Origin of the sequence: Nocardia vaccinii NBRC 15922 (assembly GCF_001613305.1) — a bacterium.
In the GTDB taxonomy this organism is placed as follows: Bacteria; Actinomycetota; Actinomycetes; order Mycobacteriales; family Mycobacteriaceae; genus Nocardia; species Nocardia vaccinii.
Genome location: NZ_BDCC01000019.1, coordinates 340,393 through 427,976, shown reverse-complemented (window position 1 = coordinate 427,976; position 87,584 = coordinate 340,393). Strand labels below are relative to the sequence as shown.

Sequence of the window (87,584 nt, the reverse complement as noted above, 5' to 3'; positions counted from 1 at the left end):
CACTCACAGAGGAGCAGCGTGGACGAGTGGTGGTTGGTGTTCGTTCCCGATTCGGACCGGCGGGGGTCGCTCCCACCAGATGGGGTTCTCGGGGTGCGGGATCTTCCCGCTGTTGTGGAGCGGGTGGGCCTTCGCCCTGGTGATCCGGTATTCGTTCGACCCGACTTTGTCGTCGATGCGGATCTGCTGGAATTTGTTCTCTCGCAAGACTTTCGGTGCCTGTTGCGGGAGACCCGCAGGAATTACGCGACGGATATCCGGGTGTTGCTGTCGTGGCTGTGGCGACGGGGTGTGCTTTGGCGGCAAGCTACGCGGGCCGATCTGCGGGCGTACCGCGAATTCCGTTGTGACTCACCGGCGAATCCGCACCGGATCGGTGGGGCGAAGTGGGACCGTGAGGCCGCCGCGTTCACCCGGCTGTACCGGTGGGCGAAGATCGCACCGCTGCCGGTCGATGTCGGGCGCCGGGAGGATCGGGCAGCACATGCACGGAGTTCACGTATTACGTGGCTGACGCCGCGGACTTGGGGCGTGTGGCAGGACCTCGGGCTGCGTGGGCTCGGCCGGGACTGCGCGCCGGCTCTCGAGTGGGACGCGCGGACCGAGCTGCGGAATACCGCGTTCGTCGGCTTGACGCTGAGCTCCGGGCTGCGGCGGCAGGAGGCCGGCGCCCTATTGACTATCGAAGTCCCTTCTCACCCTTTGCGATTCGGTCGCTACTGCCACGGTCAGGTGCCGCGGGCGCTGTCTCGATCGAAGCGGGACAGGACGTTCTACGTGTCGACCGATGCGGTACAGCAAATCAGCGCCTATTCGGAATCCGAACGCGCATGGGCGATCGAACGCGCTCGCGAACAGGGCCGATATGCGGCGTTGCCGGGGATGCGGCTGATCACGAACGTGACGGGCGGACCGACGCCGAAGGTGCACTGGGTCGATCGCGGCAGGACCGAGGGCAGCCATGCGCTGAGCTTGCTGGACTGGCGGGAGCGGCAATCGCTGTATATCGAGGGTGCCCAGGGGCCTGAACCGGCGTGGCTGTGGTTGACCGAGCAGGGTATGCCGATGTTGCCGGACCGATGGAACGCGGTGTTCCGGCAGGCGAACCTGCGGTGCGAGCAGGTCCTGTTGACCGGACCCGAGCGGAAAGTCCCACGGCCGGACCGCGTCGCGGAGATCCGCGGCAAGGCTCCCTACGCGACTCCGCATTCCACGCGGCACTCGATGGCGCTCTACATGCTGATCGTGCTGAACGAGTTGATGGACAAGAAGTACGGACTCACCGCAGCCGATCGCCGCGACTTCGCTCATCTGTACGGTGATCCGTGGTGGCTGGTGAAAACGCTACTTGGACACCAGGATGTGGAGACGACGAAAGAGCACTACCTTGCCCCGGTCACGCACCTGCAGCTGGAGTCGATCCTCGCGCTCGGTACGGCCGGGAGCGCGCCTCGGGAAGCGGAGGATCCGACGAGTCTGGACGACCTGTTCGCGCGGCTCGCGAAGGAGACGAAAGGCATTCAGGACGTCGACCTCCTGGTCGATGCGGTGCCGAACGCACGGACCCGGCCATGAGCGGGCGGGGACACAAGGCGGTGACACCGCCGCCAGAGTTCCAGGCGGCAGAACGGATCGCCCCGTCGGGCACCCGAGTTGCGGTGATCAACAAGGAGGGGTTCGAGCGGGTCTTCGACTTCACCACGCTGCCGGTACCTACTCCCATGCAGCAGTCCCTCGCGCAGGTCTTCGCTGAGCAGTCATTCAACTGGAACAGCCATGCCAGTGGCGAATCCTACTGGCAGGCGCTGCGGGCATTCGCTCGTTTCCTGAGCAGCCAAGGTCACCCGGCCGCGGATCTGGACAGGCTGACGGCCGCCACGATGCGGTTGTGGCGGAACACCAACCAGAACACGCCCGGCGGCTGCGAGGCGCTGGCAAAGGTCCGGACCTTATTGCAGCGGGATCCGCACTTGTCGTCCGGCCCCGTGTCCGAGGAGCTGGCTCGCCGCGCGCCACGGTGCACCACAGCCTCTTCGAAGCAGTCGTACGACCGGTCCGATAGGGAGCTTGTGGTGAAAGCAGCTGAGCGGCAGTTCCGGTCGGCGCTGCTGCGGATCCGGGCCAACGCGGCCGTGCTGACCCGGTTCCGGTCCGGCGTGCTCAAGGAAGCCGACCGGGACTGGCAGCTCGGACGGGTTCTGCAGCACTTGGCCGACACCGGCGACGTTCCCCGCCGATCCGCGAAGGACGTCCCCTACGACGGGGAGCTGCTGGGTGGCCGGACACGGGAATTCACCTGGGGCAGGTTGTTTCTGACTCGCCAGGAGCTGACCGCGCTCGCGGTGCTGATGACCGATCTGTACGGCTGGAACCTGTCGGTGTACGACCGGCTCACCGTGCCGACCACCGCGCCCACCGCAGGGACGACCGCCGCGGTGACCTACAACGTCCTGGTCGAGAAGCGGCGCCTCGGCGCAGGCCGATGGTTCGTCGAGGAGAACTACACCGACACCGGTGCCGGGTCCGCGGGGCGGTTGATCACCCAGGCGCTGGAGGCGACACGGCACGGACGGGCCTTGGCCGCGAGTCTGGCACCCGGGACGGATCTGCTGATGGTCGCGCGCCAATTCCGCACGGGGGATGTCGATTCGGATCTAGACCGGCCTCGTCCGGTCGGGCCGTTGTGCTTCGGGGTGTCCAAGTCCGACGGCATGACCTGGGCCAAGGCCCACGGCATCGGCTCCCCGTTCCAGCGTGCGCGCCGGACCACAGTAGTGCGAGAGGGAAAGCCGCTGCAACACAGCCGCGGCACCCACGAAAGCGTGTATGTCCTTCCCGACAAGCACGTTCAGAAGGCCGCCGAAACGGTCATCGCCGCCGGCGCGCAGGACGCGCTGCAGCTCGCTCGGGACCTCACATTCCGTGGCCGGCTGACCACCGTCGCGGATCCCCATCACCAGGAGACGGCGACAGCCGACTGCGCGGACGAAACGTCCAGCCCCTGGCTCACTGCGGAAGGCACGTGCGGAGCCGACTTCCTGCTCTGCTTGTCGTGCCGCAACGCACGTGTCCACACCGGCCACCATCCCAGGCTGGCCCTTCTGCACCAGCAGCTGCTGTCGATGCGGTCGGTGTGGCCGGACGAGCTGTGGCGGCAACGGTGGGACGATAGCTTCCAGCGACTGGTCGACCTGCGCACGAAGGTGAACGAGGTCACCTGGGATGCGGCCTTGGCCCGGGTCACAGACCACGACCGCGAGATCATCGCCCATCTACTCAAAGGAGAATTGGCCCCGTGACCAGCGAACTGGCCGTCGAGGCCGACCCGTTCGTGCTGCCCATGCCCACCCCAGACACTCCAGTCGTTCACGACCGATGGGTCAGCCCACACAACACCCACCCGAACTCCCGCTACAGCGACGACCTGTGGAGCCTGGGCCCGCTGACCGACAACCCCGGACACCATATCCACCGGATCATCTGGAGCAGGTGCCCCGCAACGCTGCAGCCGGAGATGCGGCTGGTTATCTGGACGCTCATCAACGGCGAACTGCGGCCCAGCTACGTGAAGGCCCGCAGCATGCAGGGCCGCGCCCGCGACGGGGTCGCCAGCATGCGCAATTGCATCCTCGAATGGTTGAAGCTGGCGAGATGGCTTCACCAGCACGGTGTCAACCGGCTGGGTGAGTGCACTGCCGAGCACTGGACAGCCTTCGCCGCCGAACGCACCGCAGCGCAGAACAACCGCGGGCACGCCCTAAAACTGCTGCGCTGGCTGGCGGATCTGTGGGCGTTCGACCAATTGTCGGCCCGACCGTCGGGGATCATCGCTCCGCCGTGGGAGACCTGCGGCATCGACGATTACCTCCCGGCAGACACCACGGACACGAGTGGCGAGAACACCACCGAACCGGTCGATCCAGCCGTGATCGGACCACTTCTGACCTGGTCGATCCGGATCGTCGAGGACTTCGGTGACGACATCCTGGCCGGATGGGCAGAACGCCGCTGCATGATCGCCGAGGTGAACGCGACCGAACCCACCTCCGAATCTCTGGCGGCGCTGCGACGGTACCTATTGCCGCGCATCGAAGCTCAGGCTCCGCTGCCCGCGATGAAACATCGCGGGCACGGAACCACGCTGAACCGGCTCTACGTCGCTGCAATCACTGGCGCTGCCTACGCGCAGATCCAGCATCTATCAGGCCAACTCGACCTGCCCAAGCTCACGGCGCAGCGACCTGGCGCCTGCCCGATGCCGCTTCCTGTGACCGGCATGATCAACGGCCGACCGTGGCGCCAGCACCTGGACTTCGAGGAAGCACCGACCCTGGTCCGTCACCTCGCCACGGCCGCGGCCATCGTGATCATGTACCTGACGGGCATGCGGCCACAGGAGGCCCGCACCCTTCGAGCAGGGTGCTGCCCCGACCCTGAACCCGGAACCACCGGCCCCCACCTGATCCGGGCCCACCACTACAAGAACGTTCGTGATATCGACGGCTACCACATTTCCGCCGGCGCGGAACGCGACGTTCCGTGGGTCGCGATCACCCCGGTCGTCAAGGCGATCCGGGTCCTGGAGAAGATGGTTCCCGAAAGCGAGCTGCTGTTCAGCTCGACACACCACGACGTCGTGGCCCAACGAAAGCACCACGGCGCATTGAAGGCAGCGAGCCTGGATCAACGGGTCGAACAGCTGATCGAATGGATCAACACCGAGGCCGTCGCGCGGGGCCTGCCACACCAGCGGGTCCCAGCAGATCCGTTCGGGAACATCGGATTGGGCCGGATGCGGCGCACCCTGGCCTGGCATATCGCACGCCGACCAGGCGGATTGATCGCGCTAGCAATCCAGTACGGCCACATGCGCACCGTCCTGGACGGCCGCACCGCCAGCGGCTACGGCAACCGGGCCCGCCGCGGCTTCCACGGCGAACTCGACGTCGAAACAGCCCTTGCGGCTGCGGACACTGCCGCGCGCCTACGTGACGCGACCGCGGCCGGGGAGAAAGTCTCCGGTCCGGCCGCGCGCCGCGCCCTGGTCGCCGCCGCCCAGCTGCCCCGTTTCCAGGGAGCTCTCACCACGCCGAAAGCAGCGGCCAAGTTCCTCGCCCGAGATGGACAGGTGCTGTTCGACAATCCCGACTCCTTCCTGATCTGCGCGTTCAAACGCGATATGGCCCTGTGCGATCCAGATTCCAACGCCACCGCCCCCAACCAATTCGCCTGCCAGACCGGCTGCGGCAACGCGGTCCGCACCGACAGCCATGCCCGCGCCGCCCGAGCGCACGCCGACACCCTTGACGTCCGCGCCGCACTCCTACCCGAACCTGCGGGCAAACGACTGCGCCGCAACGCAACCCGCCTCCGCGACCTCGCGGACGCACACGACTCGCAGGCGCGTACCGCCAGCGAGGCCGTCGCATGAACCACCAGCACGACAGCGAGCGAACACGAATCCGTGCCGCGGTCGAGCGGCTCCTGGCCGGCCGACCCGAGCATTCAGACGGCAGCCTCACCGTGACCGCCCTGGCCATCGAAGCGAACGTCCACCGGATGGCCTTGCACAAGCGCCACGCCGACCTGAAAGAGGAGTTCTATGCACGCGTCCGAGCGGAAACCCACCAGACCCCTGAGAGCGAGAAACGGCTGCGCGACGAAGTCATCCGGCTCAAGCGCGCACTCCAAGAATCACGGGCCGCCGAAGAAGAATCCCGTCGCCGCGCGGAACAGATCGTCCTAGCGACAGCGGTCCTCCAGCTTCAAAAGGACGTCAGCCCAGCAATTCGGCAAGAACTCGGAACACTGCTACCACTTCGCCCTACAACCAGAAACCAGCGGCAATTGCCCTGATTACAAGGATAATTTGTCTACAAGATGAAGGAGATCGCATATACGATCGACACCAGCCCGAACGGACAAATACAAATGTCTCCGACGAGGCACAGATCCTGCTGATAAAGTTACCCTCGGGCGCCCAACTATTCCAACAAACAATCGAGTGAAAGGTCATATACACCATGCGCTCTGGCGGCTGCTTGTGCGGCAATATCAGATATCAGGCATCTGGTAACTTAACTTTCCCCCACTTATGTAGCTGTGGCCACTGTCAACGCTTGTCCGGCAGCCCTGTGATGTCGTGGGTCGATTTTCCCCGCGAAGGATTCGAGTGGACCGGACCCGGCGGAGAACCGGTCTGGTACAACACCTTCCCGGACTCCCAACGCGGCTTCTGCGGCATCTGCGGAAGCTCTGTTGCCGCCCAGGACGACGACGAGGCAGAGCTGGTCGGGGTCACCATGATGAGCTTGGACGACCACAGTGACCTGATCCCGGAGCGACAGAGCTTCCGCCCCAACGCAGTTCCGTGGCTTCCAATAGTCGGCGCACAGGACTGAGGATCCAGACCGCTGGCGGTTGGTCGTCCGGTCTGCGCAATCGATCCGGTCTTGCCGGAACCGGCCCGCAGACCGGACGGTGATGTCGGGGCGTCAAATATGCTGTCCGCTTATGACTTCGGTTCCCGCGTTCAACACGACGGTTCGGAACAACGATCCGCTGTCGCAGTACCTCGATCATCTCGTTGAACAGCTGGGCCTGCGTAAGCGCCTACAGGCGGTCGGCGATCTCGCCGAGTTGGACGACTTCGAACGAACCTTCACTGACACGTTGGCTGCAGGACGTCCAGCACTGCCGTCTGTCGGCCAGCTCGAGGAGGGCACGAGAGTGCAGGACGTCGGTCGGCCGACTGGCGACGACGGGCTGTCGATCGAAACGATTACCCGCTACTACTTCGTTCTCCCTATCCAGGGAGACCAGCGGCTGCTCATGCGCTGGCCCGACCGCGACGAAACCGGTCTGGAACCCGTCGATGCGGAGTCGTGGGAGAAATACCACGACACCTGCAACCAGAACCGGCTCCACAACTATCTGTTCCAAGTCGGACACGAGGCCTGGGTCCTCAGCCCAACCACCGACACCAGCGAGCAGTGGGCCCTGTACGGATACATCGATCTGACCCTTGAACAGGAACAGCAGGTCAGCGATGGTGAACTGACCAATCGGAATCTCCTCAACGACCGGGTGGCGCTCGTTCGGCGGTTGGTCGATGCGATTGCCAAGCAGACCGCCGACTACTTCGATGTCGAAGCGCCAGAGGAATTTCGTCGACTTATCCAGGACAAGCGCCGCACGCTCACCAACCGCGCCGCAGTGACGGCCGACCTCGGGTTCCCCGAGTCCTGGAAAGCGCCCGCACTACGCCTCGACGACGCAGAGGACGATGCCGGCCAGGCCGCGGCGCCCGTGAATGCCGAACAGTCGGCCGAGCAGCCGACTACTACCGTCGTGCTCGCTAGCAAGCATCGCCTGGCGCCGGCCTCGTTCGCAGACGTGCTGCAGGTCATCCGAGTCTGGGCGAACTCCGTCGAACGGTACGGCAGGTCGTTCTCGCAACTGACAGAGGATCAGATCAGTGATCTGCTCTGCGCCACACTGAACGCGACCCTCCCCGGCGCACAGCGTGAGGTGTACAGCCGTAGCGGCAAGTCCGATATCTTCATCCAGGCCGACAAGCTGGCCGAGGGAAGCGGTCCGGCGAAGATCTTCATCTGCGAATCGAAATGGGCGACCAGCGACACGGTCGTGACAGAGGCGCTCGATCCTCAGATGCTGGGGTACCTGATCACCCACGACACGGCAGCGGTCCTGCTGCTGCTGATGCCGCAGCAGAACCTCCAGCAGGCCGTCGACAGACGTCTGGCCGCGCTGAAGCAGCTGGACGGATATATCAGCGAATCAACCACCGACAGCGGCTGGCCCGCACTGGAATACCACCGCGACGGCCGAACCGTGAGCGTCTGCGTCGCCACTGTTCATCTCCCGCGGTCCGGCCGCGGCTCCGATGTCCCACCGGAGTCGTAGTCGCCGGTCGGGGCAGTCGCATGTGGTGGATCATTAACTCGACGACAGTGTCCAGGTCGGGGCTGTAACCGCAGCTCATGTCGACGGTCATGGCGGGCGCCTCTATGGTCACCGGAACGAAGGAGTGCTCACCGCGGTCGATGGCGGCGAGCAGCCCGCTATCGTCGTGTGCGCACAGGTACGGGTCGTCGTCGGCGCGCGCCGAACGATGTGCATCGGCGCAGCACCGTGGTCGGCGTGGTGCAGTGGCTGATGCGGATGTCGGCGATCTCGGTGAGCGCCAGAAGATTCGGCCCCCATAGGCTTGTCCTGGAACGCGGCCTCGACGACATGGGCGACTCCGGCCCCGGGCCAGCAATTCCAGGGTGCCGAAGAATGGGTGCAGTGGGGGATGTTCATCGCGTCGTGTTCGTTGCCGGTTCGGTTGCCGCCTCCGGTCAGGACCAACCAGCCGATCAGCTTCCCGACGATGTCGGTGGTCTCGCGCTCCAAGACGCTGCGACGCTTGCTCGGACTGTGCATGCGGAGCAGCAGGTCCACGCCTCACCGACCGGCGGAAGCACATCCGGGGTACGCACCTGCGTCAGCAAATGCTCCAGATCACTCACCACCAAGCTTTGCGGCTGGACCAGCCTAAAAGCGGGCACACAGAAGCGACGGAACAACACATCACACGCAAGAAAAATCGAAGCTAAACTACTTCTGCGTGACCATCTACGCCCGATAGTAACGCAGAAATTCTATAGGAAAGAGCGATGTGGCAGACAAGAACACCGAAAAGTTGGTAGTCAAACTAGACGATCTCGGATTGTCGCTGCTAGGTTGGAGGGCCGAGTGCACTGCATGTCTCCTAACGCGGGAATCATATGACGATAATCTTGCGCAGCAAGTTGAGTTATCCCTGACCGCGGACTTCGTTCCCGGAAAATGGAGAGACCGCTTCCCTCGATACGGCAACAAAGGGGACAATGCCGAGATTCCCCAACTTTTCGCCACCCTGAATCGACGTGCATCGGACTCCGTCCCATGCTGCCTGGAATTGACGGATGAATGTACAACCGTCAGGGAAGTTGACAAATTTGCGTTACGTATCTCCAAGGTGAGCGAGGAGTGGCGCACCGAGACTCCGCTTACTTCTGACGAAATTTTGGTTAATATATCCGCTTTCGACCTGGCAATTATTCGTGGTTCAAAATTGGAGTTGCCGCCGCCGACAGTCGACGTGTTACCCGTTGAGGTCATAGACGAGACGCGAACTCGAACCGTGTCCACGCGGGTAACATTCGCGCGGGCGGAGGTTAGTTGCCGAATGGGAAATTCGGTTCCCCCCCATCGCCCTGCGTTTAGAATTCATATGGAAGGCGTATTCGAGTTCGTTTCCGACTGGTATGCGGAGGCCTCCTCTGCGTCCTCCGAGGTGATCGCCATGCCGAATATAAAGATGGAAGTCATCGACAACGAGGGGTTTCTGCTCAGAACAATGGAGTTCGATTTCGGCTGTGTGATCCCTGTCGACGCCCCCAAGGGACCGCCCCGCCGACAGCCACTGTGGGTTCTTCATTGGGAAGGCCGGACCGAAAATTATGCTGGCGAGCCGTCACAGGTGATCGTACGCTTCCGAGATGGCCGGGATGACTGGTGAGGCAAAGGCGACTGCGCGGTCGAAGGCGAGGTAATACCTAGCGGGCAGGCGCAGAGGCCCGCGCCTGCCCGGTGGGTAGTCAGACTAGCGTGAAATCTGCGCCGCAGTCGCTATTCAACGATCTCGGCGAAGCGTGCCCAGTCAGTGAATTCCCACTCCCAACGACGGCAGACACGCTCTTTCGGCAAATCCTTCCTTGACGGATCGAGCATCGCCAGTTTGACGCCCTGACCATCACCGACGATGACTGCCAGCAAGTACTCGCCGGGAGAGTTCATCATCAGGGACAGTTCGTTATTGGTCATCGAGAAGCGTGCTGCAGGACCGTCAACCTTCTTGACTTCGATCCGGGCTACTCGGTCAAACGGGTCAGTACCTTCAAGGTCATAACCGAGGTTCTGGTTGCTGACGTCACGTAGCTTCCAGCCCCGACCGTTGAGGTACTCCATGGTCACGACTTCGGCGGCACGCCATCTGTGAATCACCGCAGCCAGTGGTGACTGTGTTCCGCGGACAGCCCGGCCTGCTATATCAGCAAGTCGAGCTGTTCCCTCTGCCGGCTCGACGGCCTTCTTTACAGAAATCGCGCGAGGTCCGTTGCTGCTCAGCTCATTCACAGGTAGGGACGCGACAAGCTCTTGCTCGGCCGCCGAAAGGGAACGACCATGCGTAGTTGAAAGCTGACGGAGATGAAGTGCTAGCCGCTGACGCAAAGAATCGGACAGCTCGGACGTTGCCACCTTCTCCAATATTGACGAAAAATTCACTGTCCGGAGCCCCAATAGAGCTTTGACGGCACGGGCGCTTGACTGATTGGACTGTGCGTACAGGGCTTCCGGAGCACCGGCCGGAAAGATAATTGAGACATCTTCTGGCTCAAACGAGACCGGTGAGTACTCAAACGACGGCGGATTCGCCGTCATGTTATCGCGTAGCGCAGTGATCAACAGCTTGCTGACCGTCACGTTGGGTGCCAGCATAGGACTTCGTAGATCATCACCTTCAAGGATGAACTTCCACAGCAAGTCGAAGAGTATGCCGGAGCCACGCAATACATCACCAATTATCGACGCGGCATCCTGCAATACTGCCTGAGTTGATTCGTCGGCTACGACAGCATGGGTGCGCGAGGGATCGGTCAAGATGTCGCCGGAAATTACGACCGGAAATCCCACTTCATCGTTCAGCGGCAGGAAACAAGCCAAACGCCCTCGCAGGCCTGCCAGTGCCAAAGCACGCGTGTCCAAGGGGATCGCAATCGTTGCGATCCGTCCGGTCAACAGGCCGAAACTTGCCTCGCCCTCGTCATCTCGCAGTACGATGCGGTCAGGCTTCCGACCGATGCGTAACGCCGTGCGACCACGAGCCGTCGCGATGGTGACACGCTCGATATTGCGCAAGAAGAGGAAGCTCAATGGGTCAATCTCGCCGACGTGACCGTCATGATCTCCTGCATACGAGACCGCGAACGTGACTCCGTCGGTCCATTGCCTCGGACGTACATTGGACGGAACCCGGATCAGTGGAACCGTTGCAGGATCCACGCTTCCGAGCATTTCAGACGCTGAATAGCGGTCGAAGGTGAATGCGACTTCCCCCGAGTGCACATCGATGCTACGCGCGATGGCGGCCAGAGACTTGAATCCGATTCCCCGGTACCCGATCGTGTCTCCGCCACGCTGTTTAGTAGAATTTGCGCTTCGACATAGAGACTCGATGTCGTCGCTAGTAAGAAGTCTTCCGTCATTTCGCCATTCGAAAGAGTCATTGTCAACCACTATCTCGACGGCAGACGAATCGGCGTCGTCAGAGTTTTGAAGCAGTTCGTACGCTACACGATTCCGGTAAGTTTCTGCGAGCAAACCTTCCATGCGGGCGATTTCACCGAATAGACCGGGCGCTTGTTTATACTCCTCCAGTAGCACTCTCTGAAGAGCCTTGATCTTGTCCACGGTAGCAGCGGCCATGGCGTCATCAGCAGTCATGGCCGCTCTCCCCGAAGTCGGATGATCACACGGGACGGCTCGCCAGCATAATCGTCGGTTTGATGTTCCCAGTGGACAACCCACCGCGGCTGCCGGCGCGGTGAGACTTTCGCTGCATCGACAGGGACGATGCAGTGGAAATCCATGCTATCCGTGTCGAGCAAAAACCCTTCCTCATCGAGAACCTCCAGTTCGAGCCTTGGCACAGCAATGCCGCCGGAACGAGTGGAGGGGAACCCTGAAAGCTGTTCCGGAACAATTTCGAACAAACCTTCCAAGTGAACTCGAATCACGGGATTACTGTACGGCCGAGATCCAATATCCGCGTTTGCTGCGGTCACATGAGCAGTTACAGATCGAACGCGAGTCTCGTCGATAATCTCGACGGAAATTTTCCGGGGCTTCGTCGGCGGGAACTCCAATGGGGAGTTCGAATATACATTGCGGATATTCGTCAGGTCGGCAGCGGAGATGGTTACCGAAATCTCATCAGCGTGAAGCGGTTTTTCGGCGATCCATTCCTTGCTGACTTCGGAGAGACGTAAAGCGAATTCTCCAACATTTTCTACAGTGGTAAATGAATTGACCAATTCCAGGCAGCCGGGAACCAACTCGGATGCGCGTTGATTCAAGGTCACGAATAGTTGGGGAACCTCGGCGTCGTCTCCCTCACGGCCGAATCGAGTGAAGCGGTCGTTCCAATCCTCAGGAAGAAATCTTGCCGTAACGGAGACCGCCACCTGATGTGCGTGGCCGTTGCGATCAGACTCCTTCGTCACGAGCCGTGCCCGACATTCTATATCCCAGCCAAGGAGCGACAATCCCAGCTCGTCTACCTCGACACCCACATTTGCAACGATCTTGTCTGTCACGTCGCCCCAAATTTTCTTATACTTCCGAATTGACCAATAGATCCTATCACCATCAATCGCCCGAGACTCTATTTGTTCCAGCGGGCGATGCCACCTCGCGCCGCGCTCTCGCTCATCAAACGAAAAGCTGCATCGCTTTTTGCCCCTACCGCAGCTCGCGACTGATCGCCTAGAGGCTGTGCGGTATCTGCGAGAGCTCTGTTGCTGCCCAGGACGATGGTGACGCAGACCTGTTGGTGTCACGATGATGAGCCTCGACGACGACAGCGGATTGGTGCCCGGGCGACAAAGATTCCGTCCCAATGCCGTCCCATGGCTTCCGATCGTTGGCGCACAGGACTGAATGAGTTCGGGCTGGCCCTGGAGCATCGAACCCTGCCGAGGTCGTGGGTTGCCGTTTCGTTCGATCGGATGTCGAGAACCACAGTGTCCTCAATGTCGTCTCGTGTGCCGGCCGCAGGCCGAAAGACGCCTCCCGAGCACGCGCTGTTACTGGCATGTACGCCGTATCCGTTCGAGGAGCTGCTGCCGGTCGGTCAGTATGTCCAGCAAATACACCATGGGGACGAGGACGATGTCGGCTGGGAGACGCCCAGTGTGCTCGGCAAGGATTTCACTACCCTTGCCGCCGAAACCATGAGTCGTGTTGCGACGTGCATTCCACAGTTGTTGGAGCCGCGATTCGGTGGTCGTGTCGGGGTTCGGGCTTGTGATGAAGAATTCGTCAGCAACTTGGTTTGCGGCAGCCAGCGCGCGATATGCCGGTGCCATAATCACCGGTTTGATACGGTCAGGAACATGCTCCTCGATCGCGGCAATACGCTTCTGGATTCGTTTCGGCGACATAAGTTGAGCGATTCCGTTGCTGCCGGTAAAGCTGTCGCCGAGGATGTCCATCGCGGGAAACATGAGCATTAGTTGTGTAACCTCGTCGCGAGGATGCCGAGTGATTGCGCTGATGCGGGACAACAACTGCTCAAGATTCAGCATCCACCGCTGGTGTGCCTCGGGCGCGTAGAAGCCGTTCTTGTCGATATAGCTGGTGGGAGCGAAGATATCGGCCATCGTCTTGTCGATCCGCTCAGCCCACCAGTCGACAGCGTCCGAATATGCGGCCTTGTGCAGAGTGGCGTCGTCCAGCGCTTCGACGTCGAAGCCGCGGGCAGAGTGGTGATAGGTCAAAGCCTCCAGAGAGTCGATTGCGTGCGGAGTGGCGCCCTCCCCGCGGCCACCGATCTGCCGACCGAACGTATAGACGATGATCTGACCGACGCGAGGTGCGCCGAACCCCCAGACGTTCGGCGAAAGATTGCCAAGGAGTGGCGCGAGGTAGAGTCCGCCGAAAACCGTGCCCTCCAGCAGCGCACCTGATGATTGAAACGCCAGTGCGGACGGATCATCCATCGAACTCTTGACGATCTCGGCCACGCTGTTGTACTTGAGCCGGAGGAAGACCTGCGGGAGCTTCGACCAGCGGTAGGCGATGTCCGAGACTCGAATATCGTGGACCGAGTGCTTCGGGAACAACGGCTCGGTCGAGCCGTCTGGGTGAGTTAGTGGAAGCGCGGCGAGTACGTCGCTGCCCCATTTGATCGCTGCGGGGACCTCGTCATCGGGAACCGCGAACAGCATCTGGCGGATTCGTTCAAACCTAGACGGCAGGGTGGGGTGTGCGTCGAGCGCTCGCGCGTATCGGTTGAACACGTCCGACTTGTCAGCTGGAATGCCCCCGGGCACTGTCGGCGTGGGGGCGCGCGAGACATCGAACCGGCTGCGCTTGAGAGCGGGCCCATGCAAGGTCTGGGCCTTGATGAGGTCGATCGGCTTCGCCGAGACCTCCCAATCGGTGTCGGACTCCGACGGGGCCCTGTCGACACGCAGACCGAGACGCTCCAGGAGACCGGCCGGGTTCCCGCCGTACATCTGGGGCGGAACGCTGATCTTCATGGTTCAGATCGTGACACGCGTAGCCGGACGCAGTGAAAACCACGGCGGCCAGCGGGCCGCATCCCTATGGATAGGGTTTAGTGGTTGGCCATTGACCGCTGTGGCCGTGTTGCTATCGGCATCGGTGGCCCGGTTGGTGTGCGTGAATGTCACTCGGGAGTGGTTCGGACCGGGACTTCCGGGTGAACGGTGCCGGATTCGCGGCCCGTAGATTTCAGTGGTGAACGCTAGCCTCGCCGATTCACCAAAACAGGTCACAGTGTGTGTGCTGGCGACGAAGGGCGACCCGACCTGCGATAATCCTTCTTGCTGAGGAAAATCATCGCGAGTGAGGAGCACCCTTCTGGTGCGCCAGTCTATCTCGCCGTACCCGGCGTTGGTCGTGGTTCGACACGACCACCTCCTGGTGGACCCGCCGACTCGGGTGCGTGCCGCCCTTCTGGCTGATCGGTCAGACCACATTCGGAATGCTGCACCGATCAGGGTGGCTCGCCTCCAACCACACCATGCAATCGCTGTGCCAGGGACGACGTTTTTACACCCGCTTTCACGGCGATCATGTCTCGGCAATGCCACCGACAGTCGTCGGGTTCGGTGTCGCCCGATTCATCGGCATGTACCGGCGACTGCATGAGGACCACAGCCCGAACTGGGCCGAGATCGCCGCTGAAGCCGCCGATCCCACCGGCGTGCCCTTGTTCTTCAACACCGCCGACGCAGAAGCTCAACAGCGATGGCTGGTCACCGAAGGGTGGATTCGCCTCGACGATCAGGGGCTTCGCCGCGGTGCACGCGCCCGTGCCGAGATGCGCAGGCGGGCCGAACTCAGGGCCAAGAACATGGCGCCGGCCAATACCAACCGGTGATCAGGTCCGGCGCACCCTTGCCGAGCTTATTGAGACGAAAGTTTCAGCACTCCAACAACTTTGATTGGACTGACGTCACATTGGATGTAATCGACAACCTCGGAGCATCATCCGGGCTGTTCTGTGGCGCGCTGGAATTCCGCAGCACCCGGGAGCGGCAGCCCGTAAAGGTATGTCCCTGGCGCTCATCTGTCGATGCGCCTGCGCTCACCAGTCTCATCAGTAGTCCGACCTGTCGTTTCGCTGCCGATGCCGCTGCCCTGGCGCCGGTGGGAGTCGCTGGAGGTGACGATGCACGAGGAGATCAGCACCGATTCGTCGGCGCTGCAGTGGAGAGGGCGGGGCCACCAACCACGCCATCCAGGCGCAGACTCGCTGTTGCTGGACAGCTCGCCGCAGCATCAGGCGACGCGGATCGCAGCGTAAAAAAATCTGAGATCAACCGATCAGCGTTAAATCCGGACAATCAATACTGCCGCAGTCGATTTCGGCACCGTCCGGCAGCGGCGGATCAGCCGTTGGACTGTTCGGCTTCGATGCGCGCTCGGACGCGGTCGGCGGCCGCGGCCCATTCGCGGCGGGCGTCGGGATCGAGGTCGGGTTCGTCTTCGGCGCGCTCGCGTTGCCGGTCCGCCCATTCGCGCAGCGCATCGGTCAGCACAAAGCTGACATGCGGCTCGCTCAGGTCGATGGTGATCGAGTGGTGATTGTGGCTCTCGATCGCGGAGAGCACCGTCGTCAGACGGTCGCGTAGCGCGACCAGTTCGGCGTAAACATCCATCTTCTTCAGCGATTCGGTACCGATGACGAAGGCGCCCACACCTTGGCGCGTGTCGATCAGCCCTTCGTCGACGAGCAGCTGCTGGGCGGCGCGGACCGTGCCGAGACTGCGGACATCGTACTGATCCTGAATCTCACTGATGCTGGGCAACCGGCTGCCGAGCGGGAATTCGCCGGAGACGATCCGTGCCCGCAGAGCATCGGCGAGATCAAGATACTGAGCCATCCCACCAACTTATCAGCAGACCTACAGCTAAGTGCAGATAAATGCGATGCACCTGCGTCAACCGGAAATTCCCCAATCGCCGCAATGTAACCCAGACCACTAAATAGCGGTGATTCGAGTCACATCACAGAATAGAACCAGACCGACCAGGACTTGCCATTACCTGGGCCCAGGCCAGCCAAAACGGCGATTTTCCAGTTATTCGCTTCATGCAATGCCGGAGAACATCAAGATGCCGGCCCGAGGAGAAGTTGTGCCAAACTCGTTGGCACGCAGAAATGCCCACCTCACCGGGCATTTTCGCCGGGAGAGGTGGGCATGGATTCCCTGTGGCTGGGGTTCCCAGCCTACAGACTCGGCGACCAGGGACTCAACAGATAAGCGCTGCTGCCTGCCCGGCTGCGGAGGGGCGGGCGCGGTGCGGATTGGAAAATCGCAGTGGTTCAGATCGCGTTGCTGGGCTCGGCCTGTTTCGTCTGTTACCTCGTCTTGTGCGCGGTGGTGGTCCTTCGCACCGGGACCACCGGGGGCCTGGTGCATGTGGCTCAGGCCGTGCAGGCGTTCGGGCAGGTCCTTCGACGCTGACACCACCGATGCCCCGGAGGAGCGATTCGTCCGGGGCATCACTTCCCGCAGCTCGAACAACTGGGTGCGATCTCGCCCGGGTGATCCTCGAAGACATCCAGTTGCATTGCGCCGCAGCGCATCCGGTCGCGGAGCTACAGAGGCACGCGCGTGCGAAGTTGCTTGCGATGTCTGGTCGGCGAGTACCGATAGGAGACCTGCACCGCTGGCGTCGCGCCGTCCTTCCACGAAATCGTTAGGAAGACCGACGTGCTGGCCGGTACACGCGGGACCAGAAGCAGCCCGGGGCCGTCCCAAGACAACTCGGCGGCACCGGGCGCCCCGACCCCTCATGCTCCACATCCGGCGACTCAAGATCACCTTGAAGCCGAATGCCGCTGGGTGCATGGACGATCCGCATCTGCAGCCGCTGTGGACAAAGACAACGCGTACCGTTTGCGGGCATGTCTGAGATCGATGAGGGGCAGTGGCCTATCGAGGTTTGTCGTGAACGTGTGCGTCGAGCTGGAGAGATCAGGACCGAGATCGGGTCCGAGTGGAACACGTACCTGGCCGACCACCCGCGCCAGATCGACGTCGTTCGGGGAGACACGGACACGTCGTGGACCTTCGTGGTCAAAACGCTGACTCCGATGCCGGTTCGGCTCAGCGCCCTGTTCGGGGAATGGCTGTACGAACTGCGCGCCGCGCTCGATGGAATCGTGTACTACCTCGCAGTGCGAGACAGTAGCCAGAATCCGCCGCCGGCCGAGCGTGGAATCTTCTTCCCGGTATTCACCGATCCGGCGAAGTACGACGACTCGAACCACCGCGGGCGGATGAAGGCACTGTCCGACAAGACATTCGCGCTGCTTCGCCAGGTCCAGCCCTTCAACGCGCAGCCCGACCATCGCTCGAACACGTTGTGGTGGATCGAAGAACTCGCCCGCATCGACCGCCACCGGCAGGGCCACGCACTCGCTCCTCACATCGAAAAGATCAAGATCGGACACCAGAAGCCGCTACAGACCGTGGGCGGCATCATCGCCGAGGCACACAAGCTGATCCCGATCGACGAGTCGGCGCCGACACCGATCTTGAACCTTGAGGCCCCTGCCGGCTGGGACGCACAGCAGGTCCGAGACCACCTGGACGTCACCGACGCCATCACCAGCCGCCTCGACGTGACCGAATGGGTCCGCAATTCGACAGAGCCCATGAAATCGATGGAGCTGAGCCAGAGGATGGTCCGGTGTGAGCAGTTCGTACTGGAAGGTGTCATCAACCCCCTTGCAACGGGCGACATCTAGCTTCACACCGATACCCGAGCGGGTGACGGTGACGAGTGGTGGTGTCGCTGAACAGAAAGACTTGACAGGGAACTGTGCTCATGCCCGCACTGCCAGAAACTGGGCGGGGCCCCGGTCGTGGCCTGGGTCGATTTCCCGCTCGCCACATTCGAATGGACCGGTGAGGGCGGCGAACCGACCTGGTACCACACCTGGCCCACCACCAAGCGAGGGTTCTGCCCCACCTGCGGCACGTTTGTCTCCGCGTTCGACGAGGGCGGCGACTCGATGGGGGTCACGATGATGGCCCTGGACGACCCCAGCGCACTGGTCCCGGTCCACCAGGGCCGCAAGGACAATGCCGTGCCGTGGCTGCCGGTGATCGAGACCACCGACGCCGGCGCCTGATCTTCTCCGGTCCGATCGCCGCGCCGAGCGCACCGCTCGGCGCGGCGATCGTGTCACATGACCGTGGTGCGGAACAGCAACCGCTGATGGCGGGTGTGATCACACGGCGAAGCGGTGTGCATCATGGCCCGGTTGTCCCAGATGACCAGATCGCCGACCGCCCACCGATGCGAATACACGTACCGCTCGGCGGTGGCGTGGGCATGGAGCTGATCGAGCAGACTCGCGGACTCGGCTGGATCGAGACCAATGATCGTGCGAATGATCATGTCTCCCAACAACAGTGATCGCCGCCCGGTCCGCGGATGCACCCGCACCAGCGGATGCACAACGTCGGGAACCTGCTCCCGCTGCGCGGCGGTCAACGGCACCTTGTCCGGGTTGTCGGCAGCCTGCTGCTCGAACAGATGCACCAGCGAATGCACCGCGGCGCGCCCCTCGATCCGGGCGGCCAGCTCTGCGGGAAGATCGTCGTAGGCTGCGGTCGTGTCGGCGAACCGGGTCCCGCCGCCGACCGCGGGCGCGATCACCGAGTACAGCAGCGACACCGAACTCATCGCCGGTTTCCACGACAGATCGGTATGCCACTCCTGCTCGTTGTCCCCGTCGTACAAGCCGATCGGCTCACCGTCGCGATGTATGTTGCTGATCGTGACGATCTGCGCGAAGCCTGGCACCGCGTACTGATCCTGCACATGAATTTCCGGCTCACCGAACAATCTGCTCACCCGAATATGATCCTCATGCGACAGAGATTGCCCCCTCACGACCAGCACCCGGTATTTCATCAGATCCTCAACCAGGGAAGCTGAATCCCACTCATTCAGCGGCCGGGACAGATCAACCCCGAAAACGCTGGCGCCGAAAGTAAATGACAAAGGGTCGATATGGTAGCGACTCACCCCGGAATTCTAACAAGAACAACACGAACGAGAATCCGATCAGCGAAAGAAGACGATACTCCCCAGGCAGGCTCCGGTGCGGATTCTGCCGCATCTGGACGAGGCGGTGGGATATCATTCCAGCATGAGTCAGCCGGTTCCTTTGAAAGAATCTGCCATGAATCGCGAGCGCGTTGGATCGCTGGCGCGGGATCTGTCGCGTGTCGCATCGAGCTTCGACGCCGACGGGTTCGTGACCACGGTCATGGAGCAGCTACCCGGACTGGAACTCAAAGCCAGAATTGCTTGTGTCGCAGACAATTTGGCAGTCTACCTGCCCTCTGATATCGGTGCGGCGACAATGATCATCCTGGCCGCACTGCCCCCGCACGACGACGCGACCTTCACCGGCAGCGACTTCGGAATCTATACGTACGCACCGTACTCGGATTTCATCGCCCGCTACGGCTGCACCCAGGCAACTCTTACCTCCTCGCTCAATGCGTTGAAAGAGCTGACCAAACATTTCACCGCCGAAGACGCTCTGCGCTATTTCCTCAACACATTTCCCGACGACACGATGAGAGCTGTCACGGAATGGAGCACCGATCCCGACTATCACGTCCGCAGGTTGGCAAGCGAGGGAACCCGGCCGAAACTGCCCTGGTCGCCCCGCATCACCCTGCCCGTACATGAGGCGATCCCGGTATTGGACAACCTGTTCTCCGATACTTCACGATTTGTCACGCAGTCGGTCGCCAATCACCTCAACGATCTCACTAGCACCGACCCTGATCTTGTGCTGTCCACCCTCGATCGGTGGCGCAATTCTGATCGGCAGCGGCCGAAAGAAATGGAATTCATCATCCGGCAATCGCTGCGCACTCTCGTCAAGAAAGGCCACCCTGCCGTATTCGAATTCCTCGGGCTCTCGACTGCACCGGCGGTGGAGGTCACCGAACTGCGCTTGGGTGCCCCCGTGGTGGCCATCGGTGGGCGCCTCGGTGTCGATTACACCGTGCGGGTGATCGGCACCGAGGCCGAACGGGTCGTGATCGACTACGTCCTGACCTACCCCCGCGCCCGCGCCGGCCAGGGGGAAGCGGTGTTCAAAGGGACCACACTTGACCTAGCGGCGGGCGAATCGCGCACGGTGTCGCGCACTCAACCGCTACGTTCAACCGCCAGCCGCAAACTCATGCCTGGGCCAAGCCGGTTGCACATCCAGATCAACGGCCGCAGGATCGCCGAGGCCGCGTTCGAGCTGCTGCCCGCCGCCGGATGAGGACACCACGGTGCTCAACCGTGCCAGCCGTTCGTCGAGCAGCCAAACGCCGGGAACCGAGTGACCTCGGAAGACCGGGATAACCTCGATCCTCCGCGCCTCCACTTCCACGACGATCCGTTCGCTGCGGACGGCGATGACAACCACGCCGGGGACGAGTACGAGCGCGTTGACCTCCACCGCCACGGCTACCTCGCTGCGGAATACCGGTCGCGAGGTATGGATGCCACCGCGTTGGTGACGTGATGGAGTTGCCGGTGCCGGGGGTCGGTGAGCTGGGGGACCAGCATGGTCGGGATGCCGACTTCGACCGCGACGCCGTCGCGTGATGGGCGGTCGCCGACCATCAGGGTTTGTTCGGGGCGGGCGTCGAGCCGGTCCAGCGCCAGCCGGAAGATCGCGGGATCGGGCTTCTGCACTCCCTGTTCACTGGACAGTACGAAGGCATCGATCGAATCGAGCAGTCCGGCTTGTTCGAACGTGGGGCGGATGTCGAAGTGGATATTGCTCAGCACCCCGATCCGGCAGTCGTTCGCTTTCAGCGCAGCGATGGTCTCGGCGGCATCGACAGCGAAAATGTTGTACGACGGATCGGAATCGACCGCGAACAGCGCGTCCGCGAGTTCGTCAGTCAATCCGGCGACGGCGAATACCGTGTAGTAGGTGGTGCGATGCCGCTCGTAACTGGTGTTGCCCAATGGATCTTTCATCCGGTTCGGCTCGCCGGCTGCTTTGCGAATCGTTCGCAGCAGATTCGTTGTGGCGGCGTCGCTGTGATCTCGCCCGGATTTGCGTAGCGCTTCACTCGCCCACCCGTGCTCGGTCAGCTCGGAAACGAGCGTGCCACGCCAATCGAAGACGACGTGCCGAACCGGGTGCACGCGCTGTGAGCCCAATGATGTTGCCTTTCAATGTATCTCGCCGACATGTGTCGGCGAGGACTAGTGGGGTGTCGCCGACGTTGGCGACTCGCGATGTCGGGTCGGGCTACCGTGGCGGTATGCGGCAGACGCCGCCGAGCATGACCAAGGTCGTGGGCGGGAGGTCGTCGCCGATCCAGTCCTGGATCGGTGCCACGCCCGGGGCGAGCATCTCGAAATCGTCGAACAGTTTCTCCACCTCGGAACGGGAGCGGTAGGCGCACTGGGCGGTCGTGCCGTCGGTGGCCCGCGCGGTCCGGCTGATGAATTCCTGACGAGTGTCGGTGCAGGCGTGCGTGAATACCAGATAGCTGCCCGGGGCCATGACCTCGCGGAACCGCGCGATCGACTCGGCTGGGTGTTCGTGGTCCATCACGAAATGCAGGACACCGACCGGCAGCAGCGCGACCGGTTGGCCGAAATCGATCCCTGCCTCGGTGTGCAGGCGTTGGATCAGGTCGTCGGGGTGGCGGAAGTCGCCCACCATCGCGGTCACCGCGGCGCTGCCGGCCGCGAGGGTGTGCCGCTGGACGACCGGGTCGAAATCCACCGCCGCGACCCGGATGTCCGAGTTCACCGCGGAGACGGTTTCGTAGACGCTCGGTGAGGTGGGGATGCCCGCGCCAATGTCGAGGAACTGCCGCACGCCCGCGTGTGCGGCCAGTTCGGCTGCGCCGGTGAGGAATCGGCGACTGAACCAGGCCAGTGTCCTGGTTTCCGGCGCGATTTCTAGGAGTTGCACGGCAGCGTCGCGGTCGGCGCGAAAGTGGTCTTTGCCGCCCAGGAGGTAGTCGTAGATGCGGGCGCTGTTCGGTGCGGTCGGGTCGATACCTTCCGGCGCCGCCCGGCTGGGGATACTCATCGTGTCCCCGCCCGCCTGTGGCTGACTCATCGGTCATCCGTCATGTGTCGGGGTTGTCACCACATCCCCGCTCGTGTGAGTGTGGTCAGCTGGGGGCGGGCTTCCGGGCTGGCGTAGTACCAGCGGTCGGACGATCGCGTTTCGCGATGCCGTTCCGCGAAGATCCACTGCTGGCCCGCGAAGTCGTCCAGGATCGCATCCACCCTCCGCCGGCGAATTCCGCTGGCGCGCTGGAGTTCCCGCGCGCAGAACCTGTGGCAGGACAACGTATGGACCAGTGCTGCGATACGCGCCCTCTGCCGACGGCGTCGCGCGATCGCCCGTCCGCTCCGGGGGTAGCGGGCACTGAATCCGAAGTCGAAGTTCAGCCGATCACCGCTTGACACCGACACCTCCCAGCATCAGCCGCGCTTCCTCGAGGCGGCCCACGCTCGGGCCGGGTGGCCGCCACTGATCCAGCGACGCCAGCCCCGGCGCGAGCATGTCCAATCCACGCATCCACGAACCGATGTCGCTCGCGCGGCGGAAGTATCCGCCGCTGAAACACAACAGGGCGCGCGTTTGCAGGTCCGCCGCGAAATCCTCGAGGTCGCTACCGTCCCCGGGATTGGCGTAGTGCGCCGGGCGGTGAGCCAACCGCAACGCGATACCCGCGGCGAGCTGGTCACTGTCGAGATTGCGCTTTGCCCGGTCCGGGCGCCGATAATGGTCGAACCACCCGCCCATCTGGAACACCCGCAGCCGCTCGGCCAGATGCGGCGCCTGGATCAACACGTGTGCTAGCTCGCCCATCGGGCCCTGCCCGACCCAGACCACCGGACCGTCCTGCACCGCATCGCTCAGCAGCCCCACCAGGTCGTCCACCTGACCGAACGACCTGTGCGGCAACGAATTCAGCTCGCTGTCGAGCAAGAACCGGTCCCCGCCCAGATCGATGCCCTCGATCACCGGAACGTCCGGGCGGTCCAGCAGATCGAGCATGTGCCGCATCAACAGAGCCCGCCGACCCTGGCTCTCGTCACTGGTCACCACAGCCAGGCGTTCACACGACCGCGCCGCGGGAACCAGCGCCCACGCGTCATCGACGTCGTAGAAGGCATCGGTCACCACGACATATGTCGGGGACCCGCTGCCCGTCTCGACCAGTCCGTGCTCAGCCACGTCGGCTCCCCGTGATTGCGGTGACGACCTCGCTGTAGGGCGGCAGGATGCCTGTCGGCAAGCCGCACAACCATTCCCGGCGATCCTCGCCGGGAGTCGGGAGCGCCAGCTCCGCACCCGCCCCCACGACCATGGCGCCCGATTTGAACAAGTCCAGTGCGGCCTGGACGGGGTCATCCTCTGGCGCAGGCGAAGCGGTCAGAAGCACCCGAATGTTGGTGCCGCTGCGGAAGATCGGCAATGGCCGGGCGCCCAGTGCGGTGTGCGCCGTGGCCCCACGCTGCGCGGACAGCATTACCGCATGAAAGTGGTGCGCGCGGACGGTCAGCGCGTGCGTGGCCCGGTCGTAGCGGGTGTACCCGTACAGGGCTTCGTACAGGGCACGGTGCCGCGCATAGCTTTCGGCAACGCCCAGGGCATCGGCCACGCAAGCACCGATGTCCACATCAGGATCGGCGCGGCAGGCTCGCTGTTCCGAGGGCATTGTGGTGGTTGTCATCGACAGTCCTCGCTCAAGTGAATTGGAAAGTCACGCACGGTGTTTCGGTGGATCAGGGGGTTCCGGCCGCCCAGACAGACCGGGAACCGCTGATGGCCCGTTCATGATCAGGCTCGCTATAGGCCCCCGGCTCTGTTGCGGTCGCCGCCGGACAGATTTCGGGAAACCCACCAGTGCGGGCGGGCAGCGCGAACCGCGCCCCGTGGTGGCCCAGCGGGCACAACGGCAACAGTGGCCGGGTTGCCGAAACATCAACTGCCCCTTGATGTAACGGTCAGCACCGACCGGCGCGCAAGCAGGTGGGTATCACCCTCACAGCGATATTGGTCCACGATCGGTTCGATGCGGTACCGGCTGTGTCCATAGTTGTTCGCAGGGCATTTCCGGGAGCCCTGGCGTCATGTGGTGATCGATGCGTACGTGCGCGATGTGGGCAGCTTCGACGACTTCGGCGAAATTCGCCGCCGCCGCGGGAGTTGCTTGATATTCGGCGATGATCGGCAGCGAGTCCGTGGGGAACTCCACAACCACATGGCATTTATCGTGTCCGTCCCCGCAACTCGCCGATTCATCGCTGAATACGGTTGCGGTGATGGCTTCGAATACCGTCATGAGTCCTCCACAGCTCACCAGGTCACAGAACGATCTAGAATGCTTCGGCTTCGATGATGGACAAGGCGCCGCCGAGCGTGGGCGCGGTGATCGTGACGATCCGCAACCCTGCTGCGTGGAGCAGGTGTTCGAAGTCCCGCCGGGTGCGTTCGCGGCCGGTGACGATGGACATCATCACGATATCCAGGACCTTGGACTGGTCGGGCTCGTTGCCGGGCGGCACGATCATGTCGTGAATGAAGACCCGCCCCCCAGGCGATAGTCCGAGCCGACAATTCCGCAAGATCTGCAGGCAGCGTTCGTCGTCCCAGTTGTGCAGGACGTACTGGATCACATACACATCCCCGGCAGGCAGTGTATCGAAGAAGCTGCCGCCTACCACGTCCCAGCGGCTCACATCCTCCAGGTCTCTCAACTGGTGTTTCCCGACGACCTGGGGAAGATCGAACAACACACCGCGAAGGGCGCGATGCCGCTGCAGAAGCATGAGCAGCAGCGTCCCCTGGCCGCCGCCCACGTCGACCACGGTGCCGGTCTCGGGCAGCCGGCATGTCCTGGCGAAGTTCTCGCTCTCGATCACCGAATACCGACCCATACCGGTATGGAATTCCGCGCCATCGGAGGTGTGAGAACCGAAGTAGTCGAACAAGGACTCGCCGAATATATGGCCGACCGCGGGTTCACCGGTCATTACCGAGTGCAGCAGCTCGCCGCCCGCGCGATAGATGGCCGGGGTCGTAGCCGCCAAAATCCCCTCGCGCACCGAGAACCTGGAATCCGATCGAAGCGACGCCCCCCGCTCCATCAGTACGAAAACCCTGGGATCTGTCTCCCGGAAAATTCCTCGGGTGGCCAGCAGCCGCAGCACACGATACAGCGCGTGTTCATCGGCGCTGACGTGCTCAGCGAGCTGCGCGACGTGCACGGGCCTGTCCGCGAGCAGATCAGCCACACCCAACTTCGCTACGACCCGCAGGCAACACGCATACACGTAGCCGTGTGCCTCGGCGGTGAGGAAGCTGGCCGATTCCCTATCCTTTACCCATTCCTCTACCAGCGCTTCCCGCATACCGGGAGTCGGAGTCGAATAATGCAGCGCCCTTTGTGAACGCCGTCCCGAGAAGATGCTCATATCACTAATTCCTCATCGTGTCGTAGAGATAGGTTTTGAGGCTGGACCGGTGTTGGATCGTATTCCTTCCAGAAAAGACATTTCCCGCCGTGGGTAACCGCTTCGAAAACATGCCGCTCACATGGAGAGAGCAGACGATCAAACAGGTTCAGTTCATGACATTGATTGTTTTGATCACCAGAGCTGGCGAGTTCGTCGCCGAGGATGGTCGCTGTGGCCGCGTTTTCGTTCCTGGTCGTTTTGCGGCGGGATCGGGCGGGGTGAGCGTGCACCGCGGGCCACTCATGAGGCCGATCGTCGGGTCAGTGGTGTGGTGTGGGCGGTGCACGGCCACAGCTGAGCTGGCGCCACGGTGACGACCGCGCATCGCTGGCGGATCTTGTCGAGGCTGTCACGTCCGTGCCGGTCGGTCAGGTATCGGCGGTTCGGGACCATCACCGCGTCGGCCGCCCGGTGGTCTACCTGGGTCAGCAGGTCGTCGATCGGGTCAACGCCGTCGCCGCCGCTCAGACGCACCAGAACCGGCTGCACCCCGTACCGGGTGGCGGTCGTCCGGAGTGCCAGCTCATCAGCCTCACCGACCGCTATAGCCATAGCTCGGCTGGCGCACAATTGCAGGTCTGCACGTAGCAGGCCGATCACAGTCGGGCGTGTACGCAGGAGCGTCAGCGCGTGCAGGGGCAAAGCCTCGTGTGCTGCGTGGAGGCTGGATTGCGCATGCCCGGTGCGCGCGGGGCCTTTGGTGGTTCGGGGTGGAATCGTCAGCGAGCGGGGCCTGGTCAACAGGTGCGGCCTTTTACCGAGTTCGCGGGCGACACCGTGCGCGACTCCAAGCATCAGCCGGGTGGGGCCCGCACCGGCAATAGCGGATCGGATACACGAAACAACAGATCGAGGCATGGGAAATTCTCCTTCATACGGTGCCGGTCCCCGCGGCATGGCAGACGATGCGAGGCGCTCAATGCCCGGTGCGTCGTGCAGGAATCCACTCCGGACCTGATGTCATGACTGTCACATGGCAAGGCCCGGTGTGAAATACGTGGATTACCGACCACTACGCACAGCAGTGCCTACCCCGGCTCACAATCGCACCCTGCGGATTTCGCTGACTACCTGTGGTTTTCGCAGCGTCGCCGCTGGTGGTGGCGGAGAGAAATCAATTCGGTCCACCCACGCCCGCCGTAGGTCGTGATACCGCAACAGGGTGCGCGATCGGTAATAAGTACGTATGTCGAGCCCGGGGGTTCCGGTTTCGCACGGCGGGTGCGGCTATGGGCGAGGCCGGATCGGGGTGATGCTCTCGCTCGGTGTCGCCGGGCTCGTGCTGTGCCGTGTCGAGGATCCGGGATTGTTGAGGAGTTCGGCGGGGACGTGTTCGCGGATATTGTGTCGGGAGGGCACGTCGAGTTTGCTCAGGATCGAGGACAGTTGCGTGTCGACGGTGCGGCGCGAGCTACCGCGCTGGCGTGCGATCGCCCCATTGGACTGACCGGCCGCGGCCAGCAACGCGACTTTTTTCTCGGTCGGAGTCAGGGTGTCCCAGACCCGGGCAGGAACAGAATGTGCTCGCGCGTGTCGCAGGCTCATAGTGCCCAGCGCGAGGCGATGCACGTCACCGGTGTGCGGGCTCAGATCGGCACCACGGCCATGCTCGGCGAGGTACTCGCCGTCACCGAGGATCGCGCGCGCAGCCGCGACGGCGGTGTCCGTCTCATCGGCGAAGCTTCCCATCGTGGCCAGCCGCACGCCCAGATGCGTTTGGAGTGTGGCGACACCACCGACCAGGTGAGCGATCTCGATCGCGAGGTGCCGGTCCCGATCTCGGTCGTTCTCGTGCCCGGTGATCATGTCCGCCAACGCCCACGCGCGCAGCAGCACACTCCACATCGCACCCCACTGATCCCGCACGGTGAGCTGGGTGCGCAGTGCTTCACGCAGCACGCGCGCCGCCTCGTGCGGGTCACCGTGCTTGATCAGCGTGACCGCCCACCCCAGCTGGACCCACGAGATGGTCCAGGGCGCGCCCGAAGCCTGGGCCTGGCCCACCGCGCGGCGCGCGACCGAGTGCGCCTTGGGCGCCGGGCCGAGCAACGCGGCAGCCAGCGCCTCGAACATGGCCCCGAACATTTCATACGGATCGCCCGCCACACGGAACTTGCCCACCGCCAGCTCCAGCACAGCAATGGCACGCGGGTCGCGTTGGCGCATGAACAGGTAGGTGCCGCGCGCCAGATCCAGCAGAGCCGGCAGCCCGAAATCGGTGTCAGGATGCGTGCGCCATTCGGTGGGGTCTGCCTCGGGAAGGCACCTGTGGATGCACTGCTCGAGGAGGCGTTCGGCGTCGGGGTCTCCTTGCCGGACCGCCATCCACGTCACTGCTGACATCGTGGCGGTCTGCAGCGGGATCGGCTGCGGATCCAGCTGCATGCTCGCGTCCAGACACCGCTGGGTGTACCGGCGGATATCGCGGATCGACCCCCTGATGAAGGGGATGCGCAGGTCGATCAGTTTCAAACACATCTGCAAACCCGCAATGGCCTGGTCAGGGAGATCGACGCTGGCGTCCAGGGCGGTGACGATGTTCGGCCACGACCTGCGCACTCGGTCGATCACCTCGACCTCGGCCGAGCTGTTCCACCGCTTCGCGGCCTCAAGGACCTGGCCCCGGTAGTACCGCACGTGTCGGCGAGCCAACCGTGTCGGCTCGCCCGGGTCCTGGTCCCGGAGGCGTTCGGCCGCGAACACCCGCAGGCTCTCATGCAACGAGTACGACTGTGTGTCGGTGAGGTAGATCGTGATCAGCGCGTGGTCGACCAACGCCTCGAGCAGGCCCGCGATCTCGACGCTGGCCAGTGTCGTAGGGCCGCTGTCCTCGGGGGATGCTTCGTCGTCGCTGCAGATGGCTTGGATCGCCGCCAGGCTGGCCCCGGCGTCGTTGTGGGCGTCCTCGGCGTTGGTGCCGGTCGGCGCGAACACCGACAAGCGGCGGAACAGCAGCTGTTCCTTGTCGCTGCACAGGTTGTAGCTCCAGGCGATGGGTTCACTGATCCCCCATTGCAGGCGGTTGTCGTCATCGCGCCCGGTCAGTCCCGCGCGCAAGCTCGCGAGGGCCTGGTAGCGCAGCCGCGCAGCCACCAACTGGATAAACAGCGGATTGTGGTGGATGCGGGCGCAGATATCGGCCGCGATCTCCTCGTCCACCAGGGTGTGACCGACCAGCTCCGCGCGTGCCCGGAACAGCGTCAGCGCATCGGCCGCCGGGAGCTGCGGGACATTGATCAACCGCTCGTCACGCCACCCCATCGGCCCTCGGCTGGTAGCCAGGATCATCAGGTCCGGGACCGCGTCCAGCAGAGCGGTGATCAGCAGCAGCGCGGCGGTGGCTACATGCTCACAGTTGTCCAGCACCAGGACTACTCGCTGCCCAGCCTCCCGCGAACCCAAAGTGGCCACCAGCCCGTCGAATTCGCTGCGCGGTGACACATCGGCCGGAATCACCGCCATAGCAGTGGCGTACTGGACCGCTGCGAGTTCCGCGCCCGCGGATACGCCCCCAAGGGGCGCCGAGTGCACCCGAATCCCACCGGTCCGCGCCCGGCGAACAGCTTCCTCGGCCAGCCGGGTCTTCCCGATTCCTCCTGGGCCGATCAGCGTGATCAACCGGTGCGGCCCGGACTTCAGCAGGCCGCTCACCTGATCCAGTTCCGCCACACGACCGACGAAATCGTGCGTGGGTGCCGGCAACTTCTTACGCATCCCCCGAGACTCGGTCACAACACAACTATAGAACCCCGAAACACCCCAAGAACGCGCAACACGATGAATACGCATTCCCTTCGGTATATACGTATACCGTGCTAGCGCCGCCATACGTATGCGACGGGCATTTTACGTGGAACCGAATTTTCCAGCCCCACATGATGTTTGCTGCAAGTTCGAATGCGGCGACCATTCCACACATTACAGACGCCATCCAGCATCTTCCCTTCAGTAGCTGAACTTCAGCACGATTGCCAATGAATAGCCCGCTACGCGACGTGGGTTGCGGGTCGTTCCATTCTTCAGCACATTACGTATTCCGAGGCTGTCTTTACGTGTGACACAGTGCTTTCTCGCTGACCAGGGGATAACGCACCCGGATTTCTGCAAGCGGTTACGGGCGGCCTGCGATGGCGCAGTGCGCCGTGGGCGCTGGTGGCACCAAAGACCAATGGGAGTGGAGTTACGTGAGTTGCCCTGTCCGACACGGGTCTCCGTTCGATGTGTCCGAGCCCGCGATCCTTTTCGAGGGCACCGAGGAATTCCATCGCAACCCGGCCGCGTTCTATCGAGCACTGCGCCAGCGATACGGAGCACTCGCACCGGTGTACCTCGCGCCGGATGTGCCTGCCACCCTCGTGCTGAATTGGCGCACCGCCCGCAGGATTCTGCATGACCCTGAGCACTTTCCTGCGGATCCCAGGACCTGGCAGCGGACCATTGCCGAAGACTCTCCCCTGCTGGCGATGATGGGATGGCACCGCTCCGCACGGGACACCGACGGGGTCGAGCACCTGCGCTACCGGCAGCCGTCGGTAGCGGCCATCGACGATGTCGATCTGTTCGCGATGCACGACAGGGTCGAAGATTTCGCTACCCGCCTCATCGATGACTTCCTCCCGGCAGGTAAAGCCGACCTGGTCTCGCAGTACGCGTTCCCGCTGTACTACGCCGTGCTCAGCAAGGTGTTCGGATGCCCGCACGACATCGGGCAGCGAGTCGCGGCCGCCATGGCCGACCGGTTCAACAGCGGCGGCGCCGCGCCAGGAGCCATGGACACACTCGACCAAGCTCTGACCGAACTCGTCGAATTCCGGCGCGCCTACCCCGGCCAGGACATCACCACGCGACTCATCCAGCATCGCGTAGGCCTGGACGACGAGGAAGTCGTCGCACAACTGTTGAGCATGTGCGGCGCCGGCCTGCAAGCAGGACCCAATCTCGTCTGCAACGCGCTGCTGCTGGCACTCACCGACGAGCGTTACGGCAGCAGCCTGATCGGCGGTGGCCTGCACACCCGCGACGCGGTCGACCGGGCCCTGTTCAACGCCCCGCCGATGACCAACTTCTGCATCACCTACCCGCGCCAACCCATCCTCGTCGAGGACACATGGCTGCCCGCACACCAGCCCGTGATCATCAGCATCGCCGCCTGCAACAACGACCCCGCCATCGCAGGCGGCGACGATCCAGGCAACCGCGCACACTTCGCGTTCGGTGCGGGCCCACACCAATGCCCCGCCCGCACCCTGGCCTACCAGGTCACCGTCGACGCCATCGACTACCTCTTCGACCTGATCCCCGACATCACCCTCGCCATCCCGACCGACCAGCTGCAGTGGCGGCCAGGCATGCACCACCGCGCCCTCACCGCGCTACCAACCACATTTCCCCCAGCCGAACGCTCGGGCCCACCATCCGACCACTCCAGCCCACCACCGGATGCCTTCCCCTTCCCCTTCTACTCTCAGGGTGACCACAATGCGACACGAACGACCCAGCGCCACCGCCTTGGCAATGGCGCATATCCGGGCCCTGCATCAGGTTCTGCACCAGCGCGGCGATGAACCGGCGATCTTCGATGACCCGCTCGCGCTGCGGATTCTGCCCGAATCAGTCTGTCCCGCAGCAGATCTCGACCACGGACTCACCCCTGACCTGGTTCGCCGCCGCCGACTCTATATCGCAGCACGCGCACGCGCCGCGGTCGACTGCATCGAAGCCGCCCGTACGCAGGGAACCGATCAAGTCGTGCTCCTCGGCGCCGGACTCGACACCCTCCCCTACCACGACCGCTACCCCGGCATCCGCTACTTCGAGGTCGACCACCCCGCCACGCAGCGGTGGAAACGCCACTGCCTCACCAGGTCCGGCATCGCGATCCCCGAGTCGCTGACCTACATCCCGATCGACTTCGACCACGACCCGCTCGACCACGCACTCGCGGCAGGGGGATTCGATCGCGGCCGTCGCACGGTGTACACCTGGCTCGGCGTCCTCATGTACCTCGACAGACCCGCCATCGAAGACACCATCGGCTACATCGCGGGCGGCCCCGCCATCCTGCTGTTCGACTACATCGCCCGTGACGCCTTCGGGCCGCACGGGAACCAGGAACAGCTCCACACCCGCGCCAACAGCGTCAGGGCGCTCGGCGAGCAGTGGCGCACCTACCTCACACCCGCCCAGATCTGCACGCTCCTAACGCCTTTCGGCTACCAGGCTGTCACCGACCTGTCTCAGTCCTCACTGCTGGCCACCTACGGCATCGACACAACCCCCACCGACGCCGGGCCACACCTGGTCCACGCGAGCACTACATAACCGCTCCAGACACACTCGGTCCCTGTTGTCCACCAACATGTTTCGGAGAGTTCACCGTTCGACGACAGCTCACCTCGGCCAGAACCCCCTGTGCTGCGACCGGCACCGTGGGACCGCTGAGGCTCACAGCTCGGCCGCGACCGCGTCCCACAGCGCAGCCAGCCGCGGCCACAAATCACGCACCTGGGACAGGTCCGGATACTCCGGGCCCGCATACGACCTCAACACCCGACCACTGGATTCTGCGATCGACTCGACACGAACAACACCGCCAAGCGCACGCCACCGCACCTCCACCCCATCCACCACAGTGCATCGAACGCCCCCTGCCTCGATGCCGTCCATCCAGAACTCCGACCTCTCTCATCGCTGCGGACATGAACAATCGGTGGCCGCGCAGTCCATGTGCTCGCGCTATGCGCGGTGCGCCTGGGCAGATGTGAATGGCCGGGCCGGTGCGTGGTGCATCTGCGCGGCGATCGCCACGTTCACGATCGTGACCATCCCTGCGGACTGTGCGTACCGCGGGCGGGTGGCCAAGGTGCTGCGGACTGTGTTGGGTGGCGGGACCAGCGCTGCGACGAGCGCCACTGATGGCGCCGGTGCACCCAATTCCACGCTCGTCACACTCTGTACGCCGCTCACCGTCATCACCTCCGCGCTGGGGCGCGGTAGACGAAGCGGCGCACGGCGTGACCGTGGTCGGCGTGGAATCGCAGGAATGCCAGCACACCGGTCAAGCCGTCCACCTCCGGGTCCGGAGCTGGTGGACCATGCCGTCGCAACTCGGCCAGCGCGGTGTGGTCGTCGCTTTGGGTGCACTGATGGATGGCGGCGTAGTACTGCTGCTGCCGTGTCGGCTCGTGCCCGGTCGTCACAGCGTTGTTCCCCTCGGGCTGGAATCTGTTGCGCGGGTGCGCGATGTGTCCCAGATCGGAGCCGGCCGCAGCGAGGGGCGGTAATCCGGCAGCCACACCGTGCGGACCACCAGCGTGGCAAAGGTTCCCGCCACACCGGCGAACGCCATTGTGATCAGCACCGAAAGCACACTGCACCCCTTAGCTTGTGGAGTATGTGGAAAGCACCCGCCGCCGTGATGGCCGGTACATCAACCGGCCCGGAGGCGTCACTTGTGGTGATCCGGGCCGGCATGCCGACGAAGGAGGAAACCGAAGCCATCGTTCCGGCGGCGGGGCTTGTTCAACCATGTCGCGACCACGCAGGTCACACCAGGTACGCAGGGATACTCCGGGGTACTCTCGGTGCACTCGATACGTGACTGGGGGCACAACCGATGCACACGGGTGGACGATGGACAGGACGGGAAGTCGCCGCGTTCCGCCAGGCGCTGGGTATGAAACAAGAGCCATTCGCGACCTACACCGGAGTGTCCACCGAAGCGGTGAAGAAGTGGGAAAAACGCAAGGAGACCATCGCGCTCTCCGTCCCGTATGCCGCACGGATGGACCGCAAGCTCGAGGAGGCCGAAGCTGGTGTCGTCGAACGGTTCTGGTCGATCCTGAATGGTCCGGCCACCGTCAGTGTGGACGCTGGGCACCAGTTGGGTTCACTGCTGGAATCCGGTGCCGACACCGATCACATCCTGGTGCCGGCCCGCACCGCGACGGGAGAGGTACTTCTGGTGTCTGTGCCCCGTCGCACGTTCATCACCGGTGCTGGCGCCGGTGCCCTCGGTATGGCCGCGGGCGCGGCGTTGTCCAGCAAGCCTCTGGCCGCGGTGTTCGCGCGCACCGACATCGACCACATCAAGTTCTTCCGCGACAAACGGATGAACATCATCGAGTCCGACAACATCTACGGATCCGCCAGCACTCTGCCCGAAGTACTTGCCGCACTCGATCGCATGCAGGCCCTTCGGGAGGCGAAAGTGGTTGACCCCCAAGGAATTTTGCGACTACTGGCTATGTACGCCGAAACCGCGGCGTGGCAGTACCAGGACCAGCGGATGTTCACCGAGGCCCAGCGCTGGGCCGAGAAAGCCTTGACCTGGTCGCACCAGCTCGGCGACAACTACTACATCGGGCTGTCCCTGGTGCGGATGAGCCAGTTGGCCTCCGATCAGGGCGATGGCGCCAGCAGCGGCGAGCTTGCCGTTGCCGCCACCCGCGCCGCACCGCGCACCTCCCTGTTCACCGCCGCCGCAGTGGCCTACCACGCACATGCCCTCGCGCTCGAGGCAGACGCGACTGCCAGCGCCCGCACGTACGACACCGCCTATGCGTTGGTCGACCAAGCCGACGCGGATCCTGCGTGGGGATTTTTCCTCGACCACTCCTACATCGATGCCTACCAAGCCCACAGCCTCACCTCCTTGGGCGATCACACCGCTGCCATCACGCACTTCGACAACGCGACCGCGCACATGCAGTCCGGCTACCCGCGGGACCGCGGGGTCTATCTCTCGCGTGCAGCGGTCGCGCACATGGCCGCCGGGCAGATCGAGCCCGCAGCCGAGTTGGGCACTCGGGCGCTGCAGATCGGCGTCGCCACCGGGTCGGCACGCATCATGGAACGAGTGAACACCCTGGCAGCCATGATCGATTCTGCAAGCACCCAGACCAGCGTCGGCCAGTTCGTCGACGAGTTCGAGCAATGGAAGGCAGCAAGTTGCCCCGACCGTACGTAGTCCTGTCCGTCGCGGTCAGCGTGGACGGCTACATCGACGACACCATCCCCGAACGCCTCTACCTATCCAACGAGGCCGACTTCGACCGTGTTGAAGTCGTGCGCACCGAGTGCGACGCCATCCTGATCGGCGCGGAGACACTGCGCCGCGACAATCCCCGCCTGATCATCAAAAGCCCCGAACGGCTCGCTGCTCGCGCCGCGGCTGGCAAGCCGGCGCACCTGCAGAAGATCGTCGTCACCGGCTCCGGCGATCTGGACCCCGAGGCCCGTTTCTGGCATTACGGGGTCGGGGACCGCGTACCGATCGTCTACACCACCGACACCGGCGCCGAGAAACTGCGGGACCGCTTGGGTGATCTCGCCGTTGTCGTATCACTTGGTGCGGCAGTCGATTTCGGTGCTCTGCTCGATGACCTCGGTGACCGCGGCATCGACCGGCTGATGATCGAGGGCGGCACCAGCATCCACACCGCAGTCCTGGCCACTGGCCTGGCCGACGAACTGCACCTCGCCGTCGCCCCGCTGCTCGTTGGGCAAGCCGACGCGCCTCGGTTCGTCAATCCCGCGGAGTTTCCCGGCGGCTCACGGCGGCGGATGCAACTGGTCGAGGTATCCCAGATCGGGGACGTCGCACTGCTGCGGTACTTCCCGAAAAACGACTCCGAGGACATCTGAACCTGTACTGATCAGCGCACGGGCTATCGGGATCGATGCGGAGACCTGTGCCACCAGATTTGCAACCCGCCGATCGATGACCAGCGCCGATCGGATCGCCGAGTTCTACAGACCTGGTAGAGCCCGGACGCCCAATGCCCGCCCGGTGTCGAGGGCAGGTCACAGGTCAGCAGTCTGGCTGCAGGGGGTAGCAGATCTTTGGTTGTGGCGGTGCAGGCCGCAGGGTGACCGGTGGCGGGGGCGGCACGCTGGCAGTCGACGATGTGAAGGTAGGTATGCTGGTGCCGCGGGAGTTGGAATGGGCCTGGCTGTGGATCACCAGCCAGGAGATCCCGATGACCATCAGGACCAGCACGACAGCGGCCAGTTGCCCGAAGTGGGGCCGCCACCGAGGCCGAGGAGCGGGTACTACCGGGAACGGTGGCGGTGACACCGGACCAGGTGTGAAATCCCGTAGGGCGGTGTAGACGGAGTTGTCGAGATCGTCTGTCTCGCCTTCGGTGCGGCGGCGCTCTCGGGATCGCTGCTTGACCTGGGCCTCGATATCCGCCCACGCTGGCGGGAGCGGCTGCCGCGGAACAGGTTTGAACGATCTGCGTGGTCGTGGAGGATCCACGATGGGACTTGGGCCCACGACCCGTACCCCCTCGAGCCACGGCTCCAGCGGCGCCCCCGCACTCGATGCCGATGGCGGCAGGTCGGCCGGCTGCGCCGCGGAGAAGCCCTGCGCTGCCAACTCAGCGATAGTGACCGCTTCGCCGAAATTCAGCACGGTCAGCAGTGCATGTGCCTGTTCAGCGGTCCAGGCCGCCGCACGGCGGCCGGACTTACCGAACCAGGCCAGCAGCTCGGACGCGCTGCCGGCGAGCACGTCCGTGCCGGTGGGAAGATCCTGCGTGGCCACGGTCACCGATCTCCCCTGATGGGGAACGATGAGCACCAGTCCGGACACGAACGCGTCGATCCCGATCCGTTTGGCCAGGTTCTTCAGGTTGAATGTCCCCTCCCGCACCTGATTCAGTGGGTTGAGGTCATTCGCGCGCACGTGCACCGGGCTACCGGCCACTCCCGGTATCGACCAGGGGCCGTTCGCCGGGCACGACATCACACCACCGACTGGCAGGGTGATTCCCTTGACCTCGACCACCACGCAAGTGTGTGGGGTGATCACCACCAAGTCGGTCTCTGTTGCGCGACGACCGTGGCGGCGATCGGTCAGGTAGCAGCCGGAGATCGCGACTCCACCGACCATGTCCGCGCCGTTCCATGCCCGCAGCCAGTCCAGAATAATTTTCTCCGTTGACGGAATCCCACCGCGATCACCGTTGAGGACCAGCATCCCACACCCCCTGCGCAAAGCGAACCTATCCGAAATCAGCTCAGCCTCAACGATATCCCCGGTCGCATCCACCCGGGGAGGTTCTGGACGGCACCGAGCAGTGCGGGCGTTCAACAGGGCCCCACCACGCGCCCGGCATCTGCGGCCGGATTCCGGATCCCGCACTCGGGTCGCCCCTCGCCTGCAGCCCATTTTCCGGTACCAGCAGGTTGAACACGCTGACGTACAGCTGCACTCCTCTTCGTTCGGTGCAGTATTTGCGAAGTTCGGCGTGGTGGCCTTCGGCAATGGTTGCGCACCACGGACGTGGCAACGATGCGCGACAGCCTCTGCCGTTGCCACAGCGACACCGCAGGCCATCAGCGAGACACCGCCTATCCCTGTGTCCACCAACATGTTTCAGACAGGTAACCACTCGACGACAGCGCAACTCGGCCCGAATACCCCGTGCTGCGGCAAGCGCCGTGGGACCGCTGAAACTCACAGCTCACGCGCCACCGCGTCCCACAAACCACCCAACCGCGGCCACAAATCACGCACCTGGGACAGGTCCGGATACTCCGGCCCCACATACGACCTCAATACCCGACCTCCGGATTCTGCAATCGACTCGACACGAATGACACCGTCAAGCAGGTGCCACCGCACCTGTACCCCGTCCACAGCAGTGCATCGAACACGCCCAGCCAGGCCGTCCATCCAAACGCCAACCTCTCACAATGCCGCGGAACGGATTTCGGCGCAAACATCTGCATCGCTGCCATCGATGCTCGAGCCACGATCGCGGACCGTAAGCACCTGTTCGCAACCGCCAGCGGGAGTCGATCTGTCCAACGACTCGGCCGAACATCGCACTGGTACGGGTATGCGGCACACGCCACCGAGCATGACCAGCCTCGTCGACGGCAGGCCGTCGCCGAGCCACTCCTGGATCGGTGCCGCCCCCGGGTCGAGCATCTCGAAACCGTCGAACAGCTTCTCCACCTCGGCCCGGGAACGATAGGTGCACTGCGCGGTTGTGCCGTCGGTGGCCCGGGCGGTCCGACGGATCAGATCCTCGCTGCTGTCTTTGCAGGCGTGTGTGAACACGAGATAGCTGCCCGGGGCCATCACCTCCCGGAATCGCGCGATGAGTTCGGCCGGGCGTTCGTCGTCGGTGATGAAATGCAGTACACCGACCAGCAGGAGCGCGACCGGTCGACGGAAGTCGATCCCCGCCTCGGTGCGCAATCGCTCGATCAGGTCATCCGGGTTGCGGAAGTCGCCCAGCATCGCCGTCACCACCGACATACTCGACACGACGGCATCGGTGTGCCGATAGACGACTGGGTCGAAATCCACCGAAGCCACCCGGACATCAGGATCGACCGCGGACACCGCCTCGTAGACACTCGGCGAAGTGGGAAGGCCCGCACCGATATCGAGGAACTGGCGGATCCCCGCCTTTGCGGCCAATTCGGCCGCACCGGTGAGGAATCGGCGACTGAACCACGCGAGCGTCTTCGTCTCCGGCGCGATCTCCAGTAGCTGCATGGCGGCTTCGCGGTCTGCCCTGTAATTGTCCTTACCGCCCAGCAGGTAATCGAACATGCGGGCCGAGGTCGGCCGGGTCGGATCAATCCCCTCGGGCGCAGGCCGCAATACTGTAGATCCGTTGGAGGACGGATGATTCCGGCTCATCAACCACCTTGCTTTCCGGCTATGCCAGCGGGAACAAGTCGGTATGTGTGGGCTCCAACGCAAGGCCGGGACGGACTGGTCGCCCACAGTGCTGGCGCCCGGCCCCAGCTGAGCGCGTCGCCATGAAGGGCCGTCATCGCCAAGACCTCGATCACGGAGTCGGTCCCGCGCCATACGGAGGCGAAATCTGTTGCCTGATCGCTGAACGGCACAACCGAAGCATCATGCGTCCGTCCGATGATCAGCGCATTGCCAATCGAATACGTCGGAGCCATACGAGAGTTCACCGGCCGCGACTCCCGCACCGATACCGCCGCGTACGCAGCGACGGCAAAACAACGAGCGCGGCAGCGACGCCGATCAGCAGCGATGTCAGCATCGGAACCTTCAGGGCTAGGTCGGGTGGGTGGCACGCCCCGATGCCGGGGGTTTCCTTGTGGAAAGGGGCATCCCGGCATCGGAAGCTGAAATCACCATCCCGCCAATTCAAGTCCGAAAGAAGGCCATAAATGAGGACACAGCGGGGACATTTCATGTCCCTTCAGGTGAAAATAGGTCATTCGAGGCGGTAGACTTGGGCCATGACTGCTTCCGCAAACGCCGCACTCCGCTCCGCGCGGCAGGCACTTGGACTCAGATCGCAGGTAGCCCTCGCAGAAGCGCTGAACAAGGCCGCCAACGAGATCGGATTACGGATCTCGGTCAACACGCGAACCGTTCGACGTTGGGAATCGGCCGACCCTCCGCTGCCTCAGCGGGAGCATGTGGCCGCCCTGGAAACCCTTTTCGGGCGGCCCATTTCCGAGCTCGGCTTCACAGTGCCCTGGTCCGAGGGAGTGCAGGAGCCGACACAAGCCCCTGGCAACGGGTTCAAGGAGACGTGGGCTGCCCGCTATTCCGGAGCATCGGCCCCGGCGTTGCCCGCATCGATCGCGACGGACTTCATGAACGGCACCGTCTCCCACCGTCGCATGTATTGGTCGGTCCCGGCATCTCGCTTGCGGCGACTCGTCGCCGAACACGCAGCCTTGGGCTGGGACCTGTTGACGAAAGTCCCCGCCACCGCGAAACCTGTTATGGCGCGGGCAATTTCCGAGTCGAGCCTACTGGCTGGGAGGCTGGAATTCTTCGATCTCCAGCTGCCCGAACAGGCCAAACCGTCTTTCGTTCTGGCACTCCAGGCTGCCCGGGAAGCCGACGATTCTCTCCTCGGAGCCGCAGCGTTGGCGCACATGGCATTCGCTCCCGCATTCTCCGGCGACCCGGACCAAGCCGAGGACGCCCGCGACAAGATCCGCGCCGCGCGCACATTTGCCCGCCGCGGACAGGCCAACGCCGAGATGATGGCGTGGCTCGGCGCAGTCGAAGCAGAAGTCGAGACCCGCTTCGGCGACACCCGTCGAGCCTTGACTCTGATCCGGCAGGCCGAAGAGGACTACAGCGACTTCGATGCCGAGGCACATCCATCACCTCCCTGGCTCGACTGGTTTTCACCGATCCGGCTCGTGGGCTTCAAAGGCAACACCCTCGCTGCCGCGGGCCGACCCCGCGAAGCGCGGGAGACACTGCAACAGGCCCTCGCGGACCTACCGGACAGCGCGATCAAGCAACGCTCGGTGTACTGCGCCGACCTCGCGGCCGTGTCGGTGCTCGAGCGAGACCCGGATCGGGCCTGCGACTACCTGAGTGAGGCGCTGCTGTTGATCGGGGAGCACTGGTATGCGACCGCGATGGACCGCGTGAAGGATGTTCGAGAGTCGTTGCGCGAGTGGGACTCACTGCCGAAAGTCCGGACGCTCGACGACGAGCTGTACAGCTGGCACGCGACTGTGAGATCAATGATCGGCTGAAGAACCGTTCGTCGCCGACACGATTCCCGGCAGTTCGTGGAGATCCTTGATCCTCCAATCGGACAGCTCTGACACCTGCGGGTCGTTGCGTTGGATCCATCCCCAGGGACCACGCTGGATGTGTGCGGTCAGCATCCCAGCTTGCTTCGCGGGTGCGATGTCGTTGTCGATCCGGTCGCCGACATAAACGATGCTGTGGGCATCGCACGGCGCGACATCGATGACCCTCGAGAAGAACTCGGGCGACGGCTTCGACACTCCCCAATCGTCCGACGTGGCAATGAAGTCTGTGGGCAGATCCAAACTCCGCAGGATCCGCCCCGATCGAACGGTCTGGTTGCCCACGATGCCGACCCACACTCCGAGATCCCGCAGCTTCGAAAGAGCTGGGCGCACATCGGGATACAGGTCGCTGTCGTCGTATGTCTCGGGCTCCCCGGCGTCTTCTCGCGCTTGCCGCGCCTGGGTGAGGTCGAATCCGGGCTGGAACACCTCGAAGGTCTCCCGGTAGTCCCGGCCGCTGGCGATGACCGCGCCGAACATTGCTGTGAAGGTGTGACGCGGCACGCCGAGCCAGTCGGCCCATGTCCCGTACTCACGGGTCTCGTCCACCAGCGTTTCCCCAACGTCGAACACAACTGCGGCGATCATGAGCCATACCGTACCTGCGCAGGACGTCAGTGACCCCGGCATCCTGCCGTGCACTGCTATCGGCGAGACGCTGTCTATTTTGGAGAGTCACCCCCAACCGTATGGCCGTGCACCGCATCCCAAGGCTGAGCGGGTGCAGGGCGGTCTGATGAAGTCGACAGGGCGAGAACACGGCCGATGGTCGGCTCCACGCTGGAGCAGACCCTGCCGATGTCTTCAGTTAATGGCCGCATGGTTGATGCCAGGGATGGTAAGACCACCTGAGAATGTGCGGTATTGCCGAATGGTGAGTGTTTGTGGTGCGTGGTTCAGTGCTTGCATCCGGTACCTGGGTACAGGCTTACCGTGGATTCGTGACGATCAATGTTGGTTCCGCCGAGTGGGTACCGGACTCATGCACTCTGCCAACCGCCGCCCAGCCGATGCGGATCGCGGAATTCGATCAGTTCTTCACTGAAGCTGTCCAACGCGCAGAGCGACCCGCCCGTACCCGCCTCGACCTGCACATCGACGCTATCGCTGAGCCCCTCGGGCGGAACCTGGCGGCTCGCGAAACGCAATGCTGCTCATTCTTCACTTTGGCTTTCGAATCCGCCGCCAACGGCTCGGTGATGCACATCGACGCCCCCGCCGCCCATATCGAGGTTCTCGATGCCCTCGAGTCGCGGGTCGGAGCTGTGTCGCGATGAGCACGGGATTGCGTATCGGCGAGGTCGCCGCCGTGGCGGGGGTGAACATCCAAACCCTGCGCTACTACGAACGCCGTGGCCTGCTCGCCGTACCGAACCGCTCCCTGGGCGGCATCGGCTCTACCCACAGCAGGCGGTGGCGACATTGCGGATCATCAAGGCCGCGCAACGGCTCGGGTTCACACTCGACGAAGTCGCCGACCTGCTGCACGTCACCCAGAAACACGCGCGCCCCGATTCTGGCCTGCACGCGCGCGGTCGCCAAACTCGCCGAGGTCGACGCGAAACTCCTCGAGCTGACCGCCGTGCGCGACACCCTGCGTGCGGCGCTGGCCGCAGGATGCGATGACCTCCTTGCGTGTAGTGAAAGCCCTTGCTGCCCTGTGCCGTTCGATGGCGATCTCGCCTCTGTGCCTGCGGGGCGAGGCGGCTGTGGCTGCTGAAAAGATGCCTCCATAACCACACACTGACCGAGATCTTCTAGGGTCACTGCCATGATCGTGCTGCGTTCGATCCTGCTGTTCGTCTTGGCCGCCGTCGCCGAGATCGGCGGGGCGTGGCCGATCTGGCAAGGTGCGCGCGAACACCGTGACCTGGCCTGGATCGGGGGGACATGGCATCCCACGGGGCGGGTGGCGAGCGTGCCCGTAGGCTAGGGCGGCATGACGCTCGACCAGGTCGTGGCCGAACTCTACGGGCTCGCGCCCGCCGAGTTCGTGGCCGCCCGCACCGAGCGGGCACGGCAGGCCCGCGACGCCGGGGATAAGGCCCTGGCCGCCGCCATCGGCAAGCTCCGGCGACCGACGGTCGCCGCGTGGGCAATGAATCTGCTGTCTCGTGAGGCGAGCGATAACGTCCGCGCACTGCTGGAGGTGGGCGACGCCCTCCGTGATGCCCAGCGCCGACTGTCGGCCGAACAACTGCGCGCCCTCACCCCGCAGCGGCAAAAAGTGGTCAACGCCGTCACCCGCAAGGCCGCCGAGCTGGCCGCGAGCCGGGGCCAGCGCCTGACCGAACCCGTCCTACGGGATATCGGCGCGAGCCTGCAGGCGGCACTGGCGGATCAGTCGGTCGCTGACAGGCTGCGAGCCGGAACCCTCACCACCGCAGCCACTTACGAGGGATTCGGCCCCGCCGCGGTGACCGCGGTTCCCGGCGCTGGGCACCGCAGCGTCGGAACGCGCTCGCCGACAGCCGATCCCACCGAGGATCGCACTGAGAAATCGGCCGCGCGGCCTCGTCGCCGCGCTGACCCCACGGCTGCCGACGGGCCCGCCCCCGATCCGCAGGCCGAGGTGCGGCGCGAGCTCGAGGAGATGCTCGCCGAAGTCGAATCCGCCCGCGCCGCTGTGACTTCCGCCCGATCGGACCACGACACCGCGGCCGCCGATCTCGCTGATCTCGACGACCGCATCCAAGCCCTGCGTGCCGAGCTGACCGAAACCGAACACCGCCACCGACTCACAGCCGCCACCGAGCGTTCGGCTCGCGAGGCCCTACAGCGTGCGCAGAAACACCTGGAGGGTATCGAACGCCGCGTCGAACGGGCTCGCAAGCAATCGGCTCCCGGCATCTGAGCGGACCCACGGCATATCGGGCGCGGCAGCGGTCAACGCGTGCATTCCGTTGAGCATGAACCGCAGGGACCGCCACCCGGCCGGCCCGCTCACCGAGCAGGGATCGGGCCCCCGGCAAGTGCACGCACATGGCGATTACCGCGCATTTATCGCTGGCACTAGCCGCGACTCGGTCTGTTGACCGCGCTCACTGGATTCGGCGAGCGCAGTCAGCACTAGGCGGCGGCTCCACCCCCGTGCTTGCCAGCTGTGACATCGATATCTCCTTCACTGGAACCCCCTTTCAGCAGCCAAGCTAGATCCATGTCGGCATCACGAATACTCGCTGTACTGCCAACAGCTCACCGTCACAGGCCAACCGGGGACCTGGGATGTCGATGCTGCTCCACTGGAGGTGGTGCGGGTGGCAGGCAAACCGGATGTGTTCGTCAGAGACTGAATTGCCTGATCGGGGTGGGTTGACTGCGTGGATCGGCGACATGGGGATCGGGTGGCTGGGCTGTCTCGGCACGGTCGGGGCGTGCGCCCGGTCGTCAGCGGCGGTGAACGTGTTGCTCGTACTGGTGGATGAAATCGGTGGCCAGGGTGCGGGCAGCGGTGCAGCCGCTGGTGTCGACGGCGATGTCGACCAGTTCGGTGTCGGTGCCACCGGGGGCGGCGGTGGTGGCGTTCCAGGCAGGGTCGGTGCCGAGGTAGATCTGGCAGGCGCTGCCGAAGCTGCTGTCCTGCGGGATCATATGGGCGGGGTAGTTGTCGATACGGTATTCGGTTTCGCCCGATCCCTTTTCGGCCCTGAGTTCGAGGTCGGTATCCCAGGTGTAGGACACGCGCTGGCCGGCCGTGCGGTCGGCATAGGAATCGAAGTTGAACGTGCACGACCAGAGGGCGGCGCCGACCCACAGGTTCGGGTGTCCAGCAGCGAGGGCGCCCAGCACGCTGCACGGGTCGACACCGGCGAGTGCGGAATTCATGTGTGTTTGCAATGATGCTGGTGTTGAGATTCTCGCCGGGCCTTGCGGTCCGGCGCCACCTGCTGGCGCCGGACCTCCAGGTCCGGCGAGAGTCTCAACTTCGAAAGGCATTGCCGGGCACCATCAACCCGCCAGTCTGGCACCGGACCTTAAGGACTACGACCATCCCACCCCACCTCACAATTGGAGTCGTAGGAACGAAAACTGCTCCTGCCCTTTCGGTCGACGATACATGTTGCGCTGTATCGTGTTCAGCCGTCCGGTCGAAGTTGTTGAGCGTCTACGCGCCTGGGCGCAGACTGCGGAAGTCCGGTCCGAAGCCCAGTTCCTCGACCGGTGTGGTGGCGCCGGGTAGGCCGAACCAGTTCGGCGGGACCGCTGTGCCGGTCAAGCCGGGGTGGGGTATGTGGCGGTCGGGTGTGCAGCGGTGCAGTGGGCCGTTGGCGGCTTCGAGGATATGTCGCATGTGGGGGTCGATGTGGTTGACGAACAGCGTGGACATGGCGGTTTTGTCGTCTGCGGTGCGGGCGGCTTCGAAGACCGCGTGCAGTGCAGCGAATCGGAGGCTGACGCCGTGGTGCGCCCACCATTGCCGGCACCAGGTGTATTGCCCTTCGCGGTTATTGCCCGAGATCCGTACGGCCGTGACGGGCAGGAGCCAGTGTTCGACGAAGTCCGCGTAGTGCGCGTACCGGGGTGGATGTTTTTTCTCGGCTACGGCTTTGGGTGGCGGACCGAACCAGCCCGGCGGTACCGGGTCGAATGGGAGTTGCTGTGAGGCAATGTGTTTGGTGCGCGTGCAGCGGTGTAGTGGCCCGTTGGCGGCGTCGAGGATGACCCGGAAGTGGGCGTCGATGTGCGAGAGCAGGTAGGTGGATACGGCGCTGCCGTTGCGGCTTCGTCGGGTGGCTTCGAAGGCGTTGTGCAGGTGGGCGATTCGGACGGCGACGGGTCGGTGGCGCCACCATTGGGTGCACCAGGTCATGGTTTGTTCGCGGTTGGCTTCGGCCAATCGGGTGGTCACGAACGGGAATAGCCATTTCTCGGCGAAGGTGACGAAGTCGCGGTATTTGGGTGGGATCGGCGCCTGCTTCGGAGCCCCAGCACCCGCGGCCGGTGGGGACGCGGGGCTGGTCGATGGTGTGGTCATAGTTCGGTTCCTTGTGTGCCGCTGGCGCTTTCACCTTCTGGTGCTGTGTCATCGGCGGGGTCGTTGTTGAATCGCTGCAGGGAGGTGGTGATGATCGGGGCGAGGTCGGGGTCGTCCCACCAGAAATGTTTTTTGATGAGGATGGGTTCGTGGCCGGGGAGGCGGATCAGGGCGCGGTCGCGGGGGAGTTTGTTGAGTTTGGCGATGTTGAGCACGGGTTCGGGTCGCCAGGAGGTGGTGCGGTTGACCCCGCCGGGACCGACCGAGCGGGAGTAATCGGCGACGTCGTGGTCGTCGATGAGGCGGGCCCATTGCTCCAGGTAGGAGTCGTTGGCGATGTTGCCGCCGAAGATTTCGATGGACTGTGCGCGCATGGTGCGTAATCCGTTGACGCCCCACAGGTCCTCGCCCTGCTCGATGACCTGCAAGATCGTCACCAAGATCACCCCGGAACCCGCGGCATACGTGTAATAGGACGGCAGCTCCCCGATACGCGCGCAGTTCGCGGCCTCGTCCAGCACCGCCAGCAGCGGGACCGCCAAGCGTCCGCCACGGCGCGATCGCGCGATCATCAGCGCGGCTTCCAGGATCTGACCGATCAGCGCCGCAGTCAGTGCAGCCGCGGAGTCCGGTCCGGCCATCGACAACGCGTAGAGGGTGTCGGTGCTGGTGGCGAACTGGGCTGGTTTGAATTCGGGCAGCTGGTGAGTGACCGGGCCGTGTGTGGTGTCGATGACGACCCTGTCCGTGCCTTCATACACGCTGAAGTGGGTGCGCGCGGGCGGGGTCACCATCTGCGCGTATCCTTCGTCGGACAGAGTGTTCAAGAATCGTCTGGCCATGTCATACAAGCCATCTCGTTGTCTGGCATACAGGGATTGCGCGTCCAGGATTCGACGCGCGGGCACGAGGTGCCCCTCGGCGCGCAGGATCAGCGCCGGGGTTTCGTCCTGGTCCGCCGACAGCCATTCGGACACATGCAGCAGATCCCCATCAGCACAGGCCGCAGCGAACATGTACAGGCTCAGCAGTTCTTGTGCGCCGCCGTCGAAGTAGGAGTCGACTTTGGCGCCTGCTTTCTCGGTCGCCGACCCTGATGCTGCGGAGACGAAGAACGCGGCGAGTTTGCGTGCGGCGGGCAGGTTGCGCACCTGGCCCAGGAGGTTCACCCAGAACCCGCACTGTGGTGTGCCGGTGACTGCTTGCAGGTCACACATCCACACCGTGCCGCGTTTCTCGGCTCCGGCGACGGTGTGCTGGTACAGGTCCGGTCTGTTACTGGTGGCCAGGACCGGCCCCCATGCGGACAGCACTGCGGGGATCGCCCACGCCATGGTCTTGCCGGTGCGTTGACCGGCGGCGATGACCAGGGACTGTTCGGCAGGCAGGAACAGCTCGACCCCGCCTTGGACGGTGCTGCCCAGTAGTGGCCCGGTCATGGCCTGAACTTTCTTGGGCGCGTCTCTGAGGAGGCGTTTCGCCGCGCTGGCGTTGTCCTGTCGGCGAGCCAGGGTGATCGCGCCAGGAGGATCCATCGTGCGCGCAGCGGTATCGATGCCGCTGCGCCGCGGCCACCCCCGCCGGGCGTGGAGTGTGAATATTGTTGCAGCAGAGGCGATGACGGCACCGATCGCGGTGGATTGCCACGGCCACCGATGCCTGCCCAGGAGCAGTTCGAGTACAGCGATGAGCGGGTTGGCGACGATCGGCAGGCCGGCGCACCAACTGCCCAGGCTCAACGCGATCCACACCAGCACCACCACGACCGCCACGCCCAGAAATGCCAGCAACAGCCAGGTTTCCTCCCCCAACGCGCCGGTGCTGCGGCGGCGAGTCTGCCTGGCCATCACCACACCACCCCGAGCACTACTGCCACGCCTGTGAACAGGTGTGGATAACTGTGTGCAGCAGAGGTTTTCACGAGGCGACCTCCGCGCCGAGTTCGTCCGATGTGGCCGGTTGCTGCTCGTGGTGTGCGGGGTGGTGCCAGTCGGTGCCGTGCTCGTCGGTCAATGCCGCGGCGACTGCTTCATCGATCACCGCGCCCGAGCCCTCGGTCGGCGCGTCAACGCTGCTGCCAGAGGCCGCCACCTGCCGGGTTCGACTCAAGGGTGGGTCGACAGTGGTGCCTCGTTGCGGCGTATCGAGCTGCCCCGACGGCCAGCCGACCGGCTGGAGCGGCGGTGATGTCGGGGTGTCTCGTCCGCGCTGGTAGGCGCGGTAGGCGATGTCCTGCGGTACCCCGGCGTCGATCGCGTCGGCACGGGCTGAGAGCAGTGCGGCATGGAGTTGGTCGAGGCGTTCGATCGTGGCTTGGTCTGCGGCAGGGTCGCCGGTGAACGTTTCGGCGGTGCGGGTGTGCTCGCCGGCCAGGTCCTGGATCTGCCACAGCAGCCGGGCTTGTACCGCGGACCCCATCGCCGCGCGCGTCTCGGGGTCCAGGACAGTCGTTTCACGTAATTGTGGTGGTAGCAGTTGCGCTCGCTGCTCGGCGCGGGCGAGGTACTCCTCGGCCAGCAGCAGCTCATCGGTCGCGGTGATCGCCGCGTCGACCGAGTCCAGGCTGATCATGCTGCTCGGGGTGCGTGGGGCGCCGAGGGTCTTGGCCACCGCGGTGCGCTGATCGGGGCCGTGCTCAAGGGAGCTGTCGCGTGTGGTCGCGCGGTCGGTGGGCGGGCGGAAGCGGGCGGCGTCCTGGTCGGATCGGGTCGTCAGGTCGTGGGCGTGGCCGGTGAGTTCGCGGGCGTGTCGTCTGGTCAGCCATAGTTCCGAGTTCGGGGCGAGGTCTCGTCGCTCTCGGGCGCGGCCGAGCTGCTCGGCGATCCCCCGCGCGTGTTCGGGATGGGTGTCCCACAGCTCGACCGCGTCTTTGAGTTCGGTCCACATCCGCCGTAACCGAGGATCCTGGTGCTGCGCCCATTCGAGTGCGAGGTGCTCAGCCGACTGCTCGAATTCGAGAGTCTGCGTCTCGGTTTCGCCGTAGGGGGCGATCTCCCGCAGCAGATGTTGGTGCGCGAACGCGGCGAACAGTTCGCGCACCTGCGGGTCGGGGATATCGGTGTAGTGGTCCGGGTCGGTGATCCCGGCCCTGGTGTCCGGCCAGCTCACAGCTCGACCTCCTGCCCGACCGGACGCGCCCCGGTGCCGGTGTCGGGGCCGCCGGGAGCAGCACCCGGATCCCAGGCTGGGAGTGTTTCTTCGAGCGCGGTTGCCGCCACAGCGTCCCCAATCCCCGCCCCGTCCAGGCGAGCATCACCGCCGGGTGTTTCCTGCGGGGTCGGCACGGCCCAAAGCCGTGGCGCGGCGCGCTCAGCGGGCGCAGCATCCGCGGAAGCGATCGTGGGGGCGGGGTGGGTGAGCTGGTCACGCAGCGTGGCGATTGCGGTGCGTGCGTGGTGTTCTCGCTGGAGTGCCTGCGCGGCGACCAAGGCCAGCACGGTCGAGCTGGTGTGCGCGGCGGCCAGCTCGGCGGTGAGTTGTTCGATACGTCCGAGGTGGCGGTGTGCGGGAGCGTGGACCCATGGCACGCCGGACTCACCGAGGTCTCGAGCAGCCTGGATGTGCTCGTCGGCGATTCCGGTGGCGGCAGCGGCCTGGCAGGCGTGCCCCAGGGCGGCGGCCAGGAGTTGCTGTTGAGTATCGGGGTCGTCGTCCAAGGTGACGCCCTGGACGTGGCCGGCGGTGATCGCGGCCAGGTTCTGCACCTCGCGCAGCCGGGCCGCAGCGATCGCGTCGTGCGCGGCGCGGCGCCCGTAGGTTTGGGTGACCGGTCCATCGCGCAGCCAGGGCGGAACCGCGGTGGTGAGATACAGGCTCGTCAGCGTGCGTTCGACCGCAGCCGGAGCGGGTTGCGACGCGACCGGAAGTGGTTGTGACGCAAGGATTTCGGGTGTGGACGCGGGGTGAGTGGTAGACATCGTGTCCTCGCTGATGGAAGCGGACCGCACCGGGTGTTCCTCGCGTGGTGCGCGCGGACCCGGATGGCGGCGGGGATGTCCCTCGCGGAGAAAATGCGTGGCGTCGTCGGGAACTGTGATGGCCGGCGTCAACAGCCACCACAGCCGAGAACTCGGTAGCCGGGTGCAGCAGTAGGTGCTTCCGCTGCCTCAGCGAGCTGAGAACCGTCACGGGTCGGGGCCGATGTCCGGGCCCGACGGTGAGGTGGTGGTGTCGGGGCTCTCGCCGGGCGACCAGGCGCGGGTGGTGTCAGCGGGCAATGCCGCCTCCACGTTGTGGCCGGTGGGGACCGCGTCGTCGCTGGGCGCTGCCGCGTTGGTGGGGCTCGGGCCGGTCAGGGCTGTGGTGGCCATGCTGATCAGTTCGGTGGGGGTCGGCGGGATCGTGTGTGCCACGCCGATGGGCAGGTTGGTGCGCGGATCGACCGGGATGTAGGGCGGGACCGCAGGGTCGGTGTCCGCGAAGGCGTAACTGCGCCAGGTGTGTTCGAGTTCGAGATCGTTCATCGTGTGCACGGTGACTCGTGCCAGGTGCCGCCAGTGCTCGGGCTGGGTGTTCCAGAACCGGTCCCCTTCGGCCGCAGTGAGTTCGGCCGCGGCGGCCAGAGCGGTGATCCGCAGATGCAGCAGGCTCATGTTGCGTTCGACCGCAGCCGACACGTCCGGGGCGGGCCCGAATCCGTACCCGCCGGCGTCGAGGCGGTGTTGGCGGGCGGCGGTGAGCATCGCGATGCGCTCGAGGTGGAACATATCCACGGTCAGCATGTCGGTGAAGAACTCCGCCACATGGTCCGGCACCCCGGTCGTGGTGGATGCCGGAACCTGCTGCGGTGCAGCACGTGTCGGGTCGATTTGATGTCGGGCTCGGTCGATGGCCGGTGGCCGGATGCCCGCGGAGGCGGCGACCTGTTCGGCGTGTTCTCGCTGTGCTGCCAGCCCGTCCAAATGTACTTGCCAGGCTTCGCGGGCCTCGGCGTCGGTCCCGTCGTAGCCGCTGTGGCCGCGGTCGGCGACGCGCGCGTGCTCGGCGCTGAGATGGGTGATTTGGGCCAGCAGCTCGGCGTGCCACCGAGTCACCGGGTCCGGATCCGATGTGGTCATGTTTGTTCTCTTGTTCGTTGATTGGTTGTGTGAGTCGAAACGTGTTCGGGCGCTACGGGTCAGGTCCAGGGCCTGTGGGCGGGCCGATGGTGTCGGTCCCTGCGCGGCCGTGGAGGTCGGTCTCGGTTTCCCACGCTCGCGGCTGGTCGGCGGCGGGGATGATCTCGGCGACAGCGGTACCGATCCCCGTCTGGGCGGGCGAGGTGATCGCGGCGAGCCGATCGAGGGTGTGCCGGGCGCGGTCGAGGAAGTAGTGCGGCGCCGGGGGCAGCAGTTCGGTCGCGGCGTGCACGCTGGTGACGTTGGTCGCGGCCGCCGCGTGTGCGAGTTCGTCGAACGAGTGGTGAGCCTGTTCGGCGATCTCGGGAGCCGAATACTGATCCCACAGGGCGTCGATCTCCTCGCCACCGAGGTGCAGCAGGTGCGCGACCCGGCCATAACAGTCCTGGGTGCTGGTGCTCCAGATACGGCCACGTTCCTGCGGAGTCAATCCCGCGATCTGCGCGGTGCGCGCGGCGCGGAACCAGAGAGCATCCATGGTGCGGGCGAACTGTTTTCGCGCCACCGACCGATCCGTGCCAGGGTCGGTGTGATGCTGGTGGTCGCGGACCACCGCGAGGGCGGCCATGTCAGTGACATGGCGCATGTCGTCGGTGACGTGTTCGGCGGCGCGGTGCCGGGCGTCCGGGACCGGCAGCACCAGGGCCTGATCCGGATCCCATTCGCGGCCTACCTGTCCGCGCGTCCGCGCCCATGCGATCCACCGCAACGACACCCCCGCGGCGTGTGCCCGGACCTCAGTGGCCTCGCGGTGCCGATCGATATCGCCGACCCGGGTCACCATCAGCGCCAGCACACTGACATCACCGCCGGCTGCGGTCAGAGTGGCTGCCTGGCGCATCCGGGTCACCTCGGCGGCCAGGTGCTGTACCTCGCGCAGCCATCTGGTTGTCTGGGCGGGCAGGTACTCTGCCCGCATCGCCGCGCCAATACCCGGCGCCGTAGGTGGAGCTTCCGGTGCGATCCGTCGCGCCCACCGGTCCATGCCTTGCGGGGTGGACAGATGCTCGGGTTCAGGATCGATCCAGCGGTGACCGGTCTGCCCGCCGTGCCGGACCGCGGTGATGATCTGCCCGCCGACCACCAACGAGCGCGCGCGCTGTTCGGCCAGCACCACATCCGACATCGTCTCGTGGCGCTCGCGGGCCGCGGTATTGACAATCCAATCGGCTCCCCCGAACGCCAGTACCCGATCCAGTGCCGCAGTCGCCGCGGCCAGCTCATGGATCCGATGCAGCGCCGCGATCAGTTCCTGCTCGTGGGGATGCGGATCACGTACCGGGCCGCTCACGATTCGTGTCCCACCGCGCGAAGAGACAGCGCCAAGCCCTCACTACTGCTACCAGCATCCTGGTGTTCGAGGCGGTGGCGGGATTGCCCCACCGGCACGGTCGCCCGTTCGTACCGACGCACCTGTGGTGCGGGGGGTGTGCTCATCGGCCGACCTCCGGCTGCACGGGCGGTTGCTGGTTGGCAGCCGCCGGTGGCGGTTCCGCGGTGGCCCACCGGGTTTGGCCGGTGTCAGGCAGGGCCGCGCCCACCGCGTCCCCGATCCCCGAGCCGCCCTCGGCGCGACCCACACCTGTGTCGGGCTGGGTCTCTGCTCCAGTCGCGAGGACAGATGCGTCGTGTTCGGTGCCCGGCGGGTCGGGTGATGCGCCAGTGGTGGTGAGGGGCAAGCCGTTCGCGGCCAGGTCCATGGCCAGGTCGCTGACCATGGAGCGTGCGCGGTTCAGGCCTTCGCTGAGGGTGTCGATGACCCCGTAGAGGCGATCGAAGCGTTCGGCGATATCCCCGACCAGGCCGCGGGCGGTCTCGGCTCGGTTGTTCGCGTCGAACACTTCTCGGCTCAGCAGCTCGATACGACCCAGATGCCGGTGCGCGGGCTGCTCGGCCCACGACACCCGCGCGCTGCCCAGCGCTTCGGCGTCGATGATGTCGGTGGCCGGCACACCGGCCTGCTCAGCGTTGGCGCGCGCGTCGCGCACGTCGGCATCGATGCCGTTGGAGTACAGCGCCCACCGCCAGGCCGGGTCGCTGGTCGCCAGGTCGTGGTCGACCGCCTCGGTCATCCACTCCGAGCGTGCCGCGCTGGCGTCTTGGACTGTGCGCAGGAGTTTTGCGTGCACGGCATCGGAGTCGTCGGCGCCGAACCGGTGCGCGATCGGGCCGTCGCGCAGCTGCGCCAGGACCGGATCGGACAGCGGCGGGAACTGTGCGCCCGAAGAGCCAGGGGCCGGACCGCCGGCGTCGGGATCGCTCTGGCGTGGCCTGTATTCGCCAGCAGTGGTGTGGTCGGGGAAGTGGGATGACTGATCGGGAGTGTTCTCGGACATCCATGGGCCGCCTTCGTTTTCGAAGCGGACCGCACCGGTTACGGCATACAGGGCCGGTGCGGCAGTCTGATGTCCCTCGCGATGGATTCAGGGTGAAGGCTGGATTCGCGTCAGCCAGCGTCAACGGCTTGGACCTACTTGATACCATTGCAGCACCGAGGTTTTCGAGTCCATGTTCGACGCGATGCCCGCCCCGGGTTCTACGGGTCGGCGCCCGTGCAGCATCCGCGCCGCTGGCGAGTCGCCGACGAGATTCGCTCGCTCATAGCGTAATTCCTTTGGTTCGAAACATCCTGTGGTGCAGTGGTATTCGACGGTTTCGCGGTCAGGGGTCGGGCCCACCGCCTCGGTGCGGTGGGACGCCGTGGTCTGTATCGGGTGTGGTGGCGGTATCGGGGTGCCAAGCACGAGCCTGATCGACCTGGGGCAATACCTCGGCGATGAACTCCCCGATGACCGGTGCCTGCTGTTCTGCCACCACGGCGTAGAGGGCAGCGCGCGCGGCGGCGAGTATCTGCTTCGGCTCCGGAGCATGCACCTCGGGATCGGCGGCGGAAGGTTCGGGCACGGCATCGCGTAGTTCTCGCAGCGAGGCTCGGAGCCGGTCCGTCAGAGCGGGGGCAGCGTGGTGCCGCCACAGCATGTCGATGTCTGTGGCACTCAGGTGCAGCAGCCCGTGGACCCGGCGAACCAGCGTATCCTGGTCGATACCCCAGGCTCGCCGCCGGGCCCGGGGGCTGAGGGTGATCGTCTGGCCGGTGCGGGTGGCTCGCAGCCACAGCGCGTGCATAGTTCGCGTGTACTGCCCGGCCGTGACCGGATCCGGGACCGTGAGATCCGCACGGGCGGTGTGGTGTTCACGCACGACCGCGAGAGCTGCCATATCGGTGAGATGGCGGGTGTCCTGCGCGATGCGGTGGACCGATCGACGCTGGTTGAAGGTGATCGGGTTCGGCAGCAGATGGTCCTCGTGCCAGCCGATTCCCTGCTGCCCCAACTGTGTGACCCGAGCGATCCATTCCACCGGTACGCCCGCCGCGCGCGCCCGCATCTGCAGGACTCCGCGGAGCCGGTCGAGTTCTGCTGCGCTGGTGGCGTGTCGAGCCTCATCCGCTGTACCGTGCTCGACTGACGCGCGGTGGCGGTGCAGGTCCGCGTCCTTGGCCGCGAGTTCCTGGATGTGCCGCAGCATCATCGCCTGCCCCGGCGGGATCTGCCCAGCGCGGATCACCAACTCGTTCGGACCGGTGATTCCCGCGGCCGCGGGTGGCGGTGAGCTCGCGGGCACGTCGTGGTCCGACGTGTTCACGGTTCGACCTCCGCAGTCGGATCTGTTTGCCGCTCGGCACTGCCGGAGGTGTGGTTGTCCGGCTCCCAGCCTCGGTCGGTTCCCTGTGGGAAGGCGGCGTCGACAGCACTCTCGGGGCCGGCAGCGGTGGCGAGGTGTTCGTGCAATTGGTGCAGGGCGTTGCGGTATGTGCGGAGTGCCGCGGCCTTCGCATGCTCTGCGCCATACACGCTCCTGGGATTCGGCGAGCCGGGGTTCGGGAGGTGCCCGGCGCGGTGCTTCAATTGCTCGATAGTGTGCAGCGTGGTGGTCTCGCCGTCGGTGGAGGTGTACTGGTTCCACGCCCATTCCAGGTCCTGTTGTGCATCGGGTCCCAGGAACGCTGTGAGGTATTCGCGCTGCGCGGTCGGCGGTAGGTCCCACAGCGATTCCCAGCCCGCCTCGCTCACCCCGATCAGGTTCGCCAACATCGCGGCTCGTTTGAACATCGCGGCCATGTTGCGAGTGAGTTGATTGGCCTCGAACGGGTCGCGCGGCAGCCGCGAGCCCGGCGCAAACTCGTGGCTGACCAATACCGCGGCCATGTTGTGCAGTTGCCCGGCACTGGCCATCAGCTCCGCACCCAGCACGGGCCGCAGCCCCAGCGTCGGATCAGCCTGTCTCGGAGTCCATTCGGCATCGCAATGCCCGGCAAACCACGCCATCGCGACTAACTCGTGAGGCACGCCCGCCGCCTGGGCTTGCTGTTCGGCCGCGGCGCATCGCTGATCCAGGCGCTGTAAATCCTTGTGCCACAACGCGACAGTCGCCGCCGGCCACGCACTGTCCGCGAGATCGTGAGTGATCGCTGTACCCGCGGCAGCCAGCGCGTGGATCTGCTCCAACAATTGCACCGCCGGCGGGGGAAGTTTCCGCTTCGCCTCGAGCTCGGGTGACTCGTTTCCCCAGGGGGCGTTCATGGTTCGAGCCCGCCCATATCGATCGCGGCCGGCGGTGCGGGTTTCGGATCAGCGGGGCTTCGGAACACGGGCCGAAAGTCTTCGACCAGTCCCACAGCGGTGACGAACTCGGTGATCTGGTCACCTTGCGCAGCACTGAACAGGATTCGCTGAGCACGCGGCGCGCTGCCGGTGATGCTCGCGGGACCAGTGTTTGCAGCGGCCGGCGCGGCGGGTTCGCTGGTGGTGGCGTGTCCGGTGTGCTCCCACAGCTGCTGGATGCGTTGCACCATCTGCGCTGCCGACGGTGAGGGGTTTCCGGCGCATCCGGCGCCGATCCCCGCGTCGGCCAGCGCCGCCACCTGCCGTGCCGCGGCCCGGGTATCCAGACGCGCCAACGTGCGCCAGCGCTCGGCCAAGGATTCCTCGGACTCAGCGCGCACGCTGTCCGCCGCGGCGCTCCACGCATTCTGGCGTCCCCACAGCTGCTCGGCCTCATCGGTGGAAAGGTTCAGCAAGTGCGCGATCGCGGCCACCCGACGCGCCAGCGTGTCGAGGTTCCGTGCGAACAACTGCGCGGTTCCCGCTTCCGCGCGCGCCCCGCGCTGCCCGTACGCGGCAGCGACCGCGGCGATCTCACCCACGTGCCGCACATCGTGTTCCAGGGCGGCGAGCAGTGCGGGCCGATCGACCGGTGTGTGCTCACACCAATGCAGATCCGGCCGCCACGCCATACCCAGCTCCCCGCGATAGCGGGTCTGCTCGATCCACTCCCGCGGCACACCACCGGCCACCGCAGCGGCCTCGAGTTCCCGGATCTTCACCGTCACCCGGTGATACGCCGGATTACCCGCGCCTTCGGATCCGTGGCTGCTTCCGGATGCGCTGAGGGGCAGAAGTTTTTGCGCTTCCAACGCTTGTTGTGTGATGGCCCGCAGGACCCGTTTGTGTAACGTGCTGGGTTTGTTCATCTCCCCTTCCCTTCCACCTCAACGTGCCGACGGCTCCACGACCGCCTCGCAGCAAAGGTGTTGTGTTACAGGCGATCACGGATACAACTCCATCCCAGGCTCGGGCACATCGAGTGGAACCGGATCTGGTGTGCTCGCCGGTGATTCCTGGACAGCTGCTTGGGGCGCAGGTGATCCGGGGGTGGCTTCGATCGCTGGCGGCTGGGTGTCGGTCGGCCAGGTTGCCTCGACGACCTCTCCGATCCAGGCCCCGGTGTCCTGCGCTGCATCCTCGCCCAGCGCTACCGTGCGGTATTGCTGCTCGCCGTAGATGCCGTACACCAATTCCTGGGCCAACCCTGGCACCGGCTCGAATGCCTCCGACGGCCACCGCCAGCCCCCAGCGTCCGCCGTGGCGTCGAGGTCGTCGTCCAGGTCCTGGTCCTCGCTGTGGAACAGGCTCGCGAACAGCCGGCCCCATCCGGTGTCCTCGGCGACACGTTCGTCCCACGCCGAGGCTTGATCGGCGTGTTCGGGGGACAGCCCCGCGGCACTTTGCGCCGCGGCCCACGCCGCGGTGGACACACCGGTGGTGTAGGCGGCGCGGTCCTGGTCCGCGGCAAGGGTTTCGGCGAAACCGAGCGCACGTTCGCGGCCCTCGATCAGCAGCTTCTTGTATCGCACATCCAGCGAATGCAGGTGCCGGGCGTAGACCGCGCGCGTGTTGTAACCGTCGAGTTGTTTGGTGTGGATCGCGTCCTTGCGGTTGCGCTCAGCCCGCTGCCCCTGAACGTGCAAGCCATGCAACTGATTTCGGCGCTGTTCGGTGTTCTCGTGCGCGGACTCACGGCGCCCGGCTTCAGCGGCATCGTTATCCAGCCGCGCCCGTTTGATCTGTACTTCCAGGTCGTGCAGTTCTTTGCCCTGCGCGGCTCGATCAACGTATCCCTGCCATTGCAGGCCAGCGATGCCTTGGCGGGTGTTGAACTCGGTGACCGACCGCGATTCCGCGCCGCGGCGCTGCAGCAGGTTCATCGTCATCGCCGCGGTCTGCATCGCCTGCACAAACCCCGCGCGCACCGCTTGCCCGCCATCCTCGACGGGATCCCCACTCGCGCTCATGTTTTCACCTCCAACTGTGTGATCCGCCATGCCGTGCCCGGGCCGGATCGTCCGGCGCGGGCATAGACGGCGAACTGGATCGAGGGACTGTTGTCGCTGGGACGCTGGGTCACCGCCAGCACCCGCGCGACGCTGGTGGTGGTGTCCGGGGGATGCTCGTCCCCGGTGACACGCGCGCTGGCGGTGACGGTGACCGCACGGGCGGCCCATTGCTGCCACATCACCGGGGTGATCGGCACCAGCAGCGCCGCCGCCGGCTCAGCGCGCGCTGCGAACTCGGGGTCCATCAGCGGTGCCGCGGCAGTGAATGCCGCTGGCGCGGTGAGGTGTTCGGCGGGCCGATAGCTGAAGACGGTGGTCAGGGCCGCGGTCATCACGCTCTCCGCTGAGCAGGCATCGACCCGGTCGAACGGCGCGGTGAATACCGGCGCGCACCGACGGCCGCTGCTGGTCGCGGATGAGTGGCCGCCGCCGGTACACGATGTCGCGGTGACCAGCATGCACATCGCTGCACTCAACAGGCCCCCGCGCATCCTGGTCATGAAGTGCTCCCGGGAGTGTCGATCAGCTCGGTCAGATCCGCTGTGCGCCAATCGGTCAGCGGCCCGCTCGCGCACAGCTCGATCGCCGGGTTGACCGGCGCGTCCACCACCAGCTCCAGCAACAGCCCCGCCGCGATCGCCGCGGTGTCGAGCACGACCGCGGTCATCGGATGCCGGGGCGTGAGTATCAGCCGCACCCTGGCCGCGCTGGTGCCGTAGTGTTCGCGCGCTCGTTCGGCCAGCCACAACGCGTGCACTCCGGCGAGTTCGGCGGCCATCGCGTCTGACTCGACGATCAGGTCGCGGTGGAACCGCGCACACCACACCGGTGTCCCGCCCATGGTGCAGACCGCGAACCTGTCCCGCTCAGCCGCGGCACACAGCGCCATCCCAGGACTCCGCGCGGCCAAGGCAGCAACGCGCGCCCGCGCCGCAGCCAGCATCCCCCCGTTGCCGGTGAGCTCAGACACCGAACTCACCCACTATCGGCGACACAGTATCAGCCCCGGGCGGGGCACCCGCACCGCGAGCGTGCGCGTTGGACACCGCGCACAGCACCACACCCGCAGCAGCCCCGGCACCCGGCCTCCCGCACACGACGCCGTGAGTTCTGCTGCAGCCCAAGTAGTTTCGGTATGCCATTCGGTACGTCCGTGTCATGGTCGTGCGCCTTCCTGCGGGGTCGGGATCGTTGACTGCGGGTCGTTTCGCGCCGGGGCGGGAGCCGGTCCTGCCGCGGAGACCGGTGGTGGGGCGTAGCGCCGCACGTCCATCCGGTCGTGCCCGGCGACCGCCGCGAGCGGGGCGTTGCGCACGGTTTCGGAGACATCCGGGGCGTGCACCACCATGTCCTGACCAGAGGTATTGCGGCCCAGATAAATCGCGACGTGATGCGAATCGGACTCGCCGGAGCTGGTGAAGAAAATCAGATCCCCGGGCCGGCGGTCGGCGAACGGCACCACCTGTCCCTGTGGGGAGTCTTGCTGGGCCTGGGTGTAGTGCGGCAGCCTGATTCGCCCGCCAGATGCCTGATAGATCGCATACAGGGTGAGCCCGGAACAGTCGAATCCACCGTTGGTCGGGCCCGCAGGGTCGCCGCCACCCCACACGTACGGAGTGCCGACCCACCGCTGCGCCGCCGCGACCACCGCCGCCCCGAACACTCCCCCATCCCCGCTCAACGGGGCCCCCGAGCCACCCCTCCCACAGCCCGAGGGCTGTTGTCCCGCCGTCGCATCGGCCGCAGCGGTCCCGGGATCGACATTCGCGAACATCGCGTAGAGCCGGCGCGCCAGATCCATCTGCGTGGCGTAGGCATCCGGCGCCGAACGCTCGACCGCCTGCGCCAACTCCGGCGAGGACAAGCCCTGCCCGGCGTAGCGATCGGCCTGCTGATAGAACCAGTTGATCTGATAGACCGGATTCATCAGCGTCGCGATTCCTGCAGCGCCCCAAATACTGGCGCGCATCTGATGCGGGCCCAGCGAATCCAGGTCGTAGCCCTGCCCATCGTTGGCGTACCGAAGCGATTCCGGGACAGCAGGATTCGCCAGATTCCGCAACGTACTCTCGGTCGCCTGAGCCGCGAGTTCGGCGATGATCACCTGCTGCGGCTCGTGACGCTGTGTGCCGATCACCACTCCATTGCGCGCCAACTGCAATTGGCGATCGTTCAACCCTGCCACCGACTCCCCCGTCGCGCCTTGCGTACCGTCGCTCACCCCAGCAGCGCAGGCCTGTCCCGGATCCGCGCCGATCAGCACAACCAGCACGAACAGCAGCACCACCGGTATCGACAGACATAGTCCGACAACGAGTTTCGAAGCACCCACTACTCACCCGCCTGCCCTCCCCAGCCCCTCGCACCCGCCGTAAGACAGGCAGTGATCGGCTTGTCCCCCTGCGCCAAGCACGGGCAGAGGCGGGTTCACAGCTCCACCCCCGAATCCGAGTCGTAGGTAACCGGCGGTGTGGTTGGTGTTGCTGCGCTGTCGATCTCAGTTGATGCGTCCTGGCCGGCGGGAAGTGCGGCATCGATCATCTCCGCAGTTGTCGCCCGTGTGGAGAAATCAGATGGAGCACCGTAGGTCGAAGACGCTGCGGCGAACAGATCGTTCAGTGTTTCCCGCACCTCCGGGGTCAGCGGAGGGACGTTCCCAGACGGGGTTTCTTCCATGGTCAGCGCGACCGGCCCGTACCAGCCAGTGGGATGGCGATACCCCAGTCCGGTGAGCACGCGATACGCCAGCGGGTTCGCTTCCAGCGCAGGGGCGCTGAAGTCGTCGGCGAACCACGCCCGCACACGCCCCATCCCCTGCGTACTCAGATCCGGAACATGCCGCGCGAGCGAACCACGCAACCCCGAACCCTGATCACGCACGTCATACAAGACAGTGCCGTCCGGATTGATCACCACGAAGTCTGCGACGGCACTCATAACGGCCCGCCCTCCTCGACCGGCGAGCCGGCAGGCCCGGCGGACGCCGACGAACCTCGCGCGTCACGTTCGATACCGTTGCGGCCCAACGAGTGCGGGAATTCGTTCCGTGGCATTCGTATCTCCTTCACTGCTTATGTGTCAGGTGGTCGAAGCGGCGGTTGGTGTTGTGAATGTCCGCATCCCGCTCGGCGGGTGTGAAGCTCATGCGGACCGGGATCCCGGGCTGGTTCGCCTCACCGGTTTTGATCAGGAAACACCCTGTGCCAGGCGGTGTTTCACGCCCCATCACGGAGCTGCTGTCGCGGTCGTCGGTGGGTGGGCGGGGTGCGGCCCAGGAGGTGACGAGGAGTTTTTCGGTGTCGGTGATCGACACCGCGCCGCGCAGACGCTCGATCTCTTCCGGGCCGACCGGGCCGATGATCTTGGCGCGGGCGCGTTCGAACAGTCCCAGCGCTTTGGCCGCCGCGGCGGGGGAGTCGAACCCGGACAGGTCTTTGATGGTGTGGCTGCACATGATCAGCCCGGTCCCCAGGGGACGGTTCAATCGCGAGAGCGCGTCGGTGCGGTCGACCATGAACTCCCCCGCACCGAGCACCCGCCAGATCTCGTCCATGACGACCTCGAACGTGCGGGGCGGAGCGAGCCCGGCATCGGCCAGGGCGTGCGCGGCAGCCACAGCGCCGAATCCTTCGGACCAGCACACCATCAGCGCCGCGGCCAGGAGTTTGGTGTCGCCCTCGGGGATGCGGGAGACGTCGATACACACCGCGGGGCTGGACAAATCCACCGGAGTGCTGGTGTGACGGTCGAAGATCGCACCCCACGGCCCTTCCACCAGCGCCCGCAGCGAGCGACGCAACATTTTCGTACTGGCCCGATACGAGGCCTCGTCGTCTTCTTCGGCGAACTGACGCATCCGCTGCCCGCCCGCGGAGATCACCGCCAGCAGATCCGACAACAACGGCGGCGCACTGGAGGTGAATCCACCTGCGGGACTGTAGAGTTCGCGAAGCCCGGCGATCAGGAGTGTTTCCTCGTAGTCCGCGACCCGGCTGCCACGAACCAGCTCGATCAGCCCGGCAACGATATTGACCTGTCCGGCCTCCACACGCGCTGCGACCTGGCGGCGTTGATCAGGCTCGGGCAGCCGATCGATGACCGTGCCCAGGGCGCCGACCGCGAGCGGGTTGATCGTGCCGTGCCCGTACCCCAGGTCGATCACCTGCCCACCGAGTAACCGGACCAGGTCGCGGTAGTCGGGTTTGGTGTCCCCCATGCACAACGCGACCGACCCGGACGCCACAGCACCGGTCACCAGCCGCCGGATCAGCGAACTCTTCCCGAACCCATTGAGCGCCAACACAAACGTGATCGGCGCGGTGATAAAACCCCGCACGAACCAGCTCATCTGATCGAAATGCACCGGGGCGCCGGTGATGTAATGAGTGCCGATCGGAGTACCGACCGTCGGGGCCGTCGCACCGACAGCGAACGGCCACAACCCCGCCACCTGCACAGTCGTCGAACGCCATTCCGGTGTCGCCGGCACCACCGACGCGCGGCCCCCACCACGCCCGGCGTAACCACGATCGGTCAACCGCGCCAGCGGCCGGAGGAATCCATCGGTGCCCGCGTCCTCGACCCGGCGCAACGCCGTGGCACGGCGATGATCGTCCCGGGACAACACCAGGCGCGCACGGACGCCACGTATCCCGCCGTGGCGAGCCTGCTGCTCGATCACCGAGCGCGCCGCGTCGGTCAGCACGCGGATTCCGCTGAGCTGCAGGTGTTTCAGCGGGCGTGCGCTGGGCCGGGGTGCTGTGTTCATGCGGTCACCCGGCGGGAGATCGAGAGATGTTCGGGCAGGATGAGCCCGATACCCAGGGACGCGGCGAAGGTAGCGGCTTGCGCGGCGTAGCAGCGGCGGATCCCCAGGCGTGAGGCCGCGGCCATATCTTTCACCGACGCTTCGATGCCGGGCATGTCCGCATCCAGCGGGGCGGTGGCGGTGATGAGCACACCGAACCGGGTCAACCCGGCACCGCGGACTTGTTCGTGCCTCGCGGCGCGCGTGTTGTCCACCCGCATCGACGCCGCCGCCGAAGCGATCCCGCGTTCGGTCTGCTCCGCGGCCAGCGCGTCCCGGAAGTCCCGGTCGACGAGGTCGCTGGCCTCAGCCGCTGAATGCAGCCGGTACACGATCGCGATCCGCTTGCGCGGCACATCCGCACGCGGCCGCAACAACTCCTCCAGCCCCGTCTCGTACACCGCACCACGCGGGGCCAGATCCATCTCCCACGTCACCGACCGCGCCCCGTCATGCAGGTACTGGTCCCAACGGTCCTCGTGCGCGACCGGACCGGCCGAGTCCCACGATTGGGTGCGTTCGATATCACGGCCCGCGGCCTGGACGTCACGTTGAGCGGCGAGGTCGTAGCGGCTGCGGACCATCCCGATCACTTCCCACGCCTCGAGCGGGGTCGCCGGCAAACCGGCACGCGAGAGCTGCGAGAGCACTCCTTGCAGGCGTTGGCCGATCTCCCGAGCCTGCTCAGCGGTGTCACGGCGGGCGCGTCCTTGCCCGAACGCACGAAACGTGATCGCCACGCGCGCTTCCACACGCACCCCGACTCCCCCGATATCCGCCGCCGCCTGCTGCATCACCGTCCGCGCGAACTCCGGTGCGTCGGCGCGGATCAGCCGGGCCACCTCACGCCGCTGGGTGAGATGGGTTTCCACCACGTGATCCAGCACCGTGGTCACCGCCACGACTTCCCCGCCACGCGATTGACCCGCCAGGAATTGCCCGTATTCGCTGACCCACGCGTCGATCTGGGATTGATCCACCAACTCCTTACCGCGCGGCAAGACCCGCAGCACCACCGTGAAATGATCCGAACGCCGGATGTGAATCAGCGCGAAACGCTTGCCACCAGAGGTCTCATACTCGCTCAGACGCGAACTCGCCAACAGCCCAGGCAATTTCGCGGTCCCCGGGATGCTGGAGAACCGCCCCGCCCGATACAGGTCCTCACCGCGAGCCCGCGCCAGCGCGAACTGCGTGCGCAACACCGCGATCTCCCACCCGGTGCGGCCGCCGACCGTGATCGCCGTAGGCATGAACAATATTGCGGCACAACCCATCACGATCACCGTCACCTCCAGCGATCGCGTGAACATGAACGCGAGCATGACCGTCACGATCAGGGCGAGCCCGAGCATGGACACACCCCAGGTCAAACCGAAAAACCCCGCCGAGCGAGGACGCTCCCACCGCCCATACATGCGCGTAGTCACCGCCGCACCTCCATCGGGCCCGGCGTATCAGGATCCACACCCGACTCGGTGGCATCGCGCGCTTCGGGCACAGCAGACGAACCCGCCTGCTGCACACCGTGATGCGCCGACCGAGCCGCAGTCACCGCCATCCCGGCAGCACCCGCCCCAGCAGCACCACCACCGGCCGCTGCCGCCCCAGCACTACTACCGCCGGCCGTACTCACACCGGTCGTGGTCGCACTCTCGGGTGCGGGCACACTGCCCGCGCCCCCACCTGTGGCGCCTCCGCTGGCACTGCCTGTGCCTACCGGTCTTCCACCGCCCTGTGGCCCACCAGAAGCAGGAGGAGATCCGCCGCCAGGCGGTGACGGACTGCCGCCACCTCCGGCGCCGTCGTTTTCGCTGAGTTTGCGCGCTTCGGACCGATCCTGACCGGCGCTGCCCATCGCGACACCGGCCAAACCACCAGCCAGAGTCGCCGCAGCTCCGCCGCTACCGCCCATGGTCGCCACGACCGGCGCGATCAACCGCATCAACGCAGGCAGCACTACAGCCACCATCAACAACAAGATCAACCCGAGCAACGTCGTCTGCGGATCTTGGTGTTGCGCGGAGTCTTTCGCACCGACCGCGCTGAACGCGATCGCATAACACAAGGCGCCGACCGGCTTCCACAACAAGAACGCCAGCGACCAGGACAACATCCGCTTGTACGCCTGCGAGCCTGGCCCGGTCCCAGCCGCAGCTGCGGCGATCGGCAAGGCTGCGACAACCAGGATCAGGAAGGCCTGACGCACGACCAGCATCACCAGCTGCACCAACATGCTGATCAGCCCGAACAATCCGATGACCAGCAATACACCGGAGCCCAACGCACCACCTGGCTCTGAGAGCCGGGTCAGCAGAGCGAACGCGGCGTCGGAGTCACCACGGCTGGCGTCGTCGATCACCCAGTTCGAGAAGGCGTCGCCCGCTCGCGTTCCGACGGTGACGACTGCGGCGAAAGTCATCGAAGCGAACACGGCGCGCGCGAACATCAGGAACGCCTCTTGTGCTTCTCCGGCGACACCGCCGCGTTTAGCCAGGGCCAGTCGCGCGGCGGCAAACATGATGCCCGCGGTCAGCAGCAGTACCTGTAACCCGCTGGTGTATCCACGGATCGAGGCCAGCACCGGACCTGGCTCTCCTGTCGACGCTGCGAGTGTGGGAGAGGGCAGGTCGGTCCACCAGGCCAGATCTGCACGGAGCAGGGTTGCCAATCCATCGATCAGGCTATGCACAAAACTATCGAAAGTGGAGCTCACAGCAGCGCCTGCGGCCTGGCTGCCCAGGCGTCCGGCCTGACAGACCGCGCCGACGATATCGGGTAAGTCGCACGCTGCGTTGGGCAGTTGTGATTTGACGTCCGGCACCGCACCGGCAACGAGGAGCGCTGAGTTCATTGGCTTTCCCACCGCCCGAAGTCGGTAAGCGTGGTCAGAGGGACGGCTGGTTGCCAGAGAGTGTTGATGTCGTCGGGTACGCGTACGCGCCAGTCGGTGTTGTTCCAGACCATCGGCCAGGTGCCGTAGGCGAAGCTGTCTCGTGTGCGGACCGCGATTTGGACGACTGCGAAGTCCTGTCGGTAGCCGGGCAGGATTCGGATGCCTTCGGGCACGGTGACGTATCGCCCCGCGCCGGGAGTGCTGGCGCGGCTGGCGGCGAACCGGTCGATCAACGCCTGTCCGCCGCCGAGGTAACGCGCACGCACGACGCTTTGCCAAATTCCTTCGGGTGCGGCTAGCGCACGGGCGATAGCGTCGCAGGCCGCTAGGGCCGCGCCTTGCGGTGTGTCGGCGAATCCGGAGGCGACTCCGTCGCGGATCTGCTCGGGGCCGTCGCCGGCCGAGACCGGGATCGCGGCTCCGCCCCATATGCGCTGCCATTCGATGTTCGCCGGTGCCGCGGTCAGATAGTCCGTGCTGTGCGGACCGATTCGCTCCGAAGGGTTTTGGGGCAGTGCGCGGCCGGCGTCGTCGATGACGTCCAAGCGGTTGCCATCCAGGTCGGTGGTCGGTTCCTTGGCCTCGCTGGCGGAGGATTGCACCGGCCCGACGGTTGTGCTCCTCGCCGTTACTGAAGGAGGCGTGGGGACGGTGTGGCGCGTGGTCGTCACCAGTGCGAGGCCGGCGATGAGGACTGCGGTGATGCTGATGGTCAGGATCAGCCACATTCGGCGAGTGGACACGAGCTTCTCCGGTATCAGTGCAGCGTCAAGGCGACCATGTCGGCGGGCACGGCCGGGACGGAGGTCACGGCCTGGGTACGGAGTTGATCCGGCAGCAGCAGTTTCCAGTCGCTGTTCTGCCAGATGACCGTTTCGGTGTTGCAGGTCAGCGAGGTGTCGGGTTGCCGGGCATAGATGGCGATCTCGGCGCGCCCGGGCGTGTAGCTGTGCACGCGGTAGCCCTGCAGCCGCAGCGGCGTATCGGCGGGCGCGGTGATCGAGATCTGCGCACGTGCGACCGCCCACGCGTCACGTCCGGGACCCGGTGCGAGCATGCGTTGCCCGATCGTCGGCCACTGGGTATCCGGGGCGACCGACATCCGGACGCTGGCCTGGATCGCGGCCAGTGCGGCGCCGACCGGCGTGTGGTCGAATCCGGCCGCGACGGTTCCATCGTCACGGCGCGGTCCTTGGTCAGCGGCCGGGAGTGTAATCGCCTGGAATACAGTCGATCTCGGATGTCGAGGTTCTGCGTGCAGATCGGGCATCGCAGGTCCGGGCTGCGGTGTTGACTGATGGGCAGCGCCACAGGCTGTGGTCGCGGTCAACACCAGGAGCCAGATCGTACCGGTGATGACCCGAGAGGATGTGCGCCGACTTGTTCGTGGCATAGTCTGTCTCCCAATGGTTTTCACTGCGAGGGCAGGAGCGCGCGGGCGAATCCGCCGGCGGCGCCGAGCAGGGTCACCGCGATCAGGGATCCCAGCAGGCCTTCGACGGCTTCGTCGCGGTAGAGGCGCACGGCGAGTTGGCCGCCGATCCACACCAGGCGTGCCACGCACAGCAGCAGCACGATCCAGTCCAGCCAGCTCAGCAGCGTGGCCAGTTCCTGCTGCACCGCACCGGGCAACGGTTTGTTCACAGCAGGTCCTCGGCGTCGTCCGACAGACCGGTCGAGACGATCCGCTTGCTGTGGTGGACGATTTCCAAGACTTCCAAGATGGCGTCCACGACACGGTCGGGACTCGTGCAAGGCAGTCGGTGATCGCCGCCGGGGACGATGTCGAGTTCCGACCAGATCCTGTCCGCGAGGCGGATCGACTGTGTCGGGGGCACAATGCGGTCGTGTTCGCCGGTCAGAACAAACGAGGGCACGGTCCGTAGGCGCTGCGCGGTGTCCTCGGACAGCGCCGCACGGTACAGCGCGTCCAGGACATCGATCAGAACCCTGGCGTCACAGCGCGCCGAAAGCAGGTTTGTCGCGGCGCCGGTACTGACTCGCCGGAGCTTTCGTCTCAGCATCGAGGCGCTGGCTGTGGCTGCCGACTCCAGGGGCCCGTGCCGCCAACGCCGCAACTGCTGTGCCCTGCGGCGATACCTGCGTGGCAGGCCGGGCGTTTCGGGGAATTCCGCGCCGCCGTTGAGGACCACGAGTCCGGACAGTGCCGCGGCTCGCTGCGGGTAATGCTCGGCCCAGGCGTGCACGATCAGCGATCCGGTCGAGTGTGCGACCAGGACGATGGATCCGCTCGCGTACGTCAGGACGGTGTCCAAGTCCTCGGCGAGCTGGCGCATCGTGGTAGTGAGGCGGCGCGACGGATTGCCGGAATGTCCCTGTCCGCGTTGGTCGTACACGAGCTGCGCGATCCCGCCCTCGACGCGCTCGTGCACGCGCTGCGCCACCTCGGCCCAGATGCTCGAATCTTCCAGGAAGCCATGGACGTACACCACCGTGGCTGGTGCCGTTGGTGTTCCCCAGCGCGTTGCCGCGAGCTGAAGTCCGTCCGTGGCAGCGAGTTTCATCTCGTCGCACTCGGCATACATTGCGAGCACCTTCCGTTCTGAGATGGTCCGCGCCCGGCCAGAGGCTTTCCGTGCATTGGCGCGAAGTGTGAAAATTGCTCTCGGGCAATAAGTTCCGGGTCTATTTGGAGGAGTTGATGATTTCGGTCATGATTCCGCCGGCGCTGGTGGCGATGATTCCGCCGACCAGGGCTCCCAGGACGATCTTGGGAGATTCGACTGCGCCGCCGTGCCAGCGTTCCCACCCGAACTTGCCGCCCGCGTAGATCAGCGCGGCGATGCCGGCCAGCATCGTCAACCAGGCCAGCCAATTGACGATGCTGATCAGGCCGGGCGAGCCGGGCGGTGCCTTGGGGGTGATCGTCACCGCGTCCAGTGATGCCAGGCCGGTCAGAAGTGTGTGGATCATGAGCGTGTGCCTTTTCCTTCGCGCGTCGCGGCGATGCGCTGGGTGATCGCGGTACCCGCCCGGTGCACATCGGCGGGGACTGCGTGGGTCAGAGGTGCGCGGCGGGGCGGCGCCGGATCGAACGGGGTGTAGCGGGCCAGCTCGCCGAGTTCGTGCACCAGCAGGCCCTCGTGCCAGCCGATCGGCCACACCGCCTCGGCCAGTTCGCTGACAGTCCGGCGGAACCTCCGCACCGCCGCTGGGGTGCGGCCGGGCCGGGCGGCGATCAGCACCAGGGCCACGACCGTGACACCGTCCGGTGCCAGTCCGGCGTGCCATTCGCGTAGCCGCTCGGCCGCGGCGACCAACCCGGGGATGCAGTCGCGGGCGACCAGCACCACGCGTTGGGTGCTGCGCGGCGAGCCCGGCCAGGCCACGCCGGTGTCCGCGGCATGCGCCCACCATCGGGCCAGCGTGGAGGCACCGGCACCGCCATGCGCTCCCATCACCGCGATCAACGGGGGATGCGGTCCGCTGGTCGGCAGCGGAGCCCGGCGCACGGGAGCGAGTCGCTCGGCACTGGGAGCTTGGATGGTGTCCGCATCCATCCAGCCGGACGGTTGCGGCTCTGCGGTGGGTTCGATGGCGCGTAACCGGTTGGCGGACAGCATTATTGCCGCCCTTGTATGGTGCTGATCGCCAACCCGGCCGGGGTGCGGCGGGTGTTGATCAGCTGCAAGTAGTCGACGCGGCTGTGGTCTGGATGCAGTTCGACCACATGCACATCAGCGGCCCCACCAGACAGCAGATTGATCGCGACGCAGTGGCGGGTGCCCGGGGGAATCGAGGCGATCCCGCCCGCCAACGCCTGCGGCACGATCCCGCTGTCCGCGGCGACCGTGCGCATCGCCTCATCAGCCGAACGCCTTGTGTAGTAATCGAATTCGAAGGTCGCGATCAGCCCGGCGACTGTGCCGGTATCACCGGCTCGGTCGGTCACGACCACACCGGTCAGGCCCGCACACGCAGGGCTCACCGGCGCAACGGCCATGTCGGGCGTGGTGGTGGCCACCTGCGCGGTCTGCTGATTCCCGGTGTGCCACGTCAGGATCGCACCGGTGGCCGCACCCGCTAATGCGGTCACCGCCAATCCTGCAATTACCCACGTGCGCAGCCGAATCCGCGGACGTGCTGCCGTCGCCGGTGTGGTGTGCGGGGTGGGGTCGGCCAGCCATTCCCATTCGGTGTCGCCGTCGGTTGGCGGGGCGGCCGATGTGCTGGGGCGCAAGGGAATCGGTGGTGCGGTGGTGGTGGCGAGCCAGCCCCAGCCGTGCTCGTCCTCGGTGTCGGCACCGGGTGCGGTGTGGGGCGTCATGATCGCCTCCTTCCAGGCGTGGTGGTGTCGGTGGTGGGTGGCTCGGCCCTTCGGGGAGACGGCTCAGGGCCCGCGAGGGATTGCCCGGCTTCTCTGACGCAGAGACATGTCTCCGCCGAAGGGGTCTAGGGACTCACCGGCTCCGGTGACGGGCTCGACGTGGTGACCGAGCGAGTCGGGGTGGTCGGTGGGTCGTTGGTTTCGGTATCGGTGGCGCTGGGAGTAGTGCTGACCGGAATGCGGGCACTGGTGGGTTCGGGTGCTGGTGACCGCGCAGGCCCTGTGGTGTCGGCGATGTCGTGGGCCAACGCGGCGAACCAGGCCGCGGCCGCGGCGAGCACGGGTGTGCCCTGCGGTGTGCCGGGGTCGACGCTGTAGGCCTCACCGTGGCTGGTGGAGTCGCTGTAGGCGGTTCGGGTGGCCACGTCGTAGAGATCGTTGCTGCTCACAGTGGAGGTAATCGCGCCGAAAGCTTGGTCGACCCAGCCCAACGCGGTAGAAGGCGGGACAAGTTCGGCGACCGCACCAGCGACCTTCACCCCCAGATCGGCAATCGCCGCACCGGGATTGGTCATGCCGACCGCGGCGAGTTCGGCGATCGTCGCGGGAGTCAGGACCTTCTGCGCGACCGTGACCACGGTGTTCAACCCGATCGTTCCCAGCCGGAACAACACCGAGAGGACCTGGTCCGGGCCCGGAGGCGGAGTGTTCGGGTTCGAAGCCTCGGCCAGGCGTTGGCCGAGGGATTTAGCGGGCTGATAGGACAACTGGTCGAGGCTGTCGCCCTGGATATCTTGCCCCGCGACCCCGACCGCGGTCTTCCACACAGTGCCCGCCAACGCTTGCGCGACGGTGGTGATCGCACTGACGGGGTCGTGCAGATTCGACTGCGCGGCGATGTTCTGGACCGTCTGGGCGATCGGCGACTGCGCGGGGGTATCGCAGGCCAGATCACCAGGCACGCACAAGTCCGCCACCCGACCGGTCAACGCACCGAAAGCCGGTGCCGCACTGGATGTCTGGGCGATCCCGGCGCCATTGATCTGCTGGTTCGTCAGGGTGATCACGTGTGTGTGCGATCCGCTGGTGCCCGGCGCAGGGTCCGGTGTTCCCTGCTCGGGACGGCCAGGCAACACCGGCGCTCCAACACCGCGGCGGGGATTCGCGAGCAAGGCCACGCCCGCCACGGCGTCAGCGGGAATCGGACCGGATCCGACGCCGATCTTCCGCGCGAACGCCGCGACGGCCGCGGCGCCTTGGCCGTAGCCGACGGCGCCGATTCTGGTGCGCGGGCACCGGTTCAGCACTGCACGCGCTTGAGCTTCCAACTCGGTCGTGGCAGCGGTGACCGCTTGGTCGAACGGTTGTTGCGTCGTACCGTCGGCGGTGTAGCCGTAAGGAACGTAAGCGCGTTGGATGTCGCTGCCTGCGGCGGCTTCCAGGGGCCCGAAGAACTGCCCGAGGGCACCGGTGTCCGCAGTCGCTACCGCATCCGCCGACGTCTGGTCCGTGCCCTGTACCCCGAACACGTACAACGCGGGACACGTAGTCCCCAGAGGTACAGCCGAGGTGGGTGGCTGCGCTGGTGCGGGTCCCGACGAGCACACCAGGATTGCCGAGGTCACGCCTACACAGATCGCGGCGCGCGGCCCGCGCGTCTGACCGGTGTATCGAGTCGTGGATCTGCTGGGATCCGCCCTGTGGCACATAACTTTCACCTCCTTCGGGCTGCGGACATTCGAAGGTGTTGCCGCAGAAACGCATTCATTCGCTGCCGTGTCCGCAGGAACACCGAGGGCGTCTGCGTTGCCGGCTGAGCGGGGGGATGCAGGTGCTGGCTGAGTGCGTCGAGTGCATCGTCGATGCTGTAGATGGCCGCGCCGAGGTGGTCTGTGGCGTATTCGCGCCACGTCGCCTTCGCGCCGGCGGCCAGGTAGTGCTGGTATACCGCGTGGCCCTGCGCGTGAGGGACGAGGTCGTCGTCGGTGCCGTGATACAGGTGCACCGGCACGTCAGGGACCGTCAGGCCGATCTTTTCCCGGGCCAGAACGTATCGCCACATCGGGTCGTTCCATGGATCCGGGCGCTCGGAGAATTCCCCCAGTGGTCGGCGGTAGCCTTCGGCTAGAGCTGCCGCACTGAGATTCGCTGCCGCAGCGGCGATTCGACGGCCTTCGTTGGTGAGTACGTGTCGCAACGGGAGATGCTGATGGGCGTGCGACAGCCCTACGACAGCAGCCCATACCAGGAAGGCCCAGCCGGTTTCGTTCAACTCGGCCGCGAGTGAGCCTGGGTCGGCGAGCACCGCTCCGGCCGCCACCGCGCGCAGGCAGAGCTCTGGCGCGTACTGGCGGTGTTGTTCGGCCGCGGCGATTACCGCGCGGCCTCCGTCGGCATATCCCCACATCACCACCGGTGACGCCGTACTGGTCTTGATATCCGCCAGATGTGCTGTGGCGCGGGCGATATCGAGTCCGGTGTGCGCGGCGGCGTTCGCGGCCAAGAACGTGTGCGGGCCGGCACCAGCGATGCCCATACCTTCCCCATCGGGGACGGCCACGATGAACCCACGCGCTAGCGCGGCATCGATCCGGTGGGACTCGGGTTCGGTACCAGCGGCAAGCAGTTGCGAGGGCGCCGGGCCACCGAGTCCGTGAAAGCTGGTGCAGTACACCAGGATCGGCGGATGAGGAATGTTCGGAGCGACTTCGGGGAGCAGTACGATTCCCGAGACCGGGATCTTCTCCCCGTAGGAGTCGGTGGACACGTACACCAGCTGCCGGGCTTCCCGGACATGATTCAGGCCCGGCGCAGTGGTTGGACGGGCGCGCAGCACATCCCCAGGGCCGCAGTCACGGGCGATCACAACTTCGGCGTAGTGGCTGTCGATTTCCGGGGTGGTGTTCATCAGCGCCTCCCCTCGGCCACGTCGTGAGCGCACGCGATCAACCAGGCAGCCCCCGAGGCGAGTTGGCCGCTGCTGGCGTAACCGGTGTGTGCTGCGACGGTGTCCGCGAACTGCACCCATACCGCAGGGTTGGTCAAGTCCGCGTTGTCCCCCGCCATCTGGCCGACCGCCGCGGCCAGCTGCCCGGCGAGTTTGGGAAGCACCGCGATCGGGTTGGCTGCTACAGCGGCAGTGATCTGGGCCCATCGAGTATTGGCCGTGTTCACCTGATCCGCGGCGGGCGCCGGCGTCCGAGGGTCGGCTGCCTCGATGAGCCTCTGCGACAGCGGTTTTCGGGGTGTGTAATCGACGGTGCCGTTCGCGAGTGTGAAGTCGTTGCCGACGATGGTGGTCCACGCGTTCCCCAGGGCACTGGTCAACAGAGTGTTGAGCGAGCCGAGAGCCGCCACGGGGTTCCGCAGGTCCGCCTGCGCGGCCAAGCGCGCAGCGAATCGCAGGATCGCGGCGTGATCAGGCGCGGAGCATGCCAGATCACCGGAGGCGCAGATTTCCGCGACACGGCCGGTCAAAGAGCCGTACCCCTGCCCGGTGGCGCCGATACCGGCACCCGCGACCGTGGGGCTGGTGATCTGCACACCGGCTACCGCGGTACCGGGGGTTCCGGGCGCGGGGTCGGGGTGGGTCTGGCCCGGCCGGCCCGCGATTGCAGGCGATCGGGCCGGGCGGTCGGGGTCCGCGTAGAGGATGACCGCGGCGATCCGGTCCGCCGGGACCGGGCCGCGGCCTGCGCCGATCTCCTCGGCGACCTCCGACCACGCCTGCGCGCCCTGCGAATACCCGACGCCCGCGATTGCGGTGGCCGGACAGGTGGCGGCGATCTGCCGGGCCGCGTCGCCGATGAGACGGACCGCCTCGGTCGCCGACGTGGCATAAGGGGCCGCTCCCCCGCCCGGGACCGCGCCGCCGAAACCGGCGTCGTAGCCGATGTAACTACGCTGCACCAGATTCGGGCCGAGCGCGACCACCGGCGCCAGCAGCGCCCCGAGCACACTGGTATCCGTGGTCGCGCTCGCGCCCGGCGAGGATTGCCCGGTGCCCTGCACCGCCACCACATACAACGCCGGGCAACCAGGTCCGATCGGCACCGCCGCCTGCACCACAGGCGCAGCGACCGTCCAGGATGTCACCATGCTGGCGACGGTGGTGAGTGTGAGCTGGGTGGTCGTCTTCATCGTCCCACTCCGACTCCGGCGCCGAATCCCGCTCCGACCGTTCCCGCGATGAGGGCGCCGATCGCGGCGGCCGGGACACCGGCCACGACCGCGCCGGCGGCGGCACCGGCCGCGGCACCGGCGGCCGTTCCGGCGACACCGCTGGTCACCGTGCCGATCACCGGCACCGCGACAACCGTGCCCAACGCCGCGCCGGCGATGCCGCCGACTGTGCCGCCGATCAACCCGCCGACCACCGCACCCACGGCCGCGACCGGCGCACCGGCCACCGCTGCCCCGGCGGCGCCGCCGATGCCGGCGCCGGCGACGGTCGCCCCTGCCACCACGTCCGATCGCCCTGCGGGCAGGCCGACCGAGTCCAGCGCGGTGGAGACCTGGGCTTCCGCGCCTGCCGCGGTGTTGTTGATCGTGTCGCGCACGTTCGGCGGCAACCACGCCGGTGACGGGGTCTGGAACTGACCGATCCGAATCGTGTTGTCCGGCGGGCGAATCGGCGCGACCGGAGGCACCGGACGCGGCAAATGCAGATCCTGCACCCGCACCGGGGCGACCGGCTCGTTCCTCGGCTCAGGCCGGGGCACCGGGCCATTACGCACGGCCGCAGGCTGCGGAGAGTCAACCACCGGAGCAGGAGCCGGTGGTGGCGCCGCAGCGGGAGGCGGCGCGGGGGCGGTGGTGCCCGGCTGCGTGTGGCTGGTGCTCACTCCCGGCTGTCCGGGGCCGGTGTCCGCTCCGGACGCTACGCCTGCGCCGGCGCACGACACCATGACCGCCATCGGCACCACTGCGGCTACAGCCAGCATTCCGCGCCCTCGGCGGGCAGTAACAGCTGATCGGCCAGAGCTGATTGTGGGCATGCGAAATAAACCCTTCTGGGCAAGATCATTCGAAAGGGAACAGAGAAAAAGATGTACCGGGTGGGGCCTCGCCGGTCCTGAACCACCAGGCCAAGGCCCCTACACCGAGGCAGCGGTCAGAGGAACGACGCGGCCAACGACAGGATCTGCACGGCCACGGTCAGCCCGTTCGACAACAGAATCAGCCCGTTGTTGAGCCATGTCATGACGACATTGGGATCCACTGGTTTTCCCTCCTGAGCGGTTTCACTTACCGACACCACACAACACCCCGAACCGCCGGAAATCTAGATTCTTAACTGATGCGCGTTGCATATATGCACGCAGCATAAGAATGGATCGGCGTATTTTTCTGGTAGTTGTCCTGCGGTTTTGATGCTGCGTGCATCAGATAAGCCCCGCTACGACCGGAGTGGATTTTTTTCGAATCGGCAGGCCGTCGGTCGCGGTACACCGTCTCTGCTAACTATGCGCTATCGGATAGCGAAGTTCTGGTGTTGCCCGCTCTTCCCAACTCTGGTACGTCTAAGAGTGTTCGGGGGAACCTTTCAGTCTATTCGTGCTCATCCCATGTTCGGAAGCCCCAAGGGAGGGGGGCATCGCATGCGCAGGACACAGCCCGATCGACCACGACGCCGCAAACCACACCGCATCAAGCGACCGAAGCCTCTGGCCTCGGCACCGGAGCTGCCCCCATTTCTGGAACAGCTCCGCGACGAGCGCGAACTCACCCGCCGGGCCGCCTCGGAAGCGACCACGATCAGTCAGCCGTACCTGGTCCAGCTCGAGAATGGCACCCGCCGTCCCAAACCAGAGACACTCGACCTCTTCGCCACCGGCTACGGCCTGACCGCCGCACAGCTCCGCCACACCCAGGAATTACTCGCCGACCCGCTCCCGCTGCCCGACATCGCCAGCTACCGCCGCCACCTCGAGGACACTCCCGCCCTCATCGACCATCTCACCGATCTGGGCGAGCAGCACGTACCGGCGATGTATCTCGATCCGCTGTCCAACGTGCTGGCCGTCAACAAACCCATGGCCTTCGCGCTACCCGGCATCGAAGAGGTCGGGAACCTGTCCATCTACTGGTTCCTGCCCATCGCCCGGCAACTGTTCCCCGACTGGCCCGAACAAGCGAACTACATCGTCGGCCGGCTCAAAGCCGGAATGGGACGCTACCGTACCGCACCACAAGCCAGAAAACTGCTGCGAACCCTGGGCAAGGATCCAGAGTTCACCAGCCGGTGGACCTCGAGCACACACATCGCATACAACTGGGAACCCGGCAACCGCATACGCTGGAAAAACCCCAGCACAGGACAGGAGAAGCTGGTCAGCGTACACAGATCAGAAATCAGCGAAAAAGCCGTGATGATCATGTACACCGCCTACGTCAACCGGCACACCAGCGGGCCCCAATAGCCAAGTCCGCATCGGCTGCCGAAAAGCATCGCGCGATCAGATTTCGTAGTTCCAGTGCGTTAACTGATGCAATTTGCATCATTTAACGCACTGGAATTATCGACACAGATCGTGTCTCCTGGAATAGGAGCATCGCCGTGGCACACCGAGAGGTTCTCGACGGCCGGCGGTCCCGACCCGATGCCTTGCCGATGGCGCGAGATGACGTGGGAAAAACGGACCCATCTCCCGGTGGCGAGACAAAACCACAGAGCAGCCCACAATTCCACGCCAGCTATCCTGGTTGCCCGTCGGTGTCCGAGTCCTGCGTAAGTCCGACGCTAATATCTGGCCCAACTGCGGGCTGGCGAACTCGCTGGTCGCCGAGCCGGACGCAGCTGTCGGTACGCAGCTGGTTTCTCACACGCTCGGACATCCTCACCGCGCTCGAACGCACACGGCACGTCGCCCCAGCGGCGTCCTCTGGCCTCCGATACCACCACAGAACCGCTTATCGTAAAGCCCCTGCTGGGTACGGATACGCGCCGCAGGTAACCCACGGCCCGGCACCGACCGGCCAGCCCTGGTGCGCCACTTACCAGCTCGTGCCAAGCCTTAGTACACAGCGGGCCACGCCGTTCACCACCTCCGGCGGCCCTGCTGCCGAACAGCACCGCTCTCCGCAACGCCCCTGAAAGCGCCCCAGCTGCCCGACCACCCACACACCAGCTCCCACCGTGATCCGTCGTAGGTCATATTCGGCAGCTGGTCGAACACCCCCGATATTTCCAGTGACACTACAGATTTACCCGCCCGTACAGTGATCAGGCCATAGGAACATCTTCCAGGGCAGCGAAAAACGAATCCCGCTGCATCGCAATGGGTTCGACACGAGATCAGCTACCCGGCGGATGAACATTGCAGGTGCGCAACGGCTTCCGCTCCCTCAACGAAGGCGATAGAGTTACCGCAGCGAGGGACTGTCCGGTGCACTGCACCTGTCAGGAGTTCACGATGGACAGAAACCCTCGCTTACCGCTGAGTGACAAGGCACTGCTGGAGCGTCTTTTGAACGAGCCGACCGTGTCGGTTCCCGACGCAGCCCACCTTCTCGGCGTCGGCCGCTCGACGATCTACGCTGCGGCGCACTCCGGTGAGATACCAGCCGTCCGCATCGGCAATCGGGTTCGCATCCCCACGATCTGGCTACGCCGGCTGCTCCAGATCCCGCCGAACACCACAGCGGATACCGAACAACGCAGCTAGCCCATAACGACTCCGCACGCCCGCCGACCACGGCCGGGATGAGGCGAAAATCGTCACGCGATCAGCCGCCTTCACGGAAGTCGCCCCCATGACCAAGGCGGGCGACTATCGGGTCAAACCAGTAGGTGCACGGGGTTCGCGGTCGGTAGATCGCCCTCTGGGACGACCATGCCTGCCAGCCGACGCCCCGCGACCACCGAATTTCCGATCTCGGTGGACGCCGAGATCAGCGAACTGGACCTCCAGCCTGTCGGTGACCAGCCGCTCACAAGCCCATCCTCTTTCGGCGGCGAGCCCAGCCCGTCATAACGCGCCGATCGGTCGCCACACGCTTGCCGGCCTCCACACGCCAAGTCGCTCACCTTATGCGGAGGACTCAGCGGTGCCCAGCCAGCACCGCGCGTGCGGACTGGCCATCGCCGACTGTCCGAACCCGAATCCGCACCCGACGAACGAACAGGAGATCGCAGGGCAATGACGATCATCACCGCAGACGCTCCGTCATCATTCACACCCGATCCGGACCCCGATCCGCCGGATGCAAAGCCGGTGCACACCGATCCGCTTCATGCGCATGGCGATCCGCACTATGCACAACGGCGCGCACTGCGGACGTGGCCGGTCCTTGTGCTGGCCGCACCCGCCTTCGTCGCGATCTGGTCCGGATGGGTCGGCCTGGGCGAAATGACCGGCTTCGGTCCGGTGCGGTTGCTGCCCGGCATCGCTGGTCAGGTCACGATCAACACCGCGATCACACTGCCGGTCGGCGTGGAATGCTATGCCGCCTATGCACTGTACGCATGGCTGTCGGGCCGCATCCGCTCCGTCCGAACCCGCAGATACGCAAGGAATTCCGCCTTCGCGGGGCTGACTCTCGGCGCGGCCGGACAGGTCGGCTACCACCTCATGAACGCCGCCGGAGTCACCACAGCACCCTGGCCGGTAACCATGCTCGTGGCCTGCCTGCCCGTGGCCATCCTCGGCATGGGCGCAGCACTGGGACACCTCGTGCACGCCGACGCGCAACCTGATCCGCACAGTGCACAGCCGTTGCACGCGCCCGATCCGGCGTACGTCGCTGGCATCCGCGAGACGCACACCGATTCGGAGCCAGTGCACAGCCCCGACCGCTGGGTGCAGGTCGCCGCAACCCTATGCGCCGGTGATCCCTCCGGACGGCGTGACCCCACCGCGGTCGCGTCGATCCTGCGCCTTCGTCACGACTACGGCTGGGCACACGCACGAATCGCAACGCACATCGGAATGTCCCCGTCCACCGTCTCCCGCGTCCTGACGGCTGCACGCAACCTCACCGGCTGATCGCTCACCCACCACCAAAGAGGTCGAGAACGTCTACCAACAAGAAAGCACGGGATGGCACGACCTCGAAAACCCGGGCCGACCGAAAAAAGCACGTCAAAAGAACGGCACGGTGACCTACTACTCCGAGATCGGCATGCAGCCAAGCTGAACGGTTCCCGCGACCGTCGGCAGTTCACGTACGCCACGCCGGTACATCCGCCGGGTAGACCCATTCACAGTGCTGCGATGTCAGACGCACGCACAGATGTCGGACACGCGGACACCGGCGCTGATCAATCGCGTCCTCCCTGACAACGTCGCCCGAAACCGCCATACAAGGTTCGGCGACACGCGGCCGACCAATGCCCCGAACACCTCTCGGCCGTTCCTGGCGAATTCCCAACGCACACAAGGAGGTACTTCGACATGCCCAGCAGAGAGCCGACAGCGCCGAGGACCCGCCGTGCCGAACCGATCGACAAGCGCACCGCCAGAAACGGCACCGTGACCTACACCTTCCAAGTCGACATAGGCACCAGGCCCGACGGCACCCGCGACCGCCAACGGTTCACATACCCCACGATGGCCATAGCGCGACGCGAATACCGCAGAATCTCCTCCGAACTGGCAGAAGGCAAATATGTGCGTATCACGCGCGACACTGTCGACGAGGCGTGCGATCTGTGGCTCAAAGGGCGACGCGCAGTCCGAAAGATTACGCTGGAAGGCTACAAGTACGATCTGAAACCTGTTCGGCGTCACCTGGGCGGCAAGCAACTCGCGCAGCTGACGAAGGCCGACGGAGACGGCCTCGTCGAGTGGATGCTCGAGCAAGGGCGCGTCGGCCCACGGCACTATCGCCTCGACTCACTCTCATCTCGCGTAGCCGCGTTCGTCGCCCAGCACCCCGACGGCATCCCTGTGAGGGAAATCAAGACAGAGTTCCCGGACACCGACGTGTACACCCGGCTGTCGGCCCTCCTTCGCGCCGGCAGGGTCGTGCGGCTCCGACGGGGTGTGTACGCGCCACCTGCTGCCCCAGCCACCTTCGAGGACGACACTCGGGGGTTGATGCCGATCACCGTCCGCTCGACACTGACCACCTTCGGGTCCGTCGTTCAGTCCTACGTCGATCAAGGCACATTACCTCGCAACGTAATTGCGCTGGTCGAACGACCACCCGACCTCATCGACCGTGACGACGAGGCAGACAGCAAAGCGGAAACAGCCAAATCTTGGACGGTCGCCGAAGTGGAAGCCTTCCGAGAGTCGGTCCGCGCCGAACGACTCTACGCATGCTGGTTACTGTCCTGCTACGGAATGCGACGCAGCGAAGTCATGGGTTTGCGGTGGAAGTGGATCACCGACTCCGAACTCCGAATACGACGGGGTCGCGTCGCAATCGGCCACGACACCGAGGAGAACCTGCCCAAGACCAAGCGCAGCCGCCGCGACCTCCCGCTCCCCGCCGACGTCAACGACGCGTTACGGGTCCTGAAAACTCGGCAGAAGGCCGAATGCCTTGCGGTGGGCATCCCGTGGTCGGACGACCGTCTCATCGCGGTACACGAAGACAACACCCCGATCCGGCCCGAGTGGTACACCGACCAGTTCCACCGTCTCCGCAAGCGCGCCGGGCTGCGCCGCATCCATTTGAAGGGACTTCGCAACACATCGGTCTCGCTGATGCTGGCACAGAGAATTCCCGTCCACATTGTCGCGGCGTGGCACGGCCACGACCCTGCTGTCTCGCTGCGCATCTACAGTGACGTGCAGCTCGAGGATCTACGCCACGCAGCGACCACCCTCTTCCAGTGACCTCGTAGCACGTCTCAGAGCGTTGGCACATTCTGGGCACACTGAGCCCGTCCGAAGCCGTTGGCAATAGGAAAAATAGGCCCTGACCTGGTGGGCGCAGAGGGGTTCGAACCCCCGACCGCTGGTGTGTAAGACCAGAGCTCTACCGCTGAGCTATACGCCCGGTACTCCGCCTCGGGAGCGGAGTGGGTGGCCTCTGGAGGAGGCGCGGGTTACGAATCTAACGCAGTGAGGGCTTTCTCCCAAGCTGCCTGGTCACGGGGTTCGCCCGGGCCGTTCATTTCCGCGAAGCGGATGATGCCCGTCTTGTCGACCACGAAGGTGCCGCGGTTGGCGAAGCCGGTTTTGTCGTTGAAGACGCCGTAGGTCTGGGCGACGGCGCCGTGCGGCCAGAAGTCGGACAGGAGCGGGAAGGTGTAGCCCTGTTCGGCGGCCCAGATCTTGTGGGTGGGTGGCGGACCGACGGAGACCGCGAGGATTTCGGCGTTGTCGTTCTGGAATTTGGGCAGCTCGTCGCGCACCTTGCACAACTCGCCCTGGCAGACGCCGGTGAAGGCGAGCGGATAGAACACGATCAGAACGTTCTTGTCGCCGCGATAATCGGACAGTCTGACGTCCTGGTTGTTCTGGTCCTTCAGCGTGAAATCCGGTGCGGCCGTACCTACTTCGAGTGGCATGCGCGAATCCTCCTGTCTGTGATGCGTGCCGCGCCGGCACTGCGCGGCACGGGCTCGCTTACTGACCGCGGTGAGCGTCGGCTCCCACACTCGCCGGACCGCCCCGATCCAGTGCGGTTACGCGAGAAGACGACACACGCCCCGGTGAACCCCTGCCGCGCCGCGACTCAGCGCTGCTTGGAGGGCGTCTTCGGCTGGGTGAGCTTGATTCCCGTCCAACCACCCAGACTGACCGGTGTGGTGGAGGTCAGACCCGCGGGGGTCGCCGACTCGGCGATCTCGCTGGGGTCCACATGCCCCTGCTCCCCGGTCTTGGGGCACAGGACCCAGACGAAGCCGTCGTCGGCCAGCGGACCGATCGCATCCATCAGCTCGTCGACCAGGTCTCCATCCCCGTCACGCCACCACAGCAGGACGACATCGACCACCTCGTCGGTGTCGTCGTCCAGCATCTCGGAGCCACTCTCCTCCTCGATGGCTGCCCGCAGCTCGTCGTCGGTGTCCTCGTCCCAGCCCAGTTCCTGAACAACCAGCCCGGGGGAAATGCCGAGCTTCTGAGCATAGTTGTGCGCGTCCGCCGCGGCGACCACGGTGGTGTCCTCCTCAACTCCAGACAATAGTTAGTTGCAAGCGAACATGGTCCAGCGCCACAACGCAAGCCGATCCGACCAAAATCTCGGCGAAATGTCGCGGGACCGTTCGGTGAACACGTCCGGGATCAACGTCTCCCTGTGCCTGGAACCAGGGGCCGCCACTCCCGTGGAATCAGCTGGCCAAGCGCGCCTCCCTACCGGGCCGAACAGGCGTCGCGCGCCACGTTGAGGGCATCGTTCACCCGCTTGCTGGCGTCGTTGAGCGCGCCGACGGGAGCGGTGTAGGTCATCTTCCGCGATTCCGCGGCCAACCCGCGAGCCGCCGTCACGTACGCGGTGAACTTCTGCGCCAGATCGGTCGGCAGGGCGTCACCGGACGTGTTCACCCGTCCCTCGACCGTCTTCGCGGCGTCCTCGAGGGTCTGCGCCGCGGTGTCGCGCTTGGCGTCCTGATCGGGCGCGTTCGCGTCGTGGGCATCGACGAACTCGTTGTACTTGGTGACCGCGACACTGGTCGTGCCCCGGAACGGCGTGCAGTTGTCGCTGATCGCCTTCGCCTGTGCGGCCGCCTTCTGCGAGGAGGTGGCCGCCGCGGAGGACGAGGCCATCTCCGTCCGGTACGCCGACGCCTCCACCTCGTTCGCGGTAGCGGTACCGTGGATGGAGCTGGAGCAGCCGGCTACCACCAATCCCGTGCCGACCGCCACGGTCGCGCACATCAGTCCGAACCCGCGTGGGTCCAGCAGCTTCATCGTCCTCCCCGCTTCTCGACATCGACTGTGTCCAAGGGCACTCAATAGATGCAAATCTTGCCTCGTGCACGGTACTGGATTTCCGGCTGACATGATGACCTGGGACGCATCATCGGCAAGGATGTGAGATGCGCCCCATCCGTTCGCGGCGGATAGCCCGCTTACCAGCGCAAGCTACCCGGTGATCTCGATAACAACAGAGCCATCAGCCTGTCCACCCTGTACGAGGAGCATGGATTTTGACCGACCTGCTGCACCCGATGTCTTCGTCCGGTCCCGCTGCCGACGGCCACGGCGACGCCGAACAGGCGCCCAACCGGCCCGCCGGGGCGCGCGTGCGAGTGATCCGCGAGGGGGTGGCGTCGTACCTACCGGACATCGACCCGGACGAAACCAGTGAATGGCTCGAATCCTTCGACGAGATGCTCGATCGTGAAGGTCCGGGACGTGCCCGCTACCTGATGCTGCGCCTGCTCGAGCGCGCCGGTGAGCGGCATGTCACGATTCCCGCCCTGACCTCGACCGACTATGTCAATACGATCCCCACCGAGAACGAACCCTGGTTCCCGGGCGACGAGGAGGTCGAGCGCCGGTACCGCGCCTGGATCCGCTGGAACGCCGCGGTCATGGTGCACCGCGCCCAGCGGCCGGGAATCGGTGTGGGCGGCCACATTTCGACCTACGCGTCCTCGGCGGCGCTGTACGAGGTCGGCTTCAACCACTTCTTCCGGGGCAAGGATCATCCCGGCGGCGGCGACCAGGTGTTCATGCAGGGGCACGCCTCCCCCGGCATGTACGCCCGCGCGTTCCTGGAGGGCCGGCTGACCACCGACCAACTCGATGGGTTCCGCCAGGAGTACAGCCACGGCGGCCCGGGACACGGCCTGTCCTCGTATCCGCACCCGCGGCTGATGCCGGACTTCTGGGAATTCCCCACGGTGTCCATGGGGTTGGGCCCGATGAACGCCATCTACCAGGCGCGGTTCAACCACTATCTGCACGACCGCGGCATCAAGGACACCTCGGACCAGCACGTCTGGGCGTTCCTGGGCGACGGCGAGATGGACGAGCCGGAGTCGCGCGGCCTGATCCAGGTCGCCGCGAACGAGGGCCTGGACAACCTCACCTTCGTCATCAACTGCAACCTGCAGCGCCTGGACGGCCCGGTGCGCGGTAACGGCAAGATCATCCAGGAGCTGGAGTCGTTCTTCCGCGGCGCGGGCTGGAACGTCATCAAGGTCATCTGGGGCCGGGAGTGGGACGCGCTGCTGGGCGCGGACCGCGACGGCGCGCTGGTGAACCTGATGAACTCCACCCCCGACGGCGACTACCAGACCTACAAGGCCAACGACGGCGCCTATGTGCGCGAGCACTTCTTCGGCCGCGACCCGCGCACCAAGGAATTGGTGAAAGGGCTGACCGATCAGGAGATCTGGAACCTCAAGCGCGGCGGCCACGACTACCGCAAGATCTACGCGGCGTACGCGGCGGCGCTGGCACATCAGGGTAAGCCGACGGTGATCCTGGCCAAGACCATCAAGGGTTACGGCCTGGGCAAGCACTTCGAGGCGCGCAACGCCACCCACCAGATGAAGAAGATGACGCTGGACGACCTCAAGGCGTTCCGCGACGTGCAGCGCATCCCGATCACCGATGCCCAGCTCGAAGAGAACCCCTACCTGCCGCCGTACTACCACCCCGGCATGGAGTCCCCGGAGATCCAGTACCTGCTGGGCCGCCGCAAGGCGCTCGGCGGTTATCTGCCCGAACGACGCACTGCGGCAAAGCCTCTGCAACTTCCCGGCGACGAGCCGTACCGCGGCGTGCGCAAGGGTTCGGGCAAGCAGAGCGTCGCCACCACGATGGCGTTCGTGCGGCTGATGAAGGAGCTGTTGCGGGACAAGAACATCGGCGATCGCATCGTTCCGATCATCCCCGACGAGGCCCGCACCTTCGGGATGGACTCGTGGTTCCCTTCGTTGAAGATCTACAACCGCAACGGCCAGTTGTACACATCGGTCGACGCGGAGTTGATGCTTGCCTACAAGGAGAGCAACATCGGGCAGATCCTGCACGAAGGCATCAACGAGGCCGGATCGACCGCGTCGTTCACCGCGGTGGGCACTTCGTACGCCACCCACGGCGAGCCGATGATCCCGCTGTACATCTTCTACTCGATGTTCGGCTTCCAGCGCACCGGTGACGGCCTGTGGGCGGCGGCCGATCAACTCGCCCGCGGCTTCGTGCTCGGAGCTACCGCCGGGCGAACCACGCTGACCGGTGAAGGCCTGCAGCACAACGACGGTCACTCGCTACTGCTCGCCTCGACCAATCCGGCGGCGGTCGCCTACGACCCGGCGTTCGCGTTCGAGATCGCGCACATCGTGCGCGACGGCATGCGCAGGATGTACGGCGGCGGCACCACCGCGCCCGACCCCGCCGCGGTGCCGGGCACACATCCGCACAAGCACGAGGATGCCTTCGGCGGGGAGAACGTCTTCTACTACATCACCCTGTACAACGAGCCCTACCCCCAGCCGCCCGAGCCGGACGGCATCGATATCGACGGTTTGCTCAAGGGTCTCTATTTGTACAAGCGCGGCGGCGAGGGTTCGGTGCGAGCGCAGATCCTGGTCTCGGGCGTGACGGTGCCCGACGGCCTGCGTGCGCAGGAATTGCTGGCCGAATGGGGTGTGCAGGCCGATGTGTGGTCGGTGACCTCGTGGAGTGAGCTGCGTCGCGAGGCGCTCGCCAAAGAGATTGCCGCACTGCGCAATCCGGGTATCGAGGTGGAGGCGCCCTATATCACCCAGGCGTTGTCGCAGGCACAGGGACCGTTCATCGCGGCGTCGGACTGGATGCGCGCGGTGCAGGATCAGATCCGCAAGTGGGTTCCGGGCGACTACACGACCCTCGGCACGGACGGTTTCGGATTCTCCGACACCCGTCCGGCAGCACGCCGCGTGTTCAACGTCGACGCCCAGTCCATCGCGGTCGCCGCACTGTCCGCACTGGCCCGCACCGGTGCGATCGACGCGTCGAAGGTGACCGAGGCCGCGGCCCGCTACCGCATCGACGACGTAGACTCCGCCGAGCAGTCCACGACCAGCGAGGACTGAATTCTTGGCCTCCGCTCCTCCGGGAGCCCCGCCCGAAGGGTGAAATGACTCCCCAACTGACCACCTCCGGCGTACGCAGCGGCAATGCGGCTCCGTACGCCGGAGCAGTCAGGCAGAACACGCCGACACCACAGTCCTCGACGGCACTCGTCGCTGTGCACCCGGAAGGTGCGGGAACTCGCACCCCCACCATCGCCCGCACATCCAACGGCGAAGCGTCTCCGTACACCGGAACCGACAGGCAAAATGGGTCAACCCCAAAGGTTTTCGGCGCGGCTCGTCGGGCGCCGAAAACCCGCCGCAGCGAAGCGGAGACAGAAATTGCAGTGAACCCGCCGGAGCGGAGCGGAGGCAAAAAATACCGTGGATCGTAAACCGCCGAGGCCGCGTCGGATATCCGAGTCCGACACCTCGCACGAGGTATACCTGCCGACCGGGGCGCTGTCCCCCAATCGGCAGACCCGCGATCCGTTGCCGGACACGCTGCTCAAGCGCGTCAAGCAGTTCTCCGGGCGGTTGTCCACCGAGGCGGTCGCCTCGATGGAGGATCGGCTGCCGTTCTTCGGCAGCCTGGATGCCGCCCAGCGCGCGGGCGTGCAGATGCTCGTGCAGACCGCGGTGGTGAACTTCCTGGAATGGCTGCAGGACCCCGAAAGCGATATCCGCTTCAGCCTGGACGCCTTCCAGGTCATCCCGCAGGATCTGGCGCGTCGGCTGACGCTGCGCCAGACCGTGGACATGGTCCGAGTGGCCATGGAGTTCTTCGAACAGTGGCTGCCCGCGCTGGCCCGCAACGACCGGCAGCTGGTGGCCCTGACCGAGGCGGTGCTGCGCTACGGCCGGGAACTGGGTTTCGCCGCGGCCTCGGTGTACGCCAGCGCCGCCGAATCCCGCGGCGCCTGGGACACCCGGCTCGAGGCCCTGGTCGTCGACGCCGTGGTGCGCGGAGATACCGGACCCGAAATGCTTTCCCGCGCGGCCACACTCAACTGGGACGCCACCGCACCGGCGACGGTTCTGGTCGGCACGCCGCCGAAAGATCAGGTGGCCGTGGTGGGTTCGGTGCACACCACCGCGGCCCGGCACGGTCGCGCGGCCCTGGCGGTCGTGCAGGGTTCGCGGCTGGTGATGGTGGTCAGCGGCCAACTCGGCGATACCTCCTACCCGTCCCCCTTCCTGACCGATCTGCTCGCCGAGGCGTTCTCCGAAGGCCCCGTGGTGATCGGCCCGACGACTCGGACGCTGTCCGCGGCGCATGCCAGCGCGGTGGAGGCGATGGCCGGAATGGAGGCCGTGGTCGGCTGGCGGGGCGCCCCGCGGCCGGTGCACGCCTCGGAACTACTACCCGAACGGGCCCTGCTCGGAGATCGCGCTGCGGTCGAGGCTCTGAACGAGTATCTTGTGCTACCGTTGGCCGCCGCCGGGTCGGCTCTGTCGGACACCCTCGACGCCTACCTGGATTGCGGGGGAGCCGTCGAGACGTGCGCCCGTCAGCTGTTCGTTCATCCAAATACGGTCCGTTATCGCCTCAAGCGTATCGGCGAGGTCACGGGCCGGGATCCGATGAATCCGCGTGATGCGTACGTGCTCCGGATCGCCGCGACCATAGGTCGTCTGACACGAACTCGTAACGAATCGCCTACTTCTGCCTCAGAGGACCCTTTCGGCGCAGTTCACGAAGAGCGGCTGTAACGCCGTACACGAGTTCCTCGATGCCGGTGGCCGACTAGCCGTTTTGTGGAGTCCACACAAAAGCAGTCCGCAAACATCATTCGCGTCGACATCTCCACAACGCCCGAAAACGGTGTTGTCTAGACATGTGATCGCGTTGTTCGCCCCAGGACAGGGCTCTCAGACACCAGGCATGCTCGCGCCTTGGCTCGACCTCCCCGGCGCGCGTGACCATCTCGAACTCTGGTCCAAGGCCGCAGGCCTGGACCTCGTGCGGCTGGGCACCACCGCGACGGCGGAGGAGATCACCGATACGGCGGTCACCCAGCCACTGGTGGTCGCCGCCGCGCTGCTCGCCTACGCGGAGATACCGCAGAATGTGCTGCCGCCCGCTACGATCGTCGCCGGACACTCGGTCGGCGAGCTCGCCGCCGCCGCCGTCGCCGGCGTCATCTCCTCCGATGACGCGGTGATGCTCGCCGCGATCCGCGGTGCGGAGATGGCCAAGGCGTGCGCGCTGGAGCCGACCGGTATGTCCGCCGTACTCGGTGGCGACGAGGCCACCGTGCTCGCCCGGCTCGCGGAACTGGAGCTCGTTCCGGCCAATCGCAATGCGGTGGGTCAGATCGTGGCCGCGGGCCGGCTCGATGCGCTTGCCGAACTGGCGGCGAACCCGCCGGAGAAGGCACGCGTGCGTGCACTGCCCGTCGCCGGGGCGTTCCACACCGCGTTCATGGCTCCCGCCCAGGA

The 87,584-nt window shown here is 65.3% G+C and carries 80 protein-coding genes, 1 tRNA gene and 2 pseudogenes (1 of these 83 running past the window's edge); 28 read left to right on the top strand and 55 right to left on the bottom strand.

Features of this window, described 5'->3' with window-relative positions; genetic code table 11:
• The 7 genes from NV1_RS16100 to NV1_RS43555 all read left to right on the top strand — a co-directional run.
• The coding region (locus NV1_RS16100; RefSeq protein ID WP_218026994.1) for a site-specific integrase at positions 1–1,575 on the top strand (1,575 nt) is incomplete at its 5' end.
• Positions 1,572–3,299 (top strand): hypothetical protein, encoded by a 1,728-nt coding sequence (locus NV1_RS16095; RefSeq protein WP_067891791.1) that lies wholly within the window; start codon positions 1,572–1,574, stop codon positions 3,297–3,299. The genes NV1_RS16100 and NV1_RS16095, both read left to right, overlap by 4 nt.
• Positions 3,296–5,431: an integrase gene (locus tag NV1_RS16090; RefSeq protein ID WP_067891781.1), complete on the top strand. Its 2,136-nt coding sequence runs from the start codon at positions 3,296–3,298 to the stop codon at positions 5,429–5,431. The genes NV1_RS16095 and NV1_RS16090 overlap by 4 nt, the downstream gene beginning before the upstream one ends.
• Positions 5,428–5,856 carry a hypothetical protein gene (locus NV1_RS42175; protein WP_084525411.1) on the top strand — a complete coding sequence of 143 codons (429 nt, stop codon included), beginning with the start codon at positions 5,428–5,430 and terminating at the stop codon, positions 5,854–5,856. Before NV1_RS16090 ends, NV1_RS42175 begins: the two co-directional genes overlap by 4 nt.
• Positions 5,857–6,023: 167 nt before the next feature.
• Positions 6,024–6,401: a GFA family protein gene (locus NV1_RS16080; protein ID WP_067891775.1), complete on the top strand. Its 378-nt coding sequence runs from the start codon at positions 6,024–6,026 to the stop codon at positions 6,399–6,401.
• 79 nt (positions 6,402–6,480) lie between these two features.
• Complete coding sequence (locus NV1_RS16075; RefSeq protein WP_157116996.1) at positions 6,481–7,926, top strand: hypothetical protein; 1,446 nt, start codon at positions 6,481–6,483, stop codon at positions 7,924–7,926.
• Positions 7,927–8,683: 757 nt separating this feature from the next.
• Entirely contained in the window at positions 8,684–9,568 is an 885-nt protein-coding gene (locus NV1_RS43555; protein ID WP_157116994.1) for a hypothetical protein, read from the top strand.
• A 110-nt stretch (positions 9,569–9,678) separates the two neighbouring features.
• On the opposite strand, the gene NV1_RS16060 is transcribed toward NV1_RS43555, so the two are convergent.
• From NV1_RS16060 to NV1_RS16055, 3 genes are all read right to left on the bottom strand, one after another.
• Positions 9,679–11,553: a sacsin N-terminal ATP-binding-like domain-containing protein gene (locus NV1_RS16060; RefSeq protein ID WP_067891763.1), complete on the bottom strand. Its 1,875-nt coding sequence runs from the start codon at positions 11,551–11,553 to the stop codon at positions 9,679–9,681.
• Positions 11,550–12,425: a hypothetical protein gene (locus tag NV1_RS43550; RefSeq protein WP_157116992.1), complete on the bottom strand. Its 876-nt coding sequence runs from the start codon at positions 12,423–12,425 to the stop codon at positions 11,550–11,552. Before NV1_RS43550 ends, NV1_RS16060 begins: the two co-directional genes overlap by 4 nt.
• Before the next feature lie 489 nt (positions 12,426–12,914).
• Positions 12,915–14,372 (bottom strand): hypothetical protein, encoded by a 1,458-nt coding sequence (locus NV1_RS16055; protein ID WP_067891760.1) that lies wholly within the window; start codon positions 14,370–14,372, stop codon positions 12,915–12,917.
• Positions 14,373–14,839: 467 nt separating this feature from the next.
• Between NV1_RS16055 and NV1_RS16050 the strand changes: the two genes are divergently transcribed.
• The gene (locus tag NV1_RS16050) at positions 14,840–15,238 is read left to right on the top strand and encodes a hypothetical protein (RefSeq protein WP_157116990.1); all 399 of its coding nucleotides are present in this window, start codon (positions 14,840–14,842) and stop codon (positions 15,236–15,238) included.
• Between the two features lie 511 nt (positions 15,239–15,749).
• Here the strand turns inward: NV1_RS16050 and NV1_RS16045 are convergent.
• On the bottom strand, positions 15,750–16,244 hold the full coding sequence (locus NV1_RS16045; protein ID WP_067891754.1) for a winged helix-turn-helix domain-containing protein: 495 nt from the start codon (positions 16,242–16,244) through the stop codon (positions 15,750–15,752).
• Between the two features lie 438 nt (positions 16,245–16,682).
• Here NV1_RS16045 and NV1_RS43545 point away from each other — a divergent pair, with 438 nt between their 5' ends.
• The 3 genes from NV1_RS43545 to NV1_RS16035 all read left to right on the top strand — a co-directional run bounded on the left by NV1_RS43545 (position 16,683) and on the right by NV1_RS16035 (position 18,505).
• Positions 16,683–16,829 carry a hypothetical protein gene (locus NV1_RS43545; RefSeq protein ID WP_157116988.1) on the top strand — a complete coding sequence of 49 codons (147 nt, stop codon included), beginning with the start codon at positions 16,683–16,685 and terminating at the stop codon, positions 16,827–16,829.
• 371 nt (positions 16,830–17,200) lie between these two features.
• The gene (locus NV1_RS16040; RefSeq protein WP_157116986.1) at positions 17,201–18,118 is read left to right on the top strand and encodes a hypothetical protein; all 918 of its coding nucleotides are present in this window, start codon (positions 17,201–17,203) and stop codon (positions 18,116–18,118) included.
• A 72-nt stretch (positions 18,119–18,190) separates the two neighbouring features.
• Positions 18,191–18,505, top strand: a complete 315-nt coding sequence (locus NV1_RS16035) for a GFA family protein (RefSeq protein WP_084525410.1) — start codon at positions 18,191–18,193, stop codon at positions 18,503–18,505.
• A gap of 53 nt (positions 18,506–18,558) precedes the next feature.
• On the opposite strand, the gene NV1_RS16030 is transcribed toward NV1_RS16035, so the two are convergent.
• Complete coding sequence (locus tag NV1_RS16030; protein ID WP_084525409.1) at positions 18,559–19,407, bottom strand: TauD/TfdA dioxygenase family protein; 849 nt, start codon at positions 19,405–19,407, stop codon at positions 18,559–18,561.
• 124 nt (positions 19,408–19,531) lie between these two features.
• Here NV1_RS16030 and NV1_RS16025 point away from each other — a divergent pair, with 124 nt between their 5' ends.
• Entirely contained in the window at positions 19,532–20,671 is a 1,140-nt protein-coding gene (locus tag NV1_RS16025; protein WP_067892002.1) for a YhaZ family DNA alkylation repair protein, read from the top strand.
• A 188-nt stretch (positions 20,672–20,859) separates the two neighbouring features.
• Here the strand turns inward: NV1_RS16025 and NV1_RS16020 are convergent, their stop codons facing one another.
• From NV1_RS16020 to NV1_RS15980, 9 genes are all read right to left on the bottom strand, one after another.
• Positions 20,860–21,552, bottom strand: a complete 693-nt coding sequence (locus tag NV1_RS16020) for an HAD family hydrolase (RefSeq protein WP_067891746.1) — start codon at positions 21,550–21,552, stop codon at positions 20,860–20,862.
• 106 nt (positions 21,553–21,658) lie between these two features.
• Positions 21,659–22,483 carry an SAM-dependent methyltransferase gene (locus NV1_RS16015; RefSeq protein ID WP_245713737.1) on the bottom strand — a complete coding sequence of 275 codons (825 nt, stop codon included), beginning with the start codon at positions 22,481–22,483 and terminating at the stop codon, positions 21,659–21,661.
• 26 nt (positions 22,484–22,509) lie between these two features.
• Positions 22,510–22,839, bottom strand: a complete 330-nt coding sequence (locus tag NV1_RS16010; RefSeq protein WP_157116984.1) for a hypothetical protein — start codon at positions 22,837–22,839, stop codon at positions 22,510–22,512.
• Positions 22,826–23,614, bottom strand: coding sequence for a nucleoside hydrolase (locus tag NV1_RS16005; protein ID WP_067891737.1), 789 nt, complete (start codon positions 23,612–23,614; stop codon positions 22,826–22,828). Before NV1_RS16005 ends, NV1_RS16010 begins: the two co-directional genes overlap by 14 nt.
• Entirely contained in the window at positions 23,607–24,113 is a 507-nt protein-coding gene (locus NV1_RS44545; RefSeq protein ID WP_169813336.1) for a hypothetical protein, read from the bottom strand. The genes NV1_RS16005 and NV1_RS44545 overlap by 8 nt, the downstream gene beginning before the upstream one ends.
• 312 nt (positions 24,114–24,425) lie before the next feature.
• Positions 24,426–24,725 (bottom strand): hypothetical protein, encoded by a 300-nt coding sequence (locus tag NV1_RS15995; RefSeq protein WP_067891731.1) that lies wholly within the window; start codon positions 24,723–24,725, stop codon positions 24,426–24,428.
• Positions 24,726–24,759: 34 nt separating this feature from the next.
• Positions 24,760–25,857, bottom strand: coding sequence for a methyltransferase (locus tag NV1_RS15990; protein ID WP_084525406.1), 1,098 nt, complete (start codon positions 25,855–25,857; stop codon positions 24,760–24,762).
• 282 nt (positions 25,858–26,139) lie between these two features.
• The gene (locus NV1_RS15985; protein WP_067891725.1) at positions 26,140–26,451 is read right to left on the bottom strand and encodes a hypothetical protein; all 312 of its coding nucleotides are present in this window, start codon (positions 26,449–26,451) and stop codon (positions 26,140–26,142) included.
• 675 nt (positions 26,452–27,126) lie between these two features.
• Positions 27,127–29,631, bottom strand: a complete 2,505-nt coding sequence (locus NV1_RS15980) for an ATP-binding protein (RefSeq protein ID WP_169813335.1) — start codon at positions 29,629–29,631, stop codon at positions 27,127–27,129.
• A gap of 488 nt (positions 29,632–30,119) precedes the next feature.
• On the opposite strand from NV1_RS15980, the gene NV1_RS15975 reads away from it, so the two are divergent.
• On the top strand, positions 30,120–31,463 hold the full coding sequence (locus tag NV1_RS15975) for a cytochrome P450 family protein (RefSeq protein ID WP_067891716.1): 1,344 nt from the start codon (positions 30,120–30,122) through the stop codon (positions 31,461–31,463).
• Positions 31,378–32,220, top strand: a complete 843-nt coding sequence (locus tag NV1_RS15970; RefSeq protein WP_067891999.1) for a class I SAM-dependent methyltransferase — start codon at positions 31,378–31,380, stop codon at positions 32,218–32,220. The genes NV1_RS15975 and NV1_RS15970 overlap by 86 nt, the downstream gene beginning before the upstream one ends.
• Positions 32,221–32,634: 414 nt before the next feature.
• On the opposite strand, the gene NV1_RS15965 is transcribed toward NV1_RS15970, so the two are convergent.
• The 3 genes from NV1_RS15965 to NV1_RS43540 are packed head-to-tail and all read right to left on the bottom strand — an operon-like array spanning position 32,635 to position 33,259.
• The gene (locus NV1_RS15965) at positions 32,635–32,865 is read right to left on the bottom strand and encodes a hypothetical protein (protein WP_157116982.1); all 231 of its coding nucleotides are present in this window, start codon (positions 32,863–32,865) and stop codon (positions 32,635–32,637) included.
• 5 nt (positions 32,866–32,870) lie between these two features.
• A complete protein-coding gene (locus NV1_RS15960) occupies positions 32,871–33,098 on the bottom strand; it encodes a hypothetical protein (RefSeq protein WP_157116980.1) in 228 nt (75 codons plus the stop codon).
• Positions 33,095–33,259, bottom strand: a complete 165-nt coding sequence (locus tag NV1_RS43540) for a hypothetical protein (RefSeq protein WP_169813334.1) — start codon at positions 33,257–33,259, stop codon at positions 33,095–33,097. The genes NV1_RS15960 and NV1_RS43540 overlap by 4 nt, the downstream gene beginning before the upstream one ends.
• Before the next feature lie 255 nt (positions 33,260–33,514).
• Between NV1_RS43540 and NV1_RS46370 the strand changes: the two genes are divergently transcribed.
• Complete coding sequence (locus NV1_RS46370; RefSeq protein WP_067891700.1) at positions 33,515–34,867, top strand: transcriptional regulator; 1,353 nt, start codon at positions 33,515–33,517, stop codon at positions 34,865–34,867.
• Positions 34,834–35,544: a RibD family protein gene (locus NV1_RS15950; protein ID WP_067891694.1), complete on the top strand. Its 711-nt coding sequence runs from the start codon at positions 34,834–34,836 to the stop codon at positions 35,542–35,544. The genes NV1_RS46370 and NV1_RS15950 overlap by 34 nt, the downstream gene beginning before the upstream one ends.
• Before the next feature lie 166 nt (positions 35,545–35,710).
• On the opposite strand, the gene NV1_RS15945 is transcribed toward NV1_RS15950, so the two are convergent.
• Together NV1_RS15945 and NV1_RS15935 are read right to left on the bottom strand one after the other, a co-directional pair.
• Positions 35,711–36,883, bottom strand: coding sequence for a nuclease-related domain-containing protein (locus NV1_RS15945; protein ID WP_067891690.1), 1,173 nt, complete (start codon positions 36,881–36,883; stop codon positions 35,711–35,713).
• Positions 36,884–37,597: 714 nt separating this feature from the next.
• Positions 37,598–38,563 (bottom strand): SAM-dependent methyltransferase, encoded by a 966-nt coding sequence (locus tag NV1_RS15935; RefSeq protein WP_084525402.1) that lies wholly within the window; start codon positions 38,561–38,563, stop codon positions 37,598–37,600.
• Between the two features lie 581 nt (positions 38,564–39,144).
• Between NV1_RS15935 and NV1_RS15930 the strand changes: the two genes are divergently transcribed.
• Positions 39,145–40,413 carry a helix-turn-helix domain-containing protein gene (locus NV1_RS15930; RefSeq protein WP_067891668.1) on the top strand — a complete coding sequence of 423 codons (1,269 nt, stop codon included), beginning with the start codon at positions 39,145–39,147 and terminating at the stop codon, positions 40,411–40,413.
• On the opposite strand, the gene NV1_RS15925 is transcribed toward NV1_RS15930, so the two are convergent.
• Both NV1_RS15925 and NV1_RS43535 read right to left on the bottom strand, forming a co-directional pair.
• Complete coding sequence (locus tag NV1_RS15925) at positions 40,399–41,064, bottom strand: HAD family hydrolase (protein WP_067891662.1); 666 nt, start codon at positions 41,062–41,064, stop codon at positions 40,399–40,401. The two genes, NV1_RS15930 and NV1_RS15925, sit on opposite strands and share 15 nt — an antisense overlap.
• Before the next feature lie 392 nt (positions 41,065–41,456).
• Positions 41,457–41,624 (bottom strand): hypothetical protein, encoded by a 168-nt coding sequence (locus tag NV1_RS43535; protein WP_157116974.1) that lies wholly within the window; start codon positions 41,622–41,624, stop codon positions 41,457–41,459.
• On the opposite strand from NV1_RS43535, the pseudogene NV1_RS46605 reads away from it, so the two are divergent.
• The 4 genes and pseudogenes from NV1_RS46605 to NV1_RS15910 form a co-directional block, all read left to right on the top strand.
• Positions 41,624–41,818: pseudogene (locus NV1_RS46605) on the top strand (hypothetical protein); the annotation flags it as partial. The gene NV1_RS43535 and the pseudogene NV1_RS46605 overlap by 1 nt on opposite strands.
• A 71-nt stretch (positions 41,819–41,889) precedes the next feature.
• The gene (locus NV1_RS46360) at positions 41,890–42,102 is read left to right on the top strand and encodes a MerR family DNA-binding protein (protein ID WP_281181833.1); all 213 of its coding nucleotides are present in this window, start codon (positions 41,890–41,892) and stop codon (positions 42,100–42,102) included.
• Positions 42,103–42,250: 148 nt separating this feature from the next.
• Positions 42,251–42,361: pseudogene (locus NV1_RS42165) on the top strand (YnfA family protein); the annotation flags it as partial.
• 54 nt (positions 42,362–42,415) lie between these two features.
• Entirely contained in the window at positions 42,416–43,330 is a 915-nt protein-coding gene (locus NV1_RS15910; protein WP_067891650.1) for a hypothetical protein, read from the top strand.
• Positions 43,331–43,863: 533 nt separating this feature from the next.
• Here the strand turns inward: NV1_RS15910 and NV1_RS15905 are convergent.
• The 30 genes from NV1_RS15905 to NV1_RS15760 all read right to left on the bottom strand — a co-directional run bounded on the left by NV1_RS15905 (position 43,864) and on the right by NV1_RS15760 (position 73,971).
• Positions 43,864–44,265, bottom strand: coding sequence for a hypothetical protein (locus NV1_RS15905; RefSeq protein ID WP_157116972.1), 402 nt, complete (start codon positions 44,263–44,265; stop codon positions 43,864–43,866).
• A 316-nt stretch (positions 44,266–44,581) separates the two neighbouring features.
• On the bottom strand, positions 44,582–45,451 hold the full coding sequence (locus NV1_RS15900; protein WP_067891638.1) for a DUF4913 domain-containing protein: 870 nt from the start codon (positions 45,449–45,451) through the stop codon (positions 44,582–44,584).
• Positions 45,448–47,298, bottom strand: a complete 1,851-nt coding sequence (locus NV1_RS15895; protein ID WP_067891633.1) for a type IV secretory system conjugative DNA transfer family protein — start codon at positions 47,296–47,298, stop codon at positions 45,448–45,450. The genes NV1_RS15900 and NV1_RS15895 overlap by 4 nt, the downstream gene beginning before the upstream one ends.
• A 70-nt stretch (positions 47,299–47,368) precedes the next feature.
• Positions 47,369–48,559, bottom strand: a complete 1,191-nt coding sequence (locus NV1_RS15890) for a hypothetical protein (protein WP_067891630.1) — start codon at positions 48,557–48,559, stop codon at positions 47,369–47,371.
• Positions 48,556–49,368, bottom strand: coding sequence for a hypothetical protein (locus NV1_RS15885; RefSeq protein ID WP_157116970.1), 813 nt, complete (start codon positions 49,366–49,368; stop codon positions 48,556–48,558). The genes NV1_RS15890 and NV1_RS15885 overlap by 4 nt, the downstream gene beginning before the upstream one ends.
• Before the next feature lie 207 nt (positions 49,369–49,575).
• Positions 49,576–50,508 carry a hypothetical protein gene (locus NV1_RS15880; RefSeq protein WP_067891625.1) on the bottom strand — a complete coding sequence of 311 codons (933 nt, stop codon included), beginning with the start codon at positions 50,506–50,508 and terminating at the stop codon, positions 49,576–49,578.
• Between the two features lie 52 nt (positions 50,509–50,560).
• The gene (locus tag NV1_RS15875) at positions 50,561–51,859 is read right to left on the bottom strand and encodes a hypothetical protein (RefSeq protein ID WP_067891622.1); all 1,299 of its coding nucleotides are present in this window, start codon (positions 51,857–51,859) and stop codon (positions 50,561–50,563) included.
• Positions 51,860–52,001: 142 nt separating this feature from the next.
• Positions 52,002–52,904 carry a hypothetical protein gene (locus NV1_RS15870; RefSeq protein ID WP_067891619.1) on the bottom strand — a complete coding sequence of 301 codons (903 nt, stop codon included), beginning with the start codon at positions 52,902–52,904 and terminating at the stop codon, positions 52,002–52,004.
• Positions 52,905–53,229: 325 nt separating this feature from the next.
• Entirely contained in the window at positions 53,230–54,213 is a 984-nt protein-coding gene (locus NV1_RS15865) for a hypothetical protein (RefSeq protein WP_067891616.1), read from the bottom strand.
• Positions 54,210–55,151: a hypothetical protein gene (locus NV1_RS15860; protein WP_067891613.1), complete on the bottom strand. Its 942-nt coding sequence runs from the start codon at positions 55,149–55,151 to the stop codon at positions 54,210–54,212. The genes NV1_RS15865 and NV1_RS15860 overlap by 4 nt, the downstream gene beginning before the upstream one ends.
• Positions 55,148–56,101 carry a hypothetical protein gene (locus NV1_RS15855; RefSeq protein ID WP_067891609.1) on the bottom strand — a complete coding sequence of 318 codons (954 nt, stop codon included), beginning with the start codon at positions 56,099–56,101 and terminating at the stop codon, positions 55,148–55,150. The genes NV1_RS15860 and NV1_RS15855 overlap by 4 nt, the downstream gene beginning before the upstream one ends.
• A gap of 75 nt (positions 56,102–56,176) precedes the next feature.
• On the bottom strand, positions 56,177–57,202 hold the full coding sequence (locus NV1_RS15850) for a hypothetical protein (protein ID WP_157116968.1): 1,026 nt from the start codon (positions 57,200–57,202) through the stop codon (positions 56,177–56,179).
• Entirely contained in the window at positions 57,199–57,744 is a 546-nt protein-coding gene (locus NV1_RS15845) for a hypothetical protein (RefSeq protein WP_067891601.1), read from the bottom strand. The genes NV1_RS15850 and NV1_RS15845 overlap by 4 nt, the downstream gene beginning before the upstream one ends.
• Positions 57,741–58,214, bottom strand: a complete 474-nt coding sequence (locus tag NV1_RS15840) for a hypothetical protein (RefSeq protein ID WP_157116966.1) — start codon at positions 58,212–58,214, stop codon at positions 57,741–57,743. The genes NV1_RS15845 and NV1_RS15840 overlap by 4 nt, the downstream gene beginning before the upstream one ends.
• A gap of 186 nt (positions 58,215–58,400) precedes the next feature.
• Positions 58,401–59,576 (bottom strand): C40 family peptidase, encoded by a 1,176-nt coding sequence (locus NV1_RS15835; protein ID WP_245713736.1) that lies wholly within the window; start codon positions 59,574–59,576, stop codon positions 58,401–58,403.
• A gap of 95 nt (positions 59,577–59,671) precedes the next feature.
• Complete coding sequence (locus NV1_RS15830) at positions 59,672–60,181, bottom strand: hypothetical protein (RefSeq protein WP_067891590.1); 510 nt, start codon at positions 60,179–60,181, stop codon at positions 59,672–59,674.
• A 127-nt stretch (positions 60,182–60,308) separates the two neighbouring features.
• On the bottom strand, positions 60,309–62,012 hold the full coding sequence (locus NV1_RS15825) for a putative type IV secretion/conjugal transfer ATPase (protein ID WP_067891587.1): 1,704 nt from the start codon (positions 62,010–62,012) through the stop codon (positions 60,309–60,311).
• Positions 62,009–63,481 (bottom strand): SCO6880 family protein, encoded by a 1,473-nt coding sequence (locus NV1_RS15820; protein ID WP_157116964.1) that lies wholly within the window; start codon positions 63,479–63,481, stop codon positions 62,009–62,011. Before NV1_RS15820 ends, NV1_RS15825 begins: the two co-directional genes overlap by 4 nt.
• Positions 63,478–64,905 carry a TrbL/VirB6 family protein gene (locus NV1_RS15815; RefSeq protein ID WP_157116962.1) on the bottom strand — a complete coding sequence of 476 codons (1,428 nt, stop codon included), beginning with the start codon at positions 64,903–64,905 and terminating at the stop codon, positions 63,478–63,480. The genes NV1_RS15820 and NV1_RS15815 overlap by 4 nt, the downstream gene beginning before the upstream one ends.
• On the bottom strand, positions 64,902–65,690 hold the full coding sequence (locus NV1_RS15810; protein WP_157116960.1) for a DUF8175 domain-containg protein: 789 nt from the start codon (positions 65,688–65,690) through the stop codon (positions 64,902–64,904). The genes NV1_RS15815 and NV1_RS15810 overlap by 4 nt, the downstream gene beginning before the upstream one ends.
• A 14-nt stretch (positions 65,691–65,704) precedes the next feature.
• Entirely contained in the window at positions 65,705–66,340 is a 636-nt protein-coding gene (locus NV1_RS15805; protein WP_507762136.1) for a DUF8175 domain-containg protein, read from the bottom strand.
• A 20-nt stretch (positions 66,341–66,360) separates the two neighbouring features.
• Positions 66,361–66,591, bottom strand: coding sequence for a hypothetical protein (locus tag NV1_RS15800; RefSeq protein WP_067891573.1), 231 nt, complete (start codon positions 66,589–66,591; stop codon positions 66,361–66,363).
• Positions 66,588–67,493, bottom strand: coding sequence for an alpha/beta fold hydrolase (locus NV1_RS15795; protein ID WP_067891570.1), 906 nt, complete (start codon positions 67,491–67,493; stop codon positions 66,588–66,590). Before NV1_RS15795 ends, NV1_RS15800 begins: the two co-directional genes overlap by 4 nt.
• A gap of 100 nt (positions 67,494–67,593) precedes the next feature.
• Positions 67,594–67,881 (bottom strand): hypothetical protein, encoded by a 288-nt coding sequence (locus NV1_RS15790; protein WP_067891567.1) that lies wholly within the window; start codon positions 67,879–67,881, stop codon positions 67,594–67,596.
• Complete coding sequence (locus tag NV1_RS15785) at positions 67,878–68,531, bottom strand: hypothetical protein (RefSeq protein WP_067891565.1); 654 nt, start codon at positions 68,529–68,531, stop codon at positions 67,878–67,880. Before NV1_RS15785 ends, NV1_RS15790 begins: the two co-directional genes overlap by 4 nt.
• A complete protein-coding gene (locus tag NV1_RS15780; RefSeq protein ID WP_067891563.1) occupies positions 68,531–69,235 on the bottom strand; it encodes a DUF8176 domain-containing protein in 705 nt (234 codons plus the stop codon). The genes NV1_RS15785 and NV1_RS15780 overlap by 1 nt, the downstream gene beginning before the upstream one ends.
• A 125-nt stretch (positions 69,236–69,360) precedes the next feature.
• Positions 69,361–70,770: a cutinase family protein gene (locus NV1_RS15775; RefSeq protein WP_169813333.1), complete on the bottom strand. Its 1,410-nt coding sequence runs from the start codon at positions 70,768–70,770 to the stop codon at positions 69,361–69,363.
• Between the two features lie 179 nt (positions 70,771–70,949).
• Positions 70,950–72,143: a lipase family protein gene (locus NV1_RS15770; RefSeq protein WP_067891559.1), complete on the bottom strand. Its 1,194-nt coding sequence runs from the start codon at positions 72,141–72,143 to the stop codon at positions 70,950–70,952.
• On the bottom strand, positions 72,143–73,375 hold the full coding sequence (locus NV1_RS15765) for a cutinase family protein (RefSeq protein ID WP_245713735.1): 1,233 nt from the start codon (positions 73,373–73,375) through the stop codon (positions 72,143–72,145). Before NV1_RS15765 ends, NV1_RS15770 begins: the two co-directional genes overlap by 1 nt.
• A complete protein-coding gene (locus NV1_RS15760; protein ID WP_157116958.1) occupies positions 73,372–73,971 on the bottom strand; it encodes a hypothetical protein in 600 nt (199 codons plus the stop codon). Before NV1_RS15760 ends, NV1_RS15765 begins: the two co-directional genes overlap by 4 nt.
• An 864-nt stretch (positions 73,972–74,835) precedes the next feature.
• Between NV1_RS15760 and NV1_RS15755 the strand changes: the two genes are divergently transcribed.
• The 4 genes from NV1_RS15755 (at position 74,836) to NV1_RS15740 (ending at position 80,022) form a co-directional block, all read left to right on the top strand.
• On the top strand, positions 74,836–75,657 hold the full coding sequence (locus NV1_RS15755; RefSeq protein WP_067891555.1) for an MmyB family transcriptional regulator: 822 nt from the start codon (positions 74,836–74,838) through the stop codon (positions 75,655–75,657).
• 993 nt (positions 75,658–76,650) lie between these two features.
• Positions 76,651–76,902 (top strand): helix-turn-helix domain-containing protein, encoded by a 252-nt coding sequence (locus NV1_RS15750; protein ID WP_067891553.1) that lies wholly within the window; start codon positions 76,651–76,653, stop codon positions 76,900–76,902.
• Positions 76,903–77,376: 474 nt separating this feature from the next.
• The gene (locus NV1_RS44935; protein ID WP_067891550.1) at positions 77,377–78,222 is read left to right on the top strand and encodes a helix-turn-helix domain-containing protein; all 846 of its coding nucleotides are present in this window, start codon (positions 77,377–77,379) and stop codon (positions 78,220–78,222) included.
• A gap of 486 nt (positions 78,223–78,708) precedes the next feature.
• Complete coding sequence (locus tag NV1_RS15740) at positions 78,709–80,022, top strand: site-specific integrase (protein ID WP_245713734.1); 1,314 nt, start codon at positions 78,709–78,711, stop codon at positions 80,020–80,022.
• Between the two features lie 88 nt (positions 80,023–80,110).
• Here NV1_RS15740 and NV1_RS15735 read toward each other — a convergent pair.
• From NV1_RS15735 to NV1_RS15720, 4 genes are all read right to left on the bottom strand, one after another.
• Positions 80,111–80,185 (bottom strand) — tRNA-Val (locus NV1_RS15735).
• Positions 80,186–80,234: 49 nt separating this feature from the next.
• Complete coding sequence (locus NV1_RS15730; RefSeq protein ID WP_067891990.1) at positions 80,235–80,699, bottom strand: peroxiredoxin; 465 nt, start codon at positions 80,697–80,699, stop codon at positions 80,235–80,237.
• Positions 80,700–80,866: 167 nt separating this feature from the next.
• Positions 80,867–81,289: a DUF3052 domain-containing protein gene (locus tag NV1_RS15725; RefSeq protein WP_067891988.1), complete on the bottom strand. Its 423-nt coding sequence runs from the start codon at positions 81,287–81,289 to the stop codon at positions 80,867–80,869.
• A 197-nt stretch (positions 81,290–81,486) separates the two neighbouring features.
• On the bottom strand, positions 81,487–82,044 hold the full coding sequence (locus NV1_RS15720) for an Rv2240c family protein (protein WP_067891544.1): 558 nt from the start codon (positions 82,042–82,044) through the stop codon (positions 81,487–81,489).
• Between the two features lie 260 nt (positions 82,045–82,304).
• Between NV1_RS15720 and aceE the strand changes: the two genes are divergently transcribed.
• The 3 genes from aceE to NV1_RS15705 form a co-directional block, all read left to right on the top strand.
• The gene (gene aceE / locus NV1_RS15715) at positions 82,305–85,163 is read left to right on the top strand and encodes a pyruvate dehydrogenase (acetyl-transferring), homodimeric type (RefSeq protein ID WP_157117016.1); all 2,859 of its coding nucleotides are present in this window, start codon (positions 82,305–82,307) and stop codon (positions 85,161–85,163) included.
• A 393-nt stretch (positions 85,164–85,556) separates the two neighbouring features.
• Complete coding sequence (locus NV1_RS15710) at positions 85,557–86,855, top strand: PucR family transcriptional regulator (RefSeq protein ID WP_084525432.1); 1,299 nt, start codon at positions 85,557–85,559, stop codon at positions 86,853–86,855.
• 127 nt (positions 86,856–86,982) lie between these two features.
• On the top strand, positions 86,983–87,584 hold the 5' portion of the coding sequence (locus tag NV1_RS15705) for an ACP S-malonyltransferase (protein ID WP_084525394.1). It continues 313 nt past the right edge of the window; 602 of the gene's 915 nt are visible here — the first part of the coding sequence; the start codon lies at positions 86,983–86,985; the stop codon falls past the right edge of the window.

Coding starts and splice junctions, on each gene's coding strand:
- NV1_RS16095 (WP_067891791.1), top strand. CDS start 1,572: ATGAGCGGGCGGGGACACAAGGCGGTGACACCGCCGCCAGAGTTCCAG.
- NV1_RS42175 (WP_084525411.1), top strand. CDS start 5,428: ATGAACCACCAGCACGACAGCGAGCGAACACGAATCCGTGCCGCGGTC.
- NV1_RS16080 (WP_067891775.1), top strand. CDS start 6,024: ATGCGCTCTGGCGGCTGCTTGTGCGGCAATATCAGATATCAGGCATCT.
- NV1_RS16060 (WP_067891763.1), bottom strand. CDS start 11,553: ATGACTGCTGATGACGCCATGGCCGCTGCTACCGTGGACAAGATCAAG.
- NV1_RS16055 (WP_067891760.1), bottom strand. CDS start 14,372: ATGAAGATCAGCGTTCCGCCCCAGATGTACGGCGGGAACCCGGCCGGT.
- NV1_RS16050 (WP_157116990.1), top strand. CDS start 14,840: ATGCTGCACCGATCAGGGTGGCTCGCCTCCAACCACACCATGCAATCG.
- NV1_RS16045 (WP_067891754.1), bottom strand. CDS start 16,244: ATGGCTCAGTATCTTGATCTCGCCGATGCTCTGCGGGCACGGATCGTC.
- NV1_RS16040 (WP_157116986.1), top strand. CDS start 17,201: ATGCCGCTGGGTGCATGGACGATCCGCATCTGCAGCCGCTGTGGACAA.
- NV1_RS16025 (WP_067892002.1), top strand. CDS start 19,532: ATGAGTCAGCCGGTTCCTTTGAAAGAATCTGCCATGAATCGCGAGCGC.
- NV1_RS16015 (WP_245713737.1), bottom strand. CDS start 22,483: ATGAGTCAGCCACAGGCGGGCGGGGACACGATGAGTATCCCCAGCCGG.
- NV1_RS44545 (WP_169813336.1), bottom strand. CDS start 24,113: ATGACAACCACCACAATGCCCTCGGAACAGCGAGCCTGCCGCGCCGAT.
- NV1_RS15995 (WP_067891731.1), bottom strand. CDS start 24,725: ATGACGGTATTCGAAGCCATCACCGCAACCGTATTCAGCGATGAATCG.
- NV1_RS15990 (WP_084525406.1), bottom strand. CDS start 25,857: ATGAGCATCTTCTCGGGACGGCGTTCACAAAGGGCGCTGCATTATTCG.
- NV1_RS15985 (WP_067891725.1), bottom strand. CDS start 26,451: ATGGCTATAGCGGTCGGTGAGGCTGATGAGCTGGCACTCCGGACGACC.
- NV1_RS15970 (WP_067891999.1), top strand. CDS start 31,378: ATGCGACACGAACGACCCAGCGCCACCGCCTTGGCAATGGCGCATATC.
- NV1_RS46370 (WP_067891700.1), top strand. CDS start 33,515: ATGCACACGGGTGGACGATGGACAGGACGGGAAGTCGCCGCGTTCCGC.
- NV1_RS15950 (WP_067891694.1), top strand. CDS start 34,834: ATGGAAGGCAGCAAGTTGCCCCGACCGTACGTAGTCCTGTCCGTCGCG.
- NV1_RS15945 (WP_067891690.1), bottom strand. CDS start 36,883: ATGCTGGTCCTCAACGGTGATCGCGGTGGGATTCCGTCAACGGAGAAA.
- NV1_RS15935 (WP_084525402.1), bottom strand. CDS start 38,563: ATGAGCCGGAATCATCCGTCCTCCAACGGATCTACAGTATTGCGGCCT.
- NV1_RS15930 (WP_067891668.1), top strand. CDS start 39,145: ATGACTGCTTCCGCAAACGCCGCACTCCGCTCCGCGCGGCAGGCACTT.
- NV1_RS15925 (WP_067891662.1), bottom strand. CDS start 41,064: ATGATCGCCGCAGTTGTGTTCGACGTTGGGGAAACGCTGGTGGACGAG.
- NV1_RS15910 (WP_067891650.1), top strand. CDS start 42,416: ATGACGCTCGACCAGGTCGTGGCCGAACTCTACGGGCTCGCGCCCGCC.
- NV1_RS15900 (WP_067891638.1), bottom strand. CDS start 45,451: ATGACCACACCATCGACCAGCCCCGCGTCCCCACCGGCCGCGGGTGCT.
- NV1_RS15895 (WP_067891633.1), bottom strand. CDS start 47,298: ATGGCCAGGCAGACTCGCCGCCGCAGCACCGGCGCGTTGGGGGAGGAA.
- NV1_RS15885 (WP_157116970.1), bottom strand. CDS start 49,368: ATGTCTACCACTCACCCCGCGTCCACACCCGAAATCCTTGCGTCACAA.
- NV1_RS15880 (WP_067891625.1), bottom strand. CDS start 50,508: ATGACCACATCGGATCCGGACCCGGTGACTCGGTGGCACGCCGAGCTG.
- NV1_RS15870 (WP_067891619.1), bottom strand. CDS start 52,904: ATGTCCGAGAACACTCCCGATCAGTCATCCCACTTCCCCGACCACACC.
- NV1_RS15860 (WP_067891613.1), bottom strand. CDS start 55,151: ATGAACGCCCCCTGGGGAAACGAGTCACCCGAGCTCGAGGCGAAGCGG.
- NV1_RS15855 (WP_067891609.1), bottom strand. CDS start 56,101: ATGAACAAACCCAGCACGTTACACAAACGGGTCCTGCGGGCCATCACA.
- NV1_RS15850 (WP_157116968.1), bottom strand. CDS start 57,202: ATGAGCGCGAGTGGGGATCCCGTCGAGGATGGCGGGCAAGCGGTGCGC.
- NV1_RS15845 (WP_067891601.1), bottom strand. CDS start 57,744: ATGACCAGGATGCGCGGGGGCCTGTTGAGTGCAGCGATGTGCATGCTG.
- NV1_RS15830 (WP_067891590.1), bottom strand. CDS start 60,181: ATGAGTGCCGTCGCAGACTTCGTGGTGATCAATCCGGACGGCACTGTC.
- NV1_RS15825 (WP_067891587.1), bottom strand. CDS start 62,012: ATGAACACAGCACCCCGGCCCAGCGCACGCCCGCTGAAACACCTGCAG.
- NV1_RS15815 (WP_157116962.1), bottom strand. CDS start 64,905: ATGAACTCAGCGCTCCTCGTTGCCGGTGCGGTGCCGGACGTCAAATCA.
- NV1_RS15805 (WP_507762136.1), bottom strand. CDS start 66,340: ATGCCACGAACAAGTCGGCGCACATCCTCTCGGGTCATCACCGGTACG.
- NV1_RS15795 (WP_067891570.1), bottom strand. CDS start 67,493: ATGTATGCCGAGTGCGACGAGATGAAACTCGCTGCCACGGACGGACTT.
- NV1_RS15790 (WP_067891567.1), bottom strand. CDS start 67,881: ATGATCCACACACTTCTGACCGGCCTGGCATCACTGGACGCGGTGACG.
- NV1_RS15785 (WP_067891565.1), bottom strand. CDS start 68,531: ATGCTGTCCGCCAACCGGTTACGCGCCATCGAACCCACCGCAGAGCCG.
- NV1_RS15780 (WP_067891563.1), bottom strand. CDS start 69,235: ATGACGCCCCACACCGCACCCGGTGCCGACACCGAGGACGAGCACGGC.
- NV1_RS15770 (WP_067891559.1), bottom strand. CDS start 72,143: ATGAACACCACCCCGGAAATCGACAGCCACTACGCCGAAGTTGTGATC.
- NV1_RS15765 (WP_245713735.1), bottom strand. CDS start 73,375: ATGAAGACGACCACCCAGCTCACACTCACCACCGTCGCCAGCATGGTG.
- NV1_RS15755 (WP_067891555.1), top strand. CDS start 74,836: ATGCGCAGGACACAGCCCGATCGACCACGACGCCGCAAACCACACCGC.
- NV1_RS15750 (WP_067891553.1), top strand. CDS start 76,651: ATGGACAGAAACCCTCGCTTACCGCTGAGTGACAAGGCACTGCTGGAG.
- NV1_RS44935 (WP_067891550.1), top strand. CDS start 77,377: ATGACGATCATCACCGCAGACGCTCCGTCATCATTCACACCCGATCCG.
- NV1_RS15730 (WP_067891990.1), bottom strand. CDS start 80,699: ATGCCACTCGAAGTAGGTACGGCCGCACCGGATTTCACGCTGAAGGAC.
- NV1_RS15720 (WP_067891544.1), bottom strand. CDS start 82,044: ATGAAGCTGCTGGACCCACGCGGGTTCGGACTGATGTGCGCGACCGTG.
- aceE (WP_157117016.1), top strand. CDS start 82,305: ATGTCTTCGTCCGGTCCCGCTGCCGACGGCCACGGCGACGCCGAACAG.